Here is a 113,677-nt window from a genome sequence, read left to right on the forward strand (position 1 = left end):
GAGACCGCCGCCTGCCTGCCGCAGGCCGGCGGCATCGCGGTGGCCGGCACCGAGGGGCTGCGCGCCGGGGATCGGTTGCTGATCAACGGGGCGGGTGGCGGCTCGGGCACGATGGCTTTGCAGCTGGCCAAGGCGGCGGGCGCACATGTCACCGCGGTCGACAACGCCGGCAAGACTGGCTGGCTACGCGACCTCGGCGCCGACGAGGTGATCGATTACCGCGAGCGGGATTTCACCGAAACGGACGAGACCTGGAACCGTATCCTCGACATGGTGGCGACCCGCGGCCCAAGCCGGATTGCGCGGGCGCTGGCGTCGGGTGGGGTCTACCGCGCGGTGGGCGGCGAGGTGAGTGTTCTCCTGCGCCTTATTCTGGGTGGGCTGCGGTTTCGGTTTCAGAAGAAATCGATCGGCTTGCTGATGGTGCCCTCGGGGGCCGAATTGACCGCGCGGGTGGCACAGATGGCGGTCGGGGGCCGGATCACGCCGCATCTCGATGGCGTGTTCCCGCTGGAGGGCGTCCCCGAGGCGCTGGCGCGCACCGGGCAGGGCGAGGTCAAGGGCAAGCTGGTGATCCGGCCCGATCTGTGAGGGTTCGAGTCGTTTCAGAGTATCGGCACAGGGGGAAACAGTGTGCTATTGGCCTGGAGGGGTCATTGGTTTCGCATTGGCTTCGCCACTCCGACCGACTGGGGGGCCAGCCCCCCAGACCCCCCGGGATATTTGGAGAAAGAGGAAGACAAGCGTGTTTTCCTTCATCTGACCTGAAATATCCCGGAGGGGGTGCGGGGGAGGCAGCGCCTCCCCCGCCTCGTTCGGATCGCGGCTCGCGATCCGAACAGGAAACGTCCCCTCCAGGCCACGACCGGACGTTGCCCGCCAGGTCCGGTACGGGCGTCAGCCACCCTCGGCCAGTGCCAGTGGCCCAGGCTCTTCGCGGATTGGCAGGTGGATCACGGCAGCAAACAGCCCCAGCGCCACGGCGGCCCACCACATCGGAGTGTAGTCCTGGTTCAGGTCATAGATGCGCCCGCCCAGCCAGGCGCCGATGAAGCTGCCGGTCTGGTGGCTGAGAAACACCAGCCCGGCCAGAGTCGACAGGAACTTCAAGCCCTGGGTCTGCGCCACCAGCCCCATGGTCAGCGGCACGGTCGACAGCCACAGAAGCCCCATCAGCGCCGAGAAGACCAGCACGCTGGCCTCGCTCACCGGCACCAGGATGAAGGCGGTAATCACCACGGCGCGGGCGAAATAGATGCCGCTCAGCACCCATTTCTTCGACCAGACCTGCCCCGACCAGCCGGAAAAGAACGACCCCGCGATGTTAAAGAGCCCGATCAGCGCCAGCGACCAGCCGCCGACCCAGGCGGCGAGACCGATATCGGTGACATAGGCCGGCAGGTGGGTCTGGATGAAGGCGACGTGAAAGCCGCAGACAAAAAAGCCGAAGAACAGGCACAGATAGCTGCGGTCGGTGAAGGCGAGCCTCAGCGCGTTGCCGAAATCCCGCGCCGAGGATCCGCCGGCGGTCGGCGATGCGGCGCGAGCGATGAACACCAGGAACGGCAGGATCAGGACAAAGCTGGCCCCGATCACCAGGAGCGCGGTCTGCCAGCCGATGCCGCCGATCATCGCGGTGGCGGCGGGCGCGGCGACGAACATCCCCAGCGAGGCCGCCGCCGTGCCCAGCCCCATGATGAAGCTGCGGCGCTCGGGCGACACGATCTTGCCCAGCGCGCCGATCACGATCGGGAACGACGCCGCGCCGGTGCCCGCGCCCACGAGGATGCCGGTCAGCACGAATTGCGTCGGGTCGGTGACGACGCCGCGCAGGGCGAAACCGACCCCGGCGCAGACCGCGCCGACGGCCAGCACCCGGGCGGTGCCGAACCGGTCGGCGATCATGCCGGCGACCGGCTGGGCGAAGCCCCAGGTCAGCATCTGGACCGCGACCGAAAGCGAGAACGTCTCGCGCCCCCAGCCCAGGTCGGCCGACATCGGCCCGAGAAACACGCCGAAAGTGGCAGCGAAACCGAAGCCGAGGAACGCGATCATACAGCCGGCGAAGATCGCGGCGGTCAGCTCGGCGGGTTTCAGGGCGGCAGGGGAAGTCATGGCGCGGGTCTCCGGGGGCAGAATGGAGCGAGCGTTGCACAGGTATCGCTGCAGTTCAATTCAGCCGAACCCGGCCCGGGTGCCGCGTCAGGCCGTGGCGCGCAGGCGGTTCACAAGCAGATCGTTCTGCAGGATTGTGTCCCTGAGCCCGGTCAGTTCGCCGACATCCCAGTTGGCGCTCAGATACCGGCCCTTGGCCCAGTCGGCCGCCCCCGAGCAGAGCCAGACGGCGAAACAGGCGGCCAGGTCGGGCTCGTCGACCAGGTATTCGTGCATGTCTTCCGGCATGTTCCGCCCCAGCTCGGTTGCCACGCCGCCGGGATGGATGGCGAAGCACTTGATACCGTCCTCGCCGTGGTCGGTCTGGACGAATTCGCACAGGCGATTGATCGCGTGTTTCGAGGTTTGGTAGTCAGACGCCCCCGGCATCAGAAGCTGTGCGCCGACCGACGAGAGCAGGATGAGGTGGCCGCCGCTGCCCCCCCGGGCGGCGTATCGGGCCGCGCTTTCGACGAGATACGGCAGCGTGAAGCGGATCACGTGATAGGTGCCTTTCACATTCACCTCCCAGCTCTGCCACCAGCCCGCGGGGTCGGACGCGCCGATTTTCGTCCACGGGCCGAGATAGCCGGCGTTGGCGTCGGCCACGTCGATGCCGCCGAATTGCGCCACGCAGTCCCTGACCGCGGCCTCGACCTGGGCGGCGCCGGTCACGTCGCAGACGGCATGGGCACAGCGCGTGTCCGGGTTGGCCCGCTCGACAAGGGCCTGCGTCTCTTTCAGGGCATCTTCGGACCGCGCGGTAAGATAAACCGCGGCGGCGCCGGCCTCGGCAAAGGCGACCGCGGTGGCCTGGCCGATGCCGCGCGAGGCACCGGCAATAAAGACGACCTTGCCCGCCGCGCTGCCTTTCAGCGCCGACGCCGGGTCGATCGCGTCATAGCGGGCGTGATGCGCCGTGAGATCGAGGAATTGAGATTGGATGGACGACATGGGACGCTCCTTGTTGCTGGGCCGGACCCCGAGGGCAGTGACCTGACCATCGGATCAACACATAACCCGACGCGGCGCCCCGGGCCTGTCACATTCTCCGGAAGACCTGCCTGTTTCTCCGGCTCTGCCGATTTCCCGCTGTGGTCCGGCGCGAATTCTGCTAGGAGGTGAAGGCAAGGAGTGCCCGATGGACCTTTCCCGCCTTGTCACGCTTGCCGAGCGCTTTTGCACCGAAAAACCGGAAACTCTGCCGGGTCTGTCGGTCTATCGCCGCATGGCGGTCAGCGATATCGAGGCCGTGTTGTACGAACCCGTGATATGCCTGATCCTGCAGGGCAGTAAAGATACATCCATCGGCGACCAGACCGTCCGCCTCGTCCCCGGCTATGCGCTTTTGGTCAGCCATGACCTGCCCGTGGTGTCGCGGATCACCCGGGCGAGCCCGCAGGCGCCTTACCTCGCGCTGATCCTCGCGCTCGATCTGGGGCTGGTGCGCGGGCTTTATGACCAGCTTGCCGACGCGCCGGTGCCCGACGCGCCGGTCCGGCCTTTGTCGGCAGGGCCGGCCGACCCGGCCTGGGTGGCGCCGCTGGAGCGCTATCTCGGGCTGGTGGACAACGCGCTGGACGCACGGGTCCTTGGCCCCGCGACCCTGCGAGAGGTTCATTACCGCCTGCTGCTGTCCCCGATCGGGCGGATGCTGCGCAATCTGGTGATCCCCGACAGCCACGCCAGCCGGATCGCCCGCGCCATCGGCAAGCTGCGCGCCGAGTTCCGCGCGCCGCTCGGGGTTCCGGACTTGGCGAAAAGCGCGGGCATGAGCGTGTCGTCGTTTCACGAGCATTTCAAATCGGTGACCGGCACGACGCCGCTGCAATACCAGAAGGACCTGCGCCTGATCGAAGCGCGCGCCCGGCTGGTCGGGCGGGGCCAGACAGTTTCCGAAGCGGCTTATGCCGTCGGCTATGAAAGCCCGACGCATTTCAGCCGCGACTACAGCCGCAAATTCGGCCTGCCGCCCAGCCGGGATGCCCGTGACGCTTTATCAGTTGCCGGGGACGCGATCGCCGCCGGGGCCTGAACGCCGTCGTCCGGCTTGGGAATCGGAACCGCCCGTCCGGCCACGGGCCCGGTTCGCCAAAAAAAACCCCGGCGTCGGGCCGGGGTTTCCTGAGTGCTGCACGCCGGGTGCTTCAGCCCGCGCCGGCCAGTTCGGCCATGCGCACGATCACCTCGGCCTGTTTCATCGAGGCGATATCGATGAGCTTGCCCTTGTAGGTGGTGGCGCCAAGGCCGTTCTTCTGGGCCTCTTCCATCGCGGCGAGGATCTCGCGGGCGTTGGCCACGGCCTCGGGCGTCGGAGTGAAGACCTGATTGGCCAGCGCGACCTGCTTGGGGTGGATCGCCCATTTGCCGACCATGCCCAGCGTCGCCACCCGGTGGGAATGGGCGAGATAGGCGTCATCGTCCGAAAAATCGCCGAACGGGCCGTCCACCGGCAGCACGCCATGGGTGCGGCAGGCGGCGACGATGGCCGACACCGCATAGTGCCAGGGATCGGGGTAATCGGTCTGTCCGTTATGGGTCATGTAGTAGTTTTCCTGGGTGCCGCCGATGCCGGTGGTGGCCATGCCCATCGAGGCGGCGAAATCTGCGTAGCCCAGGCTCATACCCTGCATCCGCGGGCTGGCAGCGGCGATCTCCTCGACATGGGCGATGCCGGCTGCGGTTTCGATGATGACCTCGAAGGTGATCTTCTTGTCGCGGCCCTTGGCGCGTTCCACCGCCGTCACCAGCGCATCGACGGCATAGATGTCGGCGGCGCATCCGACCATCGGGATCATGATCTGATCGAGCCGGTCCGAGGCACCTTCCAGCAGCTCGATCACGTCGCGGTACCAATAGGGCGTATCGAGGCCGTTGATCCGGACCGACAGGTACTTGTTGCCCCAATCGACGTCGTGGGTGGCGGCGATGATGTTGGCGCGGGCCTTGTCCTTGTCGCCGGGCGCCACGCTGTCTTCGAGATCGAGGTTGATCACGTCCGCCGCGCTGGCGGCCATTTTCTCAAAAAGCTCGGGGCGCGAGCCGGGGCCGAACAGCTGACAGCGGTTGGGACGGGCGGGCGCAGGGGGTTGTTTGCGGAAGGACATGGGATAGGCCTTTCGGGTGGCAAAGTTGCGTGGGTTCGGCGGGAAGCGTTATTAAACTGCGCGCCGGGCGGCAAGGGATTTCTGCGCCGCGGCATGGCGGTGGGGGTCCTTCTTCCGTTACGTTTTCGCCATGGTTGCGCCGTTTGACAGGGGTAGGGTGCGTTTCTGGTACATAAGGAGCGTCAGCCATGTGGCCGCGCGAGAGGGAGTATCCGGAAACCGTGGGGTTCTGGCTGGATGTGTTGCTGTGGGTGGCGGCGCTGGTCGAGCGCGGTTCGACTACGCGGCCTTGCAGTTATGTCTCTTGGGCCAGGGCCTTGCACAAGTTCGAGGCGCTAAAGGGCGTGGAGATGGGGGCCGGGTCGCCGGGTGACGACAGGTGGTCGTCTTATCACTCCCGGCTGATGAGATTTGTCGAAGACGTGGCGCAACCCCGCTGGTCCGAGCCGCGGCGCGATCTGATCGAGTTCGCGCTGGCCTTCCTCGAGGCGGATGTGATGCTGCGCCGGTCGGGCTATGCCAAGAAGAACCTGGCGCGGCGGTTGAAGCAGGCGCCGCTGTGCGACGGGGATGTGGCGCGGTTGGACGCGGTGTTCCGGCGGCAGGTGGTACAAGGCACGGGGTTGGAGGAGTTTGGCGCCTACGCCCGGCTTGCCGCGAAACTGATGAATGAGGGGCGGCTGCCCGGGTTGGAGGCGTGGCTGGAGGAGCGAGCGCAGGGGGCGATCCTGACGGTAGACAATATGGATGGCGCGGAAATGCTCGCCCTGGTCTGGGAGAATGAGGCGCTGTCCGAGATGGATCAGGCGCGGCTGGCGCGCATCAGGTGCTTCGGGCCGACGAAATGGGGGGTGGTCTGGCCCGGGACGGACCTGATCGTACCCGCGGGTGAGCGGCTAAAAGAGGCGGACGAGCAGGTGAAGAGGAACGCCTATCAAATGTTGCGGGCCCTCAGGCGGCGACGCGGGTTGCGCGCTTGACCACGCCTCGCGAGTTTTTTCTTTGCTGAAATCGCTGACAGTTCAAAATTTCTTCGAAAATTCATCGCCTATCTGCAAAATTCTTCTTCAAGAGGCAAGGGCGACGCGGGAATTTGCAATCCCGTCCCGCCGATTCTGAAGAATACTCGTGCCCGGAAATTTGCATGTGAACCGGAAAGGCCGCTGCCATGATCAAGACACCCTACCTGCTTTTTCTGGGCGATGCGCCCGACCAGTTGGCCGCGAAAGTAGCGCAGGGCATCAAGGACTGGCGGCCGCAGAACGCGGTGGGCCAGTACCGCATGGAAGGCTGTGGCGCCGATCTGGGGTTGCGCGATATGGACCTGGTCGAGGCCAAGGCGGCAGGTGCGAAGACGCTGGTGATCGGTGTGGCCAACCGTGGCGGGGTGATCTCGAAAGAGTGGAAAAAGGTGCTGGTGGCGGCGCTGGAGGAAGGCTTCGACCTGGCCTCGGGCCTGCACAACCTGTTGCGCGACGAACCCGATCTGGTGGCCGTGGCCGAGGCCTGTGGCTGCGCGTTGCATGACGTGCGGCTGCCGGACGCGAAATATCCGATTGCCAACGGTGTGAAACGCACCGGAAAGCGCTGCCTCGCGGTGGGCACCGATTGCTCGGTCGGCAAGATGTACACGGCGCTGGCGATGGATGCCGAGATGAAGACCCGCGGCATGAAATCGAGCTTTCGCGCGACCGGGCAGACCGGCATCCTGATCACCGGCAACGGCGTGCCGCTGGACGCGGTGGTCGCCGATTTCATGGCTGGCGCGGTAGAATGGCTGACGCCTGACAACGACGACGATCACTGGGACCATATCGAGGGGCAGGGCTCGCTTTTCCACGTATCCTATTCGGGGGTGACGATGGCGCTGATCCATGGCGGTCAACCCGATGCGCTGATCCTGTGCCATGAGCCGACGCGCGAGCACATGCGCGGTCTGCCGGGGTTTGCCTTGCCATCGCTGGAAAAGCTGCGTGACACGGCGCTGCCGCTGGCGCAGGTGGCGAACCCCGAATGCGAGGTCGTGGGTGTTTCCGTGAATACCCAGCATCTGAGCGAGGAGGAGGCCAACGCTTATCTCGCCGAGGTCGAAGCCCGCATGGGTTTGCCGGCGGTCGATCCGTTCCGCCAGGGCGCCGGGCGGCTGGTGGACGCGCTGGCGGCGATCTGAGGGGCGCATGCCCATCGCCCGTCGAGGATGCCTCCGGCGGGGATATTTTCAGCAAGACGAAGGAGCGGGACAGTGCAGATCACCGTGACACCGGAGACGTTCAAACTGGCGCAGGTGTTCACCATCTCGCGCGGGTCGCGGACCGAGGCGAAGGTGCTGACGGTGCGGGTCACGGACGGATTCATCTCGGGCTGGGGGGAGTGTGTGCCCTACGCCCGATACGGCGAGACGCTGGAGAGCGTGACGGCCCAGATCGAGGGGCTGACGGGGCGGGTGACACGCGCCGCGCTCTACGAGCTGTTACCCGCCGGGGCGGCACGCAACGCGGTGGACTGCGCGCTGTGGGACCTGGAGGCCAAGAAACAAGGCAAGAGGGTCTGGAACCTGGCCGGGTTGCCGGAACCGGGGCCGGAGATCACCGCGTACACGTTGTCGCTCGATGCGCCGGAAAAGATGCGTGAGCAGGCGGCGAAGAACGCGCATCGGCCGCTTCTGAAGATCAAGCTCGGGACGCCGGACGATATGGCGCGGCTCGAGGCGGTGCGGGCCGGGGCGCCGACATCGACCATCATCGTCGATGCCAACGAGGGTTGGTCGGCCGAGGTCTATGCCGATCTGGCGCCGCACCTGATGCGGTTGGGCGTGGCTCTGGTGGAACAGCCCTTGCCAGCGGGCGAGGATGACGCGCTGATCGGCATGGACCGCCCGGTACCGGTCTGCGCCGACGAAAGCGCGCATGACCGGGCAAGCCTGCCGGGGCTGAAGGGCAAGTATGACGTGGTCAACATCAAGCTCGACAAGACCGGCGGCCTGACCGAGGCGCTGGCGTTGAAACAGGCGGCGCTGGCCGAGGGCTACAAGGTGATGGTCGGCTGCATGGTCGGATCGTCGCTTGCCATGGCCCCGGCGACGCTTGTGGCGCAGGGTGCGATGGTAACAGACCTTGACGGGCCGCTTCTTCTGGCCGAAGACCGCGAGCATCCGCTGGTCTTTGACGAAGCGGGGGTGCATCCGCCGAGCCCGGAGTTGTGGGGGTAAGCGCTGCGGACCAGTCTCAGCAAAGAAAGAGATCGGTCTGCACCAGAACCGGATGCGGGATTACGATCCAACCCTCGGGCGGTATTTGCAAACGGGCTTTCTGCTTCCGCGGTCCAAGATCGGGGCTTGACCGGCGGCAATGGCTGCGACAGGGAACAGGAAACGCAAAGGAGAACACCCATGAGCCGCACAGTTTACGTCAACGGGGAATACCTGCCCGAGGAAGACGCCAAGGTTTCGATCTTCGACCGGTCGTTCCTGATGGCTGACGGGGTTTACGAGGTGACCTCGGTGCTGGGCGGCAAGCTGATCGATTTCGACGGCCACCTGGCGCGGCTGGAACGCTCGCTGGCCGAGCTGGACATGGCAAAGCCCGAGGCGTTCGATGACCTGCTGGCGATCCACCGCAAGCTGGTCGAGCTCAACGGCATCGACGAGGGGATGATCTATCTCCAGGTCAGCCGCGGCTCGGCCGGCGACCGCGATTTCGTCTTCCCCGACCCCGAAGTGGTGAAGCCGACGCTGGTGCTGTTTACCCAGTCGAAGCCCGGCCTGGCCGACAGCCCGGCGGCGAAGACCGGCATCAAGGTGATCTCGATCGACGATATCCGCTGGGGCCGGCGCGATATCAAGACGGTGCAGCTGCTTTACCCTTCGATGGGCAAGATGATGGCCAAGAAGGCGGGCTGTGACGACGCCTGGCTGGTCGAGGACGGGTTCGTGACCGAAGGCACGTCAAACAACGCTTATATCGTCAAGGGCAACAAGATCATCACCCGGCATCTGTCCAACGACATTCTGCACGGCATCACCCGCGCCGCGGTGCTGCGCTTTGCCCGCGAGGCGCAGATGGAGGTGGAGGAACGCGCCTTCACCATCGAGGAGGCCCAGGCGGCGGACGAGGCCTTCATCACTTCGGCCAGCACCTTCGTCTTTCCGGTGGTCGAGATCGACGGGGTACAACTGGGGAATGGCGCGCCCGGACCGGTGGCGACGCGGCTCAGAGACATCTATCTGGACGAAAGCCTGAAATCGGCAATCTGATCTGATCGACGGCGGTCCGCGGCGGATTGCGGCCTCCGTCGGGCACCCTGCAGACGTCGCGCGGTCGACGCGATGTCGAGAGCACGTTCATCCTACTCTCCCGAGACGGCGGAGGTGGCGTTTCACCTGCGTCCCGATATGATCGCGGTGCTTGGAATTTTCTTCTACCCGACAAAAATTGCGGCGTGGCCGGTCCGGGTTCCCGTCTCTTTTCTGGCTCAAATACCCGTTTTGACGAGAGCCGTTTTCGAGAAGCCCGTCCTGCCGGGCGCGTTGCGGCTGCATCGGCCGGGTCGAGCGACGCGAGGGCCAGCCCCCGGGGCCGGCGCGCAACGCGCGACACATGCCCCTGAGCACATGTCCCGATCTCAGCCAAAGCGCCAGGAGGAGGCGGTGACACCGCCTCGGATCATCTCCTCGTGGTAGGTGCGGGTCGCGGGTTCGCCTTCTGCGGCGCCGAGTGCCGTGAAAAGCGGCACGAGATGATCTTCGCGGGCGTGGCAGGCACGGGCATGGGGGGCCATTTCCCAGCCAAGCACCTCTGCGGTGCGCTCGACCGGCGGCAGGGCAAGTGCGTCGGTGAGCCATTTGTCGAATGCCTCGGACGGTACCCGGGCGCCTGGACCGAAGGCGGCGAGGTTGTGGTAGCTGAGGCCCGAACCGACGATCAGCACGCCCTCGTCGCGCAGGGGGGCAAGCGCGCGGCCCAGTTCGAGGTGCTCCTCGGGCGAAAAATGCGCCCGCATCGAGATCTGGATCAGTGGCATGTCAGCCTGCGGCCAGAGGATCGCCATCGGCACGAAAGTACCGTGGTCGTAGCCGCGGCTGTCGTCGAGCCGGGTGGGCAGGCCAGCGGCATCGATCAGTCCGGCGACGCGTTCGGCCAGCGCCGGCGCGCCGGGGGCCGGGTAGGTGATCTCGTAGGTGTGGGCCGGGAAGCCGTAGTAGTCGTAGACCATCGGTGGTTTGGCGGCATGCATGACGGTATAGGCGTCGTCTTCCTCCCAGTGGCCCGAGATCATCAGCACCGCTTTCGGGCGTTCGGGAAGCTGATCGATCATGCGGGTGAAGCTGGCTTCCAGCTCGCGGAAGGTTTCGCGCATCTGCGGGATCCACGGCCAGGGGCCGCCACCGTGGGAGATGAAATATGTGGGCATACGCGTCATCTTGGGCCTCATGTTCAGATGTTCCGCGAAACGTAGGCAAAGCGCTATGCCGCTACTAGGTCGAGGGGCGAACAGCGATTGTGCGGATATGCGCCCTGTCCGCATGACGAGCGAGGTCCCGCAGCACATTTGAATTCCCTTGCTATCTTCCCAAGGCATGCTTTTCTGACGGGATGGTTAAACTGGTTCTTATGCACAAAGCCGACTCGATCTATGAAGACGAGCCTGACGTTGTTTACGATTTCCCTAGGCGCTACCTGAAGGCCGTCCACGAGGCCGTGGGCGACTGGGTTGTCTACTATGAACCAGTAAAGGCGGGCCCCCGCGGCTATTTTGCCGTGGCCAAGATTCAAAGGGTCATCCCGAAACCGGGCGTCGAGGGGCGCTTCCTGGCCTTGATCGAGCCGGGAAGCTTCTTGCCATTCGATGCGACGGTGCCACGCCTGGTTGGCGGTCGGCCCCTGGAACAGACCCTGACCGAGGCGGATGGCTCACCGAAAAAGGGTGGGAGCGTTCAGTTGGCCGTACGTCGCCTGCCGGAGAGCGACTTTGCCAGGATCGTCGACCTGGGCTTGCCGCAGGATCTCGAGCAGCTAGAAGCGACACGATACGAGCCTGCCATCGCAGACCGGCAAGAAAAGGCCATGCGAGATGCGTCGGTGCCATTCGAGCGACCTGTAGTCGAGCGGCTCACGCGCAGGCCCTTCCGGGATGTTGCTTTTCGAAGGAAGGTGCGTGAGGCCTACGGATATCGCTGCGCCATGTCGGGGCTCCGGCTGCGAAACGGGGGTGGCCGGCCCGAGGTGCAAGCTGCGCATATTCGCCCGGTCGAGCACCAAGGCAGCGACTCGGTCCGAAACGGGCTGGCTTTGTCGGGCACGTTGCATTGGATGTTCGATCGCGGCTTGATCACGGTCGCCGATGATTGCACTACAATCCTTGTCTCTAGAAACAAGGTTCCGAGCGATGTCGTTGCCCGGCTCATCCGTCCTGAAGGTTCGCTTCTGACGCCAGAGGACCCAAGGGACGCACCACATCCGGCCAATTTGAAATGGCACCGCGAGAATGTTTTTGGTCAGGTGACCGGAGATGCGCCGATCGATTGGAGCTGAAGCCTCGATCACTCCTTGTCCTTGAGCACGTTCTCGCGGAAGGCGACCTCGAATTCAGCCTGTTTTTCGGGGCTGGCTTCGGTCTGGTTCTGGGCCTTCCACTGGTCGTAGGGCATGCCGTAGTAGATTTCGCGGGCCTCGTCCTTGGACATTTCGATGCCGCGTTCGTTGGCGGCCTCCATGTACCAGCGGGAAAGGCAGTTGCGGCAGAAGCCGCCGAGGTTCATCAGGTCGATGTTTTGCACATCGGGGCGGTCTTGCATCAGGTGCTGGCGCAGGCGGCGGAAGGCGGCGGCTTCGATCTCGGTGCGGGTGGCGTCGTCCATGTGGTGTCTCCCTGAAAGCATGGTGGGTGGAAAACCCACCTTACGGTAAATCGGTTCAAGCCCTTGTCAAAGACCGGTTTCGGCCAGCACCTCGCCCAATATCGGCGCCAGGCGGCGGGCCCAGGCATGCTGCTGATCGTCGGTCTCTATGACGTCGTGGCGCAGTTCGATCAGAACGTTGGGCCGTCCCTTTCGCAGCGCATGCTGGTCGATGGCATCGCCGGGCAGGTGGCCGGCATAGGGTTCGTTGTCACCGACGCAGAGGTCGGGTTCGCGCCCGAGTCGCTCGATCAGAGCCGGGCCGAACCCGGTATCGCCGGCATGCAGGATGCCGATCTGCCAAGGGCGCGGATGCCGGCCCTGCAGCTTGGGCGAGAAGCTGTGGATGGCGACGATCACGGTGTCGTCGCGCCGCGCCGCCAGTGCCTCGTAGGCGTCGTGGTAAGGGCGCCAGTAGGTGTTGAGGCGGCGCATTTCTTCCTCGGGCGTGATGTGGCGGTTGGCGGGGACGATGGTGCCGTCATAAAGCTTCATGATCAGCGTCGGGTCGTCCTGGCCGCGGTTGGGGTCGATCACCAGCCGAGAAAAGCGGCTGAGGATCGCCGGGGCGCCCAGCAGGTCGGCGAGCGCCAGGCTGACGCCGGCGGCGCCGAGGTCATAGGCGATGTGGCGGCTCATCTCGGCGGAGGGCAGGCCGAGATCGCCTCCGTTGACGCAGCCAGGCACGGCGTTTGAGGCGTGATCGCAGGTGATCAGCCAGCGCGAGGCGCGGCTTTCTTCATGAATTTCGAAGGCTTGATATGTCATATGCGTGTCATTCCCTTGCGCAACGACTTAGGCGAGTTAAAGGGGGAAGTGAATTGTGCAATTTCACCGCATGGCCATTGTTAGCGATAACTGCTAGGCAGGCGGACAAACACAGAAAGTCGTGCAGGCAGGACAGATGAGACGTCACCGCAATGTGAAAATCGTGGCCACGCTGGGGCCGGCTTCCAGCGACTATGAGACCATCAAGGCGCTGCACGAGGCCGGCGCCGACGTGTTCCGGCTGAACATGAGTCACGGCAGCCATGACGAGACCCGTGAGCGCCACCGCATCATCCGCGAGATCGAGCGCGAGCTTGACGGCCCGATCGGCATCCTGGCCGACCTGCAGGGGCCAAAGTTGCGGGTGGGAAAGTTCGCCAACGGCGAGGAAGAGCTGGAAGAAGGCGCGATGTTCCGGCTCGACCTCGACAAGGCCAAGGGCGACGCCCGTCGGGTGCGGTTGCCGCACCCCGAGATATTCGCGGCGCTGAAGCCCGGCGCGACGCTGTTGGTCAATGACGGCAAAATCATGCTGCAGGTAAAGGACTGCGGCGCCGATTTCGCCGATTGCGAGGTGCTGACAGGTGGCACGATTTCCAACCGCAAGGGGGTCAATGTGCCCGACGTGGTGCTGCCGCTGGCGGCCTTGTCGGAAAAGGACCGCGAGGACCTGGAATTCGCCTGTGACCTGGGTGTCGACTGGATCGCGCTGAGCTTCGTGCAGCGACCCGAGGACGTGCTCGAGGCGCGGGAACTGGTGGCGGGCCGGGCTGCGGTGTTGTCGAAGATCGAGAAACCGGCGGCGGTGAAGTGTTTTGCCGATATTCTCGAAGTGTCGGACGGTGTGATGGTGGCGCGCGGCGACCTGGGGGTCGAGCTGCCGGTGCAGAACGTGCCGCCGATCCAGAAGCGGCTGGTGCGGCAATGCCGGGCGGCGGCCAAGCCGGTGATCGTGGCGACCCAGATGCTGGAATCGATGATCGAGAGCCCGGTGCCGACGCGGGCCGAGGTTTCGGATGTGGCGAACGCGATTTACGAGGGCGCCGACGCGGTGATGCTGTCGGCCGAGTCGGCCGCCGGAGATTATCCGGTCGAGGCGGTCACGACGATGAACAACGTCGCTGTCGAGGTCGAGCATGATCCGAACTATCGCGTGATCATCGAGGCGTCGCGCCAGGCCGAGCGAAAAAGCGTCGCCGATGGCATCGTCGCCGCGGCGCGCGAGATCGCCGAGACCACCGACATCAAGGTGATCTGCTGTTTCACCCAGTCGGGCACGACCGCACTCTTGACCGCGCGGGAACGGCCACGGGTGCCGATCATCGCGATGACGAGCCTGCGTGGAACGGCGCGGCGGCTGGCGCTGAGCTGGGGCACGAACTGCATCATGACCGGTGAATTGCAGCGCTTCAAACAGGCGGTGGTGAATTCGGCGAGGGCGGCGCGGGTGCATGGGTTTGCAACGCCCGACGACCAGATCCTGGTGATCGCGGGGGTACCGTTCAACCAGCCCGGCACCACAAACATTCTGCGGGTCGCGCCCTGTGATGAAAGTTTGATTTTTGCCTCGGATCCGGAGTAAACTGATCGTCAATCTAGCAGAACGCGTCTTCGGGCAGCGACAAGGCAGTAAAGATGGATAGTGATCTGGCCCTGGTGGTTGGTTTGGTGGTTGCCGTGTTTTCGGTTCCGGCGGTCATTTCGGCCCTGTCCGAGCGGCGTGCGCCGCGGGTGGCGGCGATCGTGCTGATTGTGGGCGGAGGACTGGTCGCCTGGTCGGTGTCGCAAAAACCCGGCGGATACACGCTTGGCGAAATCCCCGACGTGATCGTGCGCGTGGTGGGGCGCTACGTGAACTGAAGCCGGTTGCGGGGCGGGTGCGCCCCGGTGGCCGAAAATCCTTGCAAAAGGCGAAACTGCCCCGTATACGGCGCTTCTCAACCGCGCGGCCGGCTCAAGTGGCATGCCGAGTCGCGTGTAACCGACCCGACTATTCAGGAGACGGAAATGCCCAAGATGAAGACCAAGTCGAGCTGCAAGAAGCGGTTCAAGGTCACTGCCACCGGCAAGGTGAAGACGGCCCAGGCCGGCAAGCGCCATGGCATGATCAAACGCACCAACAAGTTCATCCGCAACGCACGTGGCACCACCACCATGAGCGAGCCCGATGCCAAGATCATCAAGGGCATGATGCCCTACGCGCGCTGAGGAGGATGAGCGATGTCGAGAGTTAAAGGCGGAACCACCACCCACGCCCGTCACAAGAAGGTCATCAAGGCCGCCAAAGGTTACTATGGCCGCCGCAAGAGCACCTTCAAGGTCGCGCGCCAGGCCGTGGACAAGGCCAACCAATACGCCACCCGTGACCGCAAGGCCCGCAAGCGCAACTTCCGTGCCCTGTGGATCCAACGGATCAACGCCGCGGTGCGCACCCATGACGAGGCGCTGACCTATTCGCGTTTTATCAACGGCCTGAACAATGCCGGGATCGAGGTCGACCGCAAGGTGCTGGCGGATCTCGCCGTGCATGAGCCCGAGGCCTTTGGTGCCATCGTGGCCCAGGCCAAGGCCGCGCTGGCGTAAGAGCCATAACAGAAGCGAGTTTCGGAAGGCCCGGGTGATGCCCGGGCCTTTTCTTTTGTCGATCCTCCGGGTTGGTCGGGAACGGCTGGATGCCGTCGTTCGGTCTTGCTGAGCTCGCGGGCGGCGTGTCTTGGGGCGGCCCGCACGCCTTTCCCGGCCTGTTCTTGCAGCTCTGGCGACGGCCGGGCTAGGTTGGTGCCGAACTCACGGGGCGGGCAATCCATGACCATTGAAACGGTTGCGATCATCGGGGCTGGTCTTATCGGGCAGAGCTGGGCGGCTTTGTTTCTGGCCCACGGCCTGCGGGTGCAGGTTCAGGATACCGATCCGACCCGCGAGGCGGGGCTGCACGAGGCGGTCCGGCGGGCCTGGCCCGATCTCTGTGCCGTCGGCGTCGCGGAGGGGGAGCCGCCGACGGCGCGGCTGAGCTTTACGACCAGCGTTGCCGAGGCCTGTACCGGGGCGGATTTCGTGCAGGAATGCGGGCCCGACCGGATCGATGTCAAACGCCTGATCGTGGCGGAAATCGAGGCCACTTCGGGCAAGGATGTGGTGATCGCCTCGTCCACCTCGTCGTTGCTGGCAAGCGAGATCCAGCACGGTGCCCGGCATCCCGGGCGGATCGTCGTTGCCCATCCGTTCAATCCGCCGCACCTGGTGCCGCTGGTCGAACTTGTGCCGGGGCGGCAGACCGCCCCGCAGGCGATGGCCACGGCGCGGGCGTTCTATGACAGCATCGGGCGCGAGGTGGTGGAGCTGAAACGCGACGTGGTGGGTCACGTAGCGAACCGGCTGTCCTCTGCGCTGTTCCGCGAGGCGGTGCATCTCGTGGCCGAGGGCATCGCGTCGGTCGAAGACGTCGACCGCGCGGTGCGGCACGGGCCGGGGCTGAGGTGGGCGCTGATGGGGCCGTATCTGACCTACCATATGGGCGGCGGCGCAGGCGGGTTTCGGCACTACATGGACCATCTCGGCCCGACGCAGGCGGCGCGCTGGGCAGAGTTGGGCAATCCGGTGCTGGACGATGCCACCAAGGCGCGGCTAATCGCGGGCGTCGACGAGATGCTGGCCGGGGTGGACGATTCCGATCTCGTGGCGCGGCGTGACAGCGGGCTGGTCGGGCTGCTGAAGATGAAGGCCGGCGCTCGGGGCGACGGCGACTAGTTGCCTGCCAACGGTCGCTGCAACAGGGCCAATGCCGCCCCCACCAGCAGAATCCCCGCCGCCGCCAGTAGGCTGACGCCGATGTCGCCGAACCGGTCCCCGATCAGCCCCGCGCCGTAAGGGCCTATGGTCTGGGCCACCGCGAACACCACCGTGAAGAAGCTGATCGCCGCGCCCCAGCTGTCGGGCGGCAGGTTCTGCCGCGAAAAACTGGTGATGGCGCCGGGTGGCATGAACACGCAGAGCCCGAAGATCGTGGCCGAAAGGATCAGCGCTGCGCCGCCCGGGACCACAACCGGCAGAGCCGAACCAATCGCAATGCCTGTGAGGATCAGCGTAAGCGGCACGCCCGAGGCGAACCGTGCCAGTACCGGCCGCCACAAGATGGGCGAGACGAAGATGCAGCTGCCCAGGATCACCCAGATCAGCGCGATGAACCCAGGGCCCGCCTCTTGTTCGGTCATCCAGGCCGACAGGAAGGTGAGGTAGACGATATAGCCGAGCCCGAACCCGGCATAACCTGCCAATTCGCCCAGCATGCGGCGCAAAGGCAAGGCAGGTGCGGTTTGTCCCGCCTGGCGGGGCGGGCGCAACTGGCCCGCGGCCCATAAGCCCAGCGGCAGCGAGGCCAGGCTGAGCGCCCCGATCAGCACCCAGCCCCAGGGCCAGGCGGCATATCCCCAGATCCCAAGCAGAACCGGCAGCGTCGCGCCCGCCAGAACGATGCCGAGGCCCCCGCCGGAGCCGAACAGAAGCGCGATAGCCAGAGCGTTGCGTCGCGGATCGTCATGGAACAACTGTGCCGCCAGCGCCCCCGCGGTGGAAAACGACATCGCCCCGAAGACGCCCGCAAGAATGCGCCACAGTGTCTGCCACCACAGCGCCGTCACCAGCCCGGTGGCCAGAAGCGCCGCGGTCGTGGTCACCAACCCGAAGGCAAACAGGACCGAGGGTCGGACCCGGCGGATCAGCCCCATCGTCAGCACCGCTCCGGCGATGTAGCCGAGTGCGTTCGCGGTGTTGAGCCAGCCCGCCTGGGCATAGTTCCACCCCATTTCCGATTTCATTGCCGGCAGCAACAGTCCATAGGCAAAGCGCGCGAACCCGTTGGTCACGGTCACGCCCAGGGCAAGCCCGGCCAGAATCAACCAGGGTCGGGTCGGAGCGGCTATCATGCCGGCGTCATCGCGGGGCTGTGTGCCTGCGTCATCGGGGCGATCCTTGTGGTGACACCGGTGTGACATGGTCCCAGAGGCCGATCAATGCGTTCCTTTTCCATCCTGCAGCGTGCTCTGGTGCCCTGCGGCCAACGGCGCGGGTCAACCGAAAATGCGCGGGACAGGCGGTTGCAGGCATGAGCGACAACCGGCCCGACGGTTCGGCGGGTATCATGGCCGCGCTTGAACCGCATTGCCGGTTTTGCTACCGGAAGATGTGGGATACCGGCATTTCCCTGCCAACCCTGCCCTTATCGCAGATGTGCCGGCCTGTCGTTTTCTGAAGGAATGGTCCGATTTTACAGAATCCCAGCGAGCGGAAAAGGCTGGTCACCGCTGCAGCACCGCATGTCCTCGTGTTCGGTCACAGCCACATGCAGAGCATGCGTGCCGCCTATGACAAGGGCCAGCGGCCCGAGAACGCGAGGATCAGCTTCGTCGACGTGCACGAGCATCGGGCGCAATACGACAACCCGGAAACCGATACCCTGCCCAAGCTGCTGAAACATCTCGTCGCCGAGATCGATGCCGGTCCGGCGCCGGCCCTCTGGGTGTCGCGCATTGGCGGCAACGAACACAACATGCTGAGCCTGCTGGAACATGACCGGCCGATCGATTTCATCCTGCCGGGGCACGAGCATCTGGGGTTGCAGGACGGCGCCGAGATCGTGACTTGCGCCTATATCCGGGAGGTCGTGTCAACGCGGCTGGAGCGCAACCTGAAATACCTGCCGGAGATTCTCGAATTCTGCCCGGTGCCGCTTATCCAGGTCCAGGCGCCGCCGCCGATTGGCGACACCGACCATATCCTGAACAACCTCGGGGCATTCGGAAAAAACCTCACCGGCACGCCTAGGATCGCGGCCAACGCGTTCCGCTGGAAAGTCTGGCGGTTGCAGTCGCAATTGACGGAAGAGTTCTGCCGTGGGCTCGAGGTTCCTTTCCTGGAAAACCCGGATCCGGTGTTCTCGGACGGTGGGTTTCTCCGGGACGATCTGCTGGGACGCGACCCGACGCACGGCAACCGGAAATACGGGCAGATCATGAACGACCTTATCGTGCAGATCGCACGCGGCGAGGCGGAGGTGCCTGCATGAGCGAGCGCAAGACCCATTTCTATAGCAACCAGCCGGATTATGCCTTCTGGAGCCGCGCGGTCTCCCAAGTGCCCCCCGACCAGCTCAATCCGGTGATCTCGTTTCCGTTCCGGATCGAGGCGCGGGAAAAGGTCGCCACGGCCGGAAGCTGTTTCGCCCAGCATATCGCGCGCAACCTCAAGCAGCGGGGCTTCAACTATTTCGTCGCCGAAACCGCGCACCCGATCGGCAACATGGTCCGGGACCTGGCCGAGCGCCACAATTACGGCACGTTTTCAGCGCGCTACGGCAACATCTATACCACCCGCCAGCTGGTGCAACTTTTCGACCGCGCCTATGGCCGCTTCGTGCCGGCCGAGCCGAACTGGAGCGATGAGAGCGGGCGCTGGTACGATCCGTTCCGGCCCAGTATCGAGCCGGGCGGCTTTGCCTCGGAGGCCGAGCTTGTGGCCGACCGCGACCAGCATTTCGCCGCCGTGCGCCGGATGTTCGAAACGCTCGATGTGTTCGTCTTCACCCTCGGCCTGACTGAGTGCTGGCAGGCCCGGGCCGACGGGGCCGCCTTCCCGGTTTGTCCCGGCACCATCGCCGGCACCTACAGCGACACGGCCTACGAATTCGTCAATCTCGCGGTCGACGACGTGGTTGGCGACCTGCGCGGGTTCCTCGACCGGCTGCGTCAGGTCAACCCGGCAGCGCGCGTCATCCTGACGGTGTCGCCGGTGCCGCTGGCAGCCACCGCCGAAGACCGGCATGTTCTGGTCTCGACCGTGCTGTCGAAGTCGGTGCTGCGGGTGGCTGCGGACGTGATCGAGCGGGAGTTCGAGCATGTCGGCTATTTCCCATCTTACGAGATCGTCACCAGTTCGGCCAATGCGCACCGCAACTTCGCCAAGGACCTGCGCTCGGTCACCGACGCGGCGGTCAATCACGTGATGTCGGTTTTCTTCTCCAGCGTGGTCGGCACCGGCGAAGCCCTGCCCGCGTCCGCCCCCGCCGCGGAAGAGGATTTCTACGACCGGATGGAGGCTGCGGCGAAGGTCGTTTGCGAGGAAGAGGTGCTGAACCGCGACTGACGCGGGATTTGTGGCATGGGCAGGGGCGCGGCAGGTGCCCGTGGCCTTGCATTCCATCGGGTCTGTGATAGCAGGTGGCCGGAGAGACCGGAGGGCCCGATGGACGATCTGCGTGAGAAATATATTGGCCTGATTGCCGACGCCGGCGACGAGGCCACGCTCGAGGACCTGCGGGTGCAGGCGGTGGGCAAGAAAGGCGAGATCAGCCTGCAAATGCGCTCGCTGGGGCAGATGTCGCCGGAAGAGCGGCAGGTGATGGGCCCGAAGCTCAACGCGCTGAAGGACGAGATCAACAGCGCCTTGGCCGCCAAGAAAGAGGCGCTGGAGGATGCGGCGCTGGATGAACGGCTGCGCGCGGAATGGCTGGACGTGACATTGCCGGCGCGCGACCGGCGGGCCGGTTCGATCCACCCCATTTCACAGGTCACCGAGGAAGTGACCGCGATCTTCGCCGACATGGGGTTCTCGGTCGCCGAAGGTCCGCAGGTGGAAAGCGACTGGCACAATTTCGACGCGCTCAACATCCCCGGCCACCACCCGGCGCGGGCCGAGATGGACACGTTCTATATGCACCGCGCGGAAGGCGACGACCGGCCGCCGCACGTGCTGCGCACCCATACCTCGCCGGTGCAGATCCGCTCGATGGAACTCACGGGCGCGCCGATCCGGGTGATCTGCCCGGGCCGGGTGTACCGGGCCGATTACGACCAGACCCACACGCCGATGTTCCACCAGGTCGAGGGGCTGGCGCTGGATACCGATATCTCGATGGCCAACCTGAAATGGGTGCTGGAGGAATTCGTCAAGGCGTTCTTCGAGGTCGACGACGTCGAACTGCGCTTCCGCGCCTCGCATTTCCCGTTCACCGAACCCTCGGCCGAGGTCGATATCCGCTGTTCCTGGGAAGGTGGGCAGCTGAAGGTCGGCGAAGGCGACGACTGGCTGGAAATCCTCGGCTCGGGCATGGTCCACCCCAAGGTGATCGCCGCCGGCGGGATCGACCCCAACGTCTATCAGGGCTTCGCCTTCGGCATGGGGATCGACCGGATCGCGATGCTGAAATACGGCATTCCGGATCTGCGGGCGTTCTTCGATTCCGACCTTAGGTGGCTGCGGCATTACGGGTTTGCCTCGCTGGATGTGCCGACGCTGCATGGGGGGCTGTCGCGGTGAGCAGTGCTCTGCTTTGGTTGGGTGGACTGGCGCTTTCAGTGGTTGGGTTTATGGTTGGGCGGTCTGTGAGCGAGTCTGAGAAGATCCTTGCAGAAAAACGCCGTGTCTATGAGGAATTCCTTAGGGAATGCCCAAAGCCGAATGACGCATACTCCAAAGACCCGTTCATAGAAACGAGGCGTTTTACAAGGTAAACAGCGCACTCTTGCTATATTGTTCAACCAACGTGGCGATCGCAGTCAGGCACTATTTGGATGCTTTTGTGGCAGCGGCTGATGTTCTTACACCGGAAAGCCCTGCACTTCATGAAGAGTTCAAGAAGGTGTCGCGAGCCTACAATGACGTAGTTCTAGAGATGAAAAGAGACGCACTCGGATGGTCTGCTTTTGGCTATCGTGGTGAAAGTAGACTTCCAAAAAGCAACAGGGAGTCCGAAAGGGGAAACCAATCATGAAATTCACCCTCTCCTGGCTGAAAGATCACCTCGACACCACCGCTTCGGTGGACGAGATCGCCGAGGCGCTGACCGATCTCGGGCTCGAGGTCGAGCGCGCGTAGGGTGGGCAATCTGCCCACCTTTGACGGGTGGGGTGGATGAATTATCCACCTTATAATAGGCGTTTTGCGGCCCGATAGACCGCGCTCCGTTCGCGTTTGCTGATGGCGATGACTGCCACAGTGATGCGGGCGTCCTCGACCTAATCGACCAGCCGATACCCGGCGCTGCACGCTCGACTGCCCCTTTCCCGAATACGAAATCATAGTTTCTTGATCGCGATCAATTACGACCTAGGGTTGTTCGTTTAGACTGATCCTGCTGATTAAAGTTGGGGTCTGTTGCGTTGCGGCCTGTCGCAACGGACGGTCTGCCGCAATTCTGGGTGCCGGTTTCATTAGGCGCTAGAGGAAGCATCCAAGTTGACCCCGTTCTCCGCCCGTCGGCCGCCGGAGAAGCGATTGCGGCTCTTGCGGAAAGAGGCGCTGAACGGTGGTTTCAAGGAAAGGACAAAGCCATGAGCGACAAACTTTTAAAACAACTCGCGAGCGAAGAGTTCCGGGTATTCGTCAAGACCGTTCTGGATCGCAAGGCAGCACGGGGAAAAGAGGCGATCACCGCTCGTGCCGCAGAAGCGGTCGTGTCGGGCAAATCCGCCACGATTCGGGTGTCGATTGACCACGCACTGCTGACGCAACTGCGCGAACTGACCTCAGAACTCAGAGACGAGATCGAGCCTAAATTGGGATCCACGCTGCGCAAGCTCAAGGCCGCGGGCACCAAGGTGTTTGACGCCGGGGCGTCCGGTTCGAAGGCCGCCGCCCGGCGTGCCGAGCTGGCGAAGGCGGCGGAAACGCCCGAAGCGTGGGCCGCCTACTGGGACAGGCCCATGATCGATCCCATTACCGGTGGCTGCATCGTCGCCTGCATCGTCGTCTGCGGCATGATCATCGTCTGGATCGTGGTGGAAGAGTGCTTTCCTGCCCCCGCCCCGCCGCCAACGCCGACCCCTCCGCCCCCTCCCGAGGAGGAATGTGTCGAAGTCGAGGTTCCGGTCGAAACCGAGGTCTGTGAGGAGGAATGCGAAGAGCAGTGCCCGGACGACTAGGGACGGCGCGCCGGTCTGTCGCGGGGGTGCGGTTGCGGGAATTCGGGCGTCCTGACGGTTTTGCGTTCTGGACGCCCGCACTTCCCCCCTTTCGTAGTTTCCATTAAGAAGCCTGCGACACGCATTTCCGAAGGGGCCGACTGGCATGAAATTCACCCTCTCCTGGCTGAAAGATCACCTCGACACCGAGGCGTCGGTTGACGAGATCGCCGAGGCGCTGACCGATCTCGGGCTCGAGGTCGAGGAGATCATCAACCCGCTCGACAAGCTCAAGGGCTTCACCCTCGGCAAGGTGCTGAAGGCCGAGCAGCACCCGGATGCCGATCGCCTGCGCGTCTGCATGGTCGAAACCGACGAGGGCGAGAAACAGATCGTCTGCGGCGCGCCCAACGCGCGCGAGGGCATCACCGTGGTGATCGCCAAGCCGGGCGATTACGTGCCGGGCATCGACCTGACGCTGAAGGTCGGCAAGATCCGCGGCGTCGAAAGCCACGGCATGATGGCCAGCGAACGCGAGATGGAACTCAGCGACGAGCACAGCGGCATCATCGAACTGCCGAGCGGTGAGGTCGGCGACAGCTTCGTCGAGTGGCTCAAGCAAAACGCGCCCGAGAAGGTCGACCCGGTGATCGACATCGCCATTACCCCCAACCGGCAGGACGCGCTGGGCGTGCGCGGCATTGCCCGCGACCTGGCGGCGCGCGGCCTTGGCACGCTGAAACCCGCCAAGACGGCGCAGATCGACGGCGAATTCCCCAGCCCGATCAAGGTCAGCATCGACGACGACACCCGCGATGGCTGCTACGTTTTTGCCGGGCGCCTGATCCGGGGCGTCAAGAACGGCCCCAGCCCGAAATGGCTGCAGGACCGTCTGCGCGCCATCGGGCTGCGGCCGATCTCGGCGTTGGTCGATATCACCAACTTCTTCACCTTCGACCAGAACCGTCCGCTGCACGTGTTCGACGCCGACAAGGTCAAGGGTGATCTGCGGATTCACCGGGCCAAGGGCGGCGAAACACTCGTCGGCCTCGATGAGAAGGAGTACACCTTCAGCGAAGGCCAGATCGTGATTTCCGATGACGAGGGCATCGAGAGCATCGCCGGGATCATGGGCGGGCTCGCCACCGGCTGCACCGAGGAGACCACCAACGTCTTCCTCGAAGCCGCCGTATGGGACCATATCCAGATCGCCTATACGGGACGGGCGCTGAAAATCAATTCCGACGCGCGCTATCGCAACGAACGCGGCATCGACCCGGCGTTCAACATGCCGGCGATCGAGCTGGCGACGCAGATGATCATCGAACTTTGCGGCGGCGAGCCGTCGAGCGTGGTGGTGGCGGGCGAGGTGCCGAAAGTCGACCGCGCCTACAAGCTCGACCCGGCGCGGGTGATCAGCCTGGTCGGCATGGAGATTCCCGAAAGCGAGCAGCGTCAGACCCTGACCAAGCTGGGCTTCCGGCTGGAGGGCAACATGGCGCATGTGCCGAGCTGGCGGCAGGACGTGCAGGGCGAGGCCGACCTGGTGGAGGAAGTGGCGCGGGTGGCGTCGCTGACCAAGCTCAAGGGCATCCCGATGAAGCGGATGCAGGACGGGGTGCCGAAGCCGATCCTGTCGCTGCACCAGCGGCGCGAGCAGGCCGCAAGGCGGATGGCGGCGGGGCTGGGGTACAACGAATGCGTGACCTATTCTTTCATCGACAGGGCCAGCGCCACGTTGTTCGGCGGCGGCGACGATGCGACGATGCTGGAAAATCCGATCTCGTCGGAAATGAGCCACATGCGGCCCGACCTGCTGCCCGGCCTGTTGCAGGCGGCGGCGCGCAACCAGGCGCGCGGGATGATGGACCTGGCGCTGTTCGAAGTCGGCCCGGCCTTCCACGGCGGCGAGCCGGAGGAACAGCATTTGCAGGTCGCGGGTCTTCTGGTCGGACGAACTGGGCCCAAGGACGTGCACGGTTCGGCGCGGACGGGTGACCTCTATGACGCCAAGGCCGATGCCGAGGCGGTGCTGTCGGCGCTGGGAGCACCCGCCAAGGTGCAGATCCTGCGCGACGGGCCGGCCTGGTGGCACCCGGGACGCCACGGCAAGATCTGCCTTGGGCCGAAGAAGGTGCTGGGCATCTTCGGCGAGCTGCACCCCAAGGTGCTGAAGGCGATGGATGTGAAGGGCCCGGCGGTGGCCTTCACCATCTGGCCCGATGACATCCCCGCGTCGCGCAAGCAGAACGCCACGCGACCGGCGCTGGAGGTCAGCGATTTGCAGGCGGTGGAACGTGATTTCGCCTTCGTGGTGAACGCGGATGTCGAGGCGTTGACTCTTGTCAACGCCGCGGCGGGCGCCGACAAGGCGCTGATCGAGAGCGTGCGGGTGTTCGACGAGTTCATTGGTGGGGCGCTGGGCGATGGGAAGAAATCGCTTGCCATCACCGTAAGGCTGCAGCCGCATGGCGAGACCCTTAAGGATGCCGACATCGAGGCGGTGGCGGCGAAGATCGTCGAGAAAGTGACCAAGGCCACCGGTGGCACGTTGCGCGGGTGAATAGCGGCGTGCCGCCCACCCCTTGAAGTTCGCCGGACGGGCCCGGCCCGGGAGGAAAACGCATGTATGAAACGCGCGAAGCGGCCGGAGAGGTGCTGGCGGAGGCGGTGGCCGCGCTGGATCTGACAGACCCAGTCGTGTTTGCCCTGCCGCGCGGCGGGGTGCCTGTGGCCCTGCCGGTGGCGAAGGTGTTGGGCGCACCGCTGGACCTGATGCTGGTGCGCAAGATCGGTTTGCCGATGCAGCCCGAACTGGCAGCGGGCGCGTTGGTCGACGGGCCGCCCGAGCATATCGTCTGGAATGAGTTCGTGTTGAGCGCGTCCGGTCTGTCGGAGGCCGACCTGCAGGACATCGTGATCGAGGAACGGGCCAAGAATGCGGACCGCCGGCGGCTGTGGCTGAAAGGCCGCGCGCCGATCGATGTGACGGGCCGCAGCGCGGTGGTGGTGGATGACGGCATCGCCACCGGTGCGACGATGAAAGCGGCGCTCAAGGGCCTGCGTGAGCGCGGGCCGAAAGAGATCGTGCTGGCGGTGCCGGTGGCCGCGGCCGACACGCTCGAGGAGATGCGGACGTTGGCGGAGTACGTGGTCTGCCCACTGGTGCCAGACTATTTTCGTGCGGTGGGGCTGCACTACCGCAAGTTCGGCCAGGTAGCGGATGACGAGGTGGCCGCCATGATGGCCGCACAGAACAAGGAGTGAAACATGACGTTGAAGGTCTATCTGAGCGGGGAAATCCATACCGATTGGCGTGAGCAGATCGTCGAGGGGGCCAAAGCACTGGATGTCGAATTCAGTGCACCGGTGACGGATCATGACGCGAGCGACGATTGCGGCGTGGCCATCCTCGGGACCGAGGAGAACAAGTACTGGCATGACCACAAGGGTGCGATGGTGAACGCGATCCGGACCCGCAAAGGGATCGCCGAGGCCGATGTCGTGGTGGTGCGATTTGGCGAGAAATACCGCCAGTGGAATGCTGCGTTTGACGCAGGCTATGCTGCGGCACTGGGCAAGTCGCTGATCATCCTGCAACTTCCCGAGCATGACCACGCGCTGAAGGAAGTTGACGCCGCCGCGCTGGCGGTGGCGCGCGAGCCGGTTCAGGTGGTGGAGATCCTGCGCTATGTGCTGACCGGGAAACTGCCGGGCTGACCCGTTTCGGGGTCTCACAGACCCGCGGTCGGCTGCAGCGGGGCGAGGGCGCGCGCCTTCGTGTTTTGGGGCCGCGTGGCCCCGCTTCGCTGGTGACGCAGTGCGGCATCGGTCCAGGGAAAGCCGTTAAGGTTCGAGGGCGGCGGTGGGGTGTCGCCGGTCCAACAGCAGTGACGCGAGGTGCCGAACCGCTGCGTCGAGGGTGGCCTCGTCGAACCCGGCATAACCTAGCACGAAGCCCTGCTGAGGACTCTTCGTGAAATATCGCGACAGCGCAGGCAGCGTGAGCCCGGCGGCGGCCGCACGGGCCGAGATCTCGGTGTCCGACCGGGTCAACCCGGGTCCGGGGCGGGCAACGAGATGCATGCCCGAGGGGTCAGGTGTGACGGCCAGGAGATTGGGCATATGTGTCTCCAACGCGGTTAGAATGGCCTTCTGCCGCCGCGCGTAAAGGCGGCGCATCTTGCGCAGATGGGCGGCGAATTCGCCGCTTTCCATGAAGCTGGCCAACGCCGGCTGAGGCACCAGCGAGGCGCCCGGATGGGTCGCCAGTGGGTCCGCGAAGCGTGGCAGCAGCGGGGTTGGAACCACCAGGTAGCCCAGTCGCAGCGCCGGGCTCAGCAGCTTGGAAAACGAGCCGATATAGAGGGTGCGGCCGGCCCCGTCGAGCGCCGAGAGCGCCGGCAAAGGCTGACCGATATAGCGAAATTCGCTGTCGTAGTCGTCTTCGAAAATATAGCCGCCCGAGCGCGTCGCCCAGTCGAGCAGGGCCAGGCGGCGCGGCAGCGGCAGGGTGATGCCCAGGGGATAGTGGCGTGACGGTGTGACCAGAACGGCATGGGCCTGCGGGTGGGCGCGGGCGGCGGCGTCGATATCGAAGCCCTCGGCATCCACGGGGATCGGGCACGCGACAAGCCCGGCCGCATGCATCGCAGCCCGCATCGGCGCAAACCCAGGGTCTTCGCTCAGCACGGTGTCACCGGGTGAAAGCAGCGCCTGCGCCGCGAGATCGAAGGCCTGGGTCGCACCCGAGGTGATGAAGATTTGCCCGGCCGACACCTCGAGCCCGCGCCAGGCCGAGAGATGTGCGGCAATGGCGGCACGCAGGGGCGCGTACCCGGCCGGGTCGGGCAGAGCCAGCAGCGCCGGGTCGGGTTTGCGCCAGGCGCGTTCCAGGTGCCGGGCCCAGAGCGTATGCGGGAAGGCCGAGAGGTCGGGCATGGCCGGGTGAAACGGCAGGGGCGCGCGCGGCATGGCGGGCTCGGGGCCAGTGGCGGGTGTGGGCGCAGGGGGTGCAATATGCGGCAGGTCGGCGGCAACGAAGGTGCCGGCGCCGCGTCGGGTTTCGAGGTATCCCTCGGCTGTCAGCTGGTCGAGCGCGGTGGTGGCGGTCATCCGGCTGATCGACAGCTCGCCCGCCAGCGCCCGCGAGGCCGGCAGCCGCGCGCCAGGCGGGGCGGTTCCGGTCAGGATCATCCGTCGCAGGGCGTCCGCCAGTTGCACATGCAGCGGCGCAGCGGCAGTGCGGTCGAGTGACAAGGCATAGAGCGCCGTCTGAAAATTGGACCGGGAATGTTTTTCCAAATTGGACATTTCAAACAGTCCAATAGCGGATCTATCTGAGGCTAGACAAGCCCGGATGAAAGGATGCGCCATGACCGCGCCCACCGACAGAACCCGCTTGCGCCGCGCCCACGAGCGCGGAGCCTACGACACGGCCAGCCTTCACGCGGTGCTCGACGCCACCTGCATGTGCATCGTGGCCTATGTCATCGACGGTAAACCCTATGCCACGCCGACGCTGCACTGGCGCGAGGGCGATCATGTCTATTGGCACGGGTCGTCCGCAAGCCGGATGCTGAAGCAAAGCGCGGGCCAAGAGGTCTGCCTGACGGTCAGTATCCTCGACGGCTTCGTCATGGCGCGCTCGGGGTTTCACCACTCTGTCAACTACCGTTCGGCTATGCTGTTCGGGCCGGCTTTCAAGGTGCCCGAGGACAAGAAGGAGGCGCGGCTGTCGGCGTTTATCGACGGGCTCTGGCCGGGGCGCGCGGCGGTGCTGCGGCCGAACAATGCGCAGGAACTGAAGGCGACGACGGTGCTGGGAATGCGGATCGACGAGGCCAGCGCAAAGGTCCGTGACGGTGCCCCGGTAGACGACGAGGAGGACTATGCCCTGCCGATCTGGGCCGGGGTGATCCCGGTTGAAACCCGAGCGCTGGAGCCGGTGCCGGATGCGCGCAACCTGCCGGGGGTCGGTATGCCTGAACACATTCGCGGCTTTGAATTCCCAAGAAAATAGGGGTCTTACGCTTAGGGCCTGTGCCGCTTTCGATCCTCCAAGTGCCGGGGGCAGGGTGCAAATCCGGGGCAAAGTCGTTACCCTCTCAACTCAAGGGGGCGAAAATCCGACCCCCCTGCAACAGGAAACGCGGCGGGGTGAGGAGCCGTTTCCGGCCCCGTCCGGAAGGAGGGAAAATGTTTCGCAAGATCATGGTGCCCGTCGATCTGGCGCACGAGGCCGGGTTGACGCGGGCGCTGAGCTGCGCGGGCGATCTGGCCCGGCACTACGGTGCCGAACTGGTCTATGTCGGAGTAACGGCGCCAACGCCAAGCGCCTTGGCCCACAATCCGGCCGAGTTCGAAAGAAAGCTCGAGGCCTTCGCCGCGGCTCAGGGAGAGACCATCGGGGTGAACGCAACGGCGCATATGGCGATTGGCCACGATCCGACAACCGATGTCGATGACGCTCTTCTCAGGGCGGTGGATGACACGGGGGCGGACCTGGTGGTGATGGCGAGCCACATCCCGACCCTGACCGATTATGTCTGGCCGTCGAACGGCGGCAAGATCGCGGCCCATGCCAGCGCATCGGTGCTGGTGGTCCGGGGCTGACCAGCTAGCCGGACAGGACAACGCAAGAAAGGGAGGCCTCAGCATGGCCGAGGAAACGACAAACCAGGGTATCCCGGAGCCCGAGGGCGCGGCGGATATCATCGAGACCGACTACCAGATCGGTCAGGACAACATCGAAACCAAGATCGGACCCTTCGGGCTCGACATTCACAACCCCGTCTTCCTGATCTCGGGACTTTCCATCGTCGCCTTCGTGGCCTATGCGCTCTTCGCGCAGGACAGTGCCAATGCGCTGTTCAATGGCTCGGATGTGAGCGACACATGCCTCAAGGGCTCGTTCTGCGATCTGGGCATGCGGGCCTGGCTGACCTCGAAGCTCGACTGGTTCTTCCTGTGGTCGGCCAACATTTTCGTGCTGTTCTGCCTGCTTCTCATCGTGACGCCGTTCGGATCGGTCCGGCTGGGCGGATCGGACGCGACGCCGGATTACAGCTATGCCGGCTGGTTCGCGATGCTTTTTGCTGCCGGCATGGGCATCGGGCTGATGTTCTTCGGCGTGCTCGAACCGGTCTACTATTTCGGCACACCATGGGGCGATCAGCCTTTGGGCGCGGTCCGGCCTTTCGGCGAGGATGGCGCCCTGATCCCGGAGAATGTCGAAGCAGCCAAGCGCATGGCGCTGGCCGCGACGTCCTATCACTGGGCGCTGCACCCCTGGGCGATCTACGCGGTGGTGGCGCTGGCGCTGGCGTTGTTCAGCTATAACAAGGGTCTGCCGCTGACCATCCGTTCGGCCTTTTACCCGATCTTCGGTGAACGGGTCTGGGGCTGGGTCGGCCACATCATCGATACGCTGGCGGTGTTCGCAACGCTGTTCGGGCTGGCCACATCGCTGGGCTTCGGCGCGCAGCAGGCCAATGCCGGGCTGGAATACGTCTATGGCATCCCCAGCAGCGTAACGGTGCAGGTGATCCTGATCATCGCGATCACCTGTGTTGCGCTAATTTCGGTGCTGCGCGGTCTCGACGGTGGTGTCAAGGTCCTGTCCGAGATCAACATGGTGATCGCGCTTCTTCTGCTGGTCTTCGTGCTGTTTGCGGCCGGCGCCGGGCAGATCCTGTCGGATTTCGTTATGGGTATCGGCGCCTATTTCCAGGAAGTGATCCCGCTATCGAATCCGCACGGCCGAACCGATACCGGTTACATGCAGGGCTGGACCGCGTTCTATTGGGCGTGGTGGATCAGCTGGTCGCCCTTTGTCGGCATGTTCATTGCCCGTGTCAGCCGTGGCCGCACAGTGCGTGAGTTCGTGGTCTGTGTGCTGCTGATCCCCAGCCTTGTCTGCGTGTTGTGGATGGCGGTGTTCGGCGGGGCTGCGATCGACCAGGTGATCTCGGATCCGGCAGGCAGTGCGGTTAAGGCGCAGGTGATCGACAGCTACAACCCGCCGCTGTCTTTGTTCGCGATGTTGGAGAGCCTGCCGCTGGCTGGCATCACCTCGACCATCGGGATCATCCTGGTAATCGTGTTCTTCGTCACCTCGTCGGATTCCGGCAGCCTGGTGATCGACACGATCACCGCCGGCGGCAAGGTCGATGCGCCGGTGCCGCAGCGGGTGTTCTGGTGCACCTTCGAGGGGCTGGTGGCGATCGCGCTTCTGATCGGCGGGGGGCTGGGCGCCTTGCAGGCTATGGTGATCTCGACGGGTCTGCCGTTCACCATCATCCTGTTGATGATCTGCTACGCGATCTTGCAGGGGCTCAGGGCGGAAAAGCGCTGAACCCAGCCGCAGAAACACCTAAGGGCCCCGACGGACGGGGCCCTTCTTTCTTGTTAATCTTCCAGGGGATCACTCTCGCGGGGGGATGTTGATGGCGCGCTGGATCGCCGGACGGGCGTTGAATCGCTCGAACCAGGCCAGCACGTTGGGGCGGTCCTTCCAGCCGATCTCGGACTGCACGCCGTAATGCGCCAGCGCCCGCATCCACGGCGCGGTGGCGATGTCGGCGATGGAATAGACGTCCATCAGCCAGTCGCGCCCGTCGAGCCGCTGTTCCAGCACGTCCAGCAGGCGTATGGTTTCCTTCTGGTAGCGTTCCAACGGCCGCTCATCCTCGATATCGGCACCGCCAAAGGCAAAGAACCAGCCGAGCTGGCCAAACATTGGCCCGATGCCGCCCATCTGGAACATCACCCACTGGATTGTCTGGTACCGCCTGATCGGGTCGGGCGAGAGGAACTGGCCGGTCTTTTCCGCCAGGTAGAGCAGGATCGCGCCGGATTCGAACAGGGCCAGCGGCTGTCCGCCAGGGCCGTCGGGATCGATGATCGCGGGGATCTTGCCGTTGGGATTGAGCGACAGGAACTCGGGGCTTTTCACGTCTTCGTCCGACAGCGTCACCTTGTGCCACTCGTAGGGCAGGCCGGTTTCCTCGAGCATCGCCGACACCTTGATCCCGTTTGGCGTCGGGAAGGAATAGAGCTGAAGGAGGTCGGGGGTCTCGGCTGGCCAACGGGCATTGATGGGGTGATCTGTGACGAATGACATGGGCTTCCCTCGTTGCGTTTCAGGGGGAAACATAGCGCCGAATTCCCGGATGAACAGTTCGGAAAAAGGGTTAGCCTGTGCTAAGGTTGAAATGCGCGGGACACCTGCAACCGAAGCCGGGCCCGACAGACAAGGAGTGAGGGAACATGATCAAAGAGTTCAAGGATTTCATCGCCAAGGGCAATGTCATGGACATGGCTGTCGGCATCATCATCGGCGCGGCCTTCACCGCGATCGTCAGTTCGCTGGTGGCGGACCTGATCAACCCGATCATCGGTCTCTTTACCGGCGGGGTCGATTTCACCAACAACTACGCCGTGCTGGCCGGCGAGGTGCCGGAAGGCGCAAGCCTCGAGGCGGCGCGGGAGACCGGTGCGTCGGTCTTCGCCTATGGCTCGTTCATCATGGCCGTGATCAACTTCCTGATCATCGCCTGGGTGGTGTTCATGCTGGTCAAGGCGGTGAACAAGGCCAAGGACGCGGCAGCGAAGGAAGAGGAAGCTGCCGCCGAGGAGGCGCCGGCCGGTCCGAGCGAGATCGACCTGCTGACCGAAATCCGAGACGCGCTGGCCAGCAAGTAAGACTGCGACAGGTTGAAGAGCAAGGCCCGCCCGTTCGGCGGGCCTTTTGCGTTGCTGCGCGCCCGAGGGGTTTGACATAACACAGAGATTGCTTCGGCCTTGTCGTGCTAGTCTTGAGAAGAGCCAAAAAAGGAGGACGTGGCATGTTTCGACTGCTGATTTTTGCAAGCGCCGCCATCCTTGCCGCCACCATGGCGTGGGCCGGCGAGGTTCGGATGGTGAATAGCCCCGGTGACGGGTTTCTCAACCTGCGTAGTGGGCCGGGCAGCGATTTCGCCATCATCCTGCCGATGAATCACGGCTCTCTGGTCGAGGTGCTGGAGACCAAGGGTAACTGGCGCCGGGTTCTGCACGAGGAGAGCGGCGCGACAGGCTGGGCCTATGGCAAATACCTGGCACCGTTCGAGGGCGGCGTGCCGATCAAGTTCGTCTATTCGCCGGGTGACGGGTATCTGAACCTACGCACCGGACCGGGCACGGGTTTTGCCATCATCCGGCGGATGTACAATGGCGATGCGGTCGAGATCGTCGAGCGTAAAGGGTCCTGGGTACGGGTCTATCACCAGTCGGGCGCCGAGGGCTGGTGTTCGGAGAAGTACCTGCGCAACTAGGTGGTTCGGCGCGAACCAAGACGGGCGAAGCGGCACGTGATCGCGGCGCTGACTGGCAGAGCTGGAGGCGTCGATTTCTGTTTGACAGGGCCGGGCCGCAACGATAGATGGGCCTGCGTGTGAATGGCGTGGTAGCTCAGCTGGTTAGAGCACAGCACTCATAATGCTGGGGTCGGCGGTTCAAGTCCGCCCCACGCTACCACACGAAACCCCTGAAAGTGATCCGAAAATTGACGGAACGTCCCGCTGCGTGCAGCCTTGTCTTGCCGGGGTCTGCGTGGAACGCTGTGCGCGGAACCGAAGGGGAGAGATCCATGGGCAACCCGATTCTATGGACGCCAAGCAACGCGCGCGCCCAGGCCTCGTCGCTGGCGCGGTTCATCCGCTGGCTGGAGACCGAGCGCGGGCTCAGCTTCGCCGATTACCACGCACTTTGGGACTGGTCGGTCAGCGATCTCGAGGGGTTCTGGACCGCGATCATCGCCTTTTTCGACCTGCCGGTGCAAGGCTGGCGCGAGGTGCTGCCCGAGCGTAAGATGCCCGGGGCAGACTGGTTTCCCGGAGCCACGACGAATTTTGCGGCGCAGATGTTGCGCCATGCCGAAACCCGGCCCGATGACACGGCCCTGATCCTGCAATCGGAAACCTTCGATCGGCAGGAACTGAGCTGGAGTGAACTGGCGGCGCGGGTCGGCGCGGTGCAGGCCGGGCTGCGCCGGATGGGGGTGCAAAAAGGGGATCGCGTCGTGGCAATCCTGCCCAACACCCCGGATGCGATGGTGGCGTTTCTGGCGGTTGCCGGACTGGGGGCGATCTGGTCGCTCTGCGCCCCGGATATGGGCCATGTCGCGATTCTCGACCGCTTCCGCCAGATCGAGCCCAAGGTGCTGATCGCGCAGGACGGCTATGTCCACGGCGGCCGACAGATCGACAAACGGACGGTGCTGGACGAAATCGCGGCCGAGCTGCGCAGCATCGATCACAAGGTCATGGTGCCGGTTCTGGGCGAGGTGCCGACAGGCTGGTCGGCCTGGTCTGCGCTTTCGATCGAACCAGGGGTGCCGGAAACCGCGCCAGTCGCCTTCTCGCATCCGCTGTGGATCGTCTATTCCTCGGGCACTACCGGCAACCCCAAGCCCATCGTGCATGGCCACGGCGGGGTGTTGCTGGAAGGGGCGAAGCAAAGCCTGCACCAGGATCTCGGGCCCAAAGACCGGTTCTGCTGGCTGACCTCTTCTGGCTGGATCATGTGGAACGCGCAGTTTGCCGCGCTGGGGCAGGGGGCGGTGGCGGCGATGTTCGACGGCGCCCCGAACCATCCCGACATGCTCGCCGTCTGGCGCATCGTGGCGCAGGAGAAGATCACCTATTTCGGCGCCGGGGCGGCGTTTTTCATGAGTTGCGAGAAGTCCGGGGCACGGCCGGGCGCGGCGCTCGACCTGTCGGCGCTGCGGTCGCTTGGGTCGACTGGTTCGCCGCTCAGCCAGGAGGGCTACGACTGGATCTATCGCGAGGTGAAAAGCGATGTCTGGCTGGCGCCGATTTCTGGCGGAACCGATCTGGCCGGGGCTTTCGTCGGCGGCAACCCGATGATGCCGGTGCGGGCCGGTGAGATGCAGTGCCGGTTTCTCGGCAATGCGGTGCGCGCCTTTGACGACGAGGGCCGCGAGCTGATCGGAGAGGTGGGCGAACTGGTCTGTACCGAGCCGCTGCCGTCGATGCCGCTCGAATTCTGGGGCGACGAGGATGGTTCACGCCTTTTCGAGAGCTATTTCGACACCTATCCGGGGGTCTGGCGCCATGGCGACTGGATCGAATTCACCGAGACCGGCGGCTCGATCGTCTATGGCCGCTCGGACGCGACGATCAACCGACGCGGGTTGCGGCTCGGCAGTTCGGAGATCTACCGCGCGGTCGAAGGGCTGGACGAGGTACTCGACAGCCTGGTGATCGACCTCGAGTTCCTTGGCAAGGAAAGCTACATGCCGCTGTTCGTGGTCTTGCGCGAAGGGCTGACGCTGGACGAAGGGTTGAATGAGCGGATCAACGGCGCGATCCGGGCGCAGGTGTCGGCGCGGTTCCTGCCCGACGAGATCGTGCAGATCGACGAGGTACCGCGGACGCTGTCGGGCAAGAAGCTGGAAGTTCCGGTGAAAAAACTGCTGCTGGGCGGTGACCCGGAAAAGGTGGTGAACCGCGACTCGATGGCCAACCCGGCAAGTTTCGACCGGTTCGTGGCTTTTGCGGCGGCGCGCCAGGGTGGCGGCTGACCCGCACGCTCCCAGTTGAGATTGGAGATTGATCACGGACCGGTATCGACGCGGCTCGCATGGCCCTGCGCGGCTTGGGGTCAATCGGGTGATGGCCTGCGACGAGCCAATGTCCACCCCCTTCGCCGCGGCCGAACAGTCGTTCAGCCGGCGCTGGCCTCGACGCCCATGGCGATGGCGATGAAAAAGCAGACCGAGGCGGTCAGCACCAGGCCGTGCCAGATGGCGTTGGAGAACTTCAGGTTTTCCCAGACGTGGAAGGCGACGCCTACCGTATAGAGCACGCCGCCTGCCGCGATCAGCACCAGCGCGCCCACTGGCAGGATGGCAAACAGCGATCCGGCCAGCAGCACCGACAGCCAGCCCATGATCAGGTAGAGTGCGATGCCGTTGCTGTTCGGGTTCTTCCAGAAAAACAGCTTGGTGACCATACCGACTCCTGCCAGGACCCAGACCGTGACCAGCACAAGATAGGACGACAGGCTGCCCACCATTACCACCAGCGGCGTGTAGGTGCCGGCGATCTTGAGATAGATCGCGGCATGGTCGAGCCGCCGGAAGGTCGGCCGCAGGCGCTCCCACGGTGTGAAATGATAGATCCCCGAAGCCAGGAACCCTGCGGTCAAGGTCAGCCCATAGAGTGTCAGGGCCAGCGTCTGGCCACCATGGACCCGGTCCCAGGCCCAGAGGATCATCCAGATCGTGCCGGTCAGCGCCCCGGCGATGCCAAGCACGTGCAGGGTGGCATCGGCCACCCGTTCCGACCGGGCATAGCTGGGATAGGCGGGTTCGTTCTGCGTCATGGCAAGAGCGTAGCGCGTGATCCCCCGGCTGCCTAGCTCTTAAACCGAAGGGATGGCGGGAAAGCGCTGGTTAACGTTAGGGAAACGCCGGGAAAATCCGGGCTGCAACCGGCAACCGACGTCAGGGCTTGTTTTGCCAGGTCAACCGGAACGGAACCTCGGCCGGGCCTTTTGCACCCGGGGTCACGATCTGGCCAGTGATGCCGTCGTCGGTCACCGCGGCCGTCCACGTGCCGTCGATCGGCACGGTGCGGTCAAAGGCGGTGCATTTCTTGCCGGTAAAGCCGGTGACGCGGGTCCTGATCGTGAGCACGCCAGCAACCGTCGTTTCGGCGCGTGCGTCGAAATTGGCGGACAGAACGATGTTGGAAATGCTGGCCCAGTCGCCGCAGCCGAACTCATTCGGCCGGTTCACCTGCACGCTTGCCCGGCCGTCGAGGGTGTCGGTTTTCGGGTCATGCGTCAGGCTGAGTTCGTTGACTGGCACGGCGCAACCCGGCTTCAGACCGTTGCCAAGACAGACCACCGCCGGGTCGAAACTTCCCTTGGCGGTTTTTGCGCTGCTAAAGATCGAAGGAATTTCCCTGGTCGGGTCGATGCCCAGGGCCCGCAACGCGTCGTCGTCGAGTAGCCCAAGGGCGGCGGCGCGGAAGCGTTCGATCGTGTTTTCCTGCCTGACCACGTGAGGAGAACCGGCCTGGAAACCGGCCTCCCAGCCGCCAAGGCCGCGCTCCACAGCGTCGAACAGGCAATCGAACATCTCGCGGTTGCCTGCAGCATCGTCGAGATAGGGTGCCTGCCGGGACAGAATGAAACCATCGGCCTCGGGCGCGTTCGTATCGTTGTGGATATAGCGAAACTGCTCGATCAGCCTGGAGGTTTCGTAGGATGATTTAACCTCTTCCGCACTGAGCGTACATTCGGCGGCAGCGGGCAACACTTTCAAAACGAGGGTGAGGGCCGCGGCCACGATTTTTGGAAATCGCAACGCCATACTCCTTCCGACCTTTGATCTGGACGTGAAAAACTTGCTGGCACCGTGGCTGAACGCCCGCCTTGAGCGACATCAACTGCAGTCACCACCGCGGGTCGTTTCCGCGCCGATCAAAAAAAGGCGCGGCGTCCTTGGGAGGCGGAACGCCGCGCAAACCGGAAGGCCTTCGTACGGCCGCCCGGAGGAGAGATTACTTGACCACCAGTTGCGGCGAGACCACGTCGATGCCCAACGCCTTGCCGACCGCATAATAGGTCAGCTGCCCGGCATGGACGTTGAGGCCGTTGAGAAGGTTGGGGTCGTCGGCACAGGCCTGTTTCCAACCCTTGTCGGCCAGCGCCAGCATGAAGGGCATGGTGGCGTTGCCAAGCGCGATGGTCGAGGTTCGCGCCACCGCGCCGGGCATGTTGGCGACGCAGTAGTGCATGATACCGTCGACCTCGTAGATCGGATCGGCATGGGTGGTGGGCTTGGAGGTTTCGAAACAGCCGCCCTGGTCGATGGCCACATCTACCAGGGCCGCGCCGGGTTTCATGGTCGAAAGCTGTTCGCGGCTGACCAGCTTGGGCGCGGCGGCGCCCGGGATCAGCACCGCACCGACGACCATGTCGGCGGTCTGGACCAGTTCGGCGGTGTTGCCCTTGCTGGCATAGGACGTGTTGAACTCGCCGCGGAAGGCATCGTCGAGATAGCGCAGCCGTCCGAGGTTCATGTCGAGTACGGTCACGTCTGCGCCCATCCCACTGGCGATCCGCGCTGCATGGGTGCCGACCACGCCGCCACCGATGATCACCACCTTGGCCGGGCCGACACCGGGCACGCCGCCCAGCAGAACGCCGCGCCCGCCATTGGCTTTTTGCAGCGTCCACGCTCCGACCTGCGGCGCCAGTTTGCCTGCCACCTCGGACATCGGCGCCAGCAGCGGCAATCCGCCACGGTCATCGGTCACGGTTTCATAGGCGATGGCGGTGCAGCCCGAGGCAAGCAGATCCTTGGTCTGCTCGGGGTCGGGGGCGAGGTGGAGGTAGGTGAACAGAAGCTGGCCTTCGCGCAGCATCTTGCGCTCGACCGCCTGCGGCTCCTTAACCTTCACGATCATGTCGCAGATCGCGAAGATCTCGTCGGCAGTGTCGAGGATATGGGCGCCAGCGGCGACGTAATCGGCATCGGTGAAGCCCGAACCGGCCCCGGCGCCGGTCTCTACGATCACCTCGTGGCCGTGGCTCACCGCTTCGCGGGCGGCATTGGGCGTGAGGCCGACACGGAACTCCTGCGGCTTGATCTCTTTCGGGCAACCGATTTTCATGGTGTTCTCTCCTGGTTGGAACTCCCTTGTCTGACAGAATGTCGCGGTCGAGCCGCAATTGGATTGAAATTCGAACCTGCCGCGCTGGACAGTTTCGAAGATTCTTCGATAAGTTCGGACAAAAGCGGGAGGAGCGTGCGTAAATGGAGCTCGACTCAATTGATCGCCGTATCCTGAATGCGCTTCAGCGCAAGGGCCGGATGTCGAATGCCGAACTGAGCGAGGCAATCAATCTCAGCCCCAGCGCCTGTCACCGGCGGGTGCAGCGGCTGGAGAAGGAAGGCTTCATTCGTGACTACGTGGCGCTTCTCGACGCCCGCAAGTTGGGCGTGCCAACCACCGTTTTCGTCGAGATCACGTTGCAGGGCCAGGCCGATGAGGTGCTGGATGCCTTCGAGAAGGCCGTGAGCCGCATTCCGGACGTGCTGGAATGCCACCTGATGGCGGGGACGGCGGATTACATCCTCAAGGTCGTGGCCGAGAACACCGAAGATTTCGCCCGTATCCACCGCCAGCACCTGGCCCGGCTGCCCGGGGTGGCGCAGATGCAGTCGAGTTTCGCGCTGCGCACCGTGTTCAAGACCACGGCGTTGCCAGTCTGATTCCGCGTGAATTTTTAGCATTTTCGCATAAATCCCTAAACAAATCCCGGGCTGCCGTTAACGGCGGCTTATCCGAGACGGACAAAAATGGCGCACCCTTTGGAATTGTGCCATGGCTTTCAGCATCTTTGCGCTGGATAATGAATTCGCGGTTGCAACCGGCGCGAACGTCAACTCGTCGCCGGGACAATCTGGTTTCGACTATCCGCCGACCTCGTCGACCAATCTGGTGATCACCGTCAAGGAGGGTGACACCGATCCGCGACTGTTCGAGGTCGGCGATATTTTTGACATCAGTTTTGGCGGGCCCGGCGGGGCGCATGTTCTCACCGACGCGGTGGTGATCCGCTCGGATGCCACGCCGGATGGAACCGGCGGGGTAATCGTGTTCGAGGGGCGCGACGAAAATGGTGACCTGACCCAGGTGGTCTGGACCTCGGATTTCGACCTTGAATCCTGGTATTTCGATAATTTCGTCGCCGGCCAACCGCCGCAGTTCTATACCACCGACCAGAATGCCGCCTATTCCCACTCGTTTGTCTGCTTCGCCGGGGACACGCGGATTGCCACCGCGCTGGGTGGCATTTGCGCCGCCGATCTGTGGGAAGGTGACAGGCTGGAGACGCTCGATGCCGGGTCGCAACCGGTACTGTGGATGCGCCGTCGCCAGGTGGCGGGGCAAGGAGCGGATGCGCCGGTCCTGTTCAGTCCCGGCACGATCGGTAATTTTGCGCCGCTGCGCCTGTCGCAGCAACATCGCGTGCTGGTGCGGTCGCCGCTGGCCGAACTGATGTTCGGCAGTTCCGAGGTGCTGGTCCCGGCCAAGGCAATGGTCAACGGTGTCGATATCCGCATCGATCCCTGCGCGCGGATCGAGTATGTCCACATGTTGCTGCCAGCGCATCACCTGGTCTTTGCCGAAGGGGCGTTGTGCGAAAGCCTGCTGCCGGGCGAAGTCGTGCAGAGGCGCATCGATCTGCCGCCTGCCCTGGCGCAGCGGCCCTACACGGCGGCACGGCCTCTGCTGACATTTACCGAGGCGATGGTGCTTCTGGGCACCGGTCCCTTCCCGTTGCCACCGGTGCACCGGCGCGGCGTCCGCAGCGCTGCGGCTGCGCTCTGACGACACGTTCGGCCTTCCGGTGCGGCCGAGTTTCGCCCTAAGCTCATTTCGGAAGGGGCCAGCGCCGGAGGACAGCAATGGATTGGGATCACATCATCGTCGGCGCCGGCAGCGCCGGCTGCGTGATGGCGAAACGGCTGGCCGACTCCGGCCGCAAGGTGCTGGTTCTAGAGGCTGGCGGGCGCGACAATTATCACTGGGTGCATATCCCGGTGGGCTATCTCTATTGTATCGGCAACCCGCGCACCGACTGGATGTTCCGCACCGCCGAGGAACCGGGGCTCAATGGCCGGTCGTTGCTCTATCCGCGTGGTAAGCTGCTGGGTGGCTGTTCGTCCATCAACGGCATGCTCTACCTGCGCGGCCAAGCGGCCGACTATGACGGCTGGCGACAGATGGGGCTCATCGGCTGGGGTTGGGAGGACGTGCTGCCGCTGTTCCGGAAATCCGAGGATTACGTCGACGGCGCGTCTGAGCTGCACGGCGAAGGCGGCGAATGGCGGGTCGAGAACCAGCGTCTGCATTGGCAGGTGCTGGATGACTGGATGAACGCGGCAAAACAATGGGGGCTGCCAGAGACCCGCGATTTCAACACCGGTGACAACGAGGGCGTGGGCTATTTTCGCGTCAACCAGCGCAAGGGTTGGCGGATCAACACTGCCAAAGCCTTCCTGCGCACTGCCACCGGGCCACGGTTGAAGGTCGAGACCCACGCCCATACCCGGCAGTTGCTGATCGAGGCCGGCCGTGTGGTGGGTGTGGAATACGAACAAAATGGTCAGGTGAAGACGGCGCGTTGCGGTGGCGAGGTGGTGCTCAGCGCCGGCGCCGTCGGCTCGCCGCAAATTCTGCAGCTGTCGGGCGTGGGGCCGGGGGCGCTGCTGCAGCGTCACGGTATCGACGTGGTGCGGGACCAGCCGGAGGTCGGTGCCAACCTGCAGGACCATCTGCAACTGCGCTGCGCCTGGCGGCTTGAGGGGGCGAAAACGCTCAACACGTTGGCGAATTCACTCTGGGGCAAGGCCAAGATCGGGCTCGAATACGCGCTGCGCCGCACCGGCCCGATGGCGATGTCGCCCAGCCAGTTGGGTGCGTTCTCGCGCAGCTCAGACCGGGTGGAAACGGCAGATCTGGAATACCACGTGCAGCCGCTCACGCTCGAGGCCTTCGGTCAGCCGCTGCATGATTTCCCGGGACTGACCGCCAGTGTCTGCAACCTGCGGCCCGAAAGCCGCGGCACGGTCGAGATCACCTCGCCCGAGCCGAAAGCCGCGCCGAAAATAGCGCCGAATTATCTGAGTACCGAAGGCGATCGCGCGGTGGCCCTTGCCTCCATACGGCAGAGTAGGGAAATCATGGCACAGGCCGCCATGTCGAAATATACGCCGCAGGAAATCAAACCCGGGCCGGAGTATCAGAGCGACGAAGAGGTGGCGAAGGCAGCAGGCGATGTCGGGACCACGATCTTCCATCCGACCTGCACCATACGCATGGGGATGGATGAGGCCGCGCCGCTCGACGAACGGCTGCGTTTCCGTGGTCTGCCCGGCCTCAGGGTGGTTGATGCCAGCGTGATGCCGAAGATCACCAGCGGCAACACCAATTCGCCCACCATCATGATCGCCGAAAAAGCGGCCGAAATGATGTTGGCCGACGTTAAGGTCTAAACGTAAAGGAAAATCAGGCGACCAGGTCGCCCAACAGATCGACCGGCATCGGACCGTAAAGGTCGTTCGCGTCCAACGGGCTGTCGAACACGGTGTCGTACCCCATGTCCTCGAGTGCCGCGACCGTCATTTCCGACAGGAAATTGTTGGAATCGATATAGCCGGTCATGATCTCCTGGTTGAACAGTGTCTCGTCCCAATGGCCGCCGGCCGTTCCGGCCCCGCCATCGGTTTCGATCGGGATGCCGATGTCTGAGTCGGGATCGTTCGCCGCGATTTCGGTAAACTCGTACTGATAGACCGCGGTGGCGTTTTCGCCGGTGAACCGGATGTCACCGCCGGAGACCGAGCCGGTTGTCAGTCCCATATAGGCCCACATCGTGCCGAAGCCGAGCGTGTGCAACATTTCGTGCAGGACGATGGCGTCCCAAAGACCGTTGTTATAGTAGGTCTCGGCATCGGCCATATCGAACTGCATCATGCCTTCGTACGGCAGGTAGGTGCCGTTGCGGATCAACGTCGGCCCGGCCTGTCCCAGGATGCCGCCACTGCCGTCGATCGGGACCAACTCGGCCGAGATCGTGATGTCGTCATAGGTGGTGCCAAAATAAAGCACATCCGGCAGGTCAGCGAGAATGATCTGGCTGAGGTAATCCGCCGCCGCGATGAAGGCTTGCTGCAAATCCTCGGTCCAGGTGCCTTCGAACTCGATGGTGATGTTATAGGACGTGGCCGCGTCTCCGCCGCTGGTATAGCTGATCAGCGGGCCGATGTTAACGATCGCACCGTTTTCGTCGCGATTGCTGCCATCTTCGTATATGGCAGTTTCACCGCCGTTCTCGGTCACCCTGGGGTTGTCGTTTTCGTCCCGGTTGCCGTCGCCGGCGCTCACGGGGGCGGGGCCTTCATCCGGGCTCGGTGTGCCGTCGCCGTCGCGATGCGTCGTGCTGTCAGCGATGTCATCCGCGCCGAGGGCGGTACCGGTTTTGTCGTCTTCCCCAGGCGCAGGAGCAGCGGCGGCATCAGTTTGTGCCGCAAGACGATGCGCGGCAGGAAATGATGCGCGACCGAACTGGAACACATCGGCCACCGGGTCGAGGATTTCGGTGCCGACGAGTCGACTGGCTGAGGCGTGTTTCAACATGAACTCACTCCGGTTTGAAGCACCGGATGATGTCGTGGCTAGGTTGTGGACATTCTAGCCGCACTGATGGCTGAAAAAAGTGGTCAAATTGGGTCAGCACCCTGCCGACAAAGTGGAGACCCCTTCGTTCGGCGCCATTCCGCCGGTATCCCCGGTGCCGGTGTCGGTGTCGGTCCCGCCGGTGGATCCACCGCTGTTGTCCGGTTTGCCGCCGAAGATGAAGGTACCGAGTACGATTACATCGGCGATTTGCCCGGGATCTTGATCGGAAGAACCGAGGTCGACGCAGAGTTTACGGCGCCGGCATTGGCATTGGCCACCCGGTCACGCAATTTCTGGCCAGTTGGCGCTTCTGACTGCCAATTGCAGCGAATTCATCGCTGCCCCCGAACCTATCAGGAGTGCCCACTTGGTTGGGACCGGCCATTCGGTGACGGCAACCGCGCCGAAGTGACGCCGCAGTTTAGTTGGTCATTCTTCGCCGATCTTGTCCCAGGTGCGTGTTTCAAAATCGCTGGCATCATGGCGTTCGCGCAGCTGGAACTCGGGGTTGCCGGTGGCGCGATTCACCATGCGGCCGCGGCTCGCGGCGGGGCGGGCGTCGATCTCTTGCGCCCAGCGCTGGACGTGCACATAGCTTTCCACGTCGAGGAATTCGCCGGCTTCGTAGAGCCGACCCAGCGCCAGTTGCCCGTACCAGGCCCAGTTGGCGATATCGGCGATGGTATACTCCTCACCGGTCAGGAACTGATTGTCCCCCAGCCGCTTGTCGAGCACGTCGAGCTGGCGTTTCACCTCCATGGCGAACCGGTTGATCGGGTACTCCCATTTCTCGGGCGCGTAGGCATAGAAATGGCCGAACCCGCCACCCAGATAGGGCGCGCTGCCCATCTGCCAGAACAGCCAGCTCAGCATCTCGGGCCGGTTCGACCCGAGCAAGCGGTCGAACTTTTCGGCCAGGTAGAGCAGGATCGCGCCGGATTCGAACACCCGCGTCGGCGTGTCGGTGGAATGGTCCATCAGCGCCGGGATCTTCGAGTTGGGATTGACCGCGACGAAGCCCGAGGAGAACTGATCGCCCTCCATGATGTTGATCAGCCAGGCGTCGTATTCGGCCTCTTCGATGCCCAATGCCAGCAACTCTTCGAACAGCACCGTAACCTTGACCCCGTTGGGCGTGGCCAGCGAATAGAGCTGGTGCGGGTGCTTGCCGACCGGCAGTTCCTTGTCATGGGTCGGCCCCGAAACGGGGCGATTGATGCTGGCGAAACGACCGCCGGACTCGGCTTCGTGTTTCCAGACTTTGGGGGGGGTGTAGCTGTCGGACATCGCGCGTCTCCGTCGTTGCGTGGTTGCGCGAGTAAGGCACGCGACCACGCGAGATGGAAGACCCGTCGCAATACTGTGATGGTTCTGGACGCAGCGGCACCCGCACGCCGGCGAAGGCCGATCCGCCCGCATCCGCGTTGCCCGTGGCCTGTGGTCTGGCAGTGCCTATCCCAGCCAATCGTCGATCACGCTCTCCAATCCCGGCCAGTCGGTGTAGTCCCTGTCCGCGTCCAGGTCGGCCTCGGGGTCTTTATTGGCCAGGATTCGGCGCATGATGAACCGGGTGAAGATATCGTAGTCCGAAGGCCGGTAGGCGCCCGCGATCTGTTCGACCCGGTCGGGTTTCCAGCCGGTGGCTTCTTCGAATTCGTCCAGGATACGATCCAGGGTTTTCCAGTCTTCCGCGTCATGGCCGGCCGCGGCGAGGGACACCGACAGGAACAGGGTCGGCATTGCCGCAAGGGAATTGGCGTGACTCGACGCGAAATCGGTCAGGGCCCGCCGGTAGTGCCCGACGTGAATCGGCGCGGCCAGGATCACCCGGTCGAACCGCTGCAAGTCGACGTCGCCGGCATCACCAAGGGCGAGCAACTCGGCAGTGTTCCCGGCATCATAGATCCGGTCGGTGACATGGCGTGCGATCTTCCGGGTATGTCCTTCGCGGGTGGCATAGGCAACAAGAACTTTCATCGCTGTCTCCTTCGGATCGCGTTTGGGTCCGGACGCCATGCAGATCACCTCCTCCGTGCTCTGCAATGGCGGGTCATGCCTATTGCGGCAGGCAAAGGTCACGCAATGATGTCGGTCAAATCGCGGGAAAACCAGTCGGTTTGAGTCTTGGCGCGGTCATTTCCGCAAAAGCCGCGGCGTATAAAACGACAAACCCCCGGGGCCGGGCCGCGGGGGTCGTCAAATTCTTCACGTCCGAAATCGGTCTGCTCAGAGCAGTCCTTCGCGCTGGGCTTTCTTGCGGGCCAGTTTACGGGCCCGGCGGATCGCCTCGGCTTTTTCGCGCGCTTTTTTCTCGGAGGGCTTCTCGAAATGTTGCCGAAGCTTCATTTCGCGGAAGACACCTTCACGCTGCAACTTCTTCTTCAGGGCACGAAGCGCCTGATCGACGTTGTTATCGCGAACGGTCACCTGCATGTGGTTGTCACCACCTTTCTAGGTTTGAGTTTCGTGAAAAGCAGGAGGGGGCCGTATAGCAACTCGGTTCCAGTTTGTCTAGGGTGGCGGCAAAGGAGTCGCCGTGATGTCTGACGCAAAGGAAAAGCTGCTCGATGCTGCGCTGAGCCACGTGCCGTTCGACGGCTGGAGCGACGAAACATTCAACGCCGCGATCCGCGACACGGGGCTCGCGCCGGGGCTGGCGCGGGGGCTCTGCCCGCGCGGGGCGGTGGACCTCGCCATCGCCTATCACAAGCGCGGCGACCGGCAGATGGTCGAGCGGCTGGCGCAGACCGACCTGTCCGCCCTGCGGTTCCGAGACCGCATTGCCACGGCGGTGCGGTTCCGGCTTGAAGCGGTCGAGGACCGCGAGATCGTGCGGCGCGGCATGACGCTGTTTGCCCTGCCGCAATACGGGCCCGACGGTGCGCGGCTGCTGTGGGAGACGGCGGACCTGATCTGGCGTGCGCTGGGGGACGGGTCCGACGATATCAACTGGTATACGAAACGGGCGACGCTCAGCGGGGTCTATTCCGCCACCGTGCTCTATTGGTTGGGCGACGACAGCGAGGACCATGCGGCGACATGGGATTTCCTCGACCGGCGGATCGGCGACGTGATGAAATTTGAGCAATTCAAGGCGAACATGCGGGCCAATCCCGGCCTCATGCGGCTTCTGAAAGGGCCGCTCGACGTGCTGGGCCGGATTCGCGCCCCGAAACCGCACGACGACATGCCGGGCAGCTGGAGACAATAGGAGAAAGCGATGGGCGAGATGATGCGGGCGGTCGAGATCAGTGAGCCGGGCGGGCCGGAGGTTCTGACGCTTTGCCAGCGGTCGCGACCGGTAGCGGGTCAGGGCGAGGTGGTGATCAGGGTCGCTTATGCCGGGGTCAACCGGCCCGACGCGCTGCAACGGGCCGGCAACTACGCGCCGCCGCCTGACGCTTCGGACCTGCCGGGACTGGAAGCCGCCGGCGAGATTGCCGAAGTCGGTCCGGGCGTGAGCGCGTGGAAGGTTGGCGACAAGGTCTGCGCCCTGTTGCCCGGCGGCGGCTATGCCGAATACGTCAAGACCCCGGCGGCGCATTGTCTGCCTGTGCCCAAGGGGATGGGTCTGCGCGAGGCCGCCTGCCTGCCGGAAACCTATTTCACCGTCTGGACCAACGTGTTCATGCGCGGCGGGCTGATGGCGGGCGAGCGCTTCCTGGTGCATGGCGGCTCTTCCGGCATCGGCACCACGGCGATCCAGCTGGCACAACATTTTGGCGCCCGGGTCTTCGCCACCGCCGGCTCGGACGAGAAATGCAAGGTCTGCACCGATCTCGGCGCCGAGCGGGCGATCAACTACAAGACCGAAGACTTCGTGCAGGTGCTGAAGGCGGAAGGCGGCGCCAACCTGATCCTCGACATGGTGGGCGGCGATTACATCTCGCGCAACCTCAAGGCGCTGGCCGATGACGGCCGGCTGGTTCAGATCGCGTTTCTGTCGGGGCCGGTGGCCGAGCTCAACTTCGCGCAGCTCATGGTGCGACGCCTGACGATCACCGGTTCGACGCTTCGGCCACAGAGCGACCTTGCCAAGGCACGGATCGCGGACGAGCTGCGGGCGCAAGTCTGGCCGCTGCTGGATGCGGGCACGGTGGCACCGGTCATGGACAGTGAATTCGCCCTTGCAGACGCGGCACAGGCGCATGCGCGGATTGAAAGCCCGGGGCATGTGGGCAAGATCGTGTTGAAAGTCGGTGCGTGAAACCACGCACCCTACAGGGAGAGACATAATGGCGAAGACAGTCATCATCGAGGAATTCGGCGGGCCGGAGAAACTGAAGGTCGTTGACCGCGAGGTCGGTGATCCGGGCCTGGGCGAGATTCGCATCGCGCAGCAGTTTGCCGGGCTCAACTTCATTGATGTTTACCAGCGCACGGGGATGTATCCCGGTCAGTTGCCGCTGAGCCTCGGGATGGAGGCCGCCGGGATCGTCGACGCCGTGGGCGAAGGCGTCACGCATCTGAAACCCGGGGATCGGGCCGCCTATGCCAGCATGCCGCCCGGCGCCTATGCCGAAGTGCGGGTGATGCCGGCGACGCAAGTGGTCAAGCTGCCCGACGGGATCGGCTTCGACACCGCCGCGGCGATGATGCTGCAGGGCCTGACCGTGGAGTATTTGTTCCATCGCATTTGCCACGTCCGCAAGGGCGACACGGTGCTGTTCCATGCCGCCGCCGGGGGTGTGGGCCTGATCGCCTGCCAATGGGCGCGGTCGGAAGGGATCAACCTTATTGGCACCGCAGGTTCGGACGAGAAATGCGCGCTGGCGCTGGAACATGGCGCGACGCATTGCATCAACTACCGCACCGAGGACTTCGCAGCGAAGGTGCGCGAGCTGACCGACGGGCGCGGGGTCGATGTGGTGATGGATTCCGTGGGCGCCGACACGTTCGAAGGCTCGCTCAATTCGATCCGGCCGCTGGGCTGGATGATTTCCTTCGGCAGCGCTTCGGGTCCGGTGCCGCCGTTTTCGATTGCCGAGCTCGGTGCAAAAGGCTCGATCAAACTGACCCGCCCGACGCTGTTTACCTTCATCGCCGAACGCGAGACGTGCCAGAAAATGGCCGATCACCTGTTCGAGAAAGTCGAAAGCGGTGCGGTTAAAATCAATATTGGCCAGCGTTTCAAACTCGACAATACTCGCGCGGCGCACGAGGCGCTGGAAGCGCGTAAAACCACCGGGTCAACAATTCTGGAAATCTGAAACGCACCGTAAACGTGACGCGAAATTGCGTCATTTCCCGGAATTCGAGCGACGTTATCGGCGGGTTTTCGCCATGCGTGTAAGTATCTGCGAATAGGACGTATATTTTTGAGTTGATCGGAATTAGGGAATTGAAAATCAAGAATATGCGGCGCAACACTGCGTAACTCAAATTACTCAGGAGCAATTCCCTTGGCCAAGGCACAGAAAATATCCATGGCGCAACTCAATGCCATGACACTCACGGAACTCAAATCGCTCGAAAAGAAAGTGGTAAAGGCGATTGCCAAGTTCGAAGAGCGGGAAAAGAAAAAGGCGTTGTCGACGCTGAAGGCGAAAGCCCGAGAAATGGGATTCTCGCTCGACGAGCTGACGGCAGCGCAACCCAAGGCCCCGGCGGCGAAAAAACCTGCCAAGAAGGTACCGCCGAAATATGCCAACCCGGATGATCCGACGCAGACCTGGACCGGCCGCGGTCGCCGTCCGGTCTGGGTGACGCAGGCGTTGGAAGCCGGAAAAAGCATCGACGACCTGTCGATCTGAAATCACGTTCGAAAATCAAACGGGCGCGCCAAAAAGGGGATGAGGGCGCGCCCGTTTACGTTTTCAGAAACTCAGCGGACCGGATCGAACAAAGCGTCTTTCATTCTGCAGTCATTCACCGTGTCGCGCCCGCAGGGCACGGGTTTCAGCGATTTCGACAGGCAAATTCGCGCCTCCTGAATGCGCCCCTGTTTGCAGGTGATGGTGATCATGTCGGGCTCGAGTCCCGGATTGGCCTTGAGAAAAGCCTCTTCCACGACAGTCGCAGGCAGTTTTACCGGCTTGTGCAATTTTCGGAAAATTTCCGGTCGATTGAAACTTTCGAAAGCCTGTCGCGACACCTCGTAATATTCGGGTGCCGACAGCCCGCTGCAGACGCCGTGTTTCTTCCACTGATACCAGGCCAGACCTGAGGTTCCCATGATATCAGCCATGGCGTTGGTCAGGCTGCGCCGGGGTTGCGGCTCGGCTGTCGGACAAAAGGCCGGCCAGCCGCGGTGGTATTGCGGCCAGAGCCCGTGCAGCGTCCAGCCGAAATCGCGGGACGCATCGCACTGCGACGAGCCGCGGGCATCGCCCTCGATGGCGCACCAGTTGGGCGACCAGGACAGCGCCATGACCCAGTAGTCGAATTCGCCGGCCTTCTCGCCGTCGGCCCGCGCCAGCCCTGCGAAAATCAGCAGAAACGCGGCCATTGCCTGTTTCATTCACTCTTCCCTTCCGCTTCTGACCGCACTATATACCGCCCAAGTTCCCCGACAACGGAAACCCGGCCGCAAGCGGTCAGCCCCTCCAGGGCACGGGACAGTCGTATTCAAAGGAGTGATGAGATGTCGGACAAACCATTGATGGCCAAGGCCACTGCCGTCTGGCTGGTCGACAACACCACGATCGGCTTCAAGCAGATCGCCGATTTCTGCGGCCTGCACGAGTTGGAAGTGCAGGGCATCGCCGATGGCGACGTGGCCACCGGCGTGAAGGGCTTTGACCCGATCGCCAACAACCAGCTGACCCAGGACGAGATCGACGCGGCGGAAAAGAATCCGCTGCACAAGCTCAAGCTCAAGTTCAATCCCGCCGCCGTGGGCGAGGAAAAACGCCGTGGTCCGCGTTACACGCCGCTCAGCAAACGGCAGGACCGTCCGGCGGCAATCCTGTGGCTGGTGAAGTTCCACCCCGAGCTTTCCGATGCGCAAATCTCGAAACTGGTTGGCACCACCAAGCCGACGATCCAGTCGATCCGCGAGCGCACGCACTGGAACATCTCGAACATTCAGCCGATCGATCCGGTGGCGCTGGGCCTGTGCAAACAGTCCGAGTTGGACGCCGTCGTGCAGAAAGCCGCCGCGAAAAGGGCTCGCGAGGGCGAGGTGATGAGCGACGACGAGCGTCGCAAGCTGGTCTCGACCGAGCAGAGCCTTGGCATGGAGGCCGAGCCGAAGATCCCAACCGCGATCGAGGGGCTCGAGACTTTCTCGCTGACCGGCGACGACGAGGATGAGAAAAAGGACGAGGACGAGATCCTTGACGCCGACAGCTTCTTCAACCTGCCCTCGGGCGACGACGAGGAACAGCCCGACTGATCGGGATTTCCGCGCAATGAAAAACCCCCGCCCGGACCATCCCGGGCGGGGGTTTTCTTTTGCCGGGGGTGTCTTCCGCCACCATAGTGGCGGATGACGCGACAAGGATATGCCGCTTGGACAGGAACATCGCCCTCTATCCCTGGTTTCGTTTCTTCCAGAACTTGATGTTCTGGCACGGCATCTGGTTTCTCTACTTTCAGCGCACGCTGTCGGCGGCGGACGCGATCCTGCTCTACGTGGTCTATGACATTGCCACCACCGCTCTCGAGGTCCCCTCCGGCTACCTGTCTGATCGCTGGGGACGCAAGATCGCGCTGGTCGCCTCGGCCGCATCCGGCCTGGTGGGGGCCTTTTTGCTGACCACCGGTAACAGTTTCATCGCTTTTGCCCTGGCCCAGGCGGCGCTCGGCGCGTCGATGGCGTTTACGTCGGGTACGGACAGCGCGCTGCTCTACGAATCGCTTGCCGCCGCGGCCCGGGCGGACGAGGTCGAGCGACAGGAGCTGCGCGCCTGGCGGTTCGGCTTCGTGGCCCCGGCTCTGGCGGCTGTGTTGGGCGGGGCGATGGCGCTCCATTCTTTTCTTCTGCCGTTCCTGTTCGGCGTGTTCGCCTATGGCGCGACGCTTTGGATCGCACTCGGTTTCCGCGAACCGGCCCATTCCGACAGACCTGTTCCGCAGGGGGCAGAACTCATGCGGCTCACCTCGCTCCGCGCCGCGCTGACCGAGCCGGTTCTGGTCTGGCTCTTCTGTCTCGGTCTGCTGATGTATGTCTTCAGCCACGTGCCTTACGTCTTCGGCCAGCCTTTCATTTTCGAAGCCCTGAAATCTGCCGGTCTCGAAACCGAGGCGCCTCTGGTCAGCGGTATGGTCAGCGCGGCGATGATGATCCTGTCGGTGATCGCGTCGCTGTTTGCACTGCGGCTGCGAGAACGGCTCGGCCTGCCCGCGATCCTGCTTTTGGCCTTCGCGATGCAGATCGGGGTGATTGCGGTCCTGGCGCTGACAGCCAGTACGCTCGCTATTGCCGTGCTGTTCCTGCGGATGGTGCCGGACTCGCTCTCGCGTCCTTTCATCCTGGCCCGCATCCAGCCGGTGCTGAGCGACGAGAGCCGGGCTACCTATCTGTCCCTGCGGAGCTTTGCCGCGCGGCTGGTCTTTTCGGCGTCGCTTTGGTTCGCCTCGCTCGGGGCTTCGGGCGAGGGCGAAATGGCCTATGACGAGCTGCGCGCCGTGCTCGGCGTGTATGTGCTGGCCGGGCTTATCGGGCTTGGCGCGCTGCTGCTGGCCGCCCAGCGGCTGCCGATCGAAGCCAATCCTCAAGCGTGATCGGTCTGTCGGACCATTCGTCCCAACCGGTCGGCCGGCGTCCGGCACAGAGTCGTCCCGCCGCGGACTCGGCCGGGCCACTGAGTGGCATTGACCGCACGGCGCCTTTGCGGAAGACTGCGCCCTCATGAGCACCGAGCCCCTTCCTGCCCTGCCCGACACACCCTTCTGGTGCGCCTATCAGGGCCGTTTCGCCGGCTTTCCCACCTGGCCGATGTTCGACCGATTCTGGCCGGTGCTTGCGGTCAGTGGCGGTGAGTGGTTCATCCTGGACCTCGACAGCGGCACGCTGCCCGAGGCTCCAGCCAGTGCCGAGGGGTTCGCAGCGCTGCTGGCCGAGGCGCAGGCGATGTATGAGCCGGCGCGATCGCGGTCGTTCGCCGGCGTAGTCTTCGCCGATGATGCCGCAAACCCCAGTTTCGTGAAGCTCTTCGATCCCTGGAAGATGGGCGCGAGCTGCGGCTCGTCCGGCGAACGCATCCTGCCGCGCTGGGTGCTGAGCCGGATGCGCCCCGATGCGCTACCGGTCACAGATGCCGAACCGCGGACAGCGGCGGGGTTCTTTGCCCGCATCGCGGGGCGGGACTAGCCGGTCACGAACGCCGCCGCATGCCGCCCGGCCCATCTGCCGGTGGCGAGACAGGCGGTGAGCAGATAGCCCCCTGTCGGGGCTTCCCAGTCGAGCATCTCGCCGCAGGCAAAAACGCCGGGTTGGCGGCGCAGCATCAGGCCGTCATCGAGCGCCTCGAACCGCAGGCCGCCGGCGGTGGAAATCGCTTCGTCCAGCGGACGCGGGCCCAGATGCGGCACCGGCAGCCCCTTGAGAAGCGGCGCGATATCGGTCGGCAGGGGGCGTGCGAACTCCATCACCAGCGCCTGTTTCACCGGGTCGAGCCGCAGCCCTTTACGCAGCCGGTTCGACAGACTCTCCTTCGGCGGGCGCGTGTTCAGGCGGGCGCGGATGCTGTCGACGGAGAGGTCGGGAAGCAGATCGAGCGTCAGCGGCGCACCGTCGCGCATCGCCCGTGAGACGGCATAGATACCGCCGCCCTCCAGGCCGCGGGACGAGAGGGTGAATTCCGCCCTGACCTCGGTCTCGCCGGCTTTCAGCACCACGTTTTTCACCGGTGCGCCGAAATGCCGGGCCATGTGATCGGACCAATCGATCACGAAGCCCATATTGGCTGGCCGGAAAGAGGCAAGATCGCCCGGGGCAAACTGGCGCGTCCAGGCCCCGTCCGAGCCCAGCCGCGCCCAGCTTGCGCCGCCGCAGGCCAACAAGGTGACGCGGGGCGCCAGCGTGACCCGGCCATCGGGCGTGTCGACATTCCCGCCGCCCTGCCAGCGCCAGCGGGTCTTCAGCGTCACCCCCAGCCGGTCGAGCCGCCGCAGCCACGCTCTGAGCAGTGGCGACGCTTTCATAACGCGCGGAAACACCCGACCCGATGAGCCGGTGAAAACCACCTGCCCCAGGTCTTCGGCCCAGGCTTTCACGTCTTCTGGTCCGAACGCTTCGAGCATTGGCCGCAGCACCGTGGCCCGGTTGCCGTAGGCCGCAAGGAATGTCTCGAACGGTTCGTCCTTGGTCAGGTTCAGCCCCGATTTCCCGGCCATCAGCAACTTGCGTGCGGGGGAGGGTTTGGCCTCGGCGATGGTCACCGACAGCCCGGCGCGCGCCAGTTCCTCCGCCGCCATCAGCCCCGCCGGCCCGGCCCCGATGACCAACGCGTCGCTCACGCCTCGTCGGAGTCCGCCGACCGCATCTCGATCACCCGGCGCGGATAGGGGATTTCGATGTCATGTGCCATCAGCGCGTTCCACACCGCGAACAGCACCCGCGGCGTGAACTTGTTGCGGCCGTCATCGATACCGTTGACCCAGAATTCCACCGCGAAATCGACTCCCGACTCGCCGAACCCCCGGAGTTCGCAATCGGGGTCGCGTTCACCGTCTTTACCGCCGGCGAGCACGAAGTCGAGATCGCCCACGGCCTTTTCGATGATCCCCGGCACCTTGTTGATATCGGTGTCGTAGCTGACCGAGAACGACGCCTCGTAGCGGTTGGCCGAGCCGCTGTCGGAATAGTTAACCACCCGGGTGGTGATGAAATGCTCGTTCGGCACCACGATCCAGCGGCCGTCATAGGTCTCAAGAATCGTCGCTCGTGCCGTCATCTTGACGATGGTGCCGGCCTCGCCGCCGTCGAGTTCGACATAGTCGCCGACCGTCGCCTGGCCTTCGAGCAGCAGGATCACTCCCGAGATGAAATTCGAGGCGATCTGCTGCAACCCGAAGCCGATGCCGACGCCGATGGCGCCGCCCAGCACCGCCAGAGAAGTCAGCGAAATGCCCATGATGTTCATCAGGAGCAGGAAGGCGGCACCGAAAATCGCCACCTCTGCGGCCTTCTGGGCCAGCGTGCGCGTGGCCGGCGGCATTTCCTCCTGGCTCTGGATGAAGGCGGTGGACTGATTGTTCGACCAGCGGCCCAGCCAGAACAGGACCGCGCCGGCGATGACACCGCGGACCAGCGCCATGACCGAAAACGAGATGTTGCCGAGCCGGATGACGGTTTCGCTGAGCTTCGTGGTGAGGTCGTCGAGCAGCCCCACGGCATAGATCGCCATCACCGGAACCAGCACGTAGCGCCCCAGCAGCTTCAGGAACGGATCGCGGATGATCTCTTTGACCAGGATGCGGGCGGCGAGGAACAGGAAAAGGCGCTTGCCGAACGCGATAACCGCGCCCGACCCGAACAGCGAGCGGGTGACGCTTTCGCCGATGCCGGTGAAGACATAGGCCAGCAATGGCAGCACCAGCGGCACGAACAGCAGCACGAAGCGCCTGGCGGTGGCGATCAAGCTTTCCTGCCCCTCTGGAGGCGTCAGCAGTTTGGTCAAGACCGGCCGCAGACGGCGGCTGACCAGAAGGGCGGCGAGATAGGCAACGAGCAGCAGGCCGAATTGCGACCAGGCCGCGGGGGACATCAGCCAGGTCCTGGCAATGTCCCAGCCTTGTTGCGCATAGTCCAGCGCCTGGGTCACGATTTCCGGTTGGCCTTCCATATTCCGTCCTCACTCGTAAAATTGCGACCATGAATTGCCGATTGACAGGCCAAGGACAAGGGGGCGCGGTGTGACAGGCGACCCGATCTGCCCATTGTGCGACCGCCCGATCCCCGAGGGCGTGCCGCAAAGCCGGCACCACCTGGTGCCGCGGCTCAGGGGCGGCAAGGGTCGCGAAACAGTGCTGCTGCACCAGATCTGCCACAATGAGATCCATGCCAGCCTGAGCGAGACCGACCTGGCGCGGGCCTATTGCACAATCGAGGCGCTGCGCGCTCACCCAAGACTGGCAAAGTTCATTGCCTGGGTGGGCAAACGCCCTGCGGACTTCCGCTCGAAAGTGCCAGGCAAGCGGCGTGGCCGGCGGTAGACGGTGCCGAGTGTACGGGAATGGATGTCAGTTCCTGGCCTGAAGGGGACGTTCCCTGTTCGGATCGCGCCGCGATCCGACCGAGGCGGGGGAGGCGCTGCCTCCCCCGCACCCCCTCCGGGATATTTCAGGTCAGATGAAGGAAAACACGCTTGTCTTCCTCTTTCTTCAAATATCCCGGGGGGTCTGGGGGGCTGGCCCCCCAGTCGGTCGGAGTCGCGAAGCCAATTCGAAACCAATGACCCTTCCAGGCCACTAACGGACGTCCTGGGACCATCCCTGATCAATGCGTCTCGCGCTGCCCAGTCAGCCAGTGGTCGAGCCGCCACATCCCCCAGGCCAGCGGGATCGCCGCCAGCCCGCCCACGACGTAGGCCAGAGGTTCGTCGCCGAAGCTTTCGAACAACTGGGTATAGGCATGGATCGCGGCGAAGGTCAGTGCGGTGTTGAACAGACCGCGATGCGCCCGCCAGGCGGAATAGGCGATCATGCCGGCCAGGGCCACGGCCCAGAAGACCGAATAGACTCCTTCCGGAATGTAGAGTGCGGTTTCGCGGAAGGCATCTAGCGCCTCGCCCCAACGGCTCCAGCGGTCCTCGCCGGTGAAATCGCTGCGTTGCGGTCCCCACATGGTCTCGCCGACGTAATCTCCCCACAGCGAGCCGACCAGCGCGCAGAGATTGGCAACAACGAAGGCAAGGATGGCAAGGATACGGGCGTGGCGGGCCAGCCTCTCGGGCCGGTGGCGCACGATCAGCAGGGTGACGATCATCAACGCCGCCATTTGCATGATCGAAAGCGTCGGCTCAGGCGAATAGAAGACATAGGCGGCGTGGAAATAGGCGGTGCCGGTATCGAGCGCCTGTGCGAATGGTGCGATGGCCAGCGCCGTGACCAGCCGCACGTCAATGAACCAACCCAGCAGGGCGAGTGCCGCGGCGGCATAGAGGTAGAACAGCGCCTTGACCGAGCCGGTCAGCCCGATCTGATCCAGCCAGAGGCCGAGTCCGGCAAGGTGAAAGGCGAACGCCATCAGAAGGATCGCGCCGGTGACGAAAGCTGCTGACTGGCGGGACTTGAGGAAGGCGGCGGTGAACAGCCCGAGCAGTACCAGCCCGCCCAGCGTCATCACCGGGCCGGCGGCGTCTTCGAATTTTTCCAGAAGCTCGACCGTGGCGCCGCCGATCAGCATGCCTGCGCCAATCAGCGAGGCAGCATTGCCGAACATCCGGTAGAGCATGCCGCCGCGGAACAGGATCGCCATGCCTGCGGCCAGCATGACCAGTCCGAAGACCGCTACGGTCAGCGCGTCGGCCAGCCAGAAAATAAGCCCCAGCGTGGCGGCGAGGATGCCGAAGGTGAGAAACGTATTGATCGCCAGCGTCATCATCGCCTGACGCCCCCGAGCCCGGATCTCGCAGGCCTGGTCTTGGGTGATCACCCCGTCGGCGACAAGGGTTTCAGTATCGGCGACGACATGCATGGGCAGGTCCTCCTGCGGGCAGCGTAGCACGAAATGGTCGAGACGGGGGAAGCCTCGTCTCAGGGGCAGTGGAGAGGGTGATGCAATGACCTTGGGTGCGGTGGAAAAGTGCCTTATCCTCCCTGGCACAGGGTCTTGATCGCTGTTGCGATCGCGGGCCTGGCCGCCAGCGTGTCGGTGGCGATGGTGCGGGCGACGTCCAGCACATCCTGCGGTTCGGCGATCCGGTCGATCAGCCCCATCTGCAACGCCTCCGGCGCCGCGATTTTCTGTCCGCCCATCAGGATCAGCTTGGTCCGCGCCGGGCCGATCAGCCGTTCCATGCGGCCGGGGTCCGAGGGCTGCGGCAGGAAGCCCAGCTTCATCACCGGATAGAAGAACTTGGCCCCGGGCACCGCGATCCTGAGATCACAGGCCAGAACCATGCCCATCGCGCCCCCCGCCAGCGTGCCGTTCAGGGCGGCAATCGACAGTCCCGGCAGCGCCGCGATGGCGCCCGACAGCCGTTCCCAGAGCGGCGATGTCGCCAGCCCCGCGCGGGCTTCGTCGAGATCGGCCCCGGCCGAGAACACCTTGCCCCGCCCGGTCAGGATCAGCACCCGTGCTTCTTGCGCTGCCTCGGCGATCTCTGCCAACTCCTCCAGCATCGCGCCGGTCAGCGAATTGGCCTTGTCGGGCCGGTTCAGTGTGACGGTCCACAGCCCGCCGTCCTTGTCGAGTTCGATCATGCCACGCCGATCCGCTTGCGGATCGCCTCGTCGCGCAGGGATATTTCTTCGCCGAGGAAGGCGTCGGCATCCGCCGAACACATCCAGGCCAGGCATTTCGCCGGCCATTCGGGCGGGATATGGTCCTCCCAGCCGAGCTGGCTCACCGGGTTGACGCCGCTGGCCTTGATCTCGCGCTGCATCTGGGTGGCTACGGTGCCGGGCGACAGGCCCATTGCCCGAAGCCCCCAGTCGGCGCCCTCCTTGTGAGCGCATTTGGTGAGCATCGCCGCGCCGGCCTTGGAGGTGCAGTAATGGCTCCAGCCTTCCAGCGCGTTGTGGGCCGCTCCCGACGAGATGGTGATGATCGTGCCGCCGCCTGATGCCCGCATCACCGGCATCGCCGCACGCATGCCGTAATAGACACCCTTGAGGTTGATGTCGATGACATGTCCCCAGTTGTCGGGGTCCGACTCGGCCAAGTGTGAAATCGGCTCGATGACCCCAGCATTGCCGATCAGGATATCGAGCCGCCCAAACGCGTTTAGGCACAGATCGACCGCTGCCTGAACGTCGGCATACCGGCTGACGTCGCAAGCCACGTGCCGGGCCGCCGGGCCGATTTCACCGGCAATGCGGGCGATCTCGCCGGTCTCGCGGGCCGCCAGAACGACATTGGCACCGCGGGCTGCAAAATCGCGCGCCGCCGCCTCGCCGATGCCGCGGCTTGCCCCGGTGATCAATGCGCATTTTCCTGTCAGATCAGTCATTCTCGCCTCTCCTGTCCAGTTCCCAACTTGGTAAACCGACCTTCGGGCGCGGTCCAGTCGCAAGCGCTCTTGATTCTCTTGACGCGAGCGCAGAGACTGACCGCAGAATTTTTGGCTGGAAGGACAACCACATGTCGAAATGGATGAAATTGAGCGGTTCGACCGCGATTTGTGCTTTGATGACCGGGTCGGCCGCATTTGCCGATGTCACCGCCCAGGATGTCTGGGGCGACTGGAAATCTTACATGCAGGGTTTCGGCTATGAGCTGATCGCTACGGAGGCGACCTCGGGCGGCACCCTGACGGTGAGTGATATCACCATGGGCATGACCCTGCCCGAGGGCGCGGGCGCCATGAAGATGACCATTGGCGAATTGAGCTTCACCAACAATGGCGACGGTACAGTAACCGTGACCATGCCGGCCTCGCAGGAGATGAAGATCAACGTTGCGCCGGCGGATGACTTGCCGGCTGATGTCACGCTGGATTATACCAATGACGGGTTCAAGATGCTGGTCTCGGGCAGCGTCAACGACATGACCTACAGCTATTCCGCAGCATCTATCGGTGTGAACCTGAAAGAGGTCGTCGTGGAAGGGACCGCCGTTCCGATCGGCGCAGCCCAGGTCGCGGTGCGCGATATCAATGGCCGATCGACTGTGAAAACCGGCAACCTGCGCGAAATCATGCAGTCGATGAAAGCCGGGGCGATCACCTACAACATCGACTTCGCCAACCCCGAAAACGCAGGCGAATTTGCCAAGGTCAACGGCACGCTCGGCCTTCTGTCTTTCGATGGGACCGTGAACATGCCGTTGGGCGAATTCGACGCAGCCAACATGGGGGAGATGCTGAATGCCGGCTTCGCGGTGGACGGTACATATGGCTACACCGGCGGCAACATGAACTTCCATTTCGCCGATGACGGCGAAACCGTTCAGGGCTCGTCGAGTTCGGAATCGGGAAGCTTTTCCGTCGGCATGTCGCGTGACATGCTGAAATACATCGTCGGCGCCAAGGGCCAGAAGGTGAACTTCATGGGCAGTGAAGTGCCCTTCCCGATCGATTTTTCCTTTGGCGAAGTGCTGTTCAAGATGGTGATGCCGGTGTCGAAAACCGACGAGGCGCAGGATTTCGCGCTGGGCATAACGCTCGGCGATTTCGTCACTTCGGACATGATCTGGGGCATGATCGACCCGGCCGGGCAACTGCCGCGTGATCCCGCCACCGTGGCCTTCGATCTCAGCGGCAAGGTCAAGCTTGCCTTCGACATGATGGACCCGGAACAGATGGCCGCCGTCGAAAGCGGTCAAATGGGCATGCCCGGCGAGGTCGAGTCGCTGGCGCTCAACAATCTCGAAGTGACCGCCGCGGGCGCCTCGCTGACCGGCAAGGGCGGTTTCGACCTCGACTTCCCGACCGTGATGATGAGCCAGGGGCAAGAGGGTATCGACGGCGCCCTCGACCTGCGGCTTTCCGGCGCCAACGGGCTGATGGGTAAGCTGGTCGAAATGGGCCTGCTGCCGCAGGAGCAGGTCATGTCTGCGCAGATGATGATGGGCATGTTCGCCGTTCCCGCTGGTGAAGACGTCTATACCTCGAAAATCGAGATGAAGGCGGACGGCCAGGTTCTCGCTAATGGCCAGCGGCTGAAATAAACCCTCTCGGCCAAAGCATTTCGGACAGGGCCGCGGCGGATGCCGCGGCCCCTTTCGCTTTGACCGGCTGTCGCCTAGGCTGGCCCGGTCTGCTGGTCGATTGCGAGACTGCCCCGATGCATCTGTTTCATGCTACCGCAACCGTTCTTGCCGCGCTTTGCACGGCGACGCCTGCCCTGGCCGACCTGACGGTCGAACAGGCCTGGGCCACCTGGAAGGCGCAGGTCGCCGCTTACGGGCTGACGCTTGACGCGCGTGAAAGCCGCGACGGCAAGGCGCTGCAGATTGGCCAGATGCGGCTGACCTTTGCATTCCCGATGGAGATGGGCTCGGCCTATGCCAGCTTCGCCGGTCCACGGTTCGAGCCCCTGGGCGACGGGCGGGTGGCGGTGACCTTCCCCGAAACCGGCCATCTCGCGCTCGGCGGCGAGGTTCGCGACGAGGGCAGCCTGGCCGTGGTGCTGGAAACCAGCGTCACCGGGGCGCAAGGCCTGATGTCGGGCACCCCGGGCGAAGTGGTCAGCGACTGGAAATACGACAGCATGACCTTCCGGCTGCTCGACGTCGCCGTCAGCGGCTCGGAGGTGCCCGAGTTGTCGGGCCTGTTCCGCTCCGGTCCGGCGACACTGCAAAACGTGACCCGGATCGACGACAGCCATGTCACCATCGACGGACGCTCTGCGTTCACCAGCTATGACTTCTCCTACGAGGTCGCCGTTCCCGGATCGGGGGACGTCGCGGCGATGATTACTGCGTCGGGTCTGGCCGAAGAGATGGCCACCGACTCGGTGATCAAGCTACCGCGGGGCGGGATTGACCTGCTGGGCCTGCATGCGCAGTTGCGCGACGGGATGCATCTCGAAACCTGGGTGACCGCCGCGCGGACCCGGTCCGATCAGTCCACCCGGGAGGGCGACGCGCTGCTGATGACGCAGACCGCCGAGATGCAGGACTACGACGTCACCATGAAACTCGGCCCGGCCGGGCTCGACTATCGCGGCCGCACCGGACAGTTCAGCGTCGGTGGCGAGACTCCGGACCTGCCGGTGCCGTTTACTCTGTCGGGCTCCGGGGTGGATTTTCACCTGCTCGTTCCGCTGCTGATGGGCGAAGACCAGGATGTGGCGCTGCGCATGGGGCTTTACGATCTCGCCATGGCCGACGGCCTGTGGGCGCTGTTCGATCCCGAAGGGCAGCTGTCGCGCGACCCGGCAACTTTGGTGATCGACCTCGGTGCGACTGTATCGCTGCTGTTCGAATTCCTCGATGTTCGCGCGATGATCGGCGGCGCGCGACCGCCCGAACTGCCGGTGATGGCCAAGACCGCACGCCTGAACGATCTGCGCATTGCGGCGGCCGGGGCTGAGCTGACCGGCGAAGGCGATATCACGCTCGACTACACCGACTGGGAGACCTTCGACGGCATGCCCGCCCCCGATGGCCGGGCCAGTTTCCAACTGACCGGGGCGCATGCGCTGCTGGACAAGCTGATCGCGATGGGGCTGGTCAGCGAAGAGGACGCGATGGGCGCGCGGCTGGTGCTGGGTATGGTCTCGAAGCCGGACGGCGATACCGACAGCTTGCGCTCCGAGATCGAAGTGCGCAAAACCGGCGAAGTCGTGGCCAATGGCGTGCGCCTGAAATAGCGCCGTCCAGCCCACTTGAACCCCGCGCCCCGGCGGTCTACCTCGGGTGAAACGCACAAGGACCGCCGATGCCAGACACGCCAGAAACCCTCGCCAATGCTCTGCTTGCGGCTGCCAGAAGGGCCGGGGCCGATGCGGCCGATGCCATGGTGGTCGACGGCAGGTCTGTCTCGATCGACGTCCGCGCAGGTAAGCTCGAACACGCCGAGCGCTCGGAGGGGATCGACCTCGGACTGCGCGTGCTGCTGGGCCAGCGGCAGGCGATGGTGTCGTCCTCCGATGCCCGCCCCGAGACGCTGGCGACGATGGCCGAACGCGCCGTCGCCATGGCCCGCGAGGCGCCGGAAGACCCCTATATCGGCCTCGCCGACCCGGCGCAGCTGGCGCAGGACCGGGACGCCGGCGCGCTTGAACTTTCCGATCCCGCGCCCGAACCGGCCCCGGCCGAGCTCGAGGCCGACGCGCTGGCCGCCGAGACGGCGGCACTGGCGGTTGAGGGTGTCACCCAGGTGCAATCGGCCAGCGCCGGCTATTCCGCGCGACGGCTGCACCTGGCGGCGACCAACGGTTTCTCGGGCGGTTACGCGCGCAGCACGCGCTCGCTCTACGCCGTGGCGATTGCCGGCGAGGGGGCAGGCATGGAGCGCGACCATGACGGAGATTCGCGGGTGTTCCAGGCAGACCTGCGCTCGGCCGAGGAGATCGGCCGCACCGCCGGGGAACGCGCCGTCGCGGCCACCGGGGCGAAGAAGCCGCCCACCGGCGCCTTTCCGGTGGTGTTCGATGAACGGATTTCTAGTTCGCTGGTGGGCCACCTGCTGGGCGCGGTGAACGGCGCCGCCATCGCCCGAGGCGCGAGCTTCCTGCGCGACAGTCTCGGCCAGCAGGTGTTGCCCGAGGGGCTGTCGCTGATCGAGGATCCGCTGCGTCGGCGAATGGGTGTATCGCGCCCGTTCGACGCCGAGGGTCTGCCGACCCGGACCCGGGCCATCGTCGAGCACGGGATCCTGACCGGCTGGACGCTCGATCTGGCGAATGCCCGCAAGCTGGGGATGGAGAGCACCGCCAACGCCCAGCGCGGCACCGGGTCGGCGCCATCGCCGGGCACCTACAACGTGGCGCTGACCCAAGGCGAACAGACCCGCGACGATCTGTTGCGCGACATGGGCACGGGGCTCCTGGTCACCTCGCTGATCGGGTCGACCATCAATCCCAACACCGGCGACTATTCCCGCGGGGCAGCCGGGTTCTGGGTGGAAAATGGCGAAATCACCCATCCGGTGAACGAGTGCACCATCGCCGGCAACCTGCGCGACATGTTGCTGCGCCTGGTGCCGGCGAATGACGCGCGGCCCTGGCTGTCCCGTGTTGTGCCATCGCTGCTGGTCGAGGGGCTGACCCTTGCCGGCGAGTGACCTCGAGATCCTGACCGACGCGGCCCTGGAAGCCGGCAAGATCGCCAGCGGCTATTTCGGCGGCAGCTATACGTCCGAGGACAAGCCCGGCGGCGCCGGTCCGGTGACCGAGGCCGACCTGGCGGTGAACGTCATGCTGGAGCAGACGCTACGCGCCGAACGTCCCGGCTATGGCTGGCTTTCCGAGGAAAGCGACGACAGCGCGGTGCGGCTTGGCCGCGATCGGGTGTTCATCGTCGATCCCCTGGATGGTACCCGCAGCTTCATCAATGGCGAGACGACGTGGGCCCACTCCATGGCCGTGGCCGAGCAGGGCACGGTGGTGGCCGCAGTGATCTACCTGCCGATGCGCGACCGGCTCTATACCGCGGCGAAGGGTGCAGGCGCCACGCTCAACGGCCAGCCGATCCGGGCCTCGAAACGGCGGGCGCTCAAGGGGGCGACGCTGCTTGCCGCCAAGCCGGCACTGCGTCCTGAATGGTGGCGCGGCGGCCAGGTGCCCGAGGTCAAGCGGGTCTATCGGCCCTCTCTGGCATATCGCCTCGCACTGGTGGCCGAGGGGCGATATGACGCTATGCTGACGCTGCGCGACAGCTGGGAATGGGACATTGCCGCCGGGGCGCTGATCCTCGAGGAGGCCGGCGCGGCAGTGACCGATCGGACCGGTGCGCCGCTCAGGTTCAACAACCGCCATCCGCAGGTGGCCGGTGTGGTTGCCGCGGCGGTGGGGGTGCATGGGGAGCTCAGGGGCGCGCTGGCGTAGCGGCAGCGGGTCCGCGACTTCCGCGCGACCTGTTAAAACCACGGACCTGCCGTTCGATCCGCATGCACGGCCCGGCTCGCGCCAACGTGCCGTCCTTCAGGGGTTCAGACAAGGAGCGTGCATTTGACCTCCGGACCAGCTCACGCCTTCTCGGCGATCTTCTTCTTCCACTCCGCCGGGCCGCTGCGATGGATCGAGTTGCCCCCGGTGTCCACGGCCACGGTCACCGGCATGTCCTGCACCTTGAGTTCGTAGATCGCCTCCATCCCGAGGTCCTGGAAGGCCACCGGGTGCGCCTCCTTGATCGCCTTCGAGACGAGATAGGCCGCGCCGCCCACGGCGACCAGGTAAACCGCCTTGTGCTTGGCGATGGCCTCCAGCGCCATCGGGCCGCGTTCAGCCTTGCCGATCATTACCTTCAGGCCGGTGTCGCCAAGGATCCGGTCGGTGAATTTGTCCATCCGGGTCGAGGTGGTGGGCCCGGCGGGGCCGATCGCCTCGTCGCCTACCGCATCCACGGGGCCGACATAGTAGATCGCCTTTCCCTTGAGATCGACGGGCAGCTCTTCACCGCGATCCAGCATGTCGATCATCCGCTTATGGGCCGCGTCACGGCCGGTATAAAGCGTGCCGTTCAACAGCAGTGTCTCGCCCGGTGTCAACGAGGCCAGCACCTCGTCGGTGAGGTTGTCGAGGTCGAGCTTGCGGCTTTGCACCCCTGCCGCGTCCAGCAGGATTTCGGGGTAATCATCAATGCTGGGCGGGCTGAACACTGCCGGACCCGAGCCGTCGAGGGTGAAATGCACGTGTCGCGTGGCGGCGCAGTTCGGGATCAGCCCCACCGGCAACGAGGCCGCGTGGGTCGGCCAGCTTTTCACCTTGACGTCGAGTACGGTGGTCACACCGCCAAGCCCCTGTGCCCCGATGCCGAGCGCGTTGACCCGTTCATAGATCTCGGTCCGAAGCTCCTCGGTCCGGTTCGACGGCCCGCGGCGCAGAAGGTCGGCCATGTCGAGCGGTTCGCTCAGCGCCTGCTTGGCCAGGGCCATCGCCTTGTCGGCATTGCCGCCGACGCCGATGCCCAGCACGCCCGGCGGGCACCAGCCGGCGCCCAGCGTCTCGACCGTCTCGACCACCCAGTCGGCGACGTTGCCGGACGGATTCAACGTGGTGAACTTGGCCTTGTTCTCGGACCCGCCGCCTTTGGCTGCCACTTCCACGTCGACCTTGTCGCCTTCGACCATCTCGACCGTCAGCATGCACGGCGTGTTGTCACCCGAATTCTTGCGTTCGCCGAACGGATCGACCACGACCGAGGCACGCAACGGGTTGGTGTCGCGCAGGTAGCCCCGGCGCGTGCCCTCGTCGGCAATGTCCTGCAACGAGCGTTTCAGCGCCAGCGGGGTCTCGACCCCAACCTTGATGTGGATGTTGGCGGCGCCCGTATCCTGGCAGATCGGGCGGTGGCCCATGGCGCACATCCGGCTGTTCACCAGAATTTGCGCCATTGCGTCCTTGGCGCCCTTGTTCTCTTCCCGCTCCCAGGCGGCGGTCATCGCCTGCACGAAATCCTGCGGGTGATAGTACGAGATGTATTGCAGCGCGTCGGCAATCGAGTCGATCAGGTGATCTTCGGTGATGGCGGCCATGTGGAGCTCTCCCTTGCGTGGTCAGCGGAGTCGACAGGCTGTTTACCAGCCTTTCGCGGGCACGACAGCCCGAAAAACGTGTGCAATGGTATACAGATCGATTTGTCCACCAGTCCAGCCGGTCCCGGTTTTGTCTGCGCCAAATCAAAGACAGGTTTTGCGCCCGCCGTCTAGACTAACACGAACGCATATGCTTGACCGCCGGCGGGCCTTTGTCCGACGATACGGCAAGAACCATCAGGAGGGACCGGCCATGAGAGCCTTTGCCGTTATCGGACCATCGCAATCGGGGAAAGCCACGCTGATTCAGGCATTGGCCGGGCTGGACGGCGGGCGCAGCCAGTCGCTGACCTTGATGGGTGGGGCCAGCGTCACCAAGTTTTCGTTCATGGGCGATGACTGGGCCGGGTTCTACGTGCCTGGCGGGCTCGAAAACATGGCCCAGGTCGGTCACGTTCTGGCGGCGTGCGATGCGGCGATTCTGTGTGTGCCGGCGGCGGTCGACGCGGCGGTGCTGAGCGCGCCCTATCTGCGCATCCTCGAAGAATCGGGCATCCCCAGCTTCATCTTCGTCAATGGGATCGATAACACCACCGACCGGATCAGCGACATCATCGCCGAACTGCAGCATTATTGCGCCCATGGCATCATCCTGCGCCAGGTGCCGATGCGGGTCGACGGCAAGACGGTGGGGTCGATCGACCTCATTTCCGAGCGGGCCTGGGAATACCATGACGGCGAACGCTCGTCGCTGGTGGAGCTGCCGAAAGAGATGCGGGCGCGCGAGCAGGAGGCCCGAGCCGAACTGTTGGAATCCCTGGCCGATCTCGACGACCACCTGCTGGAAGAGATCATCGAGGACAAGCGCCCGCCCACCGAGGAACTTTACGACATCGCCACCCGCGCGCTGCAGCATCACGACCTGGTCGAGGCGTTGCTGGGCTCGGCCACCAACGGCAACGGCATCCTTCGGATGATGAAATCGCTGCGTCACGAGGTGCCTGAGATGGGCGCGCTGCGCGAGCGGATGGCGCTGTCGGGCGACGTGCTGGCAGCGGGCGCCCTGGCCGACAACTTGAAACATATCGGCAAGGCGGTGCTGATCCGCGCGCTGGCCGGCGGTGTCACGGCCGGCGCACGCCTCGCGGGTGGCGCGATCGGCAACCTTGCCGACGTGGACACCAAGACCCAGCTCGATACCCTGAAACCCGGTGAGATCGGGCTCGCGATCAAGAGCGACCACCTGAGCCTGGGCGCCTTCTTCACCGCCGACGGTACGGTCGATCTGCCCGGCTGGGCTCAGCCGCACCCGCCCGGGCTGCGGCGCATGGTGCAGCCGGTCAAAGAACGCGACGAGGCCAAGCTCTCGACCGCGCTAGGCCGGATCGCCGAGATCGACCTCGGGGTCACCCTGTCGCAGGACGAGGGAGTAGGGCACGTGGTGGTGGGCGTTCACGGGCCGCAGCACCTGCGCCGCATCACCGAGAAGCTGGACGACGGGTTCGGCATCAAGGTCGAAGCCAGCGAGGTGCCCACCGCCCTGCGCGAGACGATCCGTAAAGGGGTCGAAAAGCACTACCGTCACCGCAAACAGTCCGGCGGCGCCGGACAGTTCGCCGACGTGTTGATCGACATTGCCCCGATGCCGCTGGGCTCGGGCTTCGTCTTCGAAGAGGTGGTCAAAGGCGGCGCGGTGCCGCGAAACTATATCCCCTCGGTCGAGGCCGGGGCGCGCGAGGCGTTGTTGCAGGGTCCGGCGGGGCACCCGGTGGTCGATGTCAAGGTCACGTTGAAGGACGGCAAATCGCATTCGGTGGACAGTTCCGACTATGCTTTCCGCACCGCCGGCAAGGCCGCCGTGCGCGAGGCTCTGTCCGAGACCGGCACCATGGTGCTGCAGCCGATCATGCAGGTCGATATCCAGGTCCCGTCGAATTTTGCCGGCGGGCTGGTGCAGCTGGTAAGCGGGCTCAAGGGTCAGGTTCAGGGCTTCGAGAACCATCCCGAGGCCTCGGGCTGGGAAGTGTTCCGGGCCCTGCTGCCGATGTCCGCGCTGGAAGACCTCGCCCAGTCACTGGGTGGGACGACTCGCGGAACCGCCTGGTTCAGCGCCGAGCTGGATCACTACGAGGCGGTGCACTAGTTTTGGTCCAATACGAAGCTGCTAGAGCAACGGCCGCTCTGAGCCAATGGCGGACATCAACCGAAGTCTATCAGCGCGTCACTACCTTCCACTTATGTGCGGCAGCAAGATCGCATAGAGCGTTTCATTCGCAGGCGCACTTTTCCCGGCCTTGGCCGCGAGCCTTGCTGCCGCCCCGGAAATCCATTCGACCTCCAGAGGTAGACCTTTTTCCAAATCAATCGCCGTCGAGGCCCGCATAGCAGGTGGCAGCCGGTTCGCCATGGCCCAGGTCTTCTCTTCGATATCTGGAGCGAGGGCTACGCCCATGGCGCGGCCGATCGCAGCGGTTTCCGACACGACGCGACGGAACAGCGCACCGAGTTCAGGGATATTGACGATTTCGTTTACAGTGCACCGCCCCGCGGCCGTGACACCAGAGACCGCAGAGAACAGTACGAATTTCGACCAGACATCCCGCTCAATATCGTCTGTTTCGGGGGCGGAGGATCCAGCTTCGTTTATTGCCTTGCGCATTGCGTCAATGCGTTCGGATGGGCGACTGTCGCGCTCGGCAAATGTGAAGACGTTGAACTCTCCGGTTTGTTTGATCACGCCCGGGGACGCGATGGTCGTCGACACCTGCGCCGTACCGTTCGCGACGTTCTGTTCCGGAAGGATCTCGAGCAAACGGTTTGCAGCTTCCACACCATTGAGAAACGGGATAACCACGGTCTGCGATCCGATCATCGGCAGGTAGGCTCTGGCGGCGTCTTCAAGCGCATCGCCTTTGACGCCAAAGATTATCGCATCAACCTCGCCGACTTCCGCCGGATCATCGGTGGCGATCCAGGGCCGCACGACTTCGAGATCAGACGGACCATCGAGTGTCAAACCTTTGTCCCGGATCGCCGCAAGATGCGAGCCACGCGCGATCGTTGCCACCTGATGCCCTGCATTGGTCAACCTGACGGCCAAAAAGCCGCCAATCCCGCCGGTCGCCATCGTCGCAATACGCATATGATCCTCCTGAAGCTGGTCAGGCTCGGCACGACCATAGCACCCGCCCGGCATTCCCCCAAAATCTTCTGCGCATCGGATTGAGATCTCGCGCTCTTGGCATCCTGCAACTTGTCTGAAAGCCGTAGGTCCGACAGCGTCTTTGCGTCCTGACAGTGTAAGACCGCTCGCTGGTTCACCTCAGATCACCGAAATAGCCCGACGCGAGAAGACAGGCATCACCACATGTCTGCGCGAGGGATATCCCCTGCTTCTCCACTTGAGCGGCTGTTCGCATCCGTGACCTTCGGAAGCCCCATATCCGCCAATCTGTCGGAGGGGAGTTGCGCCATGATACGCTTGTCCCGTGCCGTACGGCGCGCGCGGCGTATGCGCGTCAAGAAACGACCGGCAAGCTTGACCAGCGGAACCTGACGAGAGAGTTTTTCGGATGTAATGTAAGCCATTTTTAGTCCTCCGGCTGCATGTTGTTCATGCCTGAAGCTTGCCAGCACACCGTAAAAGCAGCGTAAGAACCGTGCTGTAATCTTGACCTGTTCGTGCAATAGTTCCGTAAAAAATTCAGCCTGAATGCAAGAAACGACGGCGCGAACATGTCCAAGCTCACGCTCCACCTGACTGGCCCCTTCAGGCTCACCGAGCCGGACGGGCAAACGATCGGTGGCCTGAGCCGCAGGGGGCAGGCCGCGCTTGCGTATCTGGCCTGCCAACCCGGCAAGCGTGCAGAGCGCGCTGCGTTGGCAGATTTGCTCTGGTCTGACCGCTCCGAAGAGCAGGCCCGTGCATCGCTACGCCAGGAATTAGCCGTGCTGCGTAAAGTGCTGCCGGAAAACCTCCTGCAGGCGAACAGGCAGGCCGTTTGGCTGGAGCCGGACCTGATCGAAATTTCGCGCGACCAAGGAGAGTTTCTGCAGGGCTTTGATCTGCGCTCCGAGGGTTTCGAGGACTGGCTGCGCCTTGAACGCTCATGGGCTCCGGACGAGAATCCGCAACCTCAGAAGATCATACCCGGAGGCCGGGAAGACCAACCATCGCTCGCGGTGATGCCTTTCCAGAAACTGGGTACCGATGATGATGACATGCTTGCCGAAAGCGTTGTCGAGGAAATCACCGGCGCACTAAGTCGTGTGCAGGCTTTTCACGTGATCGCGCGTCAATCAGTCTTTGCTTTGAAGGATCAGTCGCTGACGGTTCAGCAGACATCGGAATTGCTGGGCTGCAATTATTTGCTCGAAGGCAGCGTCCGGCGATCGAGCGATCGCATCCGGATATCCGTTCAGCTGGTGCGCGGCAAAGACGGGCATACACTGTGGGCAGAGCGTTTCGATGATCGCCTCGACGACCTGTTCGACCTTCAGGACCGGATAGCGGCACAGGTGGCCGGGCAAATCTCACCCAATCTGCGGGCCGCCGAGATCGCACGCGCAAGACGCCAGCCGCCGGACAATAGATCCGCATACGAACTCGTATTGACCGCGCTTCCCCATTTTTGGGTCCACGATTCCATCGAAAACGACCGGGCGGTATTCTTGCTGGATGCCGCTTTGAACAAGGCGCCCGACTATGGTGTCGCCCGCGCTCAACGGTCCTGGTGTTTTGCGCATAGCTGCTGCTACCTTTGGACGATGGAGCCCGAAAGGGCCCGCGCCGCTGCGCGCGTCGACTTTGAAACAGCGCTGCCGCAGGTAGGCGATCATGCACCTGCGTTGACTGCGCTCAGCGCCACTGCAGCACTGGCGTTGAAAGATTTTCCAACGGCGAACGATCTTGCGCGCAGGGCGCTTAGCATTGATCCAAACAATGCCTGGGCCTGGCTTCGTTTGGGATGGATTTCCTGTTACCTCGGCAAACCCAAGGAAGGCCTTGAACAGTTTGACCGCGCCGAAGCCCTGAGCCCGCTCGACCCGTTTCATTTCAACATTCAGTTTGGCCGCTCTGCGTGCCTGCGTGTGTTGAAGGATTTTGATGGCGCAATCGAGTTGATAGAGGAAGGCCTGAGAGCTGCGCCGCGCGCGGTCTGGGCCTATCGCATGCTATTCGGGACACGGTGGCTACAGGGGGATCGCGAGGCCGCCATCGACGCGGGCCGGAAATGGCTTGCCGCGCATCCCGGATTATCAAAGGACATCCTGCTGGAAGGCTTGCCCTCGTGGAACCACGACCCGGACTATCTGGAACTTCTCAAGAAGTTCGATGAACTGATTCCAAATAACTGAGTTTGTATGTGTAGTGATATAGGCGAAATAGTACGAGGTTTTGCCAGCCCGCAAATCAATTGGTTTTCAAGCGGGTATTGGACGTGAGTCTTAAGCATATTCGCGTGTGCTGTCTGGAGCAAGCCGGTTGGTACGACGTGGTGGTCGGTCCTGGCTTAACTTGACCCGAAAGCTGATCAGAAAACCGGCTTAGTCGCGCAGTAAGGTCGTTGGCACGTCAGAAATGCTGCATGATGCAAGAACCGCCGCTTCCGTGATGCCGCGCTGCGTCACCGACCGATGAGCTGCATGGCCGGTCTCGGCCGACTCCGCTGGTTAGCATCCGTTATAGTTCAATCGTTCGGAATGAACGTTCGCGATCTCTCGCCATGCGTCCCGGGTAATAATCCAAGATGAATGGAGGAAAAGGCCCGCAATGGCGATGGCAGTTATCAGGTCGGGCCAGGCCGTGTGTGTCCATGCGACCAGACCGGCCGCCACCACGACAGCGGCATTTCCAATTGCGTCGTTTCGCGAAAACAGCCAGACCGCCCTGACATTCGCATCCCCGGCACGGTGCGGGATCAGTACCAACGCCGCCACTACATTCACTACGAGGGCGACCAGAGCGAAGACACCCATCAACCCGGCTTCAACCTGCTGCTGCGAGAAGAAACGCCATAAGGTGTCACCTACCACACCCAAGCCCAGCGCACCGAGAAACAGTCCCTGTATGAGGGCCGAGCGCGCTCGCCAGAGCAGGCCCCATCCGATGGCAAGAACACCAAGCAAGGTGATCAGTCCATCTCCGAGGAAATCGAGCGCGTCGGCCTTCAATGCTTGCGACCCAGAAAGGAAGCCACCAACTATCTCGACGATGCCATATCCGACGTTAAGGCCAATCACGATCCAGAGTGCACGGCGGTATTCTGGCGAAGTGTGATGTTGACCGTTTCCGGGTCGATCTGTTGATGACCCAAGCAAACGATCAAGATGATATCCTGCGTTTGCGACGGCCCGCTCGACCCGCGCAAGGCGTTCTTCATCCAATGGGGCATTTAGCGATAGCACTTGAGACGTCGTCGAAACTGTCGGGTCCGCCACACCTGCCGAGCGCACGGCTTTCTCGACCTTCGCTGCACATGATGCACAGTCCATCCCGGTCACGCGGTATCGTATTGTCGTGGTCAAATGGTCCTCCGGCAATCAGGCGGCAGTCTTCGAATGTAATTGATGTTGCCAAGGTCCGCAAAGTCCCGCTTAGCAGTTATACCAACAGGTCGCAGCGAACGGCGGCTTTGAGCCCACAGCAGAAGTGTCAAATTCTCGCTGCGTGCGCTCGCAGCAGCAAATTCGCTGCAACGGCGAAAGATTACACGCTGCCTCGCAGTGGGGTATTCGGCCATTCATGCAATGCGCAGCGATTCCGAAACCATGACTTCACACACCGCAGGGCAAGGCGCCAATTTGCTGCAATCCTACCGATGTCCGACAACTGATGTGCGTTCAACGGGAGGTCGTAACACTTTTACCTTTTCTGTGAAGCTGGAGTGTTTGGTATGGCTTGCCGGACACGCCGTTTTTCAAGAACAAGCAAGAAGCCGAAACGCGGGATATCTGACAGTGCGGGAAGGCAACGAAATCCTCCAGTCGGTCTCAAGCCGTGTCATTATATGCAAAACCCGCCGGTTTTCTCTGACAAAACTTCAGGCTTTGCTTAGACAAGCTGGGCAAAATCCACATCGCGCCCCGGTGCAGCGGCAAGCAGGCTCTGTGTATAGGGATGTTGCGGGTTGGCATAGACCTCTTCCGTGCGCCCTTCCTCTACAACCACACCATGTTGCATCACCATGATCCGGTCGCATATCTGCGCCGCCACCCGCAAGTCATGGGTGATAAACAACATTGCAAGGTCGTAGCGTTCGCGCACATCACGCAGCAGCCGAAGCACCTGCGCTTGCACCGATACGTCCAGCGCCGAGACCGCCTCATCCGCGATAAGAACCTTTGGCTCCATTGCTAGCGCCCGCGCGATACAAACTCGTTGGCGCTGACCACCTGAAAACTGATGTGGAAAACGGTCAAGAGCCTCGGGAGCAAGCCCGACCACACGCATCAGTTCTTCGGCGCGCACCCGTGCTTCATCCGCCCCAAGGCCATAATTCATCGGTCCTTCGACAATCGACTGGCCCACCGTGCGGCGTGGGTTCAAAGACCGGTATGGATCCTGGAATACAATCTGGATTTGCTGACGGAAAGCGCGCAACTCGCGCTCGGGCATCGTGGCAATGTTTACGCCTTCTATATCGATGTCGCCGCTGGTCGGGTCGATCAGACGCACGATGCAGCGCGCTACAGTAGATTTGCCAGACCCGGACTCCCCAACAACGCCGAGAGTCTCGCCCCGGCGCACGACCAGTTCCACATCTTGCGCCGCGTGAACCAACCGACCCTTCTGCAAAAAGCCATGACGTCCATAAACCATGTTCAAACCGTGGGTCTTCAGCGCGGCATCGTCCGTTTCGGGATGAGAATGAGCTGGCGGGGTCAGGCTGGGAACCGATCCAATCAGCATCTTGGTATAGGGGTGCTTGGGTGCGGCAATGATCTCGTCGCGGGTGCCTTGCTCGACGATCTTGCCGTTCTGCATCACGACCACCCGGTCAGCGATATCGGCCACCACGCCGAAATCATGGGTGATGAACATCACGCCCATGCCATGACGGCGCTGAATATCCTTGATCAGTTCCAGAACCTCGGCCTGGGTCGTTACATCGAGCGCAGTTGTCGGTTCGTCCGCGATCAGCAGTCGCGGCTCCAATGCCAAAGCCATCGCGATCATGATCCGCTGGCGCTGTCCGCCCGAAAGCTGGTGAGGATAGGAAAGGTACATCTTGTTCGGATCAGGAAGACTTACATCTTTCATCGCATCGATCACCCGCTTTTTGCGGGCCGTGCCGGACATGTTTGTGTGAATTTCCAGAAGCTCGGCAATCTGATCGCCGACCCTCATCACCGGGTTCAGCGCCGTCATCGGCTCCTGAAACACCATCGCCATGTTTTCGCCGCGCATGGCGCGCATCTGACGATCCGTCTTTTTCAGCAGGTCTTCGCCTTGCAACAACACTTCGCCGGCAACCGGAGTCAGGTCCTTCTTCGGAATCAAACCCATAACCGTAAAGGCGGTTACTGACTTGCCCGAACCTGACTCGCCGACGATGCAGACAATTTCACCTTCGCTCACACTGAGCGTGACATCTTCGATTGCAAATTCGCGATCCGCGCCTTCCGGCAAACGGACCGTCAACCCATTGATTTCAAGAACAGGTTTGGCTTTGCCTTCGCTCACATCTTCCTCGCAATTCTCGGATCCAGCGTATCACGCAGCCCGTCACCCACGATATTCACCGCCAGCACGGTCAGCGCCAGCGCGATGCCCGGGAAGAAAATGATCCACGGGCTGATCTGGAAATAGGTCCGCCCCTCGGACATGATATTGCCCCAACTCGGGATTTCCGGCGGGATACCCGCCCCGAGGAAACCAAGGATTGATTCCGTCAGCATTGCCGATGCGCAAACATATGTGGCCTGCACGATCAACGGGGCAATCGTGTTGGGCAGAATATGACGGACCATGATAAGCGGCAGCCTTGTGCCAGCGGCAATGGCGGCCTCGACATAAGGCTCTTCGCGCACCGTCAAAACCACAGCCCGCACCAGGCGCACCACGCGCGGAATCTCCGGGATGACGATGGCAATCACCACCGTGCTCAGGGTCGCACCCGAGAGCGAGATAAGCGCAATCGCCAAGAGGATTGCAGGGATTGACATCAACCCGTCCATCACCCGCATGATCACCGCATCCAGGGCCCGGACATAGCCGGCCACCAGACCCAGAAACAGCCCGATGATCACCGCGATCACCGCCACGGCAATTCCCACCACCAGCGAAATACGACCGCCATAGATCACCCGGGCAAAAATATCCCGCCCCAGAAAATCGGACCCAAACCAGATTTCCACCGACGGTGGCTTCAGCCTCTTTATCGGGTTCAAAGCCGCCGGATCGGCGGTGAAGAGCGGCCCGAAAATGGCGATCAGCGCGAATAATAACAGCAGTGAGCCACCCCAGAAGATCGCGCGGTTATTGAGCATCATGCTCAGCACCCCTGGATCTTCGCGCTGCGAAAGCACGGAATCAGACATCAACTGGTCTTGGTTCGTATCGGTCATCAGTAGCGTATCCGCGGGTCAAACAGCGTGTAGCTGAGGTCAATCAGAAGGTTGATCAGGATGTAGACAAAGCTGAAAAACAGGATCAGCCCCTGGATCACCGGATAATCACGCGCCAGTACCGCATCCAGAACCAGCCGGCCCAGACCCGGAATGTTAAAGACGCTTTCGGTCACGACCACACCGCCGATCATCAGCGCGATGCCTAGGCCGATAACCGTTACGATCGGCACCGCAGCATTGCGCAAGGCGTGGCGCAACAGGATCTTGAACTCGCTTTGCCCCTTGGCGCGGGCGGTGCGAACATAGTCCTCCTGCAGCACCTCTTGTACCGAGGCGCGGGTCATCCGTGCGATCAGCGCGATATAGATCACGCTAAGTGTCAGGGTCGGTAGAATTATGTGGCGGAAAAACTCGATGAAACCGTGTTCGAACGGGCTTTTGTAGCCCTGCACCGGCAATATCTTAAGCTGCATGGAAAGCAGGTAGATCAGAACATAGCCAAGCACGAAAACCGGCACCGAAAACCCGGCTACCGAAAACAGCATGACAAACCTGTCGACCCAACTGCCTGCCTTGTAGGCTGCAAGCGTGCCCAGCGGCACGGCGACCAGCACGGTGAAGGTAATGGTGCTCAGCGCCAGCAACAGCGTCGGTTCAAGCCGCTGACCGATCAGCGTGGTCACCGGCAGCTTGGAGAAAATCGCCGTGCCCAGATCGCCGCTGGCCAGTTGCGCCACCCATTTGTACATCTGCACCGGAATAGGTTCATTCAGGCCCAACTGTTCGCGGATCCGTTCCACATCTTCGGCGGTGGCGTAATCGCCCGCAATCACCGCAGCCGGATCGCCGGGTGCCAGGCGCAGCATCAAAAAGACAAACAACGCGACGATTATCATGACCGGGATCGTCGATAGAATACGTTTCAAGATATAGAAATACATGCCGCGCCCCACCGTTTAGCCGCCCGGCCGCACCTGATGGCGCGACCGGGCATGATTTTATTCGACAGACATGTTCCAGAAGAACTGTACCGGAGATTTAATCAGCCCTTTGACATTGTTGCGGTACGCGACCGGCACAAAGAACTGACCAAGCTCACCCGAAGCACCAATGGCCCAGAGCCGTTCCTGCACTTTGCGACCGATCTCCTGCTTCTCTTCAAGAGACGAAGCTTTGGCATAAGCGGAACGTGCGGTTTCAAGCTCGGCGTCCGTTGGCCAACCGAACCACCCTTTTTCGGGGTTGCCCGAGAAGGCGATCGCCATCGGGTCGATCACGTCAGCACCGATCCACCAGGTGTGGAACATGTTCCAGCCGCCATCGGCAACCGGGTCACGCTTGGCACGACGCGAGGTCAGCGTCGACCAATCCATCGCCTGTACTTCCACGGTCATGCCGATATTGCGAAGGTTCTCGGCGGTAACCAGTGAGAACGCAGACAAGAGTGGTATGTCCGTCGGCTGCATGATGACAACCGGCGTGCCGTCATAATCCGTGGCTGCCAGAGCCGCTTTCGCGGCCTCCAGATCGCCTGAAGACATGATGTCAGAGCCAACGTCATTCGCCAGCGGCGTGCCGCATGGGAACACCGAATAGCAGGTCTTCCAGAATTTTTGGTCACCCACGGCGCCGGCCAGATAGTCCTCTTGCTTCATGGCCATGAGCGCAGCACGGCGAACAGCAACATCGTCAAACGGTGGCAGCAGGTGGTTGAACCGCGCAAACCCGATGTTTCCAAGCGGGTCGTTGATCTCTGCCGTTACGTCCGGGTTTGCCTCGAGAATCGGCATCAGGTCGTTGGATGGAGATTCGAAAAAGTCGATTTCCCCTGCCATCAGGGCATTTAGCGCTGTTGTCTGGTCAGGGAAGTAGGTCCATACGACCTTGTCCACCTTGGCGACCTTGCCGCCAGCCGCTGCAGAGGGGGGTTCGGACCGTGGTACATAGTCTTCGAACTTGGTGTAGACCACGGTAGAACCGGGCACCCACTCGTCCTTCTGGAAGACAAATGGGCCCGAGCCCGTGTAGTCTTCGATCTGCTCAAACGGGTCGGTTGCAGCCACCCGTGCTGGCATCATGAAGGGCACGTTCGATGAAATTTTTCCAATCGATTCAAGCACCAGCCCGTAAGGCTCGGTCAGTTTCATGACGATTGTGTCTTCGTCGCTCGCGGTCAGGCTGTCGATCACGCCAAACAGCTGCTGGCCCATACCGTCGCGCTTGCCCCAGCGTTCCAGCGAGGCAACACAGTCCGCGGCGGTCACCGGTGCGCCGTCATGCCATTTCAATCCGGCGCGCAGGTTGAATGTCCATGTCAGCCCGTCTTCCGATGTGGTCCAGTCTTCAACCATCTGTGGTTGTGGCGCGAAGTTTTCGTCCATCGCAAACAGCGTGTCATAGATCAGATAGCCGTGGTTGCGGCTGATATAGGCCGTCGTCCAGATCGGATCCAGGTTCTTGAGGTCCGCATGCGGAATGACCCGCAAGACGGTTTCAGCCGTTGTTTGTGTCGCCGCAATCCCGCCGAAATTCAGCGAAATTGCTATGGCAACCGCAGCCAATACCCGGCGTCTCGTCCATCGTAGCATTTCTAACTCTCCCTTATTGTTGAGGCATTGTCTTTGTTTTTATTGAGTTTACATTGCCCAATGGGGTTAGTTAATGCCGCCGATATCGCACGAGTCAATTGGTTTGTGGGGAGTGTCCGGGACTTGACGGAGCAACCTTCTTGCGCCCACCATGACATGGGAACAGTGCATCAGGAGCGCGTCATGCAGAGCTTTGCGGAGTACCGAATGCCGGTTGCAAACCGGTGACGCGATGAAAAAACCTCGGATTGCCATCGCCGGATTTCAGCACGAAACAAACACCTTTGCCCCGTTCCCGACAACCTGGGATTGCTTTGTGAAACCCGGTGCCTGGCCCCCCTATGCCGAGGGCGCACAGGCGGCTGACCAAGCGCGCGGTCTGAACGTGCCGCTGGGTGGATTTGTTGACGCGGGGGATGAATTCGAACTGGTCCCGCTGCTCTATGCCGCCGCAGAACCCGGCGGTCTGGTCACAACCGATGCCTTTGACCGGATCACCGGAACCCTGTGCGCCCGGCTGGCATCTGAAAAAGACATTGATGCCGTCTATATCGACCTGCATGGCGCCATGGTGACCGAAGACCACGACGATGGCGAGGCCGAGGTGTTGCGCCGCATCCGCGAGGTCGTCGGCCCGGACCTGCCGGTCGCCGTCAGCCTTGATTTGCATGGCAACCTGTCGCCTGAATTCGTGCGGCTGACATCTTGCATGACCATTTATCGCACTTACCCCCACATCGATATGGGCGCCACCGGTGCGCGCGCAGCCGGGCTTTTGGCCAGTTTGCTTGACCGGGACGCGCCCTTTGCCACCGCGTTTCGGCAACTGAATTACATCATTCCGATCACCGCTCAATCGACACGACGTCAGCCCGGCGCGCGGCTATACGGCATGCTGGATGGCCTGGCCGGGCCTGGTGTCTCTTCGGTTGATTTCGCCTTTGGGTTTCCTCCGGCCGATATCCACGATTGCGGGACCTCCGTCTATGCCTGTGGCACCGACCAACAGGCCGTTGATGTCGCCGCCGACACGATGCTGGCCGCCCTGCAAGAGGCCGAGGACAGTTTTGACACAGGGCTCGTTTCTGCCACCACCGCCGTGCGTCGCGCGATGGAATCGAATGGGCCAAAGCCGGTGATCCTCGCCGATCCGCAGGACAATCCCGGGGCCGGTGCGCCGGGCGACGCCACCGGTTTGCTGGCGGCAATGCTAAGGGGCAATGCAACCGGCACCATCGGGATGATCTGGGATCCGAAAGCTGCCGCCAAGGCCCATGCCGCCGGAGTCGGCGCCACGATCGATTGCGAAATCGGCGGGCAGTTTCCGGACAGCGGCGGCCCGGCCATCCCGGTTCATGCAACCGTGGAACAGCTTTCGGACGGGCAGTTTGTGTGCACCGGCCCGATGTTTGGCGGGCTGACCGCCAATCTCGGGCCAACCGCCCGGCTGGGTGTGCGTCAGGGCGGTGCGGACATTACCATCGTTGTCAGTTCGAACCGGGCGCAGAACGCAGATCAGGAAATGTTGCGCCACATAGGCGTAGAACTTGAGACCCAAAAGATGATCGTGGTCAAAAGCGCCATCCACTTTCTTGCCGCCTACGAGCCGATTGCAGAGGAGGTGATCCTGGTCGAAGCGCCCGGTGCCAACCCCTGCCGTATCGACACGATTCCTTACACCCGACTGCGCCCCGGCCTGCGCCTCGGCCCGAACGGCCCAGTTTTCAAAGGCCCTGCGCCAGATGGCAAGCCATGACCCTTGACCCCGGCCTCGCACGCGAGATTTCGGACAGTGTCGATGCCGGGTTCGACGCCCAAGTTGCCTGGCTTCAGGATCTTGTCCGGCATCCGTCGCTGCGCGGTCAAGAGCATACCGCTCAGGAAATGGTGCATGGCGCGTTGGCCGCGCGCGGCTATGGCATGGATCGTTGGGCCATCGACGTCAACGAAATCAAGTACCATCCCGGGTTTTCTCCGGTTTGCGTGGATTATTCCAACGCCATCAACGTGGTCGGCACCCACACCCCGAAACAAACCAAAGGCCGCTCAGTGATCCTAAATGGGCATATCGACGTGGTGCCGGTTGGGCCGCGTGACATGTGGGCACGCGATCCGTTTGATCCCGCCATAGACGGGACTGGATGTTTGGCCGGGGTGCCGGGGACATGAAGGCCGGCATTTCGGCAAACATCTTTGCCGTGGACGCCTTGCGTCGGTTGGGCTGGGAACCCGCCGCCACCTTGTACCAGCAATCCGTCACCGAAGAGGAGTGTACCGGCAACGGTACCCTGTCCTGCCTTGTGCGTGGCTATCGCGCCGAGGCGGCCCTCATCACCGAACCGACCAACCACGATCTGGTGCGCGCCAATCTCGGGGTGATCTGGTTTCGTATTTCGGTTCGGGGGCACCCGGTTCATGTCGCCGAAGCCGGATCGGGGGCCAACGCAATCGAGGCCGCCTATGCCATCATCCGGCAGTTGCGGGTGTTGGAGGCCGAGTTGAATGCCGAAAAGGCCGGCAGCCGTCATTTCGCCGATCATCCGCATCCCATAAACCTGAATGTCGGCAAGATCTCCGGTGGCGACTGGGCCTCGTCGGTTCCGGCGTGGTGTGACTTGGATCTGCGGATTTCGCTCTTTCCCGGCACCGAACCCGCCGATCTTGCCTGGCGCATCGAACAGGCCTTGGACCGGGCCTGCCATGAGCATCCGTTTCTCTCCAATAACCCCGCCGAGGTCAGCTATAATGGGTTCTTCGCCAAGGGGTACGAGCTTCCCGAAGGCACCCCAGCCGAGGCCGCGCTGATTGCCGCCCATCGCGCGGTTTTTGATGCCCAGCTGACCTCCGGCCCGTCAACCGCCTATCTCGATGGCCGGGTTTTCATGCTATACGATGACTGCCCGGCCTTGGTTTATGGACCAGTCTCGCAGAATATCCACGGGTTCGACGAAAAAGTCAGCCTGTCCTCTTTGCGCCGCGTGACAAAAACAGTGGCGCTCTTTGTTGCCGATTGGTGCGGCCTGAACAGGATTTGAAACCATGCCCCTTCCACCGAACGCGATGATCGTCACGGCCCAGCCCGAAGCCTCAGAAGCCGGCGCGCGAGTGCTGATGAAAGGGGGCAACGCGGTCGATGCCGCAATGGCTGCAGCGCTGGTTCAGGGCATTGTCGATCCGCAGATGTGCGGTATCGCCGGGTTCGGATCGCTGCAGATCTATGCCCCCAAAGAAGGCCATAGCTGCATCGACTTTCACGGCAAGACCCCGCTTTTGGCGACGCCGGAGATGTGGGAGGACAAGTTGCAGGGCGAAGCCCGCGACGGGTTTGGCTTTGTGCTGGACGGATATGTCAACGATGTCGGCTATCAGGCGGTCACGGCACCAGGATCACTTCTGGCCTATTTCGAGGCGGTGCGGGATTTCGGAACCTGGGACTGGTCCGACATCTGTGCCCCGGCGATTGCGCAGGCAGAGGCCGGTTTCTTTGTCCGCCCGCATGTCCATTACTGGTGGACCTACGGGGCCGATATGGGCCGGGTCGATGTGGCCGAAAGGATTGGGTTTTCCCAAACCGGGCGGAATGCCTATTTCCGCGCCGATGGTTCGGTCAAGAAAATCGGCGATCACGTCGCCAATCCCGATCTGGCCCGCACACTTGCCCTGATCGCCCGTGACGGGGCTGACGTGTTCTATCGCGGAGAGATCGCCGAACGTATCGACGCCGACATGACCGCCAATGGTGGCCTGCTGCGGCGCGCTGATCTCGAAGCCTATCGCACCACAAGGCAAGCGCCCCTTCGCGGCAGCTATCGCGGGTTTGACATTGCCACCAACCACCCGCCCGGCGGCGGTATCATGCTGGTCGAGATGCTCAACATCCTTGAGAATTTCGACCTTACGGCCCTGGGTCACAACAGCACCGACTACATTCGCATCGTCGCCGAGGCGATGAAGGCCGCAACCGCCGACAAGGACACCCATGTCGGAGACCCGGGTTTTGTCGACATCCCCGCCCACCTGACCCAAAAGGATTATGCCGCTTTGATCGCCGCCCGCATCCGCGCCGGTGAAAAGATGCAGGTGACGCGTTTGGGTCAGCCCGAACCAAAGGACACCACCCATGTGGCGGTGGTCGACAGCACCGGCATGTGCGTGACCATGACACACTCTCTGGGCATGCCGTCAGGCGTGATCACCGACGGGCTTGGCTTTATGTATAATGGCTGCATGGCGGTGTTTGACCCTCGTCCGGGTCGCGCCGGATCAATCGCGCCGGGCAAGTCGCGGTTCAGTTCGGTTTGCCCCACGATTGTGCTGCGCGACGGAGCCCCCCGCATTGTCATCGGCGCCCCCGGCGGCACCCAGATCGCCATGGGGGTGTTACAGGCGCTTCTGAACGTGATGGATTTCGACATGAGCATGACCGAGGCGGTTTCTGCCCCACGGTTTTCGGCAACCTCCAACGCCATCGATGTCACCAACCGAATCCCCGGTTACCTGACGGACCCATTGCAGGCCGAAGGCTACGAGATCATCCGCTCGGCGATGACCTTTGACATTGGTGCGGTTCACGGCATTCGGATCGACAACGAGAAGCTGACAGGCGGGGCCGATCCGGGGCATGATGGCGTCGCCCTGGGCGTCAGGGTTTAGGGAAGGATAAAGCAATGAAACTGATCGACCGCATCGAGGGATACGCCGAGGATCTGACCGGGATCCGGCGCGACCTGCATGCCCACCCCGAGCTTGGTTTCGAAGAAGTGCGCACCTCTGGCGTTGTCGCCAATCTGCTGGAAAGCTGGGGCATAAAAACCCACCGCGAGATCGGCAAAACCGGCGTTGTCGGCATCATCGAGGGCGCCCGCGCGGGGCGAACCATCGGGCTGCGCGCCGACATGGACGCCTTGCCGATTGAAGAAGAAACCAACCTTCCCTACCGCTCGACCAATCCCGGCGTCATGCATGCCTGCGGCCATGATGGCCACACCACGATGCTGCTGGGCGCGGCACGCTATCTTGCGGAGACACGCGATTTTGCCGGTAAGGTCGTGCTGATCTTCCAGCCTGCCGAGGAAGGGTTGGGCGGGGCCCGGGCGATGCTTGCCGATGGTCTGTTCGAACGGTTCCCCTGTGACGAGGTCTATGGGCTGCACAACTGGCCCGGCGCGCCGCAAAACCGGGTTGGGATCCTGCCCGGGGTGGCCATGGCCGGGGCGGATTTCTTTGATATCCGGGTGATTGGCCGGGGCAGTCACGGCGCGCGCCCGCATGACAGCCGCGATCCGCTTCTGGCGGCGTCAGCGCTGGTGCAGGCCCTGCAAAGCATCGTCAGCCGCAATCTTGACCCGCAGGACGCGGCGGTGGTGTCCGTCACCCAGTTTCACAGTGGTGCCGCCTATAATGTCATCCCGAACGAGGCGGTGATTTCAGGCACCGCGCGGATGTTCACCGACGAAGTCCGCGCCCATATCCGCACCCGAATTCAGGACATCGCAGATGGTGTTGCCGCCGCCCACGGTGTTACGGTCGAAGTCGATATTCGCGACATCTTCACGCCTCTGGTCAATAATGCGCAACTCTCTGAAGACTTCGCCGATATCGCCCGCGATGTTGTCGGCGACGAAAATGTACTGCTGGGCGGAACACCTGTCACCGGTAGTGAGGATTTTGCCGATATGCTCAACACCGTACCGGGGGCCTATTTCACCATTGGGCACGAGGGAACCGCGGCGCTGCACAATCCCGGCTTTACCTTCGATGATTCCATCCTGCCACTTGGGTCGACGCTTCTGGCGCGTATCGTCGAGAGCCGGTCTGCGGCCGAGGCTTAGACCGGATTCGCGACACCCGGAACTGACCCCGCGCGCTCGATATCGGCCCCGGCGGCAAGCAGGATGTCTTCTCTGAACCGACCGGCCACCAGTTGAACCCCGACCGGGATCGTGCCGACCTTCCCGGTCGCGACCGCCAGCGCCGGCAACCCCATCGTTGGCAGGGCACGTTGTGGCAACTGGGCTTCATACACCCTTTGGATTGCGGCTTCCGAGCTGACATCGAGCTGTTGTGCAAAGGGCAGCTCTCCTGAAACGGGACAGATCAGAACCGGATATGTCCTGTGAAAAACCACCCATTCCCGCACCAGAGTCGCGCGCAACTGCAGCGTCTTCATCAGGCAGTCGACATCAATTTCGCCCGCATCCGCCCGCATCTGCTGGTAGACAAAGACTGCGTCTGCATCGCCTTCGTCGGCCACCATGTCATGCGCCGAATGCTCCATCTCGGCCATCCACAGCCTGGCGTTTACATCCGCAGCCGGACGCATCGGCGGGCAGTCCACCTCGTCCACCTGCCAGCCCGCCTCGATCATCTTTTGCGCTGCATCGACAAGCGTGGCCCGCACGTCGTCGGACACGGCCATCCCGTCTGGCGCAAACGTGAGCGCCGCGCGTTTTTCAAACCCGCCCTGGGCCAGCTGTCCGGGCGTGTACCAGGGATCTCGCGGGTCATTGGAAGACAGCGCCTGCAACGAAATCCTGATATCCTAGATGCTGCGGGCAATCGGCCCCGAGACCGCCATGATCTGCGCACCGATCATGCGATTCGCGCCGGACGCGTTGTAGGCCGGAACCCGGCCAAGGCTGGGGCGAAGCCCATGCACACCAAAGGCTTAGGCCGGATAGCGGACCGACCCGGCGATATCCGTGCCATGGCCAATCGCACCAATCCCGCCCGCCACGGCCGCAGCAGCACCGCCCGATGATCCGCCCGGAGTGATCGAAAGATCACGCGGGTTGAGGGTCTGGCCATGTAGGTCGCTCTTGGTAAACCAGTGCATCGAAAAGGCCGGGGTGCTTGTGCGCCCCAATATGACGCCACCGGCCTTCCTGATATTGGCCACAATCGGGCTGTCAGTGTCGGCAATGTTATCCTTTAGAAGCCGCAACCCGTTTGTCGTGCATGCCCGTTCTGCTCCACGTTCACCTTGATCGTGACTGGCACACTACAAAGGGGACCGGGTTCTTCACCATTTGCGATCTGCTCGTCCAACTGTCGGGCTGATGCCAGCGCCTCTTCGGGAAACGCGTCGACAACAGCGTTGATCATTGGATTGACCTCATCCAGCCGGGCCAGATGGGCCTGCGTTACCTCGGTCGCAGAAAGCCTCCTCGATCGAACCGCATCTGCGATATCCGAACCAGTCATTTCCCAAATTTTCGACATTGCCGACTTCCTTTTTTAGCTGCCCTGGGAAATCAGTCAGATTGAACAGCCCCGGACCTCTCGGATGTAATGTCAGCATAAGCATAGAGGAGCGCATTGTCGCTCCTGAAGCTGGTCAAACCCGATTGGCCCAATTAATCGCGAGCGCAGAAGCTCACGAGTTCGATACTCCAGGCGCATCCGCTGCACCCGCATGGGTCCGGTTCGTCCCGTAATTCGTGAATCGGCCTGCAACCCAATTTCGTGCTCGCAGAGAATTTCCGCTTTGGCGGGCCGCCCTGCAGAGAAGGCATGCAGTTTTTCAATGTTCGTAAAGGGCCGGCACCCGCCAAACGGGTGGTTTCCCTTTTTTTGCGGGCGGGGCGAAGATTGTTTGCCCGGTTCAAACCGGTTGTCCACCGCTGGAGCGAACCGGGTCCTACGCGCAGTGCGTTTTTTCGCGCAGGCGTCGTCAGTCCAGCGTCGATAACAACCCTGCCATTATTCGTGTACGCGGCACGATCATGTCTTCGTCGATGTGTTCGGTGAGTGTGTGCAACCCCGCACCCTTCACGCCCAGCGAGCAGAGGCTGGGAATGCCTAACGCACCGGTGAAATTCGCGTCCGATCCGCCGCCCTGGCTGCGATGTGGCATGTCTAGTCCGATATCACAGGAAATCGCCTTGGCTTTTTCATAAAGCGCCATCGTGCCAGGCATGCCCGATTCCCAAACCGGTCGGGTCACGCCGCGCGTAACGGTGAATGTGACGCCATTTCGTTCGCCCGAAAGAGCCAGCATATTTGCCACCCCAGCATCCAGGTCGGCCTGTTCCTTGGCCATGGACAGGCATTCCGCGCTGGCGAACGAGGGCACGCAATTCACCCATTGACCGGACGCAAGATTGTTGCACGAAAAGGTGCAGTCCTCGCTGGTCATCTCTTCGATTTCGATGATCCGTTTCGCCAATTCCCGCACAGCCGAAATGCCGCCCTTGATATCAGCGCCGGCGTGGCTCGGCTTGCCCTCGGCGGTCAGGTTGTAGCGCGCAATGGCATAGCGGCCCGTGGTCACCCCGTTATCGGCGTGGGCCGGTTCCGGACAAAGCACGTATTTGGCGCGCTTCGCCTCGGTTTCGATCAACATGCGGGTTGCCGGTGTGCCGATCTCCTCATCCGGGGTGAAAAGTGCGACAATGGGCAATTGTGTTTCGATTCCGGCGTCCTGCAGGGCGCGGATCGCTTCGAGCGTAATGTAATTGCCTCCCTTCATGTCCTGAATGCCCGGGCCGAAGATTTTGCCGTCTTCACGCCGAAACGGGTTCTGGGCGAGAGTGCCGATGGGGTGGACGGTATCAAAATGACCGCTGATCATGATCCCTGGTTCACCCATCCGGGTATGCGGGAAACGTGCGCGCACCGACCCGCCCAACCCCATCGTGCCAGGAATGCGCTCTATACTGGCGCCAAGCTCGGCGCATTTCACCGCCACCATGTCCATCATCCGGTCGACGGCGGCGGCGTCCCACGTCGGGCTTTCGCATTCGATCCAGGGTTTCAGCCCGTCAATGACGGCTTCGCGGTCGAAAGAAAGGTCTTTCCAGGTTTTCATGAAACTGCTCCGGGTGTGGCGATAAGATTGGCAAAGATGCTGGCGCCGATCGGCAGGAGGTCATCGTCCAGTGAAAACGTAACGCCACCCTGCCACGCATCCAACCGATAACTTGGAGCTGATCTCCATCGTTAGGATGTATTGGCTGATTTCGCGAGTCGCGATGAGGATCATCCGGCGGAAGTATGGACCCGAATTCGGGGTCACCTTTTCACGCAGAATTCGCTCCGATACCAGTTTCGCCTGGATTCTACATCGACCCGCTTGGTCTCGACAGATCGGGAATGTAGCGCGGACAATTCGCAGACATTTCCTCTGTATGCAAGCGGACGGTGATTTTCTTGTCACCTGCCGAAGCGCCATCCAGAAGTTCGCATACACCATTCACGCGCAGCCGCACGGGTCGCTCGCCAAAACGCATGAACAAAAGCCCGACCCGTGGCTTGCCTATGATGTTGCCAAGGCTGCGATACATGGAATTGCCATCATAATCGGTCCATTCCAAAGACGCCGACTCTGGTACTTGAACAAATCCAAGCACCCCGCCCTTATACGAGCAATCTACGCTACCGTCATGCGCCGTTGCCAAGAAGAATTCGGAGTTTTCGATAAATTTCTTTTCACCCGAGTCGAGTTCTGACAGCCGAAAGCGCTGTTCAAAGGCATCAGCAATCTGGCGGCCATCGAACCTGACCTGTAATTTTCGATGCCCGTCATGAAACATGCCGGTTAGTTGCTCTGACAGTGCCTGCCCTCAAAACCGACTGGCAACAGATTGCCGCATTTTTTGCGCTTACCGAATGCCGGCTTCGTCCCGCGTTTTGATAGTTGAAACCGACAGCAGGGAATGGGTGGTTTGGATTCTACCCGTTTCGACACAATCGAATGGCGGGTCTGGGGGAATTGCTGCGTCGCCGAATTTTCTTTGTCGCAATTGCGCGCATCCTTCTCGGCATTCTGCACTTGCACCCGCTGCGTTCGCATAAGGCCGGTTAGTCCGCAAAGCGGACATTTTCCTTCCCCTTTGGGCAATAGCCGCGAAGTCCGGCAATTTGGGCCGCCGCTGGCGCGGCTTGCCGGTGATCGACCTCATGGTCAGAACGTCCGTTTGGTCATCGACAACGCAAGACGCCCCCGCTGAGCCCGGGCGGGCGAGCGGGGGGCCATTATGCAAAAGGCGAATTGCGATCAGTCGTGCGGCAGCGAACCGGCACCGTGTCCGGCCATGCCGCCTGACACTTCCTCGGTCGATTCCTCGGCCAGATGCTCGGGCAGAACGAGGTTCAGCACGATAGCGATCAGCGCCGCCGGCAGCAGGCCGCTGGTCATCAGGATGCGCGCCGTGTCCGGCAGGTGCTGAACCGCACCGGGTTCGAGCTGAAGCCCCAGGCCAACCGACAGAGAGATGGCAAAGATCACCATGTTGCGGCGGTTCCATTCCACGTCCGACAGCATCGAGATACCGGCCGCCACCACCATGCCGAACATCACGATGACGCCACCGCCCAGCACCTCGATCGGCACGGTGCGGATCACGCCGCCGACCTTGGGCACCAGGCCGCAGACGATCAAGAAAATCGCGCCGATGGTTACCACGTGGCGGCTCATCACCCCGGTCATGGCGATCAGGCCGACGTTCTGGCTGAACGAGGTGTTGGGAAAGGCGCCGAAGCAGCCCGCGATGGCGGTACCGAAGCCATCGGCATAGGTCGCGCCGGCGATTTCCGTGTCGGTCGCCTCGCGGCCCGCGCCGCCTTTGGTGATGCCGCTGACGTCGCCCACCGTCTCGATGGCCGAGATGAACGCCATCAGGCAGAAGCCGATGATCGCCGCCGCCGACATTTCCCAACCGTATTTGAATGGCACCGGCAGGGCAAAGGCGCTGGCGCGGCTCCACGATGTGCCGATGCTCTCGACGCTCAGCATGCCGACGCCGATGGCATAGATATAACCGACGATCAGCCCGATCAGCACCGCCGAGATCGAAAGCATGCCCTTGGTGAAAAATTTCAGCCCCAGCGTGACCAGGATCACCACCAGCGCCGCCGACCAGTTCAGAAGCGAGCCGTATTCCGGCGTGCCGATGGCCGGAACCCCGCCGGCGGCATACTGGATGCCGACCTTGACCAGCGCCAGCCCGATCATCATCACCACCAGCCCGGTCACCAGCGGCGGCAGCGCGAAACGGATGCGCCCGATCACCGTGCCCAGCGCGGCATGGAACAGCCCGCCGATGATCACCCCGGTGAACAGCGCGGCCAGTGCATCGACCCCCTTGCCCGCCACCAGCGGGATCATGATCGGCAGGAAGGCAAACGACGTGCCCTGCACGATCGGCAGCGCCGCGCCGACCGGGCCGATGGTCACGGTCTGTAGCAGCGTCGCAACGCCGGCAAACAGCATCGACATCTGCATCAGGTACAGCAGCTCGGGGAAATCGGGCGAGTTCGAGCCGAAGCCGAACCCGGCCGCCCCGGCGACGATGATCGCCGGCGTGACGTTCGACACGAACATCGCCAGCACGTGCTGGATGCCGAGCGGGATCGCCCGGCCCAGCGCCGGGGTATAGTTGGGATCGCGCAGCTGGTCCGGCGTTCCGATGGAAGATGCAGACATCTCAGTCCCTCCTGTTGGTTCCGATAGGGGCCGCTCTTGCCGGCGGCTTGTCGTGTCAGGCCATCACCGCATAAGGCGGATCCAGCCGGTATTCCTCAAGGTTCGGCGTGTCGCCGATCCGGTCCACCACTGTGAAAAGGCCGGGCTCCGCCAGCGGCGTCAAAACGCCATGCCAGGTGCCGCGGTGGAAATTGACCCCCTGCCGGCCGCTTGCCAGAAAAGCCTGCGGCTTGCCCGGTTTTCCAGCATTGTCAGGTGCCGCGATGACCAGCCAGTCCTGCCCATGCATCGGGATGAAGGCCTGGCTGCCGTCAGGGTGGCGCTCCAGCAGATCCAGCGTATAGGGCAGGGCGCGGGGCTCGGACAGAAACACCGAAATCCCGACGCGTCCGTCCGGTCCGAAATCGAGTGTCGCCTGGTCGTGCCAGCGCCCGCACAGCCCGGCATTGATGATCCGGTCCGGCTCACCCGCCGCCTCGAGCACATCGCCGAACGGTGCGAAGGACGCGGCCGTCAGACTTTGCGCCACGATCCTAATCATTCGTACAGCCCCAGCGGTACATGCCGGTTCACGTCCTTGTAGAGCAGATAGCGGAACGGCTCGGACCCTTCGGCGATGCAGGCCTGCGGGCAGAACGCGCGCAGCCACATGAAATCACCCGGGCCGACCTCGACCCAGTCGCGATTGAGCAGGTAATTCGCCTGCCCCTGCAACACGTAGAGCCCGTGTTCCATCACGTGGGTCTCGGCAAAGGGGATGCGGCCGCCAGGCTGAAACGTCACGATGTTGACATGATAGTCGAACCGCAGGTCATTGGGGTCGGCGAAGCGCTGGGTGCCCCATTTCTCGGTGCCGGGCATCATGTTGAGCGGCACGTCGCGCTCGTGGAGGACAAAGGCCCCGGGCGCGCTCAGACCGGGCGCAGGATCGTAACGTTTGCGGATCCAGTGGACCTGCAGCGGCGCTTCGCCGGTGGCGTGGATCTGCCAATGGGTTCCTGCCGGCAGATAGGCGTAATGCCCCGGTTCAAGGTCGTGTGCCCGCCCTTCGACGGTCAGTCGCCCGGAGCCCGCGGCCACGAACAGGCTGGCCTGCGCCTGCGGGTCGGGTTCGGGCGTGTCGGACCCACCTCCCGGCTGCACCTCGACGGCATATTGCGCAAAGGTCTCGGCAAAGCCGCTCAGAGGCCGGGCCAGTACCCAGGCCCGCGTAGCCTCCCAACCCGGCAGAAGCGACGTCACGATATCACGCATCGTGTTCGCCGGCAGCACCGCATAGGCCTCGGTGAACCGGGCGCGGCCTTCGGGGCTGGCATCCATTTCGGGCAACCCGCCCGGGGGGAAGGCGTAACTCACAGCATGTCCTCCAACCTGAGCCGCGCGATGCGTTCGACCTGTTTGCAGGCCTCTGCGAACTCGGTCTCGGTGTCGTTCGAAATCCGCCGCTCGAAGGCGGCCATGATGCCGGGCTTGTCATGATCGCGTACGGCAATGATGAAAGGGAATCCGTGCTTTTCGACATAGTCGGCGTTGAGCTGGGTGAACCGCGTCCGCTCGTCGTCGGTCAGCGCGTCGAGCCCGGCGCTGGCCTGCTCCGCCGTACTCTCCTCGGTCAACCGCTTCGCCTCCGCCAGCTTGCCGGCAAGGTCCGGATGAGCGTTCAGCACGCCCAGACGTTCCTCATGAGACGCCGTGCGGAAAATCCGCGCCAAAGCGTTGTGCAGCCCTGCCGGCCGGTCGTGCGCGGGCCCCAGTTCCAGCGCCCAGGCGCGTTCGGCGATCCATGGCGAATGTTCGAACACCCCACCGAAGCGGGTTACGAACTCCTCGCGGCTCAGCGCCGACGGGCGCAGGCGCCGGTGATGCGGATGGACCGCCGCCCAATGCTCGGCAATGTCGATCCGGCGGGCGACCCAGACATCGGGGAAGGTCTTGAGATAGTCTATGAACCGCTTCAGCCCGGCCATTTTGCCCGGCCGCCCGATCAGCCGGCAATGCAAGCCGATCGACATCATTTTCGCATGTCCTTCCTTGCCTTCGTGATAAAGCGTGTCGAAGGCATCGCGCAGGTAGCTATAGAACTGCTCGCCGGTGATGTATCCCGGCGCGGTGGCGAAGCGCATGTCGTTGGTTTCCAGCGTGTAGGGAATGATCAATTGATCGCGGTCGCCCACTTCCAGCCAATAGGGCAGGTCGTCGTCATAGCTGTCGGAGACGTAATCGAAGCCGCGCTCCTCGGCCACTAGCCGCACGGTATTGGCTGAGCAGCGCCCGGTGTACCAACCGCGCGGGCGCTCACCAACGACCTCGGTGTGCAGGCGGATTGCCTCGGCAATGGCCGCACGCTCCTCGTCTTCGGCCATGTCCTTGTGCTCGACCCACTTAAGCCCGTGCGAGGCGATCTCCCAGCCCGCGGCCTTCATCGCCTCGACCTGCTCGGGGCTGCGCGCCAGTGCGGTGGCCACGCCATAGACCGTCACCGGGATCCCGGCCTCGGTGAACAGGCGATGCAGCCGCCAGAACCCGGCGCGGGCGCCATATTCATAGATCGACTCCATGTTCCAGTGTCGCTGTCCCGTCCACGGTGCCGCTCCGGCTATGTCCGACAGGAACGCCTCGGAACCCGGATCGCCATGCAGCACGCAATTCTCGCCGCCCTCTTCGTAGTTCAGCACGAATTGCACGGCGACACGGGCATCGCCCGGCCATTTCGGGTCGGGGGTGTTGGGCCCATGACCGATCATGTCGCGGGGATAGCGGTTCATTGCCGGTCCTTTCCAGGTTGCTTCCGTTCTAGAATAGAGAGTGACGTGGAATTATCCAAAATTCACGAAAAGTCTTTCGCATTCTTGCCGATGTCCAAAGAATTGTCCCGCGCCGGTCCGGTCGTCTGCGGGGGAAAGGCCGGCTTTTGGCCTTGAGGGGAGGTTCGAGCGACGCACCCTGCGCGGAATCAAGGGGGTCGGCCCGCCGTGCATTGCCGGGCCGCCCCCGGGCCCGGGGCGATCGCGCGGCTTGAGCCTGACCTCGGCCAATCACCGCTCAAGGCCATTACCAGACCACGCCTCTGATCGTGATCCGCGGTTGGGACGGCAATTCGATTGGATAGGTCTCGCGCGAATGGCTCCCGACCTGCCGCAGGTCGGGCGCTGACCCGGCGCACCGCACGCCAGGTTAACCCGGCTTCTTTCCAAATTCTTGCGCCACCGCGCGCCAGACAGGGTGCCAGCCAACCTGCCAGCCGGGCTGCCATACCGGCGGCTTCGACCGCACGGTCGGCTTAACACTGCTTGCCGAATGCTTGTCGCAACGCTAATCAAGCCCGGTCATGGCCAAGAAAAAAGACGATCCCAACTACAAGGTTATCGCGGAAAATCGCCGCGCGCGCTTCGACTACGCGATCGAGGACGATCTCGAATGCGGCATCGTGCTGCATGGCTCCGAGGTCAAGTCCTTGCGCGAGGGCACTGCCAACATTGCCGAAAGCTATGCCCATGTCGACGACGGTGAGCTATGGCTTGTGAACAGCTACATCGCCCCTTACGAGCAGGCCAAGATGTTTCCCCATGACGAGCGTCGCAGGCGCAAGCTGCTGGTTTCCAAGAAGGAACTGGCGCGGCTTTGGAACGCGACCCAGCGGAAAGGGATGACGCTGGTGCCTCTGGTGCTGTATTTCAACCACCGCGGCATCGCCAAGCTCAAGATCGGCATCGGTAAGGGCAAGAAGGCGCATGACAAGCGCGAAACCCAGGCCAAGCGTGATTGGGGTCGCCAGAAACAGCGGCTCCTGCGCCACGGGGAATAGGCCCCGGAATCTCCCATTGGGTGAATTGCTCGTCCTCTGCTAAAAATTCCGCTGACTGGGGCGCGGGGGTCAGCCCTTGGTAACGATTTTGCATTAGACCCTTTGGGAGACGGAAAATGGAACTATTAATCAGCCTGATTTCCGGCGCCGTGGGCGGTAACGTCGTCGGCGGCCTGCTGAAGAACCTTAATCAAGGCGCCATCGTCAACTCGGTCGCCGGCATCGTCGGCGGCGGGCTCGGTGGCCAAATCCTGAACATGCTCGGCTCGCCCGAACTGGCCGGCGCCGCGGGTGAGGCCGCGGGCCTCGATATCGGTGCGATCATCGGTCAGGTGGCCGGTGGCGGCGTCGGCGGCGGCGTGGTGCTGGCGATCGTTGGCGTGATCAAGAACATGATGGCCAAGTAAGGCCTTGCCGGGCGCCGGGCTGACGGGCGCCCGGCCTTGCGACTCCTGCGGCCTCGCGCTAGGGAGGATGGGCATCATCCCGGGGGGCGCACATGGCTGCTGACGATCCGAAAACCGTTGTTTCCACTGACTGGCTTCAGGCCCATTTGAAAGACCCGGACCTTCGGATCCTCGACGGCACCTACCACATGCCGGATGCGGGCCGCGACGGCCGCGCCGAATACGAGGCGGCCCATATCCCCGGCGCCCGCTACTTTGACATTGACGACATCGCCGACGCGCGTTCGGACCTGCCGCACATGGTGCCGCCGGTCGAAAAATTCATGAGCCGTCTCAGGGCAATGGGCGTGGGTGACGGCCACCAGGTGGTGGTTTATGACATGTACGGCATGACAACCGCGCCGCGGGTGTGGTGGATGTTCAAGCTGATGGGGCAGGACAATGTCGCGGTTCTCGACGGAGGCTTCCCCAAGTGGCAGACCGAGGGCCGCGAGATCGAGGACCTGCCGCCGGTGATCCGCGATCGCCACATGACGGTGCGCCGCCAGAACCACTTGATCAAGGACGTAACGCAGGTCTCGGCTGCTTCTAAGCTGGGCGATTACGAGATCATCGATGCGCGCTCGGCGGGCCGGTTCGCGGGCACCGAGGAAGAACCGCGCCCGGGCCTGCGCGGTGGGCATATCCCTGGCTCGAAAAACATACCTTATACGGAATTACTCAACGAAGACAACACGATGAAAGACCCCGACGCGCTGCGTGCCGTGTTCGAGGCTGCCGGTGTCGATCTGTCCAAGCCTGCGATCACCTCTTGCGGATCGGGCGTCACCGCCTGCGTGATCTCGCTTGCCATGGAGCGGATCGGCAAGACCGACTGGGCCGTCTATGACGGCTCGTGGACCGAATGGGGCGCCTTCGCAACCCTTCCCGTAGATACCGGAGAAAACTGATGTTCGACAAGCTCACCAAGCAACCCGTCGACAAGATCATGCAGCTGATGCAGATGTATCGCGAGGACAGCCGTGACGGCAAGATCGACCTCGGCGTTGGCGTCTACAAGAACGCGCAAGGCGTCACTCCGGTGATGAAGGCTGTCAAGGAAGCTGAACGCCAGCTGCTGGAATCCCAGGAAACCAAGGCCTATGTCGGCCTGTTGGGCGACCCGGCCTATCACGATGCGATGATCGATCTGGTCCTGGCCGGTGCGGTGGCGCGGGAACAGGTGGCGGCGGCGGCCACACCCGGCGGCACCGGCGCCTGCCGTCAGGCGTTCGAGCTTATCCAGATGGCCAATCCGGAGGCCCGGGTTTTCGTCAGCAATCCGACCTGGCCCAACCATCTGAGCATCCTCAAATATCTCGAAATCGAAACCGTTTCCTACCGTTACTTCGACGAGGATACCCGGGCGGTGGACTTCGCCGGGATGATGGCGGACCTCGACGGGCTCAAGGCGGGCGACGTGGTGCTGCTGCATGGCTGCTGCCACAACCCCACCGGCGCCAACCTGAACTTGACCGAATGGCAGCAGGTGGTGGACAAGCTAAACGCCAAGGGCGCGGTGCCGATGATCGACTTGGCTTACCAGGGCTTCGGTGACGGGCTCGATGATGACGCGGCGGCCACCCGACTGGTGGCAGCGTCGTGTCCCGAGACCCTTATCGCGGCCAGCTGTTCGAAAAACTTCGGGGTTTATCGCGAGCGCACCGGCATCCTGCTGGGGGTCAGCGCCGACGCCTCGAAGTCCGCGCTGGTGCAGGAGAATTTCAGCTTTCTTAACCGCCAGAACTATTCCTTCCCGCCCGACCACGGCGCCCGGGTGGTGACGATGATCCTGACTGATCCGGCCTTGCGCAAGATGTGGGAGGAGGAGCTGGAGGAGACCCGTCTGGGCATGCTGAAGCTGCGCGAGCAGCTGGCCGGCGAGTTGCAGCGGCTGTCGGGCAGCGACCGGTTCGGTTTCGTCGCGCAGCATCGTGGGATGTTCTCGCGGCTCGGGCTTCCGTCCGAGGCTGTCGACAAATTGCGCGAGGAAAATGGCATCTACATGGTGGGCGACAGCCGCATCAACGTGGCAGGCTTGAACGAGAAGACCGTGCCGGTCCTGGCAAGGGCGATTGTCGACGCCGGTTCTTAGGAAAGAAAGCCGGGCTGAAGCCCGGCCTACTCAATCTGCAATAGCGGCAAGGCAGACCGGGCTTTAGCCCGGCGCTGATTCAGTTCACCAGCCCGGCGTGGCGCATGGCATCATCGATCTGGGCTTTTGTCGTATCCGAGATACCCACCAGCGGCAGGCGCACCTCGTCGTTGCAGAGCCCGAGTTTGGACATCGCGTATTTCGCCCCTGCCAGGCCCGGCTCGACGAAGATCGCGATGTGCAACGGCATCAGTCGATCCTGCAGTTCCAGCGCCTTGGCATAGTCGCCCGCCAGCGTGGCATTCTGAAACTCGGCGCAAAGCCTGGGCGCTACGTTGGCGGTGACCGAGATGCAACCCGTCCCGCCATGGGCATTGAAGCCAAGTGCGGTGGCGTCCTCGCCGGACAGCTGGATGAAGTCGGTGCCGCAGGTGATGCGCTGCTTGGGCACGCGGGACAGGTCGCCGGTGGCATCCTTGACGCCGACGATGCGCGACAGTTTCGCCAACTCGCCCATGGTCTCGGGGCTCATGTCGACAACCGAGCGGCCCGGGATGTTGTAGATGATGATCGGCAGGTTGCAGCAATCGTGCACGGCGCGGAAATGCGCGATCAGCCCGCCCTGAGTTGGCTTGTTGTAATATGGCGTGACCACGAGGATGCCATCGGCTCCAGCCTTTTCGGCGGCTTGTGCCAGGCGCATCGACTCGACGGTGCTGTTCGATCCCGCGCCGGCGATCACCGGGACCCGGCCGGCGGCGGCCTTGACCACCGTTTCCACGACGGCGTCATGCTCTCGATGGCTGAGTGTCGGGCTTTCGCCGGTGGTGCCGACGGGAACGAAGCCATGGCTGCCTTCGCCGATATGCCACTCGACGAGTTTCTCTAGCGTCTCCAGGTCCAGCTCGCCGTTCTTGAACGGCGTGACCAGGGCAGGAATGGATCCTTTGAACATGGCGACGCTCCTTCTTTCCGCGTGGCGGGCAGCGGCCCGGTTTCGGTTTGCCCATGTCCGGCGGGGAGGGCCCGGCGGGCTCCGGCCGCCTTCGGGTTTGTGAATTGAAGGTCGGGCAATGGGCGCTATGCTGGACGTGTCTATCCGGAATGGCGCGGAGAATTGCAAGAGATGTTGCGGATTTGGGCCCTGATTTTGTGCCTTTTGTTGGCCGCGCCGGTGTCGGCGGCTGATCCGCGCGTGGCTCCGCGCCCTCTGATCAGCGCGATTCACGCGATGAAGCGGGGCGACTGGGACCGGGCCGCAGAACTGGCGGTCCGCGACGGGCCGGCGGCGGTATCTCTGATCGAATGGCACAGACTGCGCGCCGGTCGGGGCAGCTTTGACGAGGTCACGGCCTTCCTCGGATCGCACGGCCACTGGCCGGGGCTGAAACTTCTGCGCAAGCGTAACGAGGCCGGGCTCGAGGGAGCGCCGCGTGACGAGATCATCGCCTTCTTCCGCCAGGAGCCGCCGCAGACGGGGCAAGGCGTTCTGATCTTCGCCGACGCGCTGCTCGCTGCTGGCGAACAAGGCGAAGCCCATGCCGAGGTGGTGCTGGCCTGGCGCAGTTTCGACCTGACCGAGGCCGAGCACGACGACTTTGTCGAACGCTTCGGCACGCTTCTTAAACCGCATCACGAGGCGCGGCTCGACATGGCGCTGTGGCGAGGACTGAGTTCCGACGTCAAGCGGCTGTTGCCGCTGGTCGATGACGGGCACAAGGCGCTGGCCGAGGCGCGGCAGGTGTTGCGGTCGAGCGCGAAAGACCCCGACGCGCTGATCGAGGCGGTGCCCGAGGCGTTGCGCGAGGATGCCGGGCTTGCATATGAACGATTCCTGTGGCGGTTGGGCAAGGGCCGTCTGGGTGACGCGGTTCAGCTTCTGAACGAGCGCTCCGAGGCGGGCACGCTGGGTGAGCCGGAGCGATGGGCTGGCTGGCGGCGCAATCTGGCGCGGCGAATGATGCGCGAGGGCGAGGCGGCGCTGGCCTATCGCATCGCCGCCAATCACGGGCTGGTCGAGGGGTCGGCCTTTTCGGATTTGGAATGGCTGGCGGGCTACCTCGCCCTCCGCAAGCTGAACGACCCGGCGTTGGCGCTGGCGCATTTCGAACATTTTCTCGTCGCGGTGGACACGCCGATTTCTCTTGGCCGGGCGGGGTACTGGTTGGGCGAGGCCTATGCGGCAATGGATGCGCCCGACAAGGCGCAGGCCGCTTGGTCCGAGGGCGCGAAACATCAGACGAGTTTCTATGGTCTACTGGCGGCCGAGAAGGCGGGAATTGGCCCTGACGTGGCATTGAAAGGTATGGAATACTTTCCCGCCTGGCAGGGAGCCGCTTTTGCGAAGAGCGATCTGGCCCAAGTTGCCGCGCTGGCGCTGGCGATGGGGGATTTGACCCTTGCCGAGCGGTTCGTGTTGCAGATCGCCGAGGGGCTCGATCGAAAGGGGTTGGGCCAGCTCGGCAACATGGTCGAGGACTTGGGCGAACCACATCTTGCTGTCATGCTGGGCAAGTTCGCGGCACGGCGTGGCTTGGTGATCACGGCACCTTATTACCCATTGCATCCGCTAAAGGACATGGACCTGCCGGTCCCGACCGAGATGGCGTTGGCGATCGCCCGGCGGGAAAGCGAGTTTGACCCTCGTGTAGTGTCGGGAGCCGGGGCGCAGGGGTTGATGCAACTGATGCCTGGCACGGCGCGGCTGGTGGCGCGCCAGTTGCGGATCGACCATAACAACGGGGAGGTGCTGCGCGACTGGACATATAACGCGCGTCTGGGCGCCGCCTATTTGGCTGATCTCGCGCGTCGGTTCGATGGCAACGTGATCATGGTGGCCGCCGGCTACAACGCCGGGCCGGGGCGGCCGCAGCGCTGGATGAAGGAGTACGGCAACCCGCTGAACGATGAGGTCGGGATCGTCGACTGGATCGAGCACATTCCGTTTGACGAGACCCGAAACTATGTCATGCGCGTCTCGGAAAGCTTACCGGTCTACCGCGCGCGCCTGGGCCGCGACCCGCTGCCTGAGCCATTCTCGCAAGAGCTTGTCGGTTCAAGCGTTCTGCCGCTCGCGCCAAAGGGTGAATAGCCCGGCCGCGACGATGATGCCCGCGCCGAGGGCGACGGGTAATTTGATCACTTCGCCGAACACCACCACCCCCACGGCCGAGGCAAAGACCAACTGGAGATAGGCGAAGGGCTGCACCGCGCTGGCCTCGGCCACTTCGTAGGCTTTGATCAACAGGAAATGCCCAAGCGCCCCCGTGACACAGAGGGTGATCATCCAGGTCCAGTCGAAGCCTGTCATCGGTTCCCAGCTGTAGAGTCCGACGGGCGTAAGGACGAGCGCGCCGATCACGCCGGTCCAGAAGAACGAGGTGGCAGCGCTGTCGCGGCGGGCGGCATAGCGGGTGAGCAGGCCGTAAAGCGCGAACATCAGCGCCGAGGCGAAGGGAATGAGCGCGTAAGGCGAGAACACGCCGAAGCCGGGCCGCAGGATAATCAGCACGCCGAAAAAGCCGATGGCGATCGCCGTCCAACGCCGCCAGCCGACGCTTTCGCCCAGCACCGGACCCGAGAGCGCGGCAATCAGCAGCGGATAGCAGGCGAAGACGGCATGAGATTCCACCAGCCCCAAGAGGGTGAAGCCATAGATCGCGACGCAGATCTCGGCGGCCAGAAGCAATCCACGAAAGATCTGCAGTATCGGCTGCGAGGTGGCCGCGGCGCGGCCCAGCCCGCCGGCCTTGCGTGCCGCCACCGCCATGACGAATGCGGCGAAGAACCAGTAGCGGACTGTAACCACCATCAGCGTGTTGTACTCGCCCGCGAGGTGGCGCGAGATGCCGTCCTGCAAGGCGAAGACGAAGGTGGTGGCGATCATCAGCAGGATCCCGAGACGGGTGTTCTGGGCGCTCATCGGGCGGGCATCCTGGCCTGGGTCATATGGCGTTTGCGGCCGAATCCCGGTCGCCGGGACACCTCGAACCCGGCTTCGGTGAGCCCACGGCGGACGAATCCCGCCGCGGTGTAGGTAGCAGCAGTGCCTCCGGGTGCAGTGTGGCGGGCGACCTCCGCCATCAGCGCCGGTTCCCAGAGTTCGGGGTTCTTCGCCGGAGAGAAGCCATCGAGGAACCAGGCATCGGCATAGCCCCGCCAGCGGGGCAGGGTGTCACGGGCATCGCCTTCGATCATTTCGAAATGCAGGTCGGGCAGATCGAATTGGGGTGCGCCGGACTGCCAGAAAGGCGCAAGTTCGCCGCTGAATGCAGCGAGCTCAGGGAAAGCCCGTTGCGCTGCGATCATATCGGTCGCGGCCATCGGGAAGGCTTCGAAACTCGTGTAGCACAGCCGGCCGGTCTGACCCGTGGTTCGCCAAAGCCAGAGCGTGGCGAGGAGGTTGAGGCCGGTGCCGAAGCCCAGTTCGGCGACGTGGAAGCCGTCGTGGAACCGCGCCGGCAGGTCGTTGCCGTCGAGGAACACATGGCTGGTTTCTGCCAGCCCGTTCTCGAGGCTGAAATAGGGGTCGTCGAAACGGGTTGAGACCGGCACTTGGCCGTTGCGCCATTCTACGCTCGCTTGCTGGCTCATGTCGCTGCGATCCCGTAAGAGCGGTTTTGAACGGCGCGACAATGAAGTGGCTGGGAGGCATTGGCAATGGTGGACGTGACGATCCGGGGGGCAGGCATTTTCGGACTGTCAATCGCCTGGGAATGCCTGTGTCGTGGCGCGGCGGTGCGGGTGGTCGACCCGAATGGCGTCGGCGCCGGGGCTTCGGGTGGTGTGGTCGGCGCTCTGGCACCGCATGTACCGGAAAACTGGAACGACAAGAAAGCGTTTCAACTCGACAGTCTGCTCGCGGCCGAGGCGTTCTGGGCGGACGTCGAGGCAACCGGTGGCGTGTCAGCCAGCTATGCCAGGCTGGGACGGTTGCAGCCGGTGGTGGATGAGCGGGCCTTGGAGTTGGCGCGGGCGCGAGCGGTTACGGCGGCTGAGCTGTGGCAGGGTCGCGCGTGCTGGCGGGTGATCGAGGCCGCGGCGGCCGGCAGCTTCGCGCCGGTGAGTCCGACGGGATGGCTGATCTTCGACGACCTTTCGGCCCGGATGCAGCCGCGGCGCGCGGCACAGGCGCTGGAAGCGGCGATCTTGGCGCGGGGCGGTGATATCGTGGCTGAGGCACCCGACGCTGGCGCGGTGATCTGGGCGGCGGGTGTCTGGGATCTTGAGAGGATCAGTGCGGCGTTGGGCAGGACGGTAGGCAACGGTGTCAAGGGGCAGGGGGCGGTGCTGCATTTCAGCGCGTCGAACGCGCCACAGCTTTACGCTGACGGTGTGCATATTGTGCCGCACTACGACGGAACGGTAGCGGTTGGGTCGACCTCAGAACGCGACTATGAAGATCCGGCCTCCACCGATGCGCAACTTGATGTGGTGCTGGAGAAAGTCTTTACTTCGGTTCCAGTTTTGCACGGGGCCGCTGTGGTCGAGCGCTGGGCCGGGGTGCGGCCGCGGGCGAAGAGCCGGGCGCCGATGCTGGGGACACATCCGTTGTTTGCTGGACAGTTCATCGCCAATGGCGGCTTCAAGATAGGCTTCGGCATGGCACCCGGTGTTGCGCGGGTGATGGCCGATCTGGTGCTAGAGGGACGGGACGGCATTCCTGACGGATTTCGGGTCGAGGCGTCTCTGTGAAAAAAAAGATGTTTTTTTTGACACGGGCGGTGGGCGACCGGGTTCCCGTGGCGAGAGAGCGGGGGACCTGCGCAGAATAGTGGGAGTTTGCAGTGATCTCTGGGAGTATGGTCGGGAAAGGTGACCGCGGATTATAGGCCGGCTTCGGCGGTCATGCATTGCCGCCCATCAGGACCGCGGACCCAGAGCGTGCTGCCCTTCCGGCAGAAGGTGGCGGGCTCAACATGCGTCAGTGGCGCGGTGGCGCGAAAGGCGAAGGCTCCGAGCTGACCAAGTTCTTCCTCGGCCATCAGCATCAGCAACTGGGCAAGCAAGGGGCCATGGGTGACGAGGCCGTCGTAACCCTCGACCTCGCGGGCATAATCGAGGTCATAGTGGATGCGGTGGCCGTTGAAGGTGAGCGCCGAGTAGCGGAACAGCAGTGTCGTGTCGAAGCTGCGGGTGTGGGCGCTGTCCTCGTCGGTTGGCGCCATCGGGGGGGCTGGGGCGGTCTGCTCCGGTGATGGGTCTTCCCGATAGACGAGATCCTGTTCCTCGGTCAGGCAGAGCGCGCCTTGCTGTCGGATATCATGTTGCAGGGTGACGAAGGCGAGCGGACCGGTGCGGCCCTGTTTACGGGTCGCCGAAAGGACGACGCTGGTCTTTTCGGCGGTCTGACCGGCAATCAAGGCAGAATGGAAGGTGAGCCGCCCCCCGGCCCACATCCGCCGCGGCAGGCTCATATCGGGGATCAGTCCGATGCCGGTGCGTGGGTGGCCGTCGCGGCCGAGCTCTTCCGGCGGGCGGGCCTCCCAGAAATAGAGCTGGTGGAAAAACGGTGGCAGGGCGCGGCCGGCCTCGAGGTCCGGCGCCAGGCCTAGTGCGGCCTGAAGAGCTCGGGCGCGGGCGGGGTCGAGTACATCGTTTTGACGCTGTGGAGCGGGGCTGCCATGCTGCATGGCGGGAACCCTAGGAAGAGCGGAGAGCCGATGCAATGACGGATGATGATTTTACAGTTTCCGGCCTCGATCATCTCGTGCTGACGGTGGCCGATCTCGACGCGGCGGTTGGATTCTATACCCGAATTCTGGGTATGCAGGCCGTGGCGTTTCATCCTTCCGACGGTTCGCAGCGCTGGGCGCTGAAGTTCGGGCGCCAGAAGATCAACCTGCATCAGGCAGGAGCCGAGTTCGAGCCGAAGGCAAAGTCGCCCGGTCCGGGCACGGCAGACCTGTGCTTTCTGAGCGGTCGATCCGTGGCGGACTGGGTGTCCTGGCTTGATCGGCAAGGTATTGCGGTCGAGGATGGTCCGGTGCGCCGCACTGGTGCCGAGGGGCCGATCCTGTCGGTTTATCTGCGCGATCCGGATGGCAACCTGATCGAGATCTCCAACCGGGTCAGCTGATCTGAACTTCGTCCTGCGGACGGCTTCTTTCGTCCCGTTCGACCCAACGGGAGATCACCGTCCGGGCGGCCTGAGGATCGCGGGTGTTGATGGCGGTGCGCAGGTCCTTGAGCGCATTGGCCATCTCAATCTCGGACAGGAAGCCTTCCTGGGCCCGCATGATCTTCTGGTGCGGTGTGGTCAGCATGTCGGGCGAGATCAGCAGTTCCTCGTGCAGCTTCTCGCCGGGACGCAGGCCGATCTCGACGATTTCGATATCCCCGCTGGGGTTGTCTTCGTCCATCACGGTCAGGCCGGCGCCTTCGATCATCTGGCGGGCCAGCTTGCGGATCGGTACCGGGTCGCCCATGTCAAGCACGAAGAGATCACCACCCCGGGCAAAGGAGCCGGCCAGAAGCACCAATCTCGCCGCTTCGGAGATGGTCATGAAATAGCGTGTCACTTCGCCATGGGTCAGCGTGACAGGCCCGCCCCGGGCGATCTGTTCTTCAAAGAGCGGAATGACAGAGCCGGACGAGCCGAGCACGTTGCCGAAGCGGACCATCGAGAAAAGCGTGCTGTCGGACCGCGTCGACAGATCCTGGATGACCAGCTCTGCCAGCCGTTTCGAGGCCCCCATCACGTTGGTCGGGCGCACGGCCTTGTCGGAGGAGACCAGGATGAAGCGTTCTACCCCGGCAGCGCGGGCGGCATCGGCGATGGTCTTGGTGCCATAAACGTTGTTCTCGAGCCCGGCGATTTCGTTGGTTTCGACCAAAGGCAAATGTTTATAGGCTGCAGCATGCAGCACCACGTCGACCTTGTTTTCGACCAGGACCTGATCGACCAACGTGCGGTCGCAGACCGAGCCCAGCACCGGCACGATACGGATGTTGCTGGCCAGCTCGCGCATTTCCTTCTGGATGGTATAGAGCGCAAGTTCGGAATGATCGAACAGGATCAGCATCTCGGGTTTGCAGGAGATCAGCTGACGGCAGAGTTCCGACCCGATCGACCCGCCGGCTCCGCTGATAAGGATGCGGCGGCCGGAATAGGTGTCGGACACGGTGGGCAATTCACGCTCGAGCCGCGAGCGGCCCAGGAGATCGCTGAGCGATACGGGTGTCATCCGCTGGCTGAGTTCGCCTTCTCCGACCAGCGTTGCAAAGGACGGCAGCGAATGTACTTCGGCCCCGAGTTGACGCAGCTTGTGGGCGATGCGGGCTTGTACGGTCTGCGAGGCCGATGGCATGGCCAGCACGATGCGGTCGATTGCTTCCTTCTCGATCAACTCCTTGATCTGCGACGGCGCATAGACGGGCAGGCCCGCGACCACCAGTGATTGTAGCGTCGGGTTGTCGTCGACGAAACAGATCGGTTGCACGGCATCGTCAGTTCTGAGCGCCGCGGCGAGCTGTTGTCCGGTCTGGCCTGCACCATAAACAATCACCCGCATCCGGTCCGAGCCGCTGCGATAGATGTGGATCAGTGTCTGGCGCAGGAACATCCGCGTGGCGACGCTCATGATCAGAAGCGTCATGGTGAAGATGAAGAACGTCTGGCTGGTGACCGGGCTGCCTAAAGCATAGTTCAACAACAGGCCAGAGAAGCCGAGAATTCCGGAAAAGATCGTCGTCCGGATAATGCCCTGGAACTCAAAGGCGTTGAGCTTGATCCGGGTGAGGCCCAAAAGGTGTGATGTCAGCAGGGCGATGCCGATCAGGATAGCCGCCAGTGGAGCCATCGAGACCGCGACGTCCCAGGTGAGGGAGACTGACGCGTTGAGCAGCATCGAAAGGAACAAGGCAACTGGGACCATCAACCCGTCGATCACCAGGAAGATCAAACGCTTCTGGGCGCGGGTCAGAGATGTGGCCATCTCGTAAAAAACCATGTGTCCCCCGTATTTCTCAGACGCATTTCAGGCAGTTTTCTGTCTCGGTGATGACATAGTTCGAACGAGATACTGCTGATTTCGAAAGGCGACTGGTTCCTATTTCTTGCGCTGACTTTACGTCCGTGCCCGCGTTTTAAGCAAGTTGCACTATGCTGCAATTGCGAAATACCGCCAACAGTCAATATTTTGTAGCGAAATAAGTGGCCGGCAATAGATGCAACCTGCACCATGGGCGGTTTCCCGCGCAAGGTAATGTAGATTCAAACCGGAAACCGAGTGTGTCCAGGTCGGAAATCTTGAACCTGAAGGTGAATCGTGGCTGCTGTTACTCTACCTATCGGCCTTTCCAAACGGGATCACGTTTTTCGGCGAAGGCGCGGGCCCCTTCGTGCTGGTCTTCGGACGCATAGAGCGAGTCGACCGTGGCCAATTGACGCTTGGTGATCCGGTTCATCGTGTCGTGGAAATTCGAGTCTTCGGCGTCGCGCACGATTTCCTTGATCGCGGCATAAACGAGCGGTGGCCCCGAGGCGAGCAGGCGGGCCATGTCCCAAGCCTTGTCCATTAGCTGATCCGCGGGGTGGACATGATTGACGATGCCCCAGCGGCGTGCTTCTTCTGCATCGAACCAGCGGCCTGTCAACAGTAGCTCCATGGCGATGTGATAGGGGATGCGCTTGGGCAGCTTGACGCTGGCGGCGTCGGCCACTGTACCCGAGCGGATCTCCGGCAGTGCAAACGTGGCATGGTTGGCGGCCAGTATGATGTCTGCCGAAAGCGCCCATTCCAGCCCGCCGCCGCAGCAGATTCCATTGACGGCGGCGACCACTGGCTTGTTCAGGTCGCGCAACTCCTGCAGACCACCGAAGCCACCGACGCCGTAGTCGCCGTCGACCGCGTCGCCCTCGGCTGCGCCCTTGAGATCCCAGCCGGGACAGAAGAACTTCTCGCCTGCGCCAGTGATGATGGCAACGCGCAGTTCGGGGTCGTCGCGAAAGTCGGCGAAGACCTCGCCCATCGCGCGACTGGTGGCGAGGTCAATGGCATTGGCTTTGGGCCGGTCGAGCTTGACCTCGAGGATGGCACCGTCGCGGCGGGTCTTGATAGGGTCAGTCATGAGACGGTCTTTCGGATCAGCGCGTCGGCAGCGACGGCGGTTTCGGGCGTGCAGATCAGCGGGTTGACTTCAACCTCTTCCAGAGTGACGGCGTTGGCAAGGGCATACGATTGTACCGCCTCGGCCGCGTCGAGGATCGCGTCGATGTTCGCGGGTGGTTTGCCGCGGAAGCCGGTGAGGAGCGCGTGGCATTTCAAGCGCGCAAGTGCGCCGGCCATGCTGGCCCGGCTGGCTGGCACCAGGAGCGATGCACTGTCGGCGAGAAGTTCGGTCAGCACACCCCCGGCGGCGAAGGTGAGCACGAACCCATGTGCCGGATCGCGTGTGATGCCGATCAAAATCTCCGCGACGCCGCCGAGGACCATTTCCTCGATCAGGAAACGTTCGGCGGGCATGGTGGCGGCCTCTTTGCCGGTATCTATCACGGTAAGGTTGAGTTTGACCGCCCCTGCCTCGGATTTATGGGCGATTCCCAGACCTTTCAGAGCCAGCGGCGGGGTGAGTTTAGCCGCCTCCAGCGTGACGGCTTCGCGGCTTTCTGCGATGACGGCGCGCGGGGTGGCGAGACCATGGGCGGCAAGAGACTGTTTGGCCGCGGCCTCGGTCAGGGTGACGGTCTCGCGCGGGGCGCCGGGCAGCAGGAGCGGTTCGGGATCGGGGGCGCGGATCACCGCTGCTGCTTCGGCCGCGACGATCGCCTCGGTTAGGCCTTGCAGCGGCACGACGCCGCCCGCCATCAGGCGGCGGGCCACGTCTTCAGGCATCAGCTCGGCCAGGGTGGAGACGACAGCCACCGGACGGCCAGTGACCGCGCGGGTGGCGAGTGCGGCCTCTGTGGCGCAGTGCCAGTCGGTGGCGTCGGTATGGGGATAGTCGACGATCAGCAGCGTCAAGCCAATGCCGGGGTCGGCCACGGCGGAAAAGACGCGGGCCATCGCTCTGGTGTCGCGCCAGATATAGGTGTGATAGTCTAGTGGATTGGCCAGCGCCACCCTGGGGCCGAGAGCGTCGCGCAACTCGGCGTGTTGGCGCGGGTTGAGTCGCGGAAAAGAAACGGCGCGGGAATGGCCGGTATCTGCGGCCAGGCTGGCCTCGCCCCCCGAGCAGGAAATCGAGGCCAGCGCTGGAGAATCCAGCGCGCCGGTGACATGCAAGAGTTTAAGCGTTTCAAGGAAGCCCGGCAGGTCATCGACCCGGGGGATCGCGAGCCGATCCAAGAGCGCCTGCGCGCCGACATCACCGCCCGCCAGCGAGGCGGTATGCGAGACCGTCGCCGCCTGTGCCTGGGCCGAGCGGCCGACCTTTAGAGCAATGAGCGGCACGCCTTTCGCATGCGCCTTCCCGGCCAGCGCTTCCCAGGCGCGCAGGTCAGCGAAGCCTTCGACATGCAGCCCGATGGCGGTGACGCGCGGATCATCCAGCAGCCCGGCGGCGATTTCGGCCTGGGTGGTCTGGGCCATGTTGCCGCAGGTCACGGTATAGGCGATCGGCAGCGCCCGGCGCTGCATCGTCAGGTTGATGGCGATATTGGAGCTTTGGGTGAGGATGGCGACACCTCTGTCCACCCGCTGACACCCGTGCTGGTCGGGCCAGAGCAGTGCGCCGTCAAGCGCATTGATGAAGCCGTAGCAGTTGGGGCCCAGGATCGGCATTTCGTCCGCCGACGCGAGCAGCCGCTGCTGCAGCGCGTTGCCCTTGGTATCTTCGGCCTGCGCCTCGGAGAAACCCGAAGCAAAGCAGACTGCACCGCCCGCGCCCATCCGCGACAGCACGCCGACCGCCTCGACCGTGGCGTCGCGGTTGATGCCGATGAAGGCGGCGTCGGGAGCATCGGGCAGGTCTTCGAGGCGGGTATAGGCCTGGTGCGACCCCAATGCCCCGCCACGCGGATGCACCGGCCACACCACACCCTCATAGCCCATCCGCTCGGACTGGACGATGACTTGGCGACACCAGTCCCCGCCTCCGATCACGGCAATCGAGCGGGGGCGGAACAGGCGGGAGAGGTCGCGCGTCATGCATGAACCTCGTGCAGGTGGCGGGGTTGGATGCCTCCGGCGGGGATATTTGAAGAAAGAGGAAGTAACGGTTGATCAACCTTTTCGGGCGACAAAGTCGCCACGGTACAGGCGGGGACGCCGATGACCGTGAAAGGGGAAGAGGCAGCGCCTTTTCCGGAGGGGAGCTCTAACCGGGTTCCCCTCTTCCTCTTTCCGAAAGTATCCCGGGGAGCGCGAGGGGCTGGCCCCTCGCACCCGCCGGCAAGACAAGTGCCGCCCTTGGCCAATTCAGCCCCCCACCGCTCGCAACAATTCGCGGCTGATGATGTGGCGCTGGATTTCCGAGGTGCCCTCCCAGATGCGTTCGACACGGGCATCACGCCAGATACGTTCCAGCGGAAGCTCGTCCATCAACCCCATGCCGCCGTGGATCTGGATGGCCTCGTCGGCGATCATCGCCAGCACTTCGGTCGCCTTCAGTTTGGCCATCGACATGTCGGCCTCGGTCACCGTGCCCTGGTCGAATTTCCAGGCCGCGTCCCAGGTCAGCAGGTTCGCCGCCTTCAGTTCCATCGCCATGTCGGCAAGCTTGAAGCTGACCCCCTGGAACTTGCCGATTTGCTGGCCGAACTGACGTCGCTCGGCAGCGTAGGCGATGGCGTGGGAAAGGGCACGATCGGCGCGGCCGAGGCAGGTCGCAGCGACCTGGAGGCGGGTGGCCCCGAGCCAGTCGTTGGCGACCTGGAAACCCTTGTGAACCTCGCCCAGAACGGCGGATTTCGGCAGGCGGCAATCATCGAAATCCAGCACCGAATTGGTGTAACCGCGGTGGGAGACGTTGCGATAGCCATCGCGCACGGTAAAGCCGGGTGTGCCCTTGTCGACGAAGAAGGCGGTGATGAGTTTCTTCGGGCCGCGCGGAGTCTCTTCCTCGCCGGTGGCCATGAAGACGATCGCAAAGTCGGCGATATCGGCGTGGGAGATGAAATGCTTGGTGCCGTTGAGGACGAAATCGCCGCCATCGAAACGCGCTGTGGCTTTCATGCCGCGCAGGTCCGAGCCGGCGCCGGGTTCGGTCATCGCAAGGCAATCCCAGGTTTCACCTCGGATGCAGGGGAAGAGATATTTTTCCTTTTGCTCGTCAGTACCGGCCAGAAGAATGTTCGACGGCCGCGCCACGCAGGTCCAGTGCAACGCATAGTTTGCCCGGCCGAGCTCCTTTTCGTAGAGCAGCCAGGAGAGCGAATCGAGCCCCGCGCCACCCACCGCTTCCGGCATGTTGGCGGCATAAAGCCCGGCCGCCATCGCCTTGGCCTGAAGCTCGCGGATCAGCTCCATCGGTAGATGTCCGCTACGCTCGATTTCTGCCTCGTGCGGGTAAAGCTCGTTCTCGACGAAGGCGCGGGTGGTGTCCGCGATCATCTGTTGTTCTTCGGTGAGCGCGAAGTGCATAGCAAGCCTATCTCGTGTAGATCTGTTTTTTGTGGACGCAGGGGCGGTCGGTCGCCGCCGATGATCCGTCGCGGGGCTCGTTGAAAGTGGCGATCCATTTGTCGAACGGAAACCAAGACCTTCCGCGGCGACATGCGAAGTAGCGATGATAGAGCTGGTGAAAGAAATCGCCGACAGGTTCCATCTTTTTGCCTTTGGCGATCAGCTGTTCGAGACCAGAACACGATACGACTGGGTTGGGTGGCTGAAAGACGGCATGAAAACGCAGCTGCAACGTGTTCAAGGCCAAAGGGTGCTGCGGGCGATAGTCCCGGCGCTGGGTTTCGTCGTCTTCCGCGAAGGTGGTGACGGTGGGCATGGCGGGCCTCTTCTTTTGCCGGTTCCGAGCCCGGCCAGGCAGGCTCAGGTGGCGTAGGTCGAGCCCTCTTCGTCAAGGATCGCCTTGAGTTCTCTGAGGTGCCTTTCGTCCTGTTCGGGATAGGTTTCCAGTTCGCGTGCGGTTTTCTCGGCGATGTCGTCGGAAAGAACGCGAAGTGGCCGACCGGTTTGCAGGGCGCGGATGTAGGTTTCGGCGGCGCGCTCGAAATAGTACAGGCGGTTGAAGGTCTCGGCCACGGTGGCGCCGATCACCATGACGCCGTGATTGCCCATGATCATTACCTTCTTCTTCGGGTCCTGGAGCAGTGAGGCACAGCGTTCGCCCTCTTCCTCGAACGCGAGTCCGCCATAGTTTTCGTCGATGACGTAGCGGTTGAAGAAGGTAGCGCAGTTCTGGTCGATGGGCGGCAGGTTTGAATCCTCCAGGCTGGCCAGCACGGTGGCGTGGATTGAATGCACGTGCATGGCACAGCGGGCATGGGGACAATGGCGGTGAATTGCGCCGTGCAGGCCCCAGGCGGTGGGATCGGGAGCGTCCGGACCCTTGAGCTTAGCAGGATCGTTGGCGTCGATCTCGAGCAGCTCCGAGGCGCGAATGCGGGCGAAATGCATCTGGTTGGGGTTCATCAGGAACTTGGTGCCGTCCTCGTTGACCGCCAGGCTGAAATGGTTGGCCACGCCTTCATGCATGTCGAGCCGCGCGGTCCAGCGGAAAGCGGCGGCCAGATCGACGCGCTCCTGCCAGTGGTCCATGTTGGGGCGAAGTTGGGTGATGGACATGGCGGGCTCCTTTTCGGCTGGTGTAAAGGCACCATAGTCGGAAAGCGGCTGTCTTGTCCGTTTGCGACCCGGTGCTGCAACTGCTTTCTCGTGTCTTGTCTCCCCGGTTCGGATCCAGTCACGGACGGGGGATCCTTACAAAGCGCGCGAAGGAACCCAGGCATAACCATCGGGGTCGAGGATATAGGCTTCGCGCAGGCCGTGTGGTTTGTCGGTCGGGTTCTGCAAAACCGTGTCGCCTGCCAGTTCGGCGCGGGCGGCGGCCTCGTCGGGGTCGGTGTCAAAAAGACGAATTTCCACCCCTGCGCCGCGGGGCGGGTTTTCCGGCAGCAGGTTCAGAATAGGGTTTGCGGCGTAAGTGCCATCGGAATGGAGCTGGAACACATCGTGGCCATAGCTGACGATGGCGAAATCGTCCGATAGGCGGTGAACGGCCATGTCGAATACTCTCCGAAGGAAAGCGGCCGTGGCGCGCACATCGCGGCAAACCAAGTTGAGTCCGATCCCCCGGAGCGCGGCCCCGAAAACTTCGGCTTCGACCGTTTCGTAATCCATCATGACTGACAAAACCTTCTGCGTTCCGCATCAGCTTGAAAGCCCCTTTGTCGCGTGTCAACGTGGCTGAAACTAAACGTGACCCACCGTGGCGGGAGACTCGGGCATGCAGGACAATGGCATTTTTCTTTCTCCCGTCCCGGTCGCGCCGAAGCCCTTCGATGATCCACGGGCGGCGGTCGCGCATTTGATCGCTCTTTATGACCGATCGGTGTCATTTCTGACCGACCAGTTTTCCCTCGCGATGGCCGGGGACCTGCCGGCCAAGCGCGTGCGGGCCTTCTATCCGATGGTTCGGATCGAGACGACGAGCTTTGCCAAGATCGACAGCCGGCTGAGCTTCGGCCATGTCTCTGACCCCGGCATCCATGTGGCGACGATCACCCGGCCGCGGCTGTTTGCAAACTATCTGGAGCAGCAGATCGCACTGCTTCAGGACAATCACGGGGCGCCGGTCGAGATCGGATTGTCAGACACGCCCATGCCTGTGCATTTCGCGGTGGCGAACCACCCTGCTCTGGAGGTTCCGCACCAGGGCGCGGCGGAGTTCACCTTGCGCGATCTGTTCGACGTGCCCGACCTGTCGACCACCAATGATGACATCGTTAACGGCACATCGCAGCCGGGACCGGGAGGCGAGATGCCGCTGGCGCCCTTCACGGCGCAGCGGGTGGATTACTCGCTGGCGCGGATCGCGCATTACACCGCGACTGAGCCCGAGCATTTCCAGAACCACGTACTGTTTACCAACTATCAGTTCTATGTCAGCGAGTTCGAGGCTTATGCCCGCAACGTGCTGGCTGATCCGGCAAGCGGATATTCCAGCTTCGTGGCGACTGGTAATGCCGAGATCACCGAGCCGGATGCGCCGTTGCATCTGCCGCCGAAGCTGCCTCAGATGCCGACCTATCACCTGAAGCGGGCTGATGGGCAAGGGATCACGCTGGTCAATATCGGGGTTGGTCCCTCGAACGCGAAGACCGCGACCGACCATATTGCGGTGCTGCGCCCGCATGCCTGGATCATGCTGGGCCATTGTGCCGGGTTGAGGAATTCGCAGTCGCTGGGCGATTTCGTCCTTGCGCATGCCTACCTGCGCGAGGACAGGGTGCTTGATGACGACTTGCCGGTCTGGGTGCCGGTGCCGGCGCTGGCCGAGATCCAGATCGCGTTGGAGCAGGCCGTGGCCGGGGAAACGCGGCTCGAAGGCTATGACCTCAAACGGGTGATGCGGACCGGTACCGTTGCCAGCCTCGATAACCGCAACTGGGAACTGCGCGACCAGGAGGGTCCGGTGCAGAGATTGAGCCAGAGCCGGGCCATCGCGCTTGACATGGAAAGCGCTACGATCGCTGCCAACGGCTTTCGCTTCCGGGTGCCGTACGGCACGCTTCTTTGCGTGTCCGACAAGCCGCTTCACGGCGAACTGAAGCTGCCGGGCATGGCCTCGGACTTCTACAAGGCCCAGGTCGAACGGCACCTGATGATCGGGATTCGGGCCATGGAATCCTTGCGCGAAATGCCTCTAGAGCGCCTTCACAGCCGCAAATTGCGCAGCTTCAACGAGACGGCATTCCTCTAATCCGGCATTTACAGGGCGAAAACGGCCGCAAAATGCATGTTTTTCGCTTGCATTGACCCACTATTCGTTGTGTTGATCGCCTATATCCCGTTATATGGCGGCAATGAGGCCCAAGTGTTCGGGCAAGTGAAGGAGACCAAGAAATGGCAAAACCGATGACCAAAACCCAGCTCGTCGCCGCACTGGCCGAAGAAATGGGCAGCGACAAGAAATCTGCGGCCGGCGCGCTGGACGCCGTCGTCAGCATCATCACCCGCGAAGTGTCGGGCGGCGGCGCGGTGACCCTGCCGGGCGTCGGCAAGATCTACTGCCGTGAGCGCCCCGAGCGCATGGTCCGCAACCCGGCCACCGGCGAACAGATCAAGAAAGAGGCCGACAAGGTGGTCAAGATGACCATCGCCAAGGCGCTGAAGGACAGCGTGAACGGCTGATCGGCCGATCAGGAAGTTTCGGAAAGGGTCGCCTGCGGGGCGGCCCTTTTCCGTTTCGGGCCCTTGGTGACGGGTCTAGGTGTCGAGAAAGGCCTGAACCTCGATGACATAGCCGTTGGGGTCTTCGCAGAAGAAACTGTAGATACCGAATTCGGCCATCTCCTGCGGCGCACCGCGCAGGGGAACGCCCCGCGATTTCAACCGGTCATACCAGCCGTCGACATCATCGGTCAGCAAGGTAATCATGCCGCCCGCCGGATTGACCACGCGGTCCTCGAAGGCGCGGCAGACGCCGATGAAGGCACCTGGTGCGGTGCGAAAGATCCGCGCCATGCCGGCATCGCGCCACAGGGTCAGCCCCAGCGCGTCGGCATAGAACGCAGATGTGGTGTCGAGGTCGTCGCAATAGACCCAGGTGATCTGCCCTTCGATTGCCGCCATCGCGCCTTGCCGTTCCATCCGCCCGCCTGTTAACTGCGCCGGAACCGAAGCACGCCCGCGGGCAAGAGGCAAGCCGATGAACATCCGCGCAATCCTGATGGGGCTGGCCTTTGCCTTCATGTGGTCGTCGGCCTTCACTTCGGCGCGGGTGATCGTGGCCTATGCCCCGCCGATGGCGTCACTGTCGCTGCGGTTTTTCATCTCGGGCCTGATCGGCGTGGGCATCGCGCTGTGGCTCGGGCAGAGTTTCAAGCTGACTCGGGCGCAGTGGCGGGCGACGATCATTTTCGGGATCTGCCAGAACGCGCTTTACCTCGGGCTGAACTTCGTCGCTATGCAATGGGTCGAGGCGGGACTGGCCTCGATCATCGCCTCGACCATGCCGCTGATCGTGGCGATGCTGGGCTGGATGGTGCTGGGCGACCGGCTGAAACCGATGGCGCTGATCGGGCTGATCCTCGGGTTCGTGGGTGTCGCGCTGATCATGGGCGGGCGGCTGGAAGGCGGGCTTGACTGGACGGGGATCGCGCTCTGTATCATCGGGGCGTTTGCGCTTGCCATCGCCACGCTTTCGGTAAGCGGTGCGTCTTCGGGCGGAAACGTGATGATGATCGTCGGGCTGCAGATGTTTGTGGGGTCCGCCTGTCTGGCGGTGGTGGCGGGCTTCACCGAAACCATCGAAATCACCTGGTCGTGGCAGCTGATTGTCGCCTTCCTTTACACCACATTCGTGCCCGGACTTCTGGCGACATGGGTATGGTTCACGCTGGTCAACAAC

The 113,677-nt window shown here is 63.1% G+C and carries 105 protein-coding genes, 1 tRNA gene and 1 pseudogene (2 of these 107 only partly in view); 58 read left to right on the forward strand and 49 right to left on the reverse strand.

The window, feature by feature from the left end:
• On the forward strand, window positions 1-591 hold the 3' portion of the coding sequence (locus NO357_RS07645) for an NAD(P)-dependent alcohol dehydrogenase (RefSeq protein WP_306735043.1). 369 nt of this gene lie to the left of the window's left edge; only the last 591 of its 960 coding nucleotides appear in the window; the start codon falls outside the window, past its left edge; its stop codon occupies window positions 589-591.
• A 306-nt stretch (window positions 592-897) separates the two neighbouring features.
• On the opposite strand, the gene NO357_RS07650 is transcribed toward NO357_RS07645, so the two are convergent.
• Window positions 898-2,115: an MFS transporter gene (locus NO357_RS07650; RefSeq protein ID WP_306735044.1), complete on the reverse strand. Its 1,218-nt coding sequence runs from the start codon at window positions 2,113-2,115 to the stop codon at window positions 898-900.
• Window positions 2,116-2,202: 87 nt separating this feature from the next.
• Complete coding sequence (locus NO357_RS07655; protein ID WP_306735045.1) at window positions 2,203-3,108, reverse strand: SDR family oxidoreductase; 906 nt, start codon at window positions 3,106-3,108, stop codon at window positions 2,203-2,205.
• Between the two features lie 187 nt (window positions 3,109-3,295).
• On the opposite strand from NO357_RS07655, the gene NO357_RS07660 reads away from it, so the two are divergent.
• Window positions 3,296-4,189: an AraC family transcriptional regulator gene (locus tag NO357_RS07660; protein ID WP_306735046.1), complete on the forward strand. Its 894-nt coding sequence runs from the start codon at window positions 3,296-3,298 to the stop codon at window positions 4,187-4,189.
• Between the two features lie 112 nt (window positions 4,190-4,301).
• Here NO357_RS07660 and NO357_RS07665 read toward each other — a convergent pair whose 3' ends face one another.
• On the reverse strand, window positions 4,302-5,261 hold the full coding sequence (locus tag NO357_RS07665) for an HpcH/HpaI aldolase/citrate lyase family protein (RefSeq protein WP_306735047.1): 960 nt from the start codon (window positions 5,259-5,261) through the stop codon (window positions 4,302-4,304).
• 188 nt (window positions 5,262-5,449) lie between these two features.
• Between NO357_RS07665 and NO357_RS07670 the strand changes: the two genes are divergently transcribed.
• The 4 genes from NO357_RS07670 to NO357_RS07685 all read left to right on the forward strand — a co-directional run bounded on the left by NO357_RS07670 (window position 5,450) and on the right by NO357_RS07685 (window position 9,513).
• Entirely contained in the window at window positions 5,450-6,241 is a 792-nt protein-coding gene (locus NO357_RS07670; protein ID WP_306735048.1) for a hypothetical protein, read from the forward strand.
• 188 nt (window positions 6,242-6,429) lie between these two features.
• A complete protein-coding gene (dgcN, locus tag NO357_RS07675; protein ID WP_306735049.1) occupies window positions 6,430-7,431 on the forward strand; it encodes an N-acetyltransferase DgcN in 1,002 nt (333 codons plus the stop codon).
• A gap of 72 nt (window positions 7,432-7,503) precedes the next feature.
• A complete protein-coding gene (gene dgcA, locus NO357_RS07680; protein WP_306735050.1) occupies window positions 7,504-8,469 on the forward strand; it encodes an N-acetyl-D-Glu racemase DgcA in 966 nt (321 codons plus the stop codon).
• A gap of 180 nt (window positions 8,470-8,649) precedes the next feature.
• Entirely contained in the window at window positions 8,650-9,513 is an 864-nt protein-coding gene (locus NO357_RS07685; protein WP_306735051.1) for a D-amino-acid transaminase, read from the forward strand.
• Between the two features lie 368 nt (window positions 9,514-9,881).
• Here the strand turns inward: NO357_RS07685 and NO357_RS07690 are convergent, their stop codons facing one another.
• Window positions 9,882-10,679 carry a DODA-type extradiol aromatic ring-opening family dioxygenase gene (locus NO357_RS07690; RefSeq protein ID WP_306735052.1) on the reverse strand — a complete coding sequence of 266 codons (798 nt, stop codon included), beginning with the start codon at window positions 10,677-10,679 and terminating at the stop codon, window positions 9,882-9,884.
• Window positions 10,680-10,870: 191 nt separating this feature from the next.
• Here NO357_RS07690 and NO357_RS07695 point away from each other — a divergent pair, with 191 nt between their 5' ends.
• Entirely contained in the window at window positions 10,871-11,791 is a 921-nt protein-coding gene (locus tag NO357_RS07695) for an HNH endonuclease (protein ID WP_306735053.1), read from the forward strand.
• Between the two features lie 8 nt (window positions 11,792-11,799).
• On the opposite strand, the gene NO357_RS07700 is transcribed toward NO357_RS07695, so the two are convergent.
• Window positions 11,800-12,117 carry a DUF1244 domain-containing protein gene (locus NO357_RS07700; protein WP_306735054.1) on the reverse strand — a complete coding sequence of 106 codons (318 nt, stop codon included), beginning with the start codon at window positions 12,115-12,117 and terminating at the stop codon, window positions 11,800-11,802.
• 66 nt (window positions 12,118-12,183) lie between these two features.
• On the reverse strand, window positions 12,184-12,924 hold the full coding sequence (locus NO357_RS07705; protein WP_306735055.1) for an N-formylglutamate amidohydrolase: 741 nt from the start codon (window positions 12,922-12,924) through the stop codon (window positions 12,184-12,186).
• A 136-nt stretch (window positions 12,925-13,060) separates the two neighbouring features.
• On the opposite strand from NO357_RS07705, the gene pyk reads away from it, so the two are divergent.
• The 5 genes from pyk (at window position 13,061) to NO357_RS07730 (ending at window position 16,671) form a co-directional block, all read left to right on the forward strand.
• On the forward strand, window positions 13,061-14,506 hold the full coding sequence (gene pyk / locus NO357_RS07710; protein WP_306735056.1) for a pyruvate kinase: 1,446 nt from the start codon (window positions 13,061-13,063) through the stop codon (window positions 14,504-14,506).
• 53 nt (window positions 14,507-14,559) lie between these two features.
• Window positions 14,560-14,784 (forward strand): hypothetical protein, encoded by a 225-nt coding sequence (locus tag NO357_RS07715; protein WP_306735057.1) that lies wholly within the window; start codon window positions 14,560-14,562, stop codon window positions 14,782-14,784.
• A gap of 147 nt (window positions 14,785-14,931) precedes the next feature.
• Window positions 14,932-15,132, forward strand: a complete 201-nt coding sequence (gene rpmI / locus NO357_RS07720) for a 50S ribosomal protein L35 (protein ID WP_306735058.1) — start codon at window positions 14,932-14,934, stop codon at window positions 15,130-15,132.
• Between the two features lie 12 nt (window positions 15,133-15,144).
• On the forward strand, window positions 15,145-15,507 hold the full coding sequence (rplT, locus tag NO357_RS07725; protein WP_306735059.1) for a 50S ribosomal protein L20: 363 nt from the start codon (window positions 15,145-15,147) through the stop codon (window positions 15,505-15,507).
• Window positions 15,508-15,729: 222 nt separating this feature from the next.
• Complete coding sequence (locus NO357_RS07730) at window positions 15,730-16,671, forward strand: 3-hydroxyacyl-CoA dehydrogenase NAD-binding domain-containing protein (RefSeq protein ID WP_306735060.1); 942 nt, start codon at window positions 15,730-15,732, stop codon at window positions 16,669-16,671.
• On the opposite strand, the gene NO357_RS07735 is transcribed toward NO357_RS07730, so the two are convergent.
• Entirely contained in the window at window positions 16,668-17,846 is a 1,179-nt protein-coding gene (locus NO357_RS07735; RefSeq protein ID WP_306735061.1) for a YbfB/YjiJ family MFS transporter, read from the reverse strand. The genes NO357_RS07730 and NO357_RS07735 overlap by 4 nt on opposite strands.
• Before the next feature lie 416 nt (window positions 17,847-18,262).
• Here NO357_RS07735 and NO357_RS07740 point away from each other — a divergent pair, with 416 nt between their 5' ends.
• From NO357_RS07740 to NO357_RS07770, 7 genes are all read left to right on the forward strand, one after another.
• Window positions 18,263-18,985 (forward strand): hypothetical protein, encoded by a 723-nt coding sequence (locus NO357_RS07740; protein ID WP_306735062.1) that lies wholly within the window; start codon window positions 18,263-18,265, stop codon window positions 18,983-18,985.
• The gene (locus NO357_RS07745) at window positions 18,982-20,061 is read left to right on the forward strand and encodes a GSCFA domain-containing protein (RefSeq protein WP_306735063.1); all 1,080 of its coding nucleotides are present in this window, start codon (window positions 18,982-18,984) and stop codon (window positions 20,059-20,061) included. The genes NO357_RS07740 and NO357_RS07745 overlap by 4 nt, the downstream gene beginning before the upstream one ends.
• A gap of 99 nt (window positions 20,062-20,160) precedes the next feature.
• Window positions 20,161-21,234 carry a phenylalanine--tRNA ligase subunit alpha gene (gene pheS / locus NO357_RS07750; protein WP_306735064.1) on the forward strand — a complete coding sequence of 358 codons (1,074 nt, stop codon included), beginning with the start codon at window positions 20,161-20,163 and terminating at the stop codon, window positions 21,232-21,234.
• Window positions 21,235-22,247: 1,013 nt separating this feature from the next.
• Window positions 22,248-22,838: a hypothetical protein gene (locus NO357_RS07755; RefSeq protein ID WP_306735065.1), complete on the forward strand. Its 591-nt coding sequence runs from the start codon at window positions 22,248-22,250 to the stop codon at window positions 22,836-22,838.
• Between the two features lie 145 nt (window positions 22,839-22,983).
• Complete coding sequence (gene pheT, locus NO357_RS07760) at window positions 22,984-25,380, forward strand: phenylalanine--tRNA ligase subunit beta (protein WP_306735066.1); 2,397 nt, start codon at window positions 22,984-22,986, stop codon at window positions 25,378-25,380.
• Between the two features lie 62 nt (window positions 25,381-25,442).
• A complete protein-coding gene (locus tag NO357_RS07765; protein ID WP_306735067.1) occupies window positions 25,443-26,084 on the forward strand; it encodes a phosphoribosyltransferase in 642 nt (213 codons plus the stop codon).
• Between the two features lie 3 nt (window positions 26,085-26,087).
• Window positions 26,088-26,537, forward strand: coding sequence for a YtoQ family protein (locus NO357_RS07770; RefSeq protein ID WP_306735068.1), 450 nt, complete (start codon window positions 26,088-26,090; stop codon window positions 26,535-26,537).
• Window positions 26,538-26,663: 126 nt separating this feature from the next.
• On the opposite strand, the gene pdxR is transcribed toward NO357_RS07770, so the two are convergent.
• Window positions 26,664-28,130: a MocR-like pyridoxine biosynthesis transcription factor PdxR gene (gene pdxR / locus NO357_RS07775; RefSeq protein WP_306735069.1), complete on the reverse strand. Its 1,467-nt coding sequence runs from the start codon at window positions 28,128-28,130 to the stop codon at window positions 26,664-26,666.
• Between the two features lie 61 nt (window positions 28,131-28,191).
• Here pdxR and NO357_RS07780 point away from each other — a divergent pair, with 61 nt between their 5' ends.
• From NO357_RS07780 to NO357_RS07790, 3 genes are all read left to right on the forward strand, one after another.
• Entirely contained in the window at window positions 28,192-28,839 is a 648-nt protein-coding gene (locus tag NO357_RS07780) for a pyridoxamine 5'-phosphate oxidase family protein (protein ID WP_306735070.1), read from the forward strand.
• Between the two features lie 176 nt (window positions 28,840-29,015).
• Window positions 29,016-29,432 (forward strand): universal stress protein, encoded by a 417-nt coding sequence (locus tag NO357_RS07785; RefSeq protein WP_306735071.1) that lies wholly within the window; start codon window positions 29,016-29,018, stop codon window positions 29,430-29,432.
• Window positions 29,433-29,475: 43 nt separating this feature from the next.
• Complete coding sequence (locus NO357_RS07790; protein WP_306735072.1) at window positions 29,476-31,173, forward strand: BCCT family transporter; 1,698 nt, start codon at window positions 29,476-29,478, stop codon at window positions 31,171-31,173.
• A 69-nt stretch (window positions 31,174-31,242) separates the two neighbouring features.
• Here NO357_RS07790 and NO357_RS07795 read toward each other — a convergent pair whose 3' ends face one another.
• Window positions 31,243-31,941, reverse strand: a complete 699-nt coding sequence (locus NO357_RS07795) for a glutathione S-transferase family protein (RefSeq protein ID WP_306735073.1) — start codon at window positions 31,939-31,941, stop codon at window positions 31,243-31,245.
• A gap of 146 nt (window positions 31,942-32,087) precedes the next feature.
• Between NO357_RS07795 and mscL the strand changes: the two genes are divergently transcribed.
• The 4 genes from mscL (at window position 32,088) to NO357_RS07815 (ending at window position 35,403) form a co-directional block, all read left to right on the forward strand.
• Window positions 32,088-32,522, forward strand: coding sequence for a large conductance mechanosensitive channel protein MscL (gene mscL / locus NO357_RS07800; protein ID WP_306735074.1), 435 nt, complete (start codon window positions 32,088-32,090; stop codon window positions 32,520-32,522).
• Between the two features lie 143 nt (window positions 32,523-32,665).
• A complete protein-coding gene (locus NO357_RS07805; protein ID WP_306735075.1) occupies window positions 32,666-33,133 on the forward strand; it encodes an SH3 domain-containing protein in 468 nt (155 codons plus the stop codon).
• A 125-nt stretch (window positions 33,134-33,258) separates the two neighbouring features.
• Window positions 33,259-33,335: transfer RNA gene (locus tag NO357_RS07810), tRNA-Met, on the forward strand.
• Between the two features lie 112 nt (window positions 33,336-33,447).
• Complete coding sequence (locus NO357_RS07815) at window positions 33,448-35,403, forward strand: acetoacetate--CoA ligase (protein ID WP_306735076.1); 1,956 nt, start codon at window positions 33,448-33,450, stop codon at window positions 35,401-35,403.
• 143 nt (window positions 35,404-35,546) lie between these two features.
• Here the strand turns inward: NO357_RS07815 and trhA are convergent, their stop codons facing one another.
• The 3 genes from trhA to ald all read right to left on the reverse strand — a co-directional run bounded on the left by trhA (window position 35,547) and on the right by ald (window position 38,506).
• On the reverse strand, window positions 35,547-36,206 hold the full coding sequence (gene trhA / locus NO357_RS07820; protein ID WP_306735077.1) for a PAQR family membrane homeostasis protein TrhA: 660 nt from the start codon (window positions 36,204-36,206) through the stop codon (window positions 35,547-35,549).
• A gap of 121 nt (window positions 36,207-36,327) precedes the next feature.
• Window positions 36,328-37,194: a hypothetical protein gene (locus NO357_RS07825; RefSeq protein ID WP_306735078.1), complete on the reverse strand. Its 867-nt coding sequence runs from the start codon at window positions 37,192-37,194 to the stop codon at window positions 36,328-36,330.
• A gap of 196 nt (window positions 37,195-37,390) precedes the next feature.
• Window positions 37,391-38,506 (reverse strand): alanine dehydrogenase, encoded by a 1,116-nt coding sequence (gene ald, locus NO357_RS07830; RefSeq protein ID WP_306735079.1) that lies wholly within the window; start codon window positions 38,504-38,506, stop codon window positions 37,391-37,393.
• Between the two features lie 143 nt (window positions 38,507-38,649).
• On the opposite strand from ald, the gene NO357_RS07835 reads away from it, so the two are divergent.
• From NO357_RS07835 to NO357_RS07845, 3 genes are all read left to right on the forward strand, one after another.
• Window positions 38,650-39,108 carry an Lrp/AsnC family transcriptional regulator gene (locus tag NO357_RS07835; protein WP_306735080.1) on the forward strand — a complete coding sequence of 153 codons (459 nt, stop codon included), beginning with the start codon at window positions 38,650-38,652 and terminating at the stop codon, window positions 39,106-39,108.
• A 112-nt stretch (window positions 39,109-39,220) separates the two neighbouring features.
• Window positions 39,221-40,231 carry a Hint domain-containing protein gene (locus NO357_RS07840; protein WP_306735081.1) on the forward strand — a complete coding sequence of 337 codons (1,011 nt, stop codon included), beginning with the start codon at window positions 39,221-39,223 and terminating at the stop codon, window positions 40,229-40,231.
• Window positions 40,232-40,308: 77 nt separating this feature from the next.
• The gene (locus NO357_RS07845) at window positions 40,309-41,898 is read left to right on the forward strand and encodes a GMC family oxidoreductase (RefSeq protein WP_306735082.1); all 1,590 of its coding nucleotides are present in this window, start codon (window positions 40,309-40,311) and stop codon (window positions 41,896-41,898) included.
• Window positions 41,899-41,911: 13 nt separating this feature from the next.
• Here the strand turns inward: NO357_RS07845 and NO357_RS07850 are convergent, their stop codons facing one another.
• From NO357_RS07850 to rpsU, 4 genes are all read right to left on the reverse strand, one after another.
• Window positions 41,912-43,042: a leishmanolysin-related zinc metalloendopeptidase gene (locus tag NO357_RS07850; RefSeq protein ID WP_306735083.1), complete on the reverse strand. Its 1,131-nt coding sequence runs from the start codon at window positions 43,040-43,042 to the stop codon at window positions 41,912-41,914.
• 471 nt (window positions 43,043-43,513) lie between these two features.
• On the reverse strand, window positions 43,514-44,371 hold the full coding sequence (yghU, locus tag NO357_RS07855; RefSeq protein WP_306735084.1) for a glutathione-dependent disulfide-bond oxidoreductase: 858 nt from the start codon (window positions 44,369-44,371) through the stop codon (window positions 43,514-43,516).
• A gap of 165 nt (window positions 44,372-44,536) precedes the next feature.
• Window positions 44,537-45,061 carry a flavodoxin domain-containing protein gene (locus NO357_RS07860; protein ID WP_306735085.1) on the reverse strand — a complete coding sequence of 175 codons (525 nt, stop codon included), beginning with the start codon at window positions 45,059-45,061 and terminating at the stop codon, window positions 44,537-44,539.
• Between the two features lie 249 nt (window positions 45,062-45,310).
• Entirely contained in the window at window positions 45,311-45,517 is a 207-nt protein-coding gene (gene rpsU / locus NO357_RS07865; protein ID WP_306735086.1) for a 30S ribosomal protein S21, read from the reverse strand.
• A gap of 106 nt (window positions 45,518-45,623) precedes the next feature.
• On the opposite strand from rpsU, the gene NO357_RS07870 reads away from it, so the two are divergent.
• The 4 genes from NO357_RS07870 to NO357_RS07885 all read left to right on the forward strand — a co-directional run bounded on the left by NO357_RS07870 (window position 45,624) and on the right by NO357_RS07885 (window position 48,837).
• Complete coding sequence (locus NO357_RS07870) at window positions 45,624-46,295, forward strand: COQ9 family protein (RefSeq protein ID WP_306735087.1); 672 nt, start codon at window positions 45,624-45,626, stop codon at window positions 46,293-46,295.
• 9 nt (window positions 46,296-46,304) lie between these two features.
• Window positions 46,305-47,291 carry an NAD(P)H-quinone oxidoreductase gene (locus tag NO357_RS07875; RefSeq protein ID WP_306735088.1) on the forward strand — a complete coding sequence of 329 codons (987 nt, stop codon included), beginning with the start codon at window positions 46,305-46,307 and terminating at the stop codon, window positions 47,289-47,291.
• 28 nt (window positions 47,292-47,319) lie between these two features.
• On the forward strand, window positions 47,320-48,294 hold the full coding sequence (locus tag NO357_RS07880; protein ID WP_306735089.1) for a quinone oxidoreductase family protein: 975 nt from the start codon (window positions 47,320-47,322) through the stop codon (window positions 48,292-48,294).
• 192 nt (window positions 48,295-48,486) lie between these two features.
• Window positions 48,487-48,837 (forward strand): H-NS histone family protein, encoded by a 351-nt coding sequence (locus tag NO357_RS07885; RefSeq protein WP_306735090.1) that lies wholly within the window; start codon window positions 48,487-48,489, stop codon window positions 48,835-48,837.
• Between the two features lie 71 nt (window positions 48,838-48,908).
• Here NO357_RS07885 and NO357_RS07890 read toward each other — a convergent pair whose 3' ends face one another.
• Window positions 48,909-49,544, reverse strand: a complete 636-nt coding sequence (locus tag NO357_RS07890; protein ID WP_306735091.1) for a ribonuclease T2 family protein — start codon at window positions 49,542-49,544, stop codon at window positions 48,909-48,911.
• Between the two features lie 123 nt (window positions 49,545-49,667).
• Between NO357_RS07890 and NO357_RS07895 the strand changes: the two genes are divergently transcribed.
• From NO357_RS07895 to NO357_RS07905, 3 genes are all read left to right on the forward strand, one after another.
• On the forward strand, window positions 49,668-50,420 hold the full coding sequence (locus NO357_RS07895) for a DUF1013 domain-containing protein (protein ID WP_306735092.1): 753 nt from the start codon (window positions 49,668-49,670) through the stop codon (window positions 50,418-50,420).
• A 116-nt stretch (window positions 50,421-50,536) separates the two neighbouring features.
• On the forward strand, window positions 50,537-51,751 hold the full coding sequence (locus NO357_RS07900; RefSeq protein ID WP_306735093.1) for an MFS transporter: 1,215 nt from the start codon (window positions 50,537-50,539) through the stop codon (window positions 51,749-51,751).
• A gap of 127 nt (window positions 51,752-51,878) precedes the next feature.
• On the forward strand, window positions 51,879-52,340 hold the full coding sequence (locus NO357_RS07905) for a hypothetical protein (RefSeq protein ID WP_306735094.1): 462 nt from the start codon (window positions 51,879-51,881) through the stop codon (window positions 52,338-52,340).
• On the opposite strand, the gene NO357_RS07910 is transcribed toward NO357_RS07905, so the two are convergent.
• A complete protein-coding gene (locus tag NO357_RS07910) occupies window positions 52,337-53,488 on the reverse strand; it encodes a TIGR03862 family flavoprotein (protein ID WP_306735095.1) in 1,152 nt (383 codons plus the stop codon). The two genes, NO357_RS07905 and NO357_RS07910, sit on opposite strands and share 4 nt — an antisense overlap.
• Window positions 53,485-54,816: a mechanosensitive ion channel family protein gene (locus tag NO357_RS07915; protein WP_306735096.1), complete on the reverse strand. Its 1,332-nt coding sequence runs from the start codon at window positions 54,814-54,816 to the stop codon at window positions 53,485-53,487. The genes NO357_RS07910 and NO357_RS07915 overlap by 4 nt, the downstream gene beginning before the upstream one ends.
• A 70-nt stretch (window positions 54,817-54,886) precedes the next feature.
• Here NO357_RS07915 and NO357_RS07920 point away from each other — a divergent pair, with 70 nt between their 5' ends.
• On the forward strand, window positions 54,887-55,186 hold the full coding sequence (locus NO357_RS07920; protein WP_306735097.1) for an HNH endonuclease family protein: 300 nt from the start codon (window positions 54,887-54,889) through the stop codon (window positions 55,184-55,186).
• Window positions 55,187-55,469: 283 nt separating this feature from the next.
• Here the strand turns inward: NO357_RS07920 and NO357_RS07925 are convergent, their stop codons facing one another.
• The 3 genes from NO357_RS07925 to NO357_RS07935 form a co-directional block, all read right to left on the reverse strand.
• Window positions 55,470-56,669: a hypothetical protein gene (locus tag NO357_RS07925; protein WP_306735098.1), complete on the reverse strand. Its 1,200-nt coding sequence runs from the start codon at window positions 56,667-56,669 to the stop codon at window positions 55,470-55,472.
• A gap of 113 nt (window positions 56,670-56,782) precedes the next feature.
• Window positions 56,783-57,397, reverse strand: coding sequence for an enoyl-CoA hydratase/isomerase family protein (locus NO357_RS07930; protein ID WP_306735099.1), 615 nt, complete (start codon window positions 57,395-57,397; stop codon window positions 56,783-56,785).
• Window positions 57,394-58,146, reverse strand: a complete 753-nt coding sequence (locus NO357_RS07935) for an SDR family oxidoreductase (protein WP_306735100.1) — start codon at window positions 58,144-58,146, stop codon at window positions 57,394-57,396. The genes NO357_RS07930 and NO357_RS07935 overlap by 4 nt, the downstream gene beginning before the upstream one ends.
• Window positions 58,147-58,277: 131 nt before the next feature.
• Here NO357_RS07935 and NO357_RS07940 point away from each other — a divergent pair, with 131 nt between their 5' ends.
• The 4 genes from NO357_RS07940 (at window position 58,278) to NO357_RS07955 (ending at window position 63,628) form a co-directional block, all read left to right on the forward strand.
• A complete protein-coding gene (locus NO357_RS07940; RefSeq protein WP_306735101.1) occupies window positions 58,278-59,804 on the forward strand; it encodes a DUF2125 domain-containing protein in 1,527 nt (508 codons plus the stop codon).
• Window positions 59,805-59,920: 116 nt separating this feature from the next.
• Complete coding sequence (locus NO357_RS07945; protein WP_306735102.1) at window positions 59,921-61,450, forward strand: hypothetical protein; 1,530 nt, start codon at window positions 59,921-59,923, stop codon at window positions 61,448-61,450.
• Window positions 61,451-61,518: 68 nt separating this feature from the next.
• Window positions 61,519-62,865, forward strand: a complete 1,347-nt coding sequence (locus NO357_RS07950) for a TldD/PmbA family protein (protein ID WP_306735103.1) — start codon at window positions 61,519-61,521, stop codon at window positions 62,863-62,865.
• The gene (locus tag NO357_RS07955; RefSeq protein ID WP_306735104.1) at window positions 62,852-63,628 is read left to right on the forward strand and encodes an inositol monophosphatase family protein; all 777 of its coding nucleotides are present in this window, start codon (window positions 62,852-62,854) and stop codon (window positions 63,626-63,628) included. The genes NO357_RS07950 and NO357_RS07955 overlap by 14 nt, the downstream gene beginning before the upstream one ends.
• Window positions 63,629-63,768: 140 nt before the next feature.
• Here the strand turns inward: NO357_RS07955 and NO357_RS07960 are convergent, their stop codons facing one another.
• On the reverse strand, window positions 63,769-65,277 hold the full coding sequence (locus NO357_RS07960; protein WP_306735105.1) for a fumarate hydratase: 1,509 nt from the start codon (window positions 65,275-65,277) through the stop codon (window positions 63,769-63,771).
• A 253-nt stretch (window positions 65,278-65,530) separates the two neighbouring features.
• On the opposite strand from NO357_RS07960, the gene NO357_RS07965 reads away from it, so the two are divergent.
• Entirely contained in the window at window positions 65,531-67,420 is a 1,890-nt protein-coding gene (locus NO357_RS07965) for an elongation factor G (RefSeq protein WP_306735106.1), read from the forward strand.
• A gap of 81 nt (window positions 67,421-67,501) precedes the next feature.
• On the opposite strand, the gene NO357_RS07970 is transcribed toward NO357_RS07965, so the two are convergent.
• Complete coding sequence (locus tag NO357_RS07970) at window positions 67,502-68,419, reverse strand: ketopantoate reductase family protein (protein WP_306735107.1); 918 nt, start codon at window positions 68,417-68,419, stop codon at window positions 67,502-67,504.
• A gap of 218 nt (window positions 68,420-68,637) precedes the next feature.
• The gene (locus NO357_RS07975) at window positions 68,638-69,033 is read right to left on the reverse strand and encodes a hypothetical protein (RefSeq protein WP_306735108.1); all 396 of its coding nucleotides are present in this window, start codon (window positions 69,031-69,033) and stop codon (window positions 68,638-68,640) included.
• On the opposite strand from NO357_RS07975, the gene NO357_RS07980 reads away from it, so the two are divergent.
• Window positions 69,013-70,635, forward strand: coding sequence for a tetratricopeptide repeat protein (locus NO357_RS07980; RefSeq protein ID WP_306735109.1), 1,623 nt, complete (start codon window positions 69,013-69,015; stop codon window positions 70,633-70,635). The two genes, NO357_RS07975 and NO357_RS07980, sit on opposite strands and share 21 nt — an antisense overlap.
• 315 nt (window positions 70,636-70,950) lie before the next feature.
• Here NO357_RS07980 and NO357_RS07985 read toward each other — a convergent pair whose 3' ends face one another.
• From NO357_RS07985 to NO357_RS08005, 5 genes are all read right to left on the reverse strand, one after another.
• Entirely contained in the window at window positions 70,951-71,805 is an 855-nt protein-coding gene (locus NO357_RS07985; protein ID WP_306735110.1) for a cation efflux transmembrane domain-containing protein, read from the reverse strand.
• Between the two features lie 526 nt (window positions 71,806-72,331).
• Entirely contained in the window at window positions 72,332-73,963 is a 1,632-nt protein-coding gene (locus NO357_RS07990; protein WP_306735111.1) for an ABC transporter ATP-binding protein, read from the reverse strand.
• Window positions 73,960-74,847, reverse strand: a complete 888-nt coding sequence (locus NO357_RS07995) for an ABC transporter permease (RefSeq protein WP_306735112.1) — start codon at window positions 74,845-74,847, stop codon at window positions 73,960-73,962. The genes NO357_RS07990 and NO357_RS07995 overlap by 4 nt, the downstream gene beginning before the upstream one ends.
• Window positions 74,847-75,791: an ABC transporter permease gene (locus NO357_RS08000; RefSeq protein WP_306735113.1), complete on the reverse strand. Its 945-nt coding sequence runs from the start codon at window positions 75,789-75,791 to the stop codon at window positions 74,847-74,849. Before NO357_RS08000 ends, NO357_RS07995 begins: the two co-directional genes overlap by 1 nt.
• Before the next feature lie 57 nt (window positions 75,792-75,848).
• On the reverse strand, window positions 75,849-77,438 hold the full coding sequence (locus NO357_RS08005) for an ABC transporter substrate-binding protein (RefSeq protein ID WP_306735114.1): 1,590 nt from the start codon (window positions 77,436-77,438) through the stop codon (window positions 75,849-75,851).
• Between the two features lie 232 nt (window positions 77,439-77,670).
• Between NO357_RS08005 and NO357_RS08010 the strand changes: the two genes are divergently transcribed.
• The 5 genes from NO357_RS08010 to NO357_RS08030 are packed head-to-tail and all read left to right on the forward strand — an operon-like array spanning window position 77,671 to window position 83,269.
• Window positions 77,671-79,194, forward strand: a complete 1,524-nt coding sequence (locus NO357_RS08010) for a M81 family metallopeptidase (protein WP_306735115.1) — start codon at window positions 77,671-77,673, stop codon at window positions 79,192-79,194.
• Window positions 79,191-79,607, forward strand: a complete 417-nt coding sequence (locus tag NO357_RS08015) for a hypothetical protein (protein WP_306735116.1) — start codon at window positions 79,191-79,193, stop codon at window positions 79,605-79,607. Before NO357_RS08010 ends, NO357_RS08015 begins: the two co-directional genes overlap by 4 nt.
• Complete coding sequence (locus NO357_RS08020; protein ID WP_306735117.1) at window positions 79,604-80,473, forward strand: ArgE/DapE family deacylase; 870 nt, start codon at window positions 79,604-79,606, stop codon at window positions 80,471-80,473. Before NO357_RS08015 ends, NO357_RS08020 begins: the two co-directional genes overlap by 4 nt.
• A gap of 4 nt (window positions 80,474-80,477) precedes the next feature.
• Window positions 80,478-82,091: a gamma-glutamyltransferase gene (gene ggt / locus NO357_RS08025; protein ID WP_306735118.1), complete on the forward strand. Its 1,614-nt coding sequence runs from the start codon at window positions 80,478-80,480 to the stop codon at window positions 82,089-82,091.
• A 14-nt stretch (window positions 82,092-82,105) separates the two neighbouring features.
• Complete coding sequence (locus tag NO357_RS08030; protein WP_306735119.1) at window positions 82,106-83,269, forward strand: M20 aminoacylase family protein; 1,164 nt, start codon at window positions 82,106-82,108, stop codon at window positions 83,267-83,269.
• On the opposite strand, the pseudogene NO357_RS08035 reads toward NO357_RS08030, so the two are convergent.
• The 7 genes and pseudogenes from NO357_RS08035 to puuE form a co-directional block, all read right to left on the reverse strand.
• A pseudogene (locus NO357_RS08035) lies at window positions 83,266-84,659 on the reverse strand (amidase family protein). The gene NO357_RS08030 and the pseudogene NO357_RS08035 overlap by 4 nt on opposite strands.
• 451 nt (window positions 84,660-85,110) lie before the next feature.
• Window positions 85,111-86,247, reverse strand: coding sequence for a M20/M25/M40 family metallo-hydrolase (locus NO357_RS08040; RefSeq protein ID WP_306735120.1), 1,137 nt, complete (start codon window positions 86,245-86,247; stop codon window positions 85,111-85,113).
• Window positions 86,248-86,497: 250 nt separating this feature from the next.
• Entirely contained in the window at window positions 86,498-86,971 is a 474-nt protein-coding gene (locus NO357_RS08045) for a pyridoxamine 5'-phosphate oxidase family protein (protein WP_306735121.1), read from the reverse strand.
• A gap of 464 nt (window positions 86,972-87,435) precedes the next feature.
• Entirely contained in the window at window positions 87,436-88,863 is a 1,428-nt protein-coding gene (locus NO357_RS08050) for a uracil-xanthine permease family protein (RefSeq protein ID WP_306735122.1), read from the reverse strand.
• A 55-nt stretch (window positions 88,864-88,918) separates the two neighbouring features.
• A complete protein-coding gene (locus NO357_RS08055; protein WP_306735123.1) occupies window positions 88,919-89,404 on the reverse strand; it encodes an ureidoglycolate lyase in 486 nt (161 codons plus the stop codon).
• Window positions 89,401-90,219 carry a bifunctional allantoicase/(S)-ureidoglycine aminohydrolase gene (locus NO357_RS08060; protein ID WP_306735124.1) on the reverse strand — a complete coding sequence of 273 codons (819 nt, stop codon included), beginning with the start codon at window positions 90,217-90,219 and terminating at the stop codon, window positions 89,401-89,403. Before NO357_RS08060 ends, NO357_RS08055 begins: the two co-directional genes overlap by 4 nt.
• Window positions 90,216-91,628, reverse strand: coding sequence for an allantoinase PuuE (gene puuE, locus NO357_RS08065; protein ID WP_306735125.1), 1,413 nt, complete (start codon window positions 91,626-91,628; stop codon window positions 90,216-90,218). The genes NO357_RS08060 and puuE overlap by 4 nt, the downstream gene beginning before the upstream one ends.
• Before the next feature lie 563 nt (window positions 91,629-92,191).
• Between puuE and smpB the strand changes: the two genes are divergently transcribed.
• From smpB to NO357_RS08085, 4 genes are all read left to right on the forward strand, one after another.
• Window positions 92,192-92,668, forward strand: coding sequence for an SsrA-binding protein SmpB (gene smpB, locus NO357_RS08070; RefSeq protein WP_306735126.1), 477 nt, complete (start codon window positions 92,192-92,194; stop codon window positions 92,666-92,668).
• Window positions 92,669-92,784: 116 nt separating this feature from the next.
• Entirely contained in the window at window positions 92,785-93,075 is a 291-nt protein-coding gene (locus NO357_RS08075; protein WP_306735127.1) for a hypothetical protein, read from the forward strand.
• A gap of 92 nt (window positions 93,076-93,167) precedes the next feature.
• On the forward strand, window positions 93,168-94,025 hold the full coding sequence (sseA, locus tag NO357_RS08080) for a 3-mercaptopyruvate sulfurtransferase (RefSeq protein WP_306735128.1): 858 nt from the start codon (window positions 93,168-93,170) through the stop codon (window positions 94,023-94,025).
• Complete coding sequence (locus tag NO357_RS08085) at window positions 94,025-95,209, forward strand: amino acid aminotransferase (protein WP_306735129.1); 1,185 nt, start codon at window positions 94,025-94,027, stop codon at window positions 95,207-95,209. Before sseA ends, NO357_RS08085 begins: the two co-directional genes overlap by 1 nt.
• A gap of 79 nt (window positions 95,210-95,288) precedes the next feature.
• Here the strand turns inward: NO357_RS08085 and dapA are convergent, their stop codons facing one another.
• A complete protein-coding gene (gene dapA / locus NO357_RS08090; protein ID WP_306735130.1) occupies window positions 95,289-96,164 on the reverse strand; it encodes a 4-hydroxy-tetrahydrodipicolinate synthase in 876 nt (291 codons plus the stop codon).
• Window positions 96,165-96,404: 240 nt separating this feature from the next.
• Here dapA and NO357_RS08095 point away from each other — a divergent pair, with 240 nt between their 5' ends.
• Window positions 96,405-98,300 carry a lytic transglycosylase domain-containing protein gene (locus NO357_RS08095; RefSeq protein WP_306735131.1) on the forward strand — a complete coding sequence of 632 codons (1,896 nt, stop codon included), beginning with the start codon at window positions 96,405-96,407 and terminating at the stop codon, window positions 98,298-98,300.
• Here the strand turns inward: NO357_RS08095 and NO357_RS08100 are convergent.
• Window positions 98,265-99,131, reverse strand: a complete 867-nt coding sequence (locus tag NO357_RS08100) for a DMT family transporter (RefSeq protein WP_306735132.1) — start codon at window positions 99,129-99,131, stop codon at window positions 98,265-98,267. The two genes, NO357_RS08095 and NO357_RS08100, sit on opposite strands and share 36 nt — an antisense overlap.
• Window positions 99,128-99,802, reverse strand: a complete 675-nt coding sequence (gene mnmC2 / locus NO357_RS08105) for a tRNA (5-methylaminomethyl-2-thiouridine)(34)-methyltransferase MnmC2 (RefSeq protein ID WP_306735133.1) — start codon at window positions 99,800-99,802, stop codon at window positions 99,128-99,130. Before mnmC2 ends, NO357_RS08100 begins: the two co-directional genes overlap by 4 nt.
• Before the next feature lie 66 nt (window positions 99,803-99,868).
• Between mnmC2 and NO357_RS08110 the strand changes: the two genes are divergently transcribed.
• Window positions 99,869-100,903, forward strand: a complete 1,035-nt coding sequence (locus NO357_RS08110) for an NAD(P)/FAD-dependent oxidoreductase (protein WP_306735134.1) — start codon at window positions 99,869-99,871, stop codon at window positions 100,901-100,903.
• 131 nt (window positions 100,904-101,034) lie between these two features.
• Here the strand turns inward: NO357_RS08110 and NO357_RS08115 are convergent, their stop codons facing one another.
• Entirely contained in the window at window positions 101,035-101,841 is an 807-nt protein-coding gene (locus NO357_RS08115; protein WP_306735135.1) for an HTD2 family dehydratase, read from the reverse strand.
• A gap of 35 nt (window positions 101,842-101,876) precedes the next feature.
• On the opposite strand from NO357_RS08115, the gene NO357_RS08120 reads away from it, so the two are divergent.
• On the forward strand, window positions 101,877-102,287 hold the full coding sequence (locus NO357_RS08120; protein ID WP_306735136.1) for a VOC family protein: 411 nt from the start codon (window positions 101,877-101,879) through the stop codon (window positions 102,285-102,287).
• Here the strand turns inward: NO357_RS08120 and NO357_RS08125 are convergent.
• The 7 genes from NO357_RS08125 to NO357_RS08155 form a co-directional block, all read right to left on the reverse strand.
• On the reverse strand, window positions 102,280-104,160 hold the full coding sequence (locus NO357_RS08125) for a polysaccharide biosynthesis protein (RefSeq protein WP_306735137.1): 1,881 nt from the start codon (window positions 104,158-104,160) through the stop codon (window positions 102,280-102,282). The genes NO357_RS08120 and NO357_RS08125 overlap by 8 nt on opposite strands.
• A gap of 337 nt (window positions 104,161-104,497) precedes the next feature.
• Window positions 104,498-105,280 (reverse strand): carnitinyl-CoA dehydratase, encoded by a 783-nt coding sequence (locus tag NO357_RS08130; protein ID WP_306735138.1) that lies wholly within the window; start codon window positions 105,278-105,280, stop codon window positions 104,498-104,500.
• Window positions 105,277-107,298, reverse strand: coding sequence for an acetate--CoA ligase family protein (locus NO357_RS08135; RefSeq protein WP_306735139.1), 2,022 nt, complete (start codon window positions 107,296-107,298; stop codon window positions 105,277-105,279). The genes NO357_RS08130 and NO357_RS08135 overlap by 4 nt, the downstream gene beginning before the upstream one ends.
• 270 nt (window positions 107,299-107,568) lie before the next feature.
• Entirely contained in the window at window positions 107,569-108,732 is a 1,164-nt protein-coding gene (locus NO357_RS08140; protein ID WP_306735140.1) for an acyl-CoA dehydrogenase family protein, read from the reverse strand.
• A 7-nt stretch (window positions 108,733-108,739) separates the two neighbouring features.
• A complete protein-coding gene (locus tag NO357_RS08145; RefSeq protein WP_306735141.1) occupies window positions 108,740-109,090 on the reverse strand; it encodes a hypothetical protein in 351 nt (116 codons plus the stop codon).
• Between the two features lie 44 nt (window positions 109,091-109,134).
• Window positions 109,135-109,890: a class II aldolase and adducin N-terminal domain-containing protein gene (locus NO357_RS08150; RefSeq protein WP_306735142.1), complete on the reverse strand. Its 756-nt coding sequence runs from the start codon at window positions 109,888-109,890 to the stop codon at window positions 109,135-109,137.
• A 135-nt stretch (window positions 109,891-110,025) separates the two neighbouring features.
• Window positions 110,026-110,445, reverse strand: a complete 420-nt coding sequence (locus tag NO357_RS08155) for a VOC family protein (protein WP_306735544.1) — start codon at window positions 110,443-110,445, stop codon at window positions 110,026-110,028.
• A gap of 106 nt (window positions 110,446-110,551) precedes the next feature.
• Here NO357_RS08155 and NO357_RS08160 point away from each other — a divergent pair, with 106 nt between their 5' ends.
• Both NO357_RS08160 and NO357_RS08165 read left to right on the forward strand, forming a co-directional pair.
• On the forward strand, window positions 110,552-112,027 hold the full coding sequence (locus tag NO357_RS08160) for an AMP nucleosidase (RefSeq protein ID WP_306735143.1): 1,476 nt from the start codon (window positions 110,552-110,554) through the stop codon (window positions 112,025-112,027).
• Window positions 112,028-112,170: 143 nt separating this feature from the next.
• The gene (locus NO357_RS08165) at window positions 112,171-112,458 is read left to right on the forward strand and encodes an HU family DNA-binding protein (RefSeq protein WP_306735144.1); all 288 of its coding nucleotides are present in this window, start codon (window positions 112,171-112,173) and stop codon (window positions 112,456-112,458) included.
• Window positions 112,459-112,533: 75 nt separating this feature from the next.
• On the opposite strand, the gene NO357_RS08170 is transcribed toward NO357_RS08165, so the two are convergent.
• Window positions 112,534-112,917 (reverse strand): VOC family protein, encoded by a 384-nt coding sequence (locus tag NO357_RS08170; protein ID WP_306735145.1) that lies wholly within the window; start codon window positions 112,915-112,917, stop codon window positions 112,534-112,536.
• A 58-nt stretch (window positions 112,918-112,975) separates the two neighbouring features.
• Between NO357_RS08170 and NO357_RS08175 the strand changes: the two genes are divergently transcribed.
• A protein-coding gene (locus NO357_RS08175) for a DMT family transporter (protein ID WP_306735146.1) crosses the window boundary here: on the forward strand, window positions 112,976-113,677 show its 5' portion. The gene runs 174 nt beyond the window's last position; only the first 702 of its 876 coding nucleotides appear in the window; it begins with the start codon at window positions 112,976-112,978; its stop codon lies beyond the right edge, outside the window.

It is taken from the genome of Marimonas arenosa, from assembly GCF_030848945.1.
Taxonomy (GTDB): Bacteria; Pseudomonadota; Alphaproteobacteria; order Rhodobacterales; family Rhodobacteraceae; genus Marimonas; species Marimonas arenosa.

Coding starts and splice junctions, on each gene's coding strand:
- NO357_RS07650 (WP_306735044.1), bottom strand. CDS start 2,115: ATGACTTCCCCTGCCGCCCTGAAACCCGCCGAGCTGACCGCCGCGATC.
- NO357_RS07655 (WP_306735045.1), bottom strand. CDS start 3,108: ATGTCGTCCATCCAATCTCAATTCCTCGATCTCACGGCGCATCACGCC.
- NO357_RS07660 (WP_306735046.1), top strand. CDS start 3,296: ATGGACCTTTCCCGCCTTGTCACGCTTGCCGAGCGCTTTTGCACCGAA.
- NO357_RS07665 (WP_306735047.1), bottom strand. CDS start 5,261: ATGTCCTTCCGCAAACAACCCCCTGCGCCCGCCCGTCCCAACCGCTGT.
- NO357_RS07670 (WP_306735048.1), top strand. CDS start 5,450: ATGTGGCCGCGCGAGAGGGAGTATCCGGAAACCGTGGGGTTCTGGCTG.
- dgcN (WP_306735049.1), top strand. CDS start 6,430: ATGATCAAGACACCCTACCTGCTTTTTCTGGGCGATGCGCCCGACCAG.
- NO357_RS07685 (WP_306735051.1), top strand. CDS start 8,650: ATGAGCCGCACAGTTTACGTCAACGGGGAATACCTGCCCGAGGAAGAC.
- NO357_RS07690 (WP_306735052.1), bottom strand. CDS start 10,679: ATGACGCGTATGCCCACATATTTCATCTCCCACGGTGGCGGCCCCTGG.
- NO357_RS07695 (WP_306735053.1), top strand. CDS start 10,871: ATGCACAAAGCCGACTCGATCTATGAAGACGAGCCTGACGTTGTTTAC.
- NO357_RS07700 (WP_306735054.1), bottom strand. CDS start 12,117: ATGGACGACGCCACCCGCACCGAGATCGAAGCCGCCGCCTTCCGCCGC.
- NO357_RS07705 (WP_306735055.1), bottom strand. CDS start 12,924: ATGACATATCAAGCCTTCGAAATTCATGAAGAAAGCCGCGCCTCGCGC.
- pyk (WP_306735056.1), top strand. CDS start 13,061: ATGAGACGTCACCGCAATGTGAAAATCGTGGCCACGCTGGGGCCGGCT.
- NO357_RS07715 (WP_306735057.1), top strand. CDS start 14,560: ATGGATAGTGATCTGGCCCTGGTGGTTGGTTTGGTGGTTGCCGTGTTT.
- rpmI (WP_306735058.1), top strand. CDS start 14,932: ATGCCCAAGATGAAGACCAAGTCGAGCTGCAAGAAGCGGTTCAAGGTC.
- rplT (WP_306735059.1), top strand. CDS start 15,145: ATGTCGAGAGTTAAAGGCGGAACCACCACCCACGCCCGTCACAAGAAG.
- NO357_RS07730 (WP_306735060.1), top strand. CDS start 15,730: ATGACCATTGAAACGGTTGCGATCATCGGGGCTGGTCTTATCGGGCAG.
- NO357_RS07735 (WP_306735061.1), bottom strand. CDS start 17,846: ATGATAGCCGCTCCGACCCGACCCTGGTTGATTCTGGCCGGGCTTGCC.
- NO357_RS07740 (WP_306735062.1), top strand. CDS start 18,263: ATGCAGAGCATGCGTGCCGCCTATGACAAGGGCCAGCGGCCCGAGAAC.
- NO357_RS07745 (WP_306735063.1), top strand. CDS start 18,982: ATGAGCGAGCGCAAGACCCATTTCTATAGCAACCAGCCGGATTATGCC.
- pheS (WP_306735064.1), top strand. CDS start 20,161: ATGGACGATCTGCGTGAGAAATATATTGGCCTGATTGCCGACGCCGGC.
- NO357_RS07755 (WP_306735065.1), top strand. CDS start 22,248: ATGAGCGACAAACTTTTAAAACAACTCGCGAGCGAAGAGTTCCGGGTA.
- pheT (WP_306735066.1), top strand. CDS start 22,984: ATGAAATTCACCCTCTCCTGGCTGAAAGATCACCTCGACACCGAGGCG.
- NO357_RS07765 (WP_306735067.1), top strand. CDS start 25,443: ATGTATGAAACGCGCGAAGCGGCCGGAGAGGTGCTGGCGGAGGCGGTG.
- NO357_RS07770 (WP_306735068.1), top strand. CDS start 26,088: ATGACGTTGAAGGTCTATCTGAGCGGGGAAATCCATACCGATTGGCGT.
- pdxR (WP_306735069.1), bottom strand. CDS start 28,130: ATGTCCAATTTGGAAAAACATTCCCGGTCCAATTTTCAGACGGCGCTC.
- NO357_RS07780 (WP_306735070.1), top strand. CDS start 28,192: ATGACCGCGCCCACCGACAGAACCCGCTTGCGCCGCGCCCACGAGCGC.
- NO357_RS07785 (WP_306735071.1), top strand. CDS start 29,016: ATGTTTCGCAAGATCATGGTGCCCGTCGATCTGGCGCACGAGGCCGGG.
- NO357_RS07790 (WP_306735072.1), top strand. CDS start 29,476: ATGGCCGAGGAAACGACAAACCAGGGTATCCCGGAGCCCGAGGGCGCG.
- NO357_RS07795 (WP_306735073.1), bottom strand. CDS start 31,941: ATGTCATTCGTCACAGATCACCCCATCAATGCCCGTTGGCCAGCCGAG.
- mscL (WP_306735074.1), top strand. CDS start 32,088: ATGATCAAAGAGTTCAAGGATTTCATCGCCAAGGGCAATGTCATGGAC.
- NO357_RS07805 (WP_306735075.1), top strand. CDS start 32,666: ATGTTTCGACTGCTGATTTTTGCAAGCGCCGCCATCCTTGCCGCCACC.
- NO357_RS07815 (WP_306735076.1), top strand. CDS start 33,448: ATGGGCAACCCGATTCTATGGACGCCAAGCAACGCGCGCGCCCAGGCC.
- trhA (WP_306735077.1), bottom strand. CDS start 36,206: ATGACGCAGAACGAACCCGCCTATCCCAGCTATGCCCGGTCGGAACGG.
- ald (WP_306735079.1), bottom strand. CDS start 38,506: ATGAAAATCGGTTGCCCGAAAGAGATCAAGCCGCAGGAGTTCCGTGTC.
- NO357_RS07835 (WP_306735080.1), top strand. CDS start 38,650: ATGGAGCTCGACTCAATTGATCGCCGTATCCTGAATGCGCTTCAGCGC.
- NO357_RS07840 (WP_306735081.1), top strand. CDS start 39,221: ATGGCTTTCAGCATCTTTGCGCTGGATAATGAATTCGCGGTTGCAACC.
- NO357_RS07845 (WP_306735082.1), top strand. CDS start 40,309: ATGGATTGGGATCACATCATCGTCGGCGCCGGCAGCGCCGGCTGCGTG.
- NO357_RS07850 (WP_306735083.1), bottom strand. CDS start 43,042: ATGTTGAAACACGCCTCAGCCAGTCGACTCGTCGGCACCGAAATCCTC.
- yghU (WP_306735084.1), bottom strand. CDS start 44,371: ATGTCCGACAGCTACACCCCCCCCAAAGTCTGGAAACACGAAGCCGAG.
- NO357_RS07860 (WP_306735085.1), bottom strand. CDS start 45,061: ATGAAAGTTCTTGTTGCCTATGCCACCCGCGAAGGACATACCCGGAAG.
- rpsU (WP_306735086.1), bottom strand. CDS start 45,517: ATGCAGGTGACCGTTCGCGATAACAACGTCGATCAGGCGCTTCGTGCC.
- NO357_RS07870 (WP_306735087.1), top strand. CDS start 45,624: ATGTCTGACGCAAAGGAAAAGCTGCTCGATGCTGCGCTGAGCCACGTG.
- NO357_RS07875 (WP_306735088.1), top strand. CDS start 46,305: ATGGGCGAGATGATGCGGGCGGTCGAGATCAGTGAGCCGGGCGGGCCG.
- NO357_RS07880 (WP_306735089.1), top strand. CDS start 47,320: ATGGCGAAGACAGTCATCATCGAGGAATTCGGCGGGCCGGAGAAACTG.
- NO357_RS07890 (WP_306735091.1), bottom strand. CDS start 49,544: ATGAAACAGGCAATGGCCGCGTTTCTGCTGATTTTCGCAGGGCTGGCG.
- NO357_RS07895 (WP_306735092.1), top strand. CDS start 49,668: ATGTCGGACAAACCATTGATGGCCAAGGCCACTGCCGTCTGGCTGGTC.
- NO357_RS07905 (WP_306735094.1), top strand. CDS start 51,879: ATGAGCACCGAGCCCCTTCCTGCCCTGCCCGACACACCCTTCTGGTGC.
- NO357_RS07915 (WP_306735096.1), bottom strand. CDS start 54,816: ATGGAAGGCCAACCGGAAATCGTGACCCAGGCGCTGGACTATGCGCAA.
- NO357_RS07925 (WP_306735098.1), bottom strand. CDS start 56,669: ATGCATGTCGTCGCCGATACTGAAACCCTTGTCGCCGACGGGGTGATC.
- NO357_RS07930 (WP_306735099.1), bottom strand. CDS start 57,397: ATGATCGAACTCGACAAGGACGGCGGGCTGTGGACCGTCACACTGAAC.
- NO357_RS07935 (WP_306735100.1), bottom strand. CDS start 58,146: ATGACTGATCTGACAGGAAAATGCGCATTGATCACCGGGGCAAGCCGC.
- NO357_RS07940 (WP_306735101.1), top strand. CDS start 58,278: ATGTCGAAATGGATGAAATTGAGCGGTTCGACCGCGATTTGTGCTTTG.
- NO357_RS07945 (WP_306735102.1), top strand. CDS start 59,921: ATGCATCTGTTTCATGCTACCGCAACCGTTCTTGCCGCGCTTTGCACG.
- NO357_RS07950 (WP_306735103.1), top strand. CDS start 61,519: ATGCCAGACACGCCAGAAACCCTCGCCAATGCTCTGCTTGCGGCTGCC.
- NO357_RS07960 (WP_306735105.1), bottom strand. CDS start 65,277: ATGGCCGCCATCACCGAAGATCACCTGATCGACTCGATTGCCGACGCG.
- NO357_RS07965 (WP_306735106.1), top strand. CDS start 65,531: ATGAGAGCCTTTGCCGTTATCGGACCATCGCAATCGGGGAAAGCCACG.
- NO357_RS07970 (WP_306735107.1), bottom strand. CDS start 68,419: ATGCGTATTGCGACGATGGCGACCGGCGGGATTGGCGGCTTTTTGGCC.
- NO357_RS07980 (WP_306735109.1), top strand. CDS start 69,013: ATGTCCAAGCTCACGCTCCACCTGACTGGCCCCTTCAGGCTCACCGAG.
- NO357_RS07995 (WP_306735112.1), bottom strand. CDS start 74,847: ATGACCGATACGAACCAAGACCAGTTGATGTCTGATTCCGTGCTTTCG.
- NO357_RS08000 (WP_306735113.1), bottom strand. CDS start 75,791: ATGTATTTCTATATCTTGAAACGTATTCTATCGACGATCCCGGTCATG.
- NO357_RS08005 (WP_306735114.1), bottom strand. CDS start 77,438: ATGCTACGATGGACGAGACGCCGGGTATTGGCTGCGGTTGCCATAGCA.
- NO357_RS08010 (WP_306735115.1), top strand. CDS start 77,671: ATGAAAAAACCTCGGATTGCCATCGCCGGATTTCAGCACGAAACAAAC.
- NO357_RS08015 (WP_306735116.1), top strand. CDS start 79,191: ATGACCCTTGACCCCGGCCTCGCACGCGAGATTTCGGACAGTGTCGAT.
- NO357_RS08020 (WP_306735117.1), top strand. CDS start 79,604: ATGAAGGCCGGCATTTCGGCAAACATCTTTGCCGTGGACGCCTTGCGT.
- ggt (WP_306735118.1), top strand. CDS start 80,478: ATGCCCCTTCCACCGAACGCGATGATCGTCACGGCCCAGCCCGAAGCC.
- NO357_RS08030 (WP_306735119.1), top strand. CDS start 82,106: ATGAAACTGATCGACCGCATCGAGGGATACGCCGAGGATCTGACCGGG.
- NO357_RS08040 (WP_306735120.1), bottom strand. CDS start 86,247: ATGAAAACCTGGAAAGACCTTTCTTTCGACCGCGAAGCCGTCATTGAC.
- NO357_RS08045 (WP_306735121.1), bottom strand. CDS start 86,971: ATGTTTCATGACGGGCATCGAAAATTACAGGTCAGGTTCGATGGCCGC.
- NO357_RS08050 (WP_306735122.1), bottom strand. CDS start 88,863: ATGTCTGCATCTTCCATCGGAACGCCGGACCAGCTGCGCGATCCCAAC.
- NO357_RS08055 (WP_306735123.1), bottom strand. CDS start 89,404: ATGATTAGGATCGTGGCGCAAAGTCTGACGGCCGCGTCCTTCGCACCG.
- puuE (WP_306735125.1), bottom strand. CDS start 91,628: ATGAACCGCTATCCCCGCGACATGATCGGTCATGGGCCCAACACCCCC.
- smpB (WP_306735126.1), top strand. CDS start 92,192: ATGGCCAAGAAAAAAGACGATCCCAACTACAAGGTTATCGCGGAAAAT.
- NO357_RS08075 (WP_306735127.1), top strand. CDS start 92,785: ATGGAACTATTAATCAGCCTGATTTCCGGCGCCGTGGGCGGTAACGTC.
- sseA (WP_306735128.1), top strand. CDS start 93,168: ATGGCTGCTGACGATCCGAAAACCGTTGTTTCCACTGACTGGCTTCAG.
- NO357_RS08085 (WP_306735129.1), top strand. CDS start 94,025: ATGTTCGACAAGCTCACCAAGCAACCCGTCGACAAGATCATGCAGCTG.
- dapA (WP_306735130.1), bottom strand. CDS start 96,164: ATGTTCAAAGGATCCATTCCTGCCCTGGTCACGCCGTTCAAGAACGGC.
- NO357_RS08100 (WP_306735132.1), bottom strand. CDS start 99,131: ATGAGCGCCCAGAACACCCGTCTCGGGATCCTGCTGATGATCGCCACC.
- mnmC2 (WP_306735133.1), bottom strand. CDS start 99,802: ATGAGCCAGCAAGCGAGCGTAGAATGGCGCAACGGCCAAGTGCCGGTC.
- NO357_RS08110 (WP_306735134.1), top strand. CDS start 99,869: ATGGTGGACGTGACGATCCGGGGGGCAGGCATTTTCGGACTGTCAATC.
- NO357_RS08115 (WP_306735135.1), bottom strand. CDS start 101,841: ATGCAGCATGGCAGCCCCGCTCCACAGCGTCAAAACGATGTACTCGAC.
- NO357_RS08120 (WP_306735136.1), top strand. CDS start 101,877: ATGACGGATGATGATTTTACAGTTTCCGGCCTCGATCATCTCGTGCTG.
- NO357_RS08125 (WP_306735137.1), bottom strand. CDS start 104,160: ATGGTTTTTTACGAGATGGCCACATCTCTGACCCGCGCCCAGAAGCGT.
- NO357_RS08130 (WP_306735138.1), bottom strand. CDS start 105,280: ATGACTGACCCTATCAAGACCCGCCGCGACGGTGCCATCCTCGAGGTC.
- NO357_RS08135 (WP_306735139.1), bottom strand. CDS start 107,298: ATGACGCGCGACCTCTCCCGCCTGTTCCGCCCCCGCTCGATTGCCGTG.
- NO357_RS08140 (WP_306735140.1), bottom strand. CDS start 108,732: ATGCACTTCGCGCTCACCGAAGAACAACAGATGATCGCGGACACCACC.
- NO357_RS08145 (WP_306735141.1), bottom strand. CDS start 109,090: ATGCCCACCGTCACCACCTTCGCGGAAGACGACGAAACCCAGCGCCGG.
- NO357_RS08150 (WP_306735142.1), bottom strand. CDS start 109,890: ATGTCCATCACCCAACTTCGCCCCAACATGGACCACTGGCAGGAGCGC.
- NO357_RS08155 (WP_306735544.1), bottom strand. CDS start 110,445: ATGGATTACGAAACGGTCGAAGCCGAAGTTTTCGGGGCCGCGCTCCGG.
- NO357_RS08160 (WP_306735143.1), top strand. CDS start 110,552: ATGCAGGACAATGGCATTTTTCTTTCTCCCGTCCCGGTCGCGCCGAAG.
- NO357_RS08165 (WP_306735144.1), top strand. CDS start 112,171: ATGGCAAAACCGATGACCAAAACCCAGCTCGTCGCCGCACTGGCCGAA.
- NO357_RS08170 (WP_306735145.1), bottom strand. CDS start 112,917: ATGGAACGGCAAGGCGCGATGGCGGCAATCGAAGGGCAGATCACCTGG.